The organism is Comamonas sp. MYb396 (assembly GCF_037479555.1).
Taxonomy (GTDB): Bacteria; Pseudomonadota; Gammaproteobacteria; order Burkholderiales; family Burkholderiaceae_C; genus Comamonas.
In genome coordinates, this window is sequence record NZ_JBBGYU010000002.1 from 56,357 (window position 1) to 165,215 (window position 108,859).

127 protein-coding genes, 2 tRNA genes and 1 riboswitch (1 of these 130 only partly in view) are annotated in these 108,859 nt (G+C 61.1%); of the genes, 60 read left to right on the forward strand and 69 right to left on the reverse strand.

Going from position 1 to position 108,859, the window contains the following annotated elements:
• Positions 1-47: 47 nt before the first annotated feature.
• Both WH265_RS04290 and WH265_RS04295 read right to left on the reverse strand, forming a co-directional pair.
• Entirely contained in the window at positions 48-548 is a 501-nt protein-coding gene (locus WH265_RS04290) for an MgtC/SapB family protein (protein ID WP_339517549.1), read from the reverse strand.
• Between the two features lie 105 nt (positions 549-653).
• Entirely contained in the window at positions 654-863 is a 210-nt protein-coding gene (locus WH265_RS04295; protein ID WP_021027398.1) for a CsbD family protein, read from the reverse strand.
• Positions 864-1,140: 277 nt separating this feature from the next.
• Between WH265_RS04295 and WH265_RS04300 the strand changes: the two genes are divergently transcribed.
• Together WH265_RS04300 and WH265_RS04305 are read left to right on the forward strand one after the other, a co-directional pair.
• Positions 1,141-1,365, forward strand: coding sequence for a hypothetical protein (locus tag WH265_RS04300; protein WP_312989120.1), 225 nt, complete (start codon positions 1,141-1,143; stop codon positions 1,363-1,365).
• 205 nt (positions 1,366-1,570) lie between these two features.
• Positions 1,571-1,867, forward strand: coding sequence for a DNA-directed RNA polymerase subunit alpha C-terminal domain-containing protein (locus tag WH265_RS04305; RefSeq protein ID WP_312989121.1), 297 nt, complete (start codon positions 1,571-1,573; stop codon positions 1,865-1,867).
• Positions 1,868-1,920: 53 nt separating this feature from the next.
• On the opposite strand, the gene WH265_RS04310 is transcribed toward WH265_RS04305, so the two are convergent.
• Positions 1,921-3,159 (reverse strand): voltage-gated chloride channel family protein, encoded by a 1,239-nt coding sequence (locus tag WH265_RS04310; RefSeq protein ID WP_339557442.1) that lies wholly within the window; start codon positions 3,157-3,159, stop codon positions 1,921-1,923.
• An 81-nt stretch (positions 3,160-3,240) separates the two neighbouring features.
• Positions 3,241-3,306: riboswitch (Fluoride riboswitch) on the reverse strand.
• A gap of 182 nt (positions 3,307-3,488) precedes the next feature.
• Between WH265_RS04310 and WH265_RS04315 the strand changes: the two genes are divergently transcribed.
• Positions 3,489-4,829, forward strand: coding sequence for a serine hydrolase domain-containing protein (locus WH265_RS04315; protein WP_339557443.1), 1,341 nt, complete (start codon positions 3,489-3,491; stop codon positions 4,827-4,829).
• Positions 4,830-5,975: 1,146 nt separating this feature from the next.
• Here the strand turns inward: WH265_RS04315 and WH265_RS04320 are convergent.
• From WH265_RS04320 to WH265_RS04340, 5 genes are all read right to left on the reverse strand, one after another.
• Complete coding sequence (locus tag WH265_RS04320; protein WP_339557444.1) at positions 5,976-6,137, reverse strand: hypothetical protein; 162 nt, start codon at positions 6,135-6,137, stop codon at positions 5,976-5,978.
• 1,213 nt (positions 6,138-7,350) lie between these two features.
• Positions 7,351-7,722 (reverse strand): protease complex subunit PrcB family protein, encoded by a 372-nt coding sequence (locus WH265_RS04325; protein WP_339557445.1) that lies wholly within the window; start codon positions 7,720-7,722, stop codon positions 7,351-7,353.
• 393 nt (positions 7,723-8,115) lie between these two features.
• Complete coding sequence (locus WH265_RS04330; protein ID WP_339557446.1) at positions 8,116-8,358, reverse strand: hypothetical protein; 243 nt, start codon at positions 8,356-8,358, stop codon at positions 8,116-8,118.
• Between the two features lie 361 nt (positions 8,359-8,719).
• Positions 8,720-9,259: a hypothetical protein gene (locus WH265_RS04335; protein ID WP_339557447.1), complete on the reverse strand. Its 540-nt coding sequence runs from the start codon at positions 9,257-9,259 to the stop codon at positions 8,720-8,722.
• A 75-nt stretch (positions 9,260-9,334) separates the two neighbouring features.
• Positions 9,335-10,603, reverse strand: coding sequence for a S1 family peptidase (locus tag WH265_RS04340; RefSeq protein ID WP_339557448.1), 1,269 nt, complete (start codon positions 10,601-10,603; stop codon positions 9,335-9,337).
• A gap of 451 nt (positions 10,604-11,054) precedes the next feature.
• Between WH265_RS04340 and WH265_RS04345 the strand changes: the two genes are divergently transcribed.
• From WH265_RS04345 to WH265_RS04360, 4 genes are all read left to right on the forward strand, one after another.
• Positions 11,055-11,447 (forward strand): hypothetical protein, encoded by a 393-nt coding sequence (locus WH265_RS04345; protein ID WP_339557449.1) that lies wholly within the window; start codon positions 11,055-11,057, stop codon positions 11,445-11,447.
• The gene (locus WH265_RS04350; protein ID WP_339557450.1) at positions 11,444-11,632 is read left to right on the forward strand and encodes a hypothetical protein; all 189 of its coding nucleotides are present in this window, start codon (positions 11,444-11,446) and stop codon (positions 11,630-11,632) included. The genes WH265_RS04345 and WH265_RS04350 overlap by 4 nt, the downstream gene beginning before the upstream one ends.
• A 218-nt stretch (positions 11,633-11,850) precedes the next feature.
• A complete protein-coding gene (gene xisR, locus WH265_RS04355; RefSeq protein ID WP_339557451.1) occupies positions 11,851-12,060 on the forward strand; it encodes an excisionase family protein in 210 nt (69 codons plus the stop codon).
• Positions 12,036-13,211, forward strand: coding sequence for a tyrosine-type recombinase/integrase (locus WH265_RS04360; protein WP_339557452.1), 1,176 nt, complete (start codon positions 12,036-12,038; stop codon positions 13,209-13,211). The genes xisR and WH265_RS04360 overlap by 25 nt, the downstream gene beginning before the upstream one ends.
• 73 nt (positions 13,212-13,284) lie before the next feature.
• On the opposite strand, the gene WH265_RS04365 is transcribed toward WH265_RS04360, so the two are convergent.
• From WH265_RS04365 to WH265_RS04375, 3 genes are all read right to left on the reverse strand, one after another.
• Positions 13,285-13,361, reverse strand: a tRNA-Val gene (locus WH265_RS04365).
• Between the two features lie 83 nt (positions 13,362-13,444).
• Entirely contained in the window at positions 13,445-15,685 is a 2,241-nt protein-coding gene (locus WH265_RS04370) for a RelA/SpoT family protein (protein ID WP_445228483.1), read from the reverse strand.
• 36 nt (positions 15,686-15,721) lie between these two features.
• Positions 15,722-16,657, reverse strand: a complete 936-nt coding sequence (locus tag WH265_RS04375; RefSeq protein ID WP_021027407.1) for an alpha/beta fold hydrolase — start codon at positions 16,655-16,657, stop codon at positions 15,722-15,724.
• A 113-nt stretch (positions 16,658-16,770) separates the two neighbouring features.
• On the opposite strand from WH265_RS04375, the gene WH265_RS04380 reads away from it, so the two are divergent.
• The 4 genes from WH265_RS04380 (at position 16,771) to WH265_RS04395 (ending at position 20,796) form a co-directional block, all read left to right on the forward strand.
• Positions 16,771-17,559: a 3-hydroxybutyrate dehydrogenase gene (locus WH265_RS04380; protein ID WP_339517484.1), complete on the forward strand. Its 789-nt coding sequence runs from the start codon at positions 16,771-16,773 to the stop codon at positions 17,557-17,559.
• Positions 17,560-17,871: 312 nt separating this feature from the next.
• On the forward strand, positions 17,872-18,603 hold the full coding sequence (ompR, locus tag WH265_RS04385; protein WP_021027409.1) for an osmolarity response regulator transcription factor OmpR: 732 nt from the start codon (positions 17,872-17,874) through the stop codon (positions 18,601-18,603).
• A 162-nt stretch (positions 18,604-18,765) separates the two neighbouring features.
• Positions 18,766-20,283 (forward strand): sensor histidine kinase, encoded by a 1,518-nt coding sequence (locus WH265_RS04390; RefSeq protein WP_021027410.1) that lies wholly within the window; start codon positions 18,766-18,768, stop codon positions 20,281-20,283.
• 117 nt (positions 20,284-20,400) lie between these two features.
• A complete protein-coding gene (locus WH265_RS04395; RefSeq protein WP_339536219.1) occupies positions 20,401-20,796 on the forward strand; it encodes a GFA family protein in 396 nt (131 codons plus the stop codon).
• 69 nt (positions 20,797-20,865) lie between these two features.
• Here WH265_RS04395 and ispF read toward each other — a convergent pair whose 3' ends face one another.
• Together ispF and WH265_RS04405 are read right to left on the reverse strand one after the other, a co-directional pair.
• Positions 20,866-21,351 (reverse strand): 2-C-methyl-D-erythritol 2,4-cyclodiphosphate synthase, encoded by a 486-nt coding sequence (gene ispF / locus WH265_RS04400; protein ID WP_084635837.1) that lies wholly within the window; start codon positions 21,349-21,351, stop codon positions 20,866-20,868.
• A 105-nt stretch (positions 21,352-21,456) separates the two neighbouring features.
• Positions 21,457-22,221 (reverse strand): IspD/TarI family cytidylyltransferase, encoded by a 765-nt coding sequence (locus WH265_RS04405; protein ID WP_339536431.1) that lies wholly within the window; start codon positions 22,219-22,221, stop codon positions 21,457-21,459.
• A 303-nt stretch (positions 22,222-22,524) separates the two neighbouring features.
• Here WH265_RS04405 and mfd point away from each other — a divergent pair, with 303 nt between their 5' ends.
• The 5 genes from mfd to WH265_RS04430 all read left to right on the forward strand — a co-directional run bounded on the left by mfd (position 22,525) and on the right by WH265_RS04430 (position 30,159).
• Positions 22,525-26,010, forward strand: a complete 3,486-nt coding sequence (gene mfd, locus WH265_RS04410; RefSeq protein ID WP_339557453.1) for a transcription-repair coupling factor — start codon at positions 22,525-22,527, stop codon at positions 26,008-26,010.
• Between the two features lie 59 nt (positions 26,011-26,069).
• Complete coding sequence (gene serB, locus WH265_RS04415) at positions 26,070-26,783, forward strand: phosphoserine phosphatase SerB (RefSeq protein ID WP_021027415.1); 714 nt, start codon at positions 26,070-26,072, stop codon at positions 26,781-26,783.
• A gap of 185 nt (positions 26,784-26,968) precedes the next feature.
• Positions 26,969-28,120, forward strand: coding sequence for an acetylornithine deacetylase (argE, locus tag WH265_RS04420; RefSeq protein WP_339557454.1), 1,152 nt, complete (start codon positions 26,969-26,971; stop codon positions 28,118-28,120).
• Positions 28,121-28,247: 127 nt separating this feature from the next.
• Positions 28,248-29,036: an SOS response-associated peptidase gene (locus WH265_RS04425; RefSeq protein ID WP_339557455.1), complete on the forward strand. Its 789-nt coding sequence runs from the start codon at positions 28,248-28,250 to the stop codon at positions 29,034-29,036.
• A 223-nt stretch (positions 29,037-29,259) separates the two neighbouring features.
• The gene (locus tag WH265_RS04430; RefSeq protein WP_339557456.1) at positions 29,260-30,159 is read left to right on the forward strand and encodes a hypothetical protein; all 900 of its coding nucleotides are present in this window, start codon (positions 29,260-29,262) and stop codon (positions 30,157-30,159) included.
• A gap of 46 nt (positions 30,160-30,205) precedes the next feature.
• On the opposite strand, the gene xerD is transcribed toward WH265_RS04430, so the two are convergent.
• From xerD to WH265_RS04445, 3 genes are all read right to left on the reverse strand, one after another.
• Positions 30,206-31,171, reverse strand: coding sequence for a site-specific tyrosine recombinase XerD (gene xerD, locus WH265_RS04435; RefSeq protein ID WP_339557457.1), 966 nt, complete (start codon positions 31,169-31,171; stop codon positions 30,206-30,208).
• A 68-nt stretch (positions 31,172-31,239) separates the two neighbouring features.
• Positions 31,240-32,220, reverse strand: a complete 981-nt coding sequence (locus tag WH265_RS04440) for a tripartite tricarboxylate transporter substrate binding protein BugE (protein ID WP_027011016.1) — start codon at positions 32,218-32,220, stop codon at positions 31,240-31,242.
• A gap of 217 nt (positions 32,221-32,437) precedes the next feature.
• Positions 32,438-33,403 carry a tripartite tricarboxylate transporter substrate binding protein BugE gene (locus WH265_RS04445; protein WP_027011017.1) on the reverse strand — a complete coding sequence of 322 codons (966 nt, stop codon included), beginning with the start codon at positions 33,401-33,403 and terminating at the stop codon, positions 32,438-32,440.
• A gap of 233 nt (positions 33,404-33,636) precedes the next feature.
• Here WH265_RS04445 and WH265_RS04450 point away from each other — a divergent pair, with 233 nt between their 5' ends.
• The gene (locus WH265_RS04450; RefSeq protein WP_339557458.1) at positions 33,637-34,566 is read left to right on the forward strand and encodes an AEC family transporter; all 930 of its coding nucleotides are present in this window, start codon (positions 33,637-33,639) and stop codon (positions 34,564-34,566) included.
• A 40-nt stretch (positions 34,567-34,606) separates the two neighbouring features.
• Positions 34,607-35,281 carry a DUF459 domain-containing protein gene (locus WH265_RS04455; RefSeq protein WP_339557459.1) on the forward strand — a complete coding sequence of 225 codons (675 nt, stop codon included), beginning with the start codon at positions 34,607-34,609 and terminating at the stop codon, positions 35,279-35,281.
• 31 nt (positions 35,282-35,312) lie between these two features.
• Here WH265_RS04455 and queG read toward each other — a convergent pair whose 3' ends face one another.
• Positions 35,313-36,362, reverse strand: a complete 1,050-nt coding sequence (gene queG, locus WH265_RS04460) for a tRNA epoxyqueuosine(34) reductase QueG (protein WP_339557871.1) — start codon at positions 36,360-36,362, stop codon at positions 35,313-35,315.
• Between the two features lie 84 nt (positions 36,363-36,446).
• Between queG and tsaE the strand changes: the two genes are divergently transcribed.
• Positions 36,447-36,938: a tRNA (adenosine(37)-N6)-threonylcarbamoyltransferase complex ATPase subunit type 1 TsaE gene (tsaE, locus tag WH265_RS04465; RefSeq protein WP_021027425.1), complete on the forward strand. Its 492-nt coding sequence runs from the start codon at positions 36,447-36,449 to the stop codon at positions 36,936-36,938.
• Positions 36,935-38,536 (forward strand): N-acetylmuramoyl-L-alanine amidase, encoded by a 1,602-nt coding sequence (locus tag WH265_RS04470; protein WP_445228484.1) that lies wholly within the window; start codon positions 36,935-36,937, stop codon positions 38,534-38,536. Before tsaE ends, WH265_RS04470 begins: the two co-directional genes overlap by 4 nt.
• Positions 38,537-38,608: 72 nt before the next feature.
• Here WH265_RS04470 and WH265_RS04475 read toward each other — a convergent pair whose 3' ends face one another.
• Positions 38,609-39,253, reverse strand: a complete 645-nt coding sequence (locus WH265_RS04475; RefSeq protein ID WP_043340888.1) for a VTT domain-containing protein — start codon at positions 39,251-39,253, stop codon at positions 38,609-38,611.
• 193 nt (positions 39,254-39,446) lie between these two features.
• Between WH265_RS04475 and mutL the strand changes: the two genes are divergently transcribed.
• On the forward strand, positions 39,447-41,552 hold the full coding sequence (gene mutL, locus WH265_RS04480; RefSeq protein WP_339557460.1) for a DNA mismatch repair endonuclease MutL: 2,106 nt from the start codon (positions 39,447-39,449) through the stop codon (positions 41,550-41,552).
• An 80-nt stretch (positions 41,553-41,632) separates the two neighbouring features.
• On the opposite strand, the gene WH265_RS04485 is transcribed toward mutL, so the two are convergent.
• From WH265_RS04485 to WH265_RS04500, 4 genes are all read right to left on the reverse strand, one after another.
• Entirely contained in the window at positions 41,633-43,201 is a 1,569-nt protein-coding gene (locus WH265_RS04485; RefSeq protein ID WP_021027661.1) for a DHA2 family efflux MFS transporter permease subunit, read from the reverse strand.
• Positions 43,202-43,253: 52 nt separating this feature from the next.
• A complete protein-coding gene (locus tag WH265_RS04490; RefSeq protein ID WP_312989783.1) occupies positions 43,254-44,492 on the reverse strand; it encodes an HlyD family secretion protein in 1,239 nt (412 codons plus the stop codon).
• A gap of 80 nt (positions 44,493-44,572) precedes the next feature.
• The gene (locus tag WH265_RS04495) at positions 44,573-46,117 is read right to left on the reverse strand and encodes an efflux transporter outer membrane subunit (RefSeq protein WP_339557461.1); all 1,545 of its coding nucleotides are present in this window, start codon (positions 46,115-46,117) and stop codon (positions 44,573-44,575) included.
• Positions 46,114-46,731: a MarR family winged helix-turn-helix transcriptional regulator gene (locus WH265_RS04500; RefSeq protein ID WP_339557462.1), complete on the reverse strand. Its 618-nt coding sequence runs from the start codon at positions 46,729-46,731 to the stop codon at positions 46,114-46,116. Before WH265_RS04500 ends, WH265_RS04495 begins: the two co-directional genes overlap by 4 nt.
• Before the next feature lie 384 nt (positions 46,732-47,115).
• Between WH265_RS04500 and gdhA the strand changes: the two genes are divergently transcribed.
• The 4 genes from gdhA to WH265_RS04520 all read left to right on the forward strand — a co-directional run bounded on the left by gdhA (position 47,116) and on the right by WH265_RS04520 (position 52,207).
• Positions 47,116-48,462, forward strand: coding sequence for an NADP-specific glutamate dehydrogenase (gene gdhA / locus WH265_RS04505; protein WP_339521150.1), 1,347 nt, complete (start codon positions 47,116-47,118; stop codon positions 48,460-48,462).
• A 131-nt stretch (positions 48,463-48,593) separates the two neighbouring features.
• The gene (locus WH265_RS04510) at positions 48,594-50,465 is read left to right on the forward strand and encodes a M48 family metallopeptidase (RefSeq protein WP_339557463.1); all 1,872 of its coding nucleotides are present in this window, start codon (positions 48,594-48,596) and stop codon (positions 50,463-50,465) included.
• 113 nt (positions 50,466-50,578) lie between these two features.
• Complete coding sequence (gene miaA, locus WH265_RS04515; protein ID WP_445228485.1) at positions 50,579-51,649, forward strand: tRNA (adenosine(37)-N6)-dimethylallyltransferase MiaA; 1,071 nt, start codon at positions 50,579-50,581, stop codon at positions 51,647-51,649.
• A 15-nt stretch (positions 51,650-51,664) separates the two neighbouring features.
• The gene (locus WH265_RS04520) at positions 51,665-52,207 is read left to right on the forward strand and encodes a DUF2867 domain-containing protein (RefSeq protein ID WP_021027668.1); all 543 of its coding nucleotides are present in this window, start codon (positions 51,665-51,667) and stop codon (positions 52,205-52,207) included.
• Here WH265_RS04520 and WH265_RS04525 read toward each other — a convergent pair.
• Positions 52,204-53,466: an MFS transporter gene (locus tag WH265_RS04525; RefSeq protein ID WP_339557465.1), complete on the reverse strand. Its 1,263-nt coding sequence runs from the start codon at positions 53,464-53,466 to the stop codon at positions 52,204-52,206. The genes WH265_RS04520 and WH265_RS04525 overlap by 4 nt on opposite strands.
• 98 nt (positions 53,467-53,564) lie before the next feature.
• Between WH265_RS04525 and WH265_RS04530 the strand changes: the two genes are divergently transcribed.
• Positions 53,565-53,996, forward strand: coding sequence for a winged helix-turn-helix transcriptional regulator (locus WH265_RS04530; RefSeq protein WP_339557466.1), 432 nt, complete (start codon positions 53,565-53,567; stop codon positions 53,994-53,996).
• A gap of 23 nt (positions 53,997-54,019) precedes the next feature.
• On the opposite strand, the gene cysE is transcribed toward WH265_RS04530, so the two are convergent.
• Entirely contained in the window at positions 54,020-54,799 is a 780-nt protein-coding gene (cysE, locus tag WH265_RS04535) for a serine O-acetyltransferase (RefSeq protein WP_339521155.1), read from the reverse strand.
• 39 nt (positions 54,800-54,838) lie between these two features.
• The gene (locus WH265_RS04540; protein WP_339557467.1) at positions 54,839-55,651 is read right to left on the reverse strand and encodes an RNA methyltransferase; all 813 of its coding nucleotides are present in this window, start codon (positions 55,649-55,651) and stop codon (positions 54,839-54,841) included.
• A gap of 162 nt (positions 55,652-55,813) precedes the next feature.
• Here WH265_RS04540 and WH265_RS04545 point away from each other — a divergent pair, with 162 nt between their 5' ends.
• A complete protein-coding gene (locus tag WH265_RS04545) occupies positions 55,814-56,725 on the forward strand; it encodes an inositol monophosphatase family protein (protein ID WP_116924968.1) in 912 nt (303 codons plus the stop codon).
• 81 nt (positions 56,726-56,806) lie between these two features.
• Here the strand turns inward: WH265_RS04545 and WH265_RS04550 are convergent, their stop codons facing one another.
• On the reverse strand, positions 56,807-57,199 hold the full coding sequence (locus WH265_RS04550) for an RcnB family protein (RefSeq protein ID WP_339521157.1): 393 nt from the start codon (positions 57,197-57,199) through the stop codon (positions 56,807-56,809).
• Positions 57,200-57,871: 672 nt separating this feature from the next.
• On the opposite strand from WH265_RS04550, the gene WH265_RS04555 reads away from it, so the two are divergent.
• Positions 57,872-58,159, forward strand: a complete 288-nt coding sequence (locus WH265_RS04555) for a hypothetical protein (protein WP_339557468.1) — start codon at positions 57,872-57,874, stop codon at positions 58,157-58,159.
• 230 nt (positions 58,160-58,389) lie between these two features.
• Here WH265_RS04555 and WH265_RS04560 read toward each other — a convergent pair whose 3' ends face one another.
• The 38 genes from WH265_RS04560 to WH265_RS04740 form a co-directional block, all read right to left on the reverse strand.
• A complete protein-coding gene (locus WH265_RS04560; protein ID WP_339557469.1) occupies positions 58,390-58,926 on the reverse strand; it encodes a hypothetical protein in 537 nt (178 codons plus the stop codon).
• Positions 58,923-59,447, reverse strand: coding sequence for a glycoside hydrolase family protein (locus WH265_RS04565; RefSeq protein WP_339537301.1), 525 nt, complete (start codon positions 59,445-59,447; stop codon positions 58,923-58,925). The genes WH265_RS04560 and WH265_RS04565 overlap by 4 nt, the downstream gene beginning before the upstream one ends.
• Positions 59,444-59,785 (reverse strand): hypothetical protein, encoded by a 342-nt coding sequence (locus WH265_RS04570; RefSeq protein ID WP_339557470.1) that lies wholly within the window; start codon positions 59,783-59,785, stop codon positions 59,444-59,446. Before WH265_RS04570 ends, WH265_RS04565 begins: the two co-directional genes overlap by 4 nt.
• Before the next feature lie 65 nt (positions 59,786-59,850).
• Positions 59,851-60,393: a hypothetical protein gene (locus tag WH265_RS04575; RefSeq protein WP_339557471.1), complete on the reverse strand. Its 543-nt coding sequence runs from the start codon at positions 60,391-60,393 to the stop codon at positions 59,851-59,853.
• A gap of 9 nt (positions 60,394-60,402) precedes the next feature.
• Positions 60,403-61,068 carry a hypothetical protein gene (locus WH265_RS04580; protein WP_339557472.1) on the reverse strand — a complete coding sequence of 222 codons (666 nt, stop codon included), beginning with the start codon at positions 61,066-61,068 and terminating at the stop codon, positions 60,403-60,405.
• A 34-nt stretch (positions 61,069-61,102) separates the two neighbouring features.
• On the reverse strand, positions 61,103-61,429 hold the full coding sequence (locus tag WH265_RS04585; RefSeq protein ID WP_339557473.1) for a hypothetical protein: 327 nt from the start codon (positions 61,427-61,429) through the stop codon (positions 61,103-61,105).
• 10 nt (positions 61,430-61,439) lie between these two features.
• Complete coding sequence (locus tag WH265_RS04590; RefSeq protein WP_339557474.1) at positions 61,440-62,585, reverse strand: hypothetical protein; 1,146 nt, start codon at positions 62,583-62,585, stop codon at positions 61,440-61,442.
• Complete coding sequence (locus tag WH265_RS04595; RefSeq protein ID WP_339557475.1) at positions 62,585-63,262, reverse strand: hypothetical protein; 678 nt, start codon at positions 63,260-63,262, stop codon at positions 62,585-62,587. The genes WH265_RS04590 and WH265_RS04595 overlap by 1 nt, the downstream gene beginning before the upstream one ends.
• A 266-nt stretch (positions 63,263-63,528) precedes the next feature.
• Entirely contained in the window at positions 63,529-68,721 is a 5,193-nt protein-coding gene (locus tag WH265_RS04600) for a phage tail length tape measure family protein (RefSeq protein WP_339557476.1), read from the reverse strand.
• 65 nt (positions 68,722-68,786) lie between these two features.
• A complete protein-coding gene (locus tag WH265_RS04605) occupies positions 68,787-69,053 on the reverse strand; it encodes a DUF1799 domain-containing protein (RefSeq protein ID WP_339557477.1) in 267 nt (88 codons plus the stop codon).
• 74 nt (positions 69,054-69,127) lie between these two features.
• Positions 69,128-69,511 (reverse strand): phage tail assembly chaperone, encoded by a 384-nt coding sequence (locus tag WH265_RS04610; RefSeq protein ID WP_339557478.1) that lies wholly within the window; start codon positions 69,509-69,511, stop codon positions 69,128-69,130.
• A gap of 98 nt (positions 69,512-69,609) precedes the next feature.
• Positions 69,610-70,257, reverse strand: coding sequence for a phage tail protein (locus WH265_RS04615; RefSeq protein ID WP_339557479.1), 648 nt, complete (start codon positions 70,255-70,257; stop codon positions 69,610-69,612).
• 115 nt (positions 70,258-70,372) lie between these two features.
• Positions 70,373-70,726, reverse strand: a complete 354-nt coding sequence (gp17, locus tag WH265_RS04620; RefSeq protein ID WP_339557480.1) for a tail completion protein gp17 — start codon at positions 70,724-70,726, stop codon at positions 70,373-70,375.
• Positions 70,716-71,183, reverse strand: a complete 468-nt coding sequence (locus WH265_RS04625; RefSeq protein WP_339557481.1) for an HK97-gp10 family putative phage morphogenesis protein — start codon at positions 71,181-71,183, stop codon at positions 70,716-70,718. The genes gp17 and WH265_RS04625 overlap by 11 nt, the downstream gene beginning before the upstream one ends.
• A complete protein-coding gene (locus WH265_RS04630; protein WP_339557482.1) occupies positions 71,180-71,497 on the reverse strand; it encodes a phage head closure protein in 318 nt (105 codons plus the stop codon). Before WH265_RS04630 ends, WH265_RS04625 begins: the two co-directional genes overlap by 4 nt.
• Positions 71,494-71,820, reverse strand: coding sequence for a head-tail connector protein (locus WH265_RS04635; RefSeq protein WP_339557483.1), 327 nt, complete (start codon positions 71,818-71,820; stop codon positions 71,494-71,496). The genes WH265_RS04630 and WH265_RS04635 overlap by 4 nt, the downstream gene beginning before the upstream one ends.
• Entirely contained in the window at positions 71,792-72,001 is a 210-nt protein-coding gene (locus tag WH265_RS04640; RefSeq protein WP_312834749.1) for a hypothetical protein, read from the reverse strand. Before WH265_RS04640 ends, WH265_RS04635 begins: the two co-directional genes overlap by 29 nt.
• The gene (locus WH265_RS04645; RefSeq protein ID WP_339557484.1) at positions 71,998-73,158 is read right to left on the reverse strand and encodes a phage major capsid protein; all 1,161 of its coding nucleotides are present in this window, start codon (positions 73,156-73,158) and stop codon (positions 71,998-72,000) included. Before WH265_RS04645 ends, WH265_RS04640 begins: the two co-directional genes overlap by 4 nt.
• A gap of 9 nt (positions 73,159-73,167) precedes the next feature.
• Positions 73,168-73,830 carry an HK97 family phage prohead protease gene (locus WH265_RS04650; protein ID WP_339557485.1) on the reverse strand — a complete coding sequence of 221 codons (663 nt, stop codon included), beginning with the start codon at positions 73,828-73,830 and terminating at the stop codon, positions 73,168-73,170.
• 18 nt (positions 73,831-73,848) lie between these two features.
• A complete protein-coding gene (locus WH265_RS04655) occupies positions 73,849-75,123 on the reverse strand; it encodes a phage portal protein (RefSeq protein ID WP_312834752.1) in 1,275 nt (424 codons plus the stop codon).
• Complete coding sequence (locus WH265_RS04660) at positions 75,123-76,793, reverse strand: terminase large subunit (RefSeq protein ID WP_339557486.1); 1,671 nt, start codon at positions 76,791-76,793, stop codon at positions 75,123-75,125. The genes WH265_RS04655 and WH265_RS04660 overlap by 1 nt, the downstream gene beginning before the upstream one ends.
• 7 nt (positions 76,794-76,800) lie before the next feature.
• Positions 76,801-77,130: a hypothetical protein gene (locus WH265_RS04665; protein ID WP_313332204.1), complete on the reverse strand. Its 330-nt coding sequence runs from the start codon at positions 77,128-77,130 to the stop codon at positions 76,801-76,803.
• 422 nt (positions 77,131-77,552) lie between these two features.
• Positions 77,553-77,864: an HNH endonuclease gene (locus WH265_RS24215; RefSeq protein ID WP_445228486.1), complete on the reverse strand. Its 312-nt coding sequence runs from the start codon at positions 77,862-77,864 to the stop codon at positions 77,553-77,555.
• Between the two features lie 261 nt (positions 77,865-78,125).
• Positions 78,126-78,353, reverse strand: coding sequence for a hypothetical protein (locus tag WH265_RS04670; protein WP_339557487.1), 228 nt, complete (start codon positions 78,351-78,353; stop codon positions 78,126-78,128).
• 149 nt (positions 78,354-78,502) lie between these two features.
• Positions 78,503-78,877, reverse strand: a complete 375-nt coding sequence (locus WH265_RS04675; RefSeq protein WP_339557488.1) for a hypothetical protein — start codon at positions 78,875-78,877, stop codon at positions 78,503-78,505.
• 148 nt (positions 78,878-79,025) lie between these two features.
• Positions 79,026-79,101, reverse strand: a tRNA-Gly gene (locus WH265_RS04680).
• Positions 79,102-79,584: 483 nt separating this feature from the next.
• Positions 79,585-80,040 (reverse strand): hypothetical protein, encoded by a 456-nt coding sequence (locus WH265_RS04685; protein ID WP_339557489.1) that lies wholly within the window; start codon positions 80,038-80,040, stop codon positions 79,585-79,587.
• On the reverse strand, positions 80,037-80,594 hold the full coding sequence (locus WH265_RS04690) for a recombination protein NinG (protein WP_339557490.1): 558 nt from the start codon (positions 80,592-80,594) through the stop codon (positions 80,037-80,039). The genes WH265_RS04685 and WH265_RS04690 overlap by 4 nt, the downstream gene beginning before the upstream one ends.
• On the reverse strand, positions 80,591-80,773 hold the full coding sequence (locus WH265_RS04695; protein ID WP_339557491.1) for a hypothetical protein: 183 nt from the start codon (positions 80,771-80,773) through the stop codon (positions 80,591-80,593). The genes WH265_RS04690 and WH265_RS04695 overlap by 4 nt, the downstream gene beginning before the upstream one ends.
• Positions 80,770-81,180, reverse strand: coding sequence for a recombination protein NinB (locus tag WH265_RS04700; protein ID WP_339557492.1), 411 nt, complete (start codon positions 81,178-81,180; stop codon positions 80,770-80,772). The genes WH265_RS04695 and WH265_RS04700 overlap by 4 nt, the downstream gene beginning before the upstream one ends.
• Entirely contained in the window at positions 81,173-81,496 is a 324-nt protein-coding gene (locus WH265_RS04705; RefSeq protein WP_339557493.1) for a hypothetical protein, read from the reverse strand. Before WH265_RS04705 ends, WH265_RS04700 begins: the two co-directional genes overlap by 8 nt.
• On the reverse strand, positions 81,493-81,783 hold the full coding sequence (locus WH265_RS04710) for a hypothetical protein (protein WP_339557494.1): 291 nt from the start codon (positions 81,781-81,783) through the stop codon (positions 81,493-81,495). Before WH265_RS04710 ends, WH265_RS04705 begins: the two co-directional genes overlap by 4 nt.
• 543 nt (positions 81,784-82,326) lie before the next feature.
• Complete coding sequence (locus WH265_RS04715; protein ID WP_133858402.1) at positions 82,327-83,295, reverse strand: DnaB-like helicase C-terminal domain-containing protein; 969 nt, start codon at positions 83,293-83,295, stop codon at positions 82,327-82,329.
• Positions 83,273-83,644, reverse strand: coding sequence for a hypothetical protein (locus WH265_RS04720; RefSeq protein WP_339557495.1), 372 nt, complete (start codon positions 83,642-83,644; stop codon positions 83,273-83,275). Before WH265_RS04720 ends, WH265_RS04715 begins: the two co-directional genes overlap by 23 nt.
• On the reverse strand, positions 83,641-84,351 hold the full coding sequence (locus tag WH265_RS04725; RefSeq protein ID WP_339557496.1) for a hypothetical protein: 711 nt from the start codon (positions 84,349-84,351) through the stop codon (positions 83,641-83,643). The genes WH265_RS04720 and WH265_RS04725 overlap by 4 nt, the downstream gene beginning before the upstream one ends.
• Positions 84,352-84,356: 5 nt before the next feature.
• Positions 84,357-84,518, reverse strand: a complete 162-nt coding sequence (locus WH265_RS04730) for a hypothetical protein (RefSeq protein WP_339557497.1) — start codon at positions 84,516-84,518, stop codon at positions 84,357-84,359.
• The gene (locus WH265_RS04735) at positions 84,515-84,814 is read right to left on the reverse strand and encodes a hypothetical protein (protein ID WP_339557498.1); all 300 of its coding nucleotides are present in this window, start codon (positions 84,812-84,814) and stop codon (positions 84,515-84,517) included. The genes WH265_RS04730 and WH265_RS04735 overlap by 4 nt, the downstream gene beginning before the upstream one ends.
• A gap of 170 nt (positions 84,815-84,984) precedes the next feature.
• Positions 84,985-85,449 carry a phage regulatory CII family protein gene (locus WH265_RS04740; RefSeq protein WP_339557499.1) on the reverse strand — a complete coding sequence of 155 codons (465 nt, stop codon included), beginning with the start codon at positions 85,447-85,449 and terminating at the stop codon, positions 84,985-84,987.
• A 165-nt stretch (positions 85,450-85,614) separates the two neighbouring features.
• Between WH265_RS04740 and WH265_RS04745 the strand changes: the two genes are divergently transcribed.
• Positions 85,615-85,791: a hypothetical protein gene (locus WH265_RS04745; protein ID WP_339557500.1), complete on the forward strand. Its 177-nt coding sequence runs from the start codon at positions 85,615-85,617 to the stop codon at positions 85,789-85,791.
• 182 nt (positions 85,792-85,973) lie between these two features.
• Here WH265_RS04745 and WH265_RS04750 read toward each other — a convergent pair whose 3' ends face one another.
• Positions 85,974-86,201, reverse strand: coding sequence for a hypothetical protein (locus WH265_RS04750; RefSeq protein ID WP_339557501.1), 228 nt, complete (start codon positions 86,199-86,201; stop codon positions 85,974-85,976).
• On the opposite strand from WH265_RS04750, the gene WH265_RS04755 reads away from it, so the two are divergent.
• From WH265_RS04755 to WH265_RS04885, 27 genes are all read left to right on the forward strand, one after another.
• A complete protein-coding gene (locus tag WH265_RS04755) occupies positions 86,200-86,967 on the forward strand; it encodes a LexA family transcriptional regulator (RefSeq protein WP_339557502.1) in 768 nt (255 codons plus the stop codon). The two genes, WH265_RS04750 and WH265_RS04755, sit on opposite strands and share 2 nt — an antisense overlap.
• A 14-nt stretch (positions 86,968-86,981) precedes the next feature.
• Entirely contained in the window at positions 86,982-87,599 is a 618-nt protein-coding gene (locus WH265_RS04760) for a hypothetical protein (protein ID WP_339557503.1), read from the forward strand.
• Positions 87,600-87,692: 93 nt separating this feature from the next.
• Positions 87,693-88,358, forward strand: coding sequence for a hypothetical protein (locus WH265_RS04765; RefSeq protein WP_339557505.1), 666 nt, complete (start codon positions 87,693-87,695; stop codon positions 88,356-88,358).
• Positions 88,359-88,702: 344 nt separating this feature from the next.
• Positions 88,703-89,071 (forward strand): hypothetical protein, encoded by a 369-nt coding sequence (locus tag WH265_RS04770; protein WP_339557506.1) that lies wholly within the window; start codon positions 88,703-88,705, stop codon positions 89,069-89,071.
• Positions 89,072-89,087: 16 nt separating this feature from the next.
• Complete coding sequence (locus WH265_RS04775; RefSeq protein WP_339557507.1) at positions 89,088-89,255, forward strand: hypothetical protein; 168 nt, start codon at positions 89,088-89,090, stop codon at positions 89,253-89,255.
• Between the two features lie 1,186 nt (positions 89,256-90,441).
• The gene (locus tag WH265_RS04780; protein WP_339557508.1) at positions 90,442-90,756 is read left to right on the forward strand and encodes a hypothetical protein; all 315 of its coding nucleotides are present in this window, start codon (positions 90,442-90,444) and stop codon (positions 90,754-90,756) included.
• A 499-nt stretch (positions 90,757-91,255) separates the two neighbouring features.
• Positions 91,256-91,525 (forward strand): hypothetical protein, encoded by a 270-nt coding sequence (locus WH265_RS04785; protein ID WP_339557509.1) that lies wholly within the window; start codon positions 91,256-91,258, stop codon positions 91,523-91,525.
• 34 nt (positions 91,526-91,559) lie between these two features.
• Complete coding sequence (locus tag WH265_RS04790; RefSeq protein ID WP_339557510.1) at positions 91,560-91,820, forward strand: hypothetical protein; 261 nt, start codon at positions 91,560-91,562, stop codon at positions 91,818-91,820.
• 1 nt (position 91,821) lies between these two features.
• Positions 91,822-92,157, forward strand: coding sequence for a hypothetical protein (locus WH265_RS04795; RefSeq protein ID WP_339557511.1), 336 nt, complete (start codon positions 91,822-91,824; stop codon positions 92,155-92,157).
• Complete coding sequence (locus WH265_RS04800) at positions 92,154-92,285, forward strand: hypothetical protein (protein ID WP_339557513.1); 132 nt, start codon at positions 92,154-92,156, stop codon at positions 92,283-92,285. Before WH265_RS04795 ends, WH265_RS04800 begins: the two co-directional genes overlap by 4 nt.
• Complete coding sequence (locus tag WH265_RS04805) at positions 92,282-92,446, forward strand: hypothetical protein (RefSeq protein WP_339557514.1); 165 nt, start codon at positions 92,282-92,284, stop codon at positions 92,444-92,446. The genes WH265_RS04800 and WH265_RS04805 overlap by 4 nt, the downstream gene beginning before the upstream one ends.
• A 95-nt stretch (positions 92,447-92,541) precedes the next feature.
• Positions 92,542-93,468: a recombinase RecT gene (locus WH265_RS04810; protein ID WP_339557516.1), complete on the forward strand. Its 927-nt coding sequence runs from the start codon at positions 92,542-92,544 to the stop codon at positions 93,466-93,468.
• On the forward strand, positions 93,437-94,057 hold the full coding sequence (locus WH265_RS04815; RefSeq protein ID WP_339557517.1) for a lambda exonuclease family protein: 621 nt from the start codon (positions 93,437-93,439) through the stop codon (positions 94,055-94,057). Before WH265_RS04810 ends, WH265_RS04815 begins: the two co-directional genes overlap by 32 nt.
• 40 nt (positions 94,058-94,097) lie before the next feature.
• A complete protein-coding gene (locus WH265_RS04820; protein WP_339557518.1) occupies positions 94,098-94,544 on the forward strand; it encodes a single-stranded DNA-binding protein in 447 nt (148 codons plus the stop codon).
• A gap of 30 nt (positions 94,545-94,574) precedes the next feature.
• Positions 94,575-94,979, forward strand: a complete 405-nt coding sequence (locus WH265_RS04825) for a hypothetical protein (protein WP_339557519.1) — start codon at positions 94,575-94,577, stop codon at positions 94,977-94,979.
• Between the two features lie 75 nt (positions 94,980-95,054).
• On the forward strand, positions 95,055-96,035 hold the full coding sequence (locus WH265_RS04830) for a DNA cytosine methyltransferase (RefSeq protein WP_339557520.1): 981 nt from the start codon (positions 95,055-95,057) through the stop codon (positions 96,033-96,035).
• Positions 96,036-96,081: 46 nt separating this feature from the next.
• Complete coding sequence (locus WH265_RS04835) at positions 96,082-97,116, forward strand: Lar family restriction alleviation protein (RefSeq protein ID WP_339557521.1); 1,035 nt, start codon at positions 96,082-96,084, stop codon at positions 97,114-97,116.
• Positions 97,113-97,496 (forward strand): hypothetical protein, encoded by a 384-nt coding sequence (locus WH265_RS04840; protein ID WP_339557522.1) that lies wholly within the window; start codon positions 97,113-97,115, stop codon positions 97,494-97,496. Before WH265_RS04835 ends, WH265_RS04840 begins: the two co-directional genes overlap by 4 nt.
• Positions 97,493-98,008 carry a hypothetical protein gene (locus tag WH265_RS04845; protein WP_339557523.1) on the forward strand — a complete coding sequence of 172 codons (516 nt, stop codon included), beginning with the start codon at positions 97,493-97,495 and terminating at the stop codon, positions 98,006-98,008. Before WH265_RS04840 ends, WH265_RS04845 begins: the two co-directional genes overlap by 4 nt.
• Entirely contained in the window at positions 98,001-98,249 is a 249-nt protein-coding gene (locus tag WH265_RS04850; RefSeq protein WP_339557524.1) for a hypothetical protein, read from the forward strand. The genes WH265_RS04845 and WH265_RS04850 overlap by 8 nt, the downstream gene beginning before the upstream one ends.
• Entirely contained in the window at positions 98,246-98,560 is a 315-nt protein-coding gene (locus WH265_RS04855; protein WP_339557525.1) for a hypothetical protein, read from the forward strand. Before WH265_RS04850 ends, WH265_RS04855 begins: the two co-directional genes overlap by 4 nt.
• 1 nt (position 98,561) lies before the next feature.
• Positions 98,562-98,954 carry an HNH endonuclease gene (locus WH265_RS04860; RefSeq protein WP_339557526.1) on the forward strand — a complete coding sequence of 131 codons (393 nt, stop codon included), beginning with the start codon at positions 98,562-98,564 and terminating at the stop codon, positions 98,952-98,954.
• Positions 98,951-99,319, forward strand: coding sequence for a hypothetical protein (locus tag WH265_RS04865; protein ID WP_339557528.1), 369 nt, complete (start codon positions 98,951-98,953; stop codon positions 99,317-99,319). Before WH265_RS04860 ends, WH265_RS04865 begins: the two co-directional genes overlap by 4 nt.
• A gap of 162 nt (positions 99,320-99,481) precedes the next feature.
• Positions 99,482-99,796, forward strand: coding sequence for a DUF5406 family protein (locus WH265_RS04870; RefSeq protein ID WP_339557529.1), 315 nt, complete (start codon positions 99,482-99,484; stop codon positions 99,794-99,796).
• Positions 99,793-100,242, forward strand: a complete 450-nt coding sequence (locus WH265_RS04875) for a hypothetical protein (protein WP_339557531.1) — start codon at positions 99,793-99,795, stop codon at positions 100,240-100,242. Before WH265_RS04870 ends, WH265_RS04875 begins: the two co-directional genes overlap by 4 nt.
• Positions 100,239-100,454, forward strand: a complete 216-nt coding sequence (locus WH265_RS04880; protein ID WP_339557532.1) for a hypothetical protein — start codon at positions 100,239-100,241, stop codon at positions 100,452-100,454. Before WH265_RS04875 ends, WH265_RS04880 begins: the two co-directional genes overlap by 4 nt.
• Positions 100,455-100,603: 149 nt before the next feature.
• On the forward strand, positions 100,604-100,876 hold the full coding sequence (locus tag WH265_RS04885) for a helix-turn-helix transcriptional regulator (protein ID WP_239808917.1): 273 nt from the start codon (positions 100,604-100,606) through the stop codon (positions 100,874-100,876).
• Here WH265_RS04885 and WH265_RS04890 read toward each other — a convergent pair.
• On the reverse strand, positions 100,833-102,116 hold the full coding sequence (locus WH265_RS04890) for a tyrosine-type recombinase/integrase (protein WP_339557534.1): 1,284 nt from the start codon (positions 102,114-102,116) through the stop codon (positions 100,833-100,835). The two genes, WH265_RS04885 and WH265_RS04890, sit on opposite strands and share 44 nt — an antisense overlap.
• 249 nt (positions 102,117-102,365) lie before the next feature.
• On the opposite strand from WH265_RS04890, the gene mutS reads away from it, so the two are divergent.
• Entirely contained in the window at positions 102,366-104,957 is a 2,592-nt protein-coding gene (mutS, locus tag WH265_RS04895) for a DNA mismatch repair protein MutS (RefSeq protein ID WP_339557535.1), read from the forward strand.
• On the forward strand, positions 104,954-105,778 hold the full coding sequence (locus WH265_RS04900; protein WP_116924966.1) for a proteasome-type protease: 825 nt from the start codon (positions 104,954-104,956) through the stop codon (positions 105,776-105,778). The genes mutS and WH265_RS04900 overlap by 4 nt, the downstream gene beginning before the upstream one ends.
• A 42-nt stretch (positions 105,779-105,820) precedes the next feature.
• Here the strand turns inward: WH265_RS04900 and WH265_RS04905 are convergent, their stop codons facing one another.
• A complete protein-coding gene (locus tag WH265_RS04905; RefSeq protein ID WP_339557536.1) occupies positions 105,821-106,621 on the reverse strand; it encodes an IclR family transcriptional regulator in 801 nt (266 codons plus the stop codon).
• Positions 106,602-106,730 carry a hypothetical protein gene (locus WH265_RS04910; RefSeq protein WP_339557538.1) on the reverse strand — a complete coding sequence of 43 codons (129 nt, stop codon included), beginning with the start codon at positions 106,728-106,730 and terminating at the stop codon, positions 106,602-106,604. The genes WH265_RS04905 and WH265_RS04910 overlap by 20 nt, the downstream gene beginning before the upstream one ends.
• 125 nt (positions 106,731-106,855) lie before the next feature.
• On the opposite strand from WH265_RS04910, the gene WH265_RS04915 reads away from it, so the two are divergent.
• Positions 106,856-107,755 (forward strand): LysR family transcriptional regulator, encoded by a 900-nt coding sequence (locus tag WH265_RS04915; RefSeq protein ID WP_339557540.1) that lies wholly within the window; start codon positions 106,856-106,858, stop codon positions 107,753-107,755.
• Between the two features lie 94 nt (positions 107,756-107,849).
• Positions 107,850-108,560: a DNA/RNA non-specific endonuclease gene (locus tag WH265_RS04920; RefSeq protein WP_339557542.1), complete on the forward strand. Its 711-nt coding sequence runs from the start codon at positions 107,850-107,852 to the stop codon at positions 108,558-108,560.
• Between the two features lie 75 nt (positions 108,561-108,635).
• Here the strand turns inward: WH265_RS04920 and WH265_RS04925 are convergent, their stop codons facing one another.
• A protein-coding gene (locus WH265_RS04925; RefSeq protein ID WP_339557544.1) for a CaiB/BaiF CoA transferase family protein crosses the window boundary here: on the reverse strand, positions 108,636-108,859 show its 3' end. It continues 919 nt past the right edge of the window; the window shows 224 of its 1,143 coding nt (coding positions 920-1,143); its start codon lies off the right edge, out of view; it ends in the stop codon at positions 108,636-108,638.

The following is a 108,859-nucleotide window of genomic DNA, read 5'->3' on the forward strand; positions in this document are numbered from 1 at the left end:
ATTCCGACACGGGCTTATTGCCCAGGCCATGCGCCGGCACAGCAGCATCAGCTGCCTTTTTTGGGCACCACATTCTTTGGCAGCACCATCAGCACAAACAGCGCAAACAAGGTGCACAAAATGGCGGCGGCCTCTTCACCGGCGCCCACCGCCATACCAATCGCTGCGGTGAACCAGATGCCAGCGGCGGTGGTCAGGCCCTTCACATCCTCGGTGTTTTCCTTGGCGGGTTTCAAAATGGCGCCGGCACCCAAAAAGCCCACGCCGGCGATCAGGCCCTGGATCACGCGGCTGGAATCCATTGGCGTCATGCCCATCAGTTGCGCCACGGCCAAAAAGGTCGCAGCGCCCATGGCCACCAGCATGTGCGTGCGCAAGCCAGCGGCCTTGCCGCTGGCCTCTCTTTCATAGCCCAGCATGCCGCCCAGCAGCGCCGCCAACAGCAGTTTGAAAATAATGCGCGTGGCCTGCGCCAGATCGGTCAGATCAGACAGTTCGCCTGCAACGGTATTGATGATGGTCTGGAATGCGGAGTCAGAAGAATTCATGGCTCGGGCCTTGGTGCATCACGCAGCAAGGCGGCCACGTTCGATGGCCGCCTGCATGCAGAATAAAAAAGGCCTCCCTCGCGAAAGCCAGGGAGGCTGCTTGAATTACCAGCGGTAATTGTTCTTGGTTTCCCAATCCTTGACCTGCTTTTCTGCAGCGTCCTGCGCAATACCTTCGCGCTCCTGGATGCGGCCCACCAGCTGCTCGCGCTGGCCGTCCACCACGTCCAGATCGTCATTGGTCAGCTTGCCCCATTGCTCTTGCACTTTGCCCTTGAATTGCTTCCAGTTGCCTTTGATCGTGTCTTCGTTCATCTGTCACTCCTTGAGGGTTGCGGGTTGGTCGGTTGCTGTGATTCCAGTGTCACACCAACACCGGCCCCGCATTGCAGTCGTGCAAGCAGCATTACCGTAGGGACTCTCCCACAGCTGCCATGCAAGAGCGGCTTTGCGACTTCATCACAACAGAACATGGCTTTGTCTATGGCTATTCCATACCCAGTACATCTTGTAAAGCGCATACTGGGGGTGGCGACGAGGAGCGGCCTCGCATAGAACCGGCATTCCAGCGATATTCAAGGAGTTGAAAGCCATGACTTATGCATCCAAACCCCTTCCGGCTCAGGCACTGAGCCAGGAAGAGATTCAAGCCCGTTATGAAAAGGACAGAATTTCTTATCCAGATGGCGTGCCCGACTCCCGTATCACCTGGATCGAAAGGCCAGAATACAAAGGCAATGAACTCAGTTACCGGGGCCAGAAGCCCAAGACCATCGTGACCTTGGTCAGCTCAGCCAGTCCCTCCATTCCCTCTTAGGGCCATGCCATTTGTGCTGCCCCGCATGGCCCTCCATGGGTGCGCATGGCTCCACCCATCTCCCTCTTCACCAGCCCTCTGCCGAGGGCTTTTTCATGCCTGCAGCGGCATGCGCTGCATCTCGCACTGCGCCCCAGGGTTGTAAGCTTGTATTAGGACTGGGGTGCTAGCATCAAGACTCGCAACACAACCCTGTCTGTATCTGATGTCTCCGCTGAACGATGCGCAAGCCGCGCACGCCACACCGCTTGCAGGAAAGCTCTCCAACCGCGCATTCAACGCCCTGGCCCGCCACAACATCACGACCGTGGAAGAAGTCATCGCCGCCTATCCCGAGCGGCTGCTCAAACTGGCAGGCTTTGGCCTGCAGTCGCTGCGCGAGGTCGAGGCCGTGTTCTTTCCCGGTCAGTGCTATCTGGCCGAGCTCAAAGATGGGCAGCGCCCCACCAAGAAGATGCATGGTGCCCCGCTGGCTGCCCTGGGCCTGAGCCCAGCGGTCTGAGCCGCTGCCTGGCCAGCTGTGCTCAGACAGCCCCCGGCCAAACCACCGCCCCGTTAGTCCTGGCGCTGGCCATATTTGTGCTGAGCGATGCGTTGGGCCTGGTAGATGCCAGCGTGTCCTGAGAACAGGTAGGCCGCCACGCAGGCGATCGCCGCAAAGGGCCCGATCTGCGGACCAAACAGCTCCAGCGCCATCAAGGTGGTGGCGATGGGCGTATTCGCGGCACCGGCAAAGACGGCGACAAAGCCCAAGCCCGCCATCATGCCCAGCGGCATCTGCAGCAGTGGCGCCAACGCATTGCCCAACGTGGCGCCGATGTAGAACAGCGGCGTGACCTCCCCACCCTTGAAACCACTGCCGATGGAGACCACCGTCATCAGCAGCTTGCCCAGAAAATCCCAGGGCCGCACGGGGCCCTCAAAGGCCTGCACGATCTCGGTAATGCCCAGCCCGGTATAGCGGTAGGCATCGCATGCCCACACGGCTGCGGCGATGACCAGACCGCCGATAAAAGGCTGCATCGGCGCATAGACCACGCGCTTCTTCATGAAGGCACCAAGCCTGCGCGTAGCCGTGGCAAAGAGCATGCCCACCAGCCCAAACAGAATGCCGGCAATCGCAACGGCCAGCACCGGCCACCAGCCCATGGGGGCCAATACGCCCAAGGCGTAATGCGTGTGGTGGATGCCCCAGGCCAGGCTGATCTGGTCAGCAAGGAGCGCTGCCACCACACAAGGCAGCAGCGCCTCATACCGCATGCGCCCAATAGCCACCACCTCCATCCCAAAGATGGCCCCCGCCAGCGGCGTGCCAAACACCGATGCAAAGCCCGCGCTGATGCCCGCCATCAGCAGCAGGGGCCGATCCTGCGCGGCGAGGCGAAAGCGCTGGCTCAGCTGGTCTGCCAGCGCCCCGCCCATCTGCACGGCCGTGCCCTCGCGCCCCACCGAGGCGCCAAACAGATGCGATAGCACCGTGCTGACCAAGGCCAGCGGCACCATGCGCAAAGGCAGCGTATTTTTGGGCGCATGCACTTCGTCCATGATGAGGTTGACGCCACCTTCGGCAGACTTGCCCAGGCGCTGGTAGACCCAGCCCACGGCCAAGCCCGCCAGCGGCAGCAACCAGACCAGCCAACGGTGCTGGTCGCGCCAGCGCGTTGCCGCGTCAAGCGCACAAAGAAAGACAGCCGAAGCCGTCCCCGCCAAAGCGGCCGCCAGGGCCGACAGCAGCAGCCATTTGCCCAGATGGGGCAGCAGTGCAAGGGGTTCGAGGGTTGAACGTTTGGGCATACAGGTCAAAAGCGCGGGTGCATCGGCCTGACCTGGCAAGAAATGTATACGCGACAACGTCTACAGCCCCGAGCCAGGTCAGGTTCTGTAGACGTCATCAGCCGCATGGCGCGGCGGTTAAGGAGGAACGTCATCTCCTGGGTGGGAGTATAGCGGGGGCCGCGCCTCCCTGCTCACGCTCCTTGGGAAGGTATAGGTCTTGCAGTCGCCTTCCCGCCAAACCATCCATTCAACCGCAGTACGGCGATACATCTTTCGCGCGGCAAAGCCAGCGCGGCTGGCTGCTCTATAAGATACTGCGATCAGCACTACCGCATGGGAGAGAGCACATGGCAGCACCGCAATGGTTGAATCGCAGACCGGGCCTGATCGCCGCATCGCTGTTGCTGGCGCTCAGCGCAGCCGCGGCTCCTGCTTCGCCCTCCCCGCCCTACCCAGACGCCGCCGACAGCGACCCCATCAAACTGGGCTGGATGCAGGGATCGCCACCGCCCGCCGACCGCATTCTTCGCTTTGACGACGGCTCGTATTTCCAATTCCCGGCGATGCGCTGGAGTGTGTCGCACTTTCGCGAGCTGATGCCGACCGTTAATATCTCGCGAGGACTGCGGCCTGCCGCCCCGCTGCCCCGCGCCTTGCGCAGCGATATTGACGATGTGGAATTCAAGCGCCTGGATACCGGTGAAACAATGCGCTGGCGGGACTCGCTGGCCGCCAACTACACCGACGGCATCGTCGTGCTGCACAAGGGCCGCATTGTTTACGAGCGCTATGCCGGCGCACTCCGGCCCGATGGCCAGCATGCGGCGATGTCGGTCACCAAGTCCTTTGTCGGCACCTTGGCTGCGATGCTGGTCGCAGAAGGAACACTGGACCCCGACCGCAAGGCCGCAGACTATGTGCCCGAACTCGCCATGTCTGCCTTTGGCAGCGCCACGGTGCGCCAGGTGATGGACATGACCACCGGCATCCGGTTCAGCGAAGACTATGCCGACCCCAAGGCAGAGGTCTGGGCCCATGCGGCCGCAGGCAATCCACTGCCCAAGCCCAAGGACTTCACAGGCCCCCGCAGCTATTACGAGTTTTTGCAGACGGTCCAGCCGCAAGGCATGCACGGCGAGGCATTTGGCTACCGCACCGCCAATACCGATGCGCTGGGTTGGATCATTGCGCGCGTCAGCGGCCAGTCCGTCGCGCAGCTCTTGTCCAGCCGCATCTGGAGCCGCCTGGGCACCGAGCAGGATGCCTATATGTCCGTCGACGCGACCGGCACCCCATTTGCCGGCGGCGGCTTGAACACGGGCCTGCGAGACCTGGCGCGCTTTGGCGAGATGGTCCGCAACAATGGCTATTTCAATGGCCAGCAAATCATCCCTGCGGCCGCGATCGCCGACATCCGCCAAGGCGGCAGGCGCGCCGATTTTGCCAAAGCCGGCTACGCCCTCTTGCCGGGCTGGAGCTACCGCAATATGTGGTGGGTCACGCACAACGCCCACGGCGCCTTTGCCGCACGCGGCGTGCATGGGCAAGCGCTCTATATCGATCCGACCGCGCAAATGGTCATTGCCCGATACGGCTCGCACCCGGTGGCTGCAAATGCGGCAAATGATCCGACGTCGTTGCCGGCGTTTGAGGCACTGGCGCAGTACTTGATGCGAGCTCGGCGCTGAGGCACTGCGGTGGTCAAGACAAGGAGATTTCTGGACAAGCTCTGCTTGATGGCAGCGTCATCCTCATGGATGACAAAAGGATCGAGCTGAAGCTGCCATAAGCTTGGGCCAACAGGCCATGGTGCCCAGATAGGTGCTGATTGCTGCGCATAGATGCCGGTTGATCATTTGAAGCTTCTATCGTATTTCGCCATAAAAACACCCCATTGGTTGGGCTGGTGTCCAACTTTTGGACTGCATTTCATCAGTGCTTGCTCCCGTATCCTCATCCAGTAGTTGCCACCGATCCGTTCGGTCTATCCTGCCCTGGTATGGCACAGTTTTAGTACTGAGGTCAGCATGGACAATTCAGTCTTTAGCGCCAATATGCCCTTCCTCGGCCATGCCTCTTGGATCTACCAGAGACCGTCCGGAAAAAGCAACGCTGCCCGAAGACCAATGCCACATGGCACTCCTACAATTGGATGATGCGACACCACTGCCCTTACTGCGGCACCTCACTTAAAGGAAAGCTGATCCGGCTAATTCCTGCACCTAATGAGCGTAGGTTTCTTCCTTCTCGTGCTATCCCAATCTGCCGCACCTGCAAAGGCATACTCCAATACAACACGCATCCATCAGAGTTATTCAGTCTCTTGATGTGCCTACCCCTCATCGTATGTCTGTTGTTCAAAGATACGCTGTTCCCCTCTCAGTACACCCTGATTGCATTGTCTGTTTGGCTGTTTGTCTGTCTTGCTGTAGAAATTCATTTACAGGTCAAGTACAAGCGACATTGGCCACGCTACAAAAAATATGAGCCTCCCGGCCCTGCGAGCTCTTGCTGATCAGAAAGAAGTCATGACTTCCTGGCGTGGCAGTTGAATGCCATGAGCTTCATGTTCATATTGATTTCAGTTCAATACAGTCGAACTCGAACAGGCCATCTCGCTCTTCGAGCATACATACAGCCATGAGATTGTGGTTCTAGCGAAGGATGCTATCCACCCGGCAGCGCCGGGGTCTACCGGTGCAACTCGCTTAATATCCCTTCTGGGTTACTGGTCAGGACCGTAAGCATGTAAGCCTGACGCGATCCTCATCAGGCCAGACCTGATCACATCGCTTAGCAATGGACCATACATGGCTTGGAGCCGCCGCCATAGGTCAGGTGGAGTCATCGCAATGGATGGTCTTCCGGTCAAACTTGCCCTTGTGGTTCAGGCAGATAGGCCACTTTGCAAGAGCCACTTCGTCAGTCTCGGTATTCAACAGCAGTACTTGGGCGATCAGCTCTATGCGGACCAGTTTTAAGGGACTGAAAATCATGGCCTACGCCTCATCGCTGCAGCCATACAGATAGCAGCAGTCATGTTGCCTTGATCTTTGGCACAGCGCACTGCGATGCCGTCGGCTCCGCCCTCGATTGAATTCGGGATCAACGGATGACAAAGCATAGTGCAAGCCACTGGAGATTTCATCTCCACCGCCAGCAGCAGTAAGAACCCGAGGCCGTTACCAGCGCGTGCCTGGTTTCCATATGCTCTCTCAAGTCTAAAAGAAAGCCAGCACACCTGCGCCACCAACGCCCCGGGCGCAAGTGTGAACCCGCCCTACATTGCCGGGCAGATGGGGTAGAACAACGCGAATAAGCTATTCATGGCCTATACCAAGCGGATTAACCGCTGGGATCGAGAGCGGGAGAAGCCCCAGCGTGAGCCAATGCCTGCAAATGAAAAAACCGCCCAGAAGGCGGTTTGTTCAAAATAGAAACCTCTGCGAGGTTTCTTACCAAATCCCTGTTATCCTGAAGTCTGGTTCTCTTCAGAGGGAAAATTTGGTAGGCGCGATTGGACTCGAACTAATACAGCAGCCTAGCTAGATCAAGGCCTCAGAGTGAAACAGGGCTAGCTCAACACCCTGGAATCCTCTGAAACACTCGCCAATGTCCCACGAATTTGTCCCCGGCTAGCAGGCCTCTGTCACCCAGCTAATTGCATCCGATCCTTCCCCTGCCTCCAGGCTAACGCAGCTCTGAGGCTGCGACTTCTCTCTCCTCCAGTACCTGGATGATCCTGCGTTTGAAATCTTTGCATACCCCAGGATCAGCGAGCTGCTCTTTCAGCCTTCTGCGCTGGTTAGGGTCCTTGGCCAACCCTTGAAGCCGTGGTGTAGGGTCTGAGTGGCGACCTTTGTTGTGTCTCATGCTGCCTCCAGTTGTTGAGGTGCCAGTGTCGCAAGACCCACAGATTATCTTCTGCGGTCTAATTTCGCAACACCCTTGACGCACAGACCTGGCGCTCAAGTGCGGCCCGGTGTCCACCGCGTCGTCGCCCACCACCGGCTCCAGCGCGAGGCTATCGCCGCTCCGGCGCGGCGCCAGGGCGAGGCGCCTCCCGCCCTAACCGAGCGGAGCCAACGACCATCCACTATCCTTTGGGTCGGTTCAAAAGACAGCGTTAACAACCAACTGTTCTCGCCCCCACCCATACCAAGCCGCCTGAAATCAATGATTTATTTCAAGTCATTTGGCCTAAGGTTTTTATTCATAGACTCTCTCGAACAAAATTGGATATTGAGGTTTCTTTATTTTTATAATTATGTACGGATAAACAACTGCTTGAGTATAAAGCGCAAAATTCTCACGAGAGTTGGCGCGCTCATTTGCACCCCTACTAAAATCCTTGTACTTCAGTGTAATCTGCGATTCCTTTTTATCAAGCTCTAATATTTGAATTCCATATGAAGAATCTGGCCTCAGCCCCAGAAAAACAGCCGCTACAAAGTACTTCTCAAAATCAACAGAAGGAATAGGTTTTTCCGAGTGACGCCGCCACAAATCCTCCCATTCATACTTAGAAGAAATCGTTATTTGCTCAGCGCTCCTTATACCACTGCTACTTCCAGCATCCACGAAATCATAGGGGTACGCACTAGCCCAAACCTGCCGAGAAATAATAAGACAGATAAAAATAAAGCAATATTTCATAATCTTAAAAAATTTCTCATAAATAATAAGAGCAGCGATTCTAGGCTTTGAACAAAGGGCCTCAGAAGAGGATCAATATGCTCTACCGTCTGTAGTGGAGTTGCTGCGCAGCAACTTCGACAGGGACGCCACCGTCCTCTAATTGTGCCGCACGAGCAGAACAGGAGAGTTACCTGCCGCCCTAACCCGGCGAGCCCCCCCACCCTTCGCCGGTATGACCCCGCTGGCAGCACGATCTGTGCAACGCCCCGCACTCTTTGCACGGACCCGCCGCAGGGTGGAAGGGGGAGCACAGATCCGTTTTGAGAAACCGCCGTCCTAACTTCTCTTGCCCAGGCCTGGCGCCCCTGCCGGTATCTCATAATACCTTAAGCGGTTAAACCCCGACACTTTATGAAGCATCTCAACTTTGATTTTTGCTTCAGTCGCAGCAACTTGAATGAGCAGCCTGCTTTTTGCTAATTCAGTTTCAGCAGCAGCAATCTCTGAATGAAGGCGAGCCAAACGCTTCTTCAGTTTTGATAGCTCACTCGGCTTTCGCTTTTTCTTACGTACCGTCATGATCTTTTGCGAGCGCTTAGAAGCAGGCTTAAAACCAGCTTGAAGACGCCTAATGTTGATTTTCTGAACCTCCAGTGTAGGAGGGGAAAAACAACATGGCGGGTCGAGCCTGACTCGACAGTGTCAGTTTGCGTTTCTGTGCAAATCGATGGCATCGGGTCGGATGCCAGGGATGTAAGCTCAACTTACGCCCTATGCGCTGCCAGCTGCAGGCCGTATCCAATGGATCCACAGTCCCTTCATCCAGGCCAGAGCGTACAGCACGCGCAGAGTGAAGTTGGCTTTGCGTTTAAAAAGCAGACATTAATGCAATAATCCACCCGACTGCAGCCATAGCATCGCGCCGGCACAAAGAATTAACTTACTTATAATTCACTCGATCAATAGGCGCACCCAATTCTATTTGTTGCTTTTGACCGATGACCGTCAAGGCAGCAATATCGACACTTAACGACGCCAGCCAATTTTTTACATAATCAAGATTTTCAGCATTACCCACAACCACAACAGAATTCTTTTTTACATCCAAATAAATGGAAAATATCTCACGAAACTGAGATTTTTCAATATCTAATTTTATACTATTCTGAATTTTGACTAGTTCATCAAATCCATACCGAACATATATTATTTTCACGTTACCAAGACAAATTATCTGCTGATTAATATCAACAGGCTTGGTCAAAGCAACGATGTTATATACAGTCAGCCCATCATACTCCACCCACGACCCTCCAAAGGCGCTCCCAATTTGCACTTTAAGCAAATCTCTATTTTTAGCAAAAAAATCTTGAGCCCCACCATTCTCAATTGCAGATTTTTCACACGTTAAAGCTTCAGATGAAGCTTGCACTGATGCAGCATACAGCAAAACACTAAGCAAATATTTTATACGCATCATAATTCAATTTTAAATTTAGGCCTGCGACCTGCCCCTGCGTTATTCAAAAACATGAGCGAGTCACAGACTCTCACTTTATTCCGTCATAATTTTAACGTTTGTATAAATATCGAGATATGGCTTAAGAGGTTGAAATATGGACTCTTTCGAGGCGCTACCTCCCAATGAAGCCCCGCATGTGTTTGTAGCTCCGGCTACCGTGACTCCCATGTAGATACCCATTGCATTGCGACTAACACCATGAACGACGGGTCCTCCTGAGTCACCTTGGCCTCCGCAGAATGTTGCTCTCGCAACATTAAAGGGTCGTCCATTGAAGTATTCGGTTGAGTTTACTGCACTCAGCGTACCGCATCGCCAGTTTGTGGCATTCCCATAATGGCAAACGGATTGGCCAATTCGGCTGTAGTCAACCGGAATTACAGGCTTGACCGAACCATATGTATTCACAGATGTTTTTAGCTTTGGCAACATGGTATGGACATTACCCCAATTGCCATAAAGCACTGCATCAATGCCATTGCCAAACTGATTTGCCAAAAAATCACCAATATAGCCCCCACCAACAGTAGAACTGCCTGGAGTAGGTGATACATTCAAATAGGCTTTATTTCGTGCGACATCCGGATAGACTGTTTCACAGTGCCCCGCGGTAACAGCTCCTGTAATTACAGTATCAATAGTAACGTTAAATCCAGAGGTACATCTTATCGCAGTCGATGCGATGCCAGATGCGGCGCTGTAGATTGCCTGTCCACCATAAATGGTAGCCATTAGCGTTGACTGCCCGTCCTGCTCCTGAAAATCCACAGCATCGAGCGGAATAGCATTTTTTTGGAGCCAAAGCAAAATAGCCTCTTTGTATTCAGGCAAGGCTTTGACTACAACAACATTACTTTTAATACCTTCATACAATGAAATCAATTCGAAATCTGATTTCCCATTGCGATATTGCTCTTCGTAAGAGCTTTGAATTTGCTGCCGAATTTTAATTAATTCACTAAAGGAATACTTAACGCTGACAACTTCAAGCCTGTTATTTTCACTGTAACCTTTAGCCACAGTCACAGGGGTTGTGGCAGCAAGAACTTGGTAAGCATTACCATTTTCATCATACTCAACCCAGAATCCCCCAAAAGAATCTCCCAGGTTCTCACGGAGAATTTCGTAATTGCTTGTGGCAGATTCGACAATAGCTTTATTCTCTGGGCTCTCTGCATTTTCCAGACCTGCTGCCTTAAGGGCACCGGCTCTTGTGGTGAACGCATCATCAATTACGGACTGTTGAGCGATTGCTGCGGAAGCGAACAATGCGGCCGTGCTGAAAAGCACAGATTTCCTCATAAATATCTCCTCGTTAAAACAATCACTCTATCGCTCGAAACTTGTTCATAGCTTACAAGTTTCACTTTTTTTACTGTATATAAACACATCGACACAAAAGATTCCTGCATTACTGCTTGCTATATCTAAGAGCATTAAAAGCGAAAAAAAAAATAGTTTCCCCAGTGCCGTAGTGGCGCCGCGGAGGCTCTTTCTATTTGTGGCTGCAGGCCTTGTCGCTGTCGTCGCCGCTCAGCCGGCGCTCGATGTTCACCTGGTCGCACAGTGCGGTTACTTCGGCGCCTAAGGTCGCCTCCGAGGCTTGCGACCACGCCGAGGCCTTCTGCAAGCTGGCGGTCGAGGGATACCGGGCGATGTTGAATCGCGAGAGCGCACCAAATACATTGATGCAGCAGCTGGCAAGCTAGCTATCATCCTTGAATGCCACGCTGGCCAGGTGCTGCGCAAGGGAGTGAAACGCCCGGCCCATCCCAAGGAAGGTCCGCTCTCAAACGGCTTCACCCCAAACCAGTTCAAGCAGCTCTACAACCATGCGTTCCAGCATATGGAATGCGCCAGATATGTCCTCGCCGACTATGCCGATCGAGTGCAGGATGGCGTCACCATTGCTGCGCGTGACATGCTAGTGGCCTTCTGCGACTCCGCAAGAGCAAGGCTCGAGCAAGAAGAAGTCGGCGATCTGTTGGCCGGCAGCCTGCCTGACCTCTCCCGAGATCTCGAGCTTGCACTCTCCCTGCTGGAATGCCTCGCGGTCAGCAATGACGATGGGGTTTTGCATGGTGTCACCCACCTCCTGCACTCTGCTCAGCGCATCGCTGAGGGCGACAAAGGAGTGCTGGCATGACCAAGGCCTTGATCCTCACAGGTGACAACAACATCCCTGCCATGCCCATGACGGACGCTCAGGTGAATCATCTGCGCCGGCTACTGGCCTGGATGGAGTGCGAGTACATGCTGGGAGAGGACCGGCAACGCGGAATGATCAATGCAGTGATGAAGTGCCGCGACCTAGGCATAGCTACGGGTTGAGATGCAAAGGAACTGCTTCGAGAGAAGGCGGAGCAAATCCACCAAGTGCCCGCATACGTGCGCCAGGCCCACAGGATGCTCAGCAAGGCCCTGCGGGAGCACGACAGACAAGCAGGTGTGGTGGAAACACGCAGGCCCGACGAAAACCTGCAGGCCATGCCGGTGAGCGAGCAACCTGCAGGTGCTGCACAAATTACTGGGAAGAAGAGAGGCTAACCATGACGATGGAAGCACCCGTCCAGATTGCACCAGCTCGGTTCGTCACGATCAAGCTGGCAGCGAGCATTACCGGGTTAACGGTGAAAGCCATTGAGCGAAAGATTGCCCGCGGCGTTTGGCTCCTGGGCAAGCACTACAAAAAGGCCGATGGCGGTATTTTTATTGATATGAAAGAGATTGAGCAATGGGTCGCGAAGGCAACGGCGTAGAGCTGCGTGAAAAGTCCATCCGAGTGAGTTTCACGCTGGATGGTGTGCGGCAGCGCGTAACTCTAGAAATTCCTCCCACACCGATCAATGAGCGGTATGCCGCAAAGCTGGTCGCCCGGGTCCGCAAAGCGATTGTTGAGGGCTCGTTTGACTGGGGAGAGTATTTCCCCAACTCGCCTCAGGCCAAGGCGAAACAGCCTACCCATACCTTTGGGGGCTGGTGTGATCTGTGGCTGGATACTAAAGGCCGGCTGTCTAAGAACACCCTAACCCAGTATCGCAATGCGCTGATTGTCTGGAAAGATCTGCTTGGTGCAGATACCCCAATGGACCAGGTCTCTCACGCGGTGGTGGCGGCCAAGGTTGGCAAAACCCCTTGGAAATCGGCCAAGCTGCTGAACAACTATCTGATTTGCCTGCGCGGGGTTTTTGCGCTGGCCGGCCGGAGCCTCAAGATGGATAACCCCATGGAGGGGATCGAGAACAGCAAGCACCAGATCCCGCCGCCTGACCCTCTCTCAACTTTTGAGATGGAAAAAGTGCTCGCCCACTTAAAGGAGCGGTTCGACATACGGGCTTGGGTATATTTTGAATTCGCGTTCATGACCGGTATGCGCCCAGAGGAGCTGATTGAGCTGCGCTGGGGTGATGTGGATTGGGCCAGCTCATCCATCCGCGTGGAGCGCGCCAGGACCGCAGGCGAGGTGAAGCCGCTCAAAACCTACAACTCCCGCGATGTCGACCTGGTCAGCCGCGCCCTCGGCGCGCTGGAGGCAATGAAGCCCTGGACGATGCTGGGCGGGGTTGACCATCGTGATGGCGAGCAAGGCCGCCGGATCTTTGAGAACCCAGGGACCAATAAGCCCTGGCACGATGAGCGCAGTCAGCGAGACACGTATTGGCGCCCTGCTCTGCGGGCAACCGGCATTCGTTGGCGCAGGCCGTACCAGACGCGGCACACCTACGCCACCAACGCACTGAGCGCCGGTGTGAACCCGACCTACATCGCCAGGCAGATGGGGCACAAGAATGCCAAGATGCTTTTCACCGTCTATGCCAAGTGGATTGACGGGTCAGATCGGGGTCGAGAGAAGGCAAAGCTGGAGCAGCTGCTCGGAAACGAAAAAACCGCCCTAGAAAAGGCGGTTTGATCAGAAAAGGACAATTTAATGTCCCTCAAATGTCCCTGAATCCTGAAGTCTGGTTCTCTTCAGAGGGAAAATTTGGTAGGCGCGATTGGACTCGAACCAACGACCCCCACCATGTCAAGGTGGTGCTCTAACCAGCTGAGCTACGCGCCTGTCGTTGAAGACTCAAATTATAGCCAGAAAAAACGGTCCAAATGGAAATTTGAGGCTTTTTTTGAAAATAGTGCTTTTCAGCCCTATTTGCGGCGCACCGAGCGCACGCCCGATACCATCGCCACGGAGGCCAGCACCTTGGCCAGCTTGCCCGAGTCCGACACCTCTACAGTGAACGTCATCCAGGCAGTGCCTTTGACGGACTGGGTCTGCACGCCGATCACATTGGTCTTGTCCCGCGCGAACAGTTCAGAGATATCACGCAGCAGACCTTGGCGGTCATGGGCCTCTACCGCCACATCGACGGGGTAGACCGCTTCGGTCGAACGCTGGCCATGGGTGGGCAGGCCCCACTCCACATCAATGCTGCGCTCTGGGTTGCGGGCACACATCTCGCGGAAGTTGCTGCAGTCGTGGCGGTGCACGCTCACGCCCTTGCCCCGCGTCACAAAGCCACCGATGCGGTCGGGCGGTGCGGGCTTGCAGCATTTGGCCAGCTGGGTCATCAGCGAATCGACGCCCACCACCAGCACGCCGCCCTTGCCCGAGCCCTCGGTGGCCTTGCGCGGGCGGCTCAGCACCAGCTCGTCGTCGGCCTGCAGGGGTTCGGGTGGGCGCAGGATGTTCTCAATGGTGCGCAGCGACAGCTCGTCCTTGCCCACCACCTCAAACAGCGCCTCTGCGGTCTTGAAGCCCAGCTGGTCGGCCAGATCATCGTGCTTGAGCGCTGTCTTGCCTTCGCGTTGCAGGAGTTTTTCCACCAGCTCGCGGCCCCGGCTGACCGTCTCATGCATCACCTGGGCATTGAACCAGGCACGCACCTTGGCCTTGGCGCGTGAGCTGACCAGGTAGCCCAGCTCGGCATTGAGCCAGTCGCGCGATGGCCGCCCTTCCTTGACAGAGACGATCTCCACCGTCTGGCCGTTTTGCAGCGGCGTGTTGAGCGGCACCATCTGCCCATCAACCTTGGCACCCCGGCAGCGGTGGCCCAGATCGGTGTGCACCGAATAGGCAAAGTCCACCGGCGTGGCACCCTGGGGCAGCTCGATCACGGCGGCATTGGGCGTCAGCACATAGATATGGTCGTCAAAGAGGCCACTGTCCTGGGTCTGGCCGACCATGTCCTTGCGCCAGGCCAGCAGCTGGCGCAGCACCGCAATCTTGGCGTCGTAGTCGCTGGTCGCAGATACGCCGGCATAGCCCTTGGTGCCTGCTTCCTTGTAGGCCCAGTGGGCAGCCACACCGTTTTCGGCATGGTCGTGCATGGCCTGGGTGCGGATCTGAATCTCGATGGCCTTGCCGTGCTCGTCGCGCACCACCGTGTGTAGCGACTGGTAGCCATTGGGCTTGGGCCGGGCGATGTAGTCGTCAAATTCCGACTCGACCGGGCTGAAGGCTTCGTGCACAAAAGACAAGGCTGCATAGCAGTCCTTGACCGTGGGAACCACCACGCGCAGCGCACGGATATCGAAGAGCTGGTCAAAGCCCAGCGACTTGCCGCGCATCTTCTTGATGATGCTGTAGATATGCTTGGGGCGGCCAGCCACGGTCGCGCTGATGCTGTGCGCGCGCAGGTCGGATTCGAGCCGCTCGCGCAGGCCCACCATATAGAGCTCGCGCTCGACCCGGGTTTCATCGAGCAGCTTGGCAATCTTTTTATAGGTGTCAGGCTCCAGAAAGCGGAAGGCCAGGTCCTCGAGCTCCCACTTGATCTGCCAGATGCCCAGGCGGTTGGCCAGCGGCGCAAAAACCTGCAGGCTCTCGCGCGCCACCGCAGGCGACACCGGCCCCTTGGTGGCCGCATACCAGCGCAGGGTTTGCAGGCGTGATGTCAGGCGCAGCATCACCACGCGCAAGTCGCGCGAGAACGCCAGCAGCATCTTGCGGATGTTCTCGGTCTGCGTGGCCGGGTCATCGACCAGGTGGCCGGCATCGGCCTGGCGCGCCTGCGCCTGCACTTTCATCAGCGCCACGGTCTCCACCGCCAGCACCGCATAGCTCTCGCCAAAGGCTTTGCCGATGACTTCGCGCGGCTTGTTCAGCTGCTCGCTGGTGTGCACCAGGTAGGCAGCCGCCTGCATCGCTTCGGAGCCACCAATGTGCTTGAGAATGGCAGCGACGGCATCGGCGTGCTGCAGCGCGTTCTCGCCCGTGTCCAGGGTCTCTTCGGCGATCAGCGGTACGGAGAAAGCGCGGGCCCGGGCCAGCACGTTGTCTTGCATCGGCAAGGCATTGGCAGTGGCAGCCACCAGCGGGGAGACGGGCTCCGGGGGAAGATGTTCCGCGCCTGGCGCGGGCTGAGCGACTGCCGTAAGACTTTTCATGTTGTCACCACCATCACACCCCCTCCGGGGCGTGCGCTACGCACCGCATAAAAAAGCCAGCACGGCAGCCGATTGATCAAAAGATACCAAGGTGGGCGCATGGCCGACACCAGCGAACTCCACCACCCGCGCCTTGGGGCCGCGTTCCGCCATAGATTGGGCCGTTTTCGCAGAAAGCAAGTCTGAATCTGCACCCCGCAGCACCAAGGTGACGGCGTCGATCTGGTCGTAGAGGCGCCACAGCAGTTGCTCGCCAGCGGCAGCCATCTCCGGCGTCATCGCCTGCATGGGCTGCGCAATGGCCGGATCGTAGTGCAGGCGCACGCTGCCGCCGGCTTCGGGCCGCAGCATCGGGCGCGACAGCGCCAGCCATTCGTCATCGCTGTGCGGGCCAAAACCCTTGGAGAGCTGGCCCATGGCCGCAACCGCCTCCTGCTCGGAGCCATACAGCATGTGCTGGCCCACATAGCTCCCAATGCGCGCCAGCGCCGAGGCCTCGATGGTCGGGCCCACATCATTGAGCACCAGGCGACGGATGGGTGCCGGCATCAGCGGCCGGATACTGGGCTCGCCGGCCAGGCCAATGCCGATGAGGCCACCCATGCTGGTGCCCACCCAATCGAGCTTGCCAATGGGCGCTGCGCAGTGCACCTGCTGCAACATGGCCAGCATGTCGGCCACATACAAAGGGACCTGGTAGCCGGCCGGGTCCTCCAGCCAATCGCTGTAGCCGCGACCCACCACATCGGGGCAGATCACCCGCGCCTGCAGCGACAGCTGCCGCGCCAGCACATCAAAATCACGCCCTTGCCGGGTCAGGCCATGGGCGCAGACGATCACATGCGGGTGGTTCAGGTCCCCGGTATCGTTCCACTCCCAATACGCCATCCGGTGCGTGGCACCCTGGCGACCCGTGTCCGTATTCCCCGCCACCGCACAGGTGACATACTGCAAGCGTGGATCTTGGTACATGGCCCCTCTTATATAGAAGAACGCAGCGCTACCGGGCAAACCGTGGCTGGGGTTTGCCTTAGGATGGATGCATGCGTTTGCATGAATACTAACCGAGTAACTGGAGATATTGGATGTTGAAAGCAAAAACAGCGCTCGTCACCGGATCGACGAGCGGTATCGGATTGGGGATTGCCAAGGCGCTGGCGCGCCAGGGCGCCAACATCATCTTGAATGGCTTTGGCGACGCCGAAGGCCCGCTCAAGGAAGTGCAGGACGTCATCACCAGCGCGGGCTCCGGCGCCCGGGTGGGCTACCACGGCGCCGACATGAGCAAGGCTGCCGACATCGAGGCCATGTTTGCCTATGCGGCGCAGACCTTTGGCCAGGTGGACATCCTGGTCAACAACGCCGGCATCCAGCATGTGGCCAACGTACAGGACTTCCCGGTCGAGCGCTGGGATGCCATCATCGCCATCAACCTCACCAGCGCCTTCCACACCAGCCGGCTGGCATTGCCAGCCATGCAAAAAGCGGGCTGGGGCCGCATCATCAATATCGCCTCGGTCCATGGCCTCGTCGGCTCGGCCGGCAAATCGGCCTACGTCGCGGCCAAGCACGGCATTGTGGGCCTCACCAAGGTGACCGCGCTGGAGAACGCCGCCAGCGGCATCACCTGCAACGCCATCTGCCCGGGCTGGGTGCTCACGCCCCTGGTGCAAAAACAGGTCGATGCCAAAGCCGCCCAAATGAATGTGAGCAATGAAGAGGCCAAAAAGCTGCTGCTGGGCGAGAAGGAACCATCGATGCAGTTCACCACGCCCGAAGAACTGGGCGAGCTGGCTGTGTTCTTCTGCTCGCCTGCGGCCAACAATGTGCGCGGCGTGGCCTGGAACATGGATGGCGGCTGGGTGGCGCAATAAGCTCCAGCCTGGGCTGCCCAGCCCAGCCACAACAAGGCGCGAAAGCGCCTTTTTTCACGCTCCAAGTCATCAATGCATTAAACGCATAGATATGAAACATTTTTGAAAAACAGCATCACACCTTCCCTAAAAGAGGCAATTTCTGCAAAAAATGCAGGAAAAAGTCGATTTATTGCGTAAGAAACGGTCTCCCAGACTGCATATGTAACGCAAACTTTGTAACTATGGGTCAAAAAAGGGATGCGAGTTGCGCATTTTTCGCAAAAAACGGTCAAAATGTAAAAGTTACATATCAACCGGAGGATTCCACCCATGGTTACAGCAACCAATCGCGTCGACAAAATCTTGGTCGTTGATGATGACGCACGTATTCGCGATCTGCTGCGCCGCTATCTGTCGCATGAAGGCTTTGAAGTCATGATTGCCGAGGATGGCAAGGGCCTGCAGCGCATCTTGCTGCGTGAGACCGTGGATCTGATCGTGCTCGATTTGATGATGCCCGGTGAAGACGGCCTGTCCATCTGCCGCCGGCTGCGCGCCAGCAACGACCGCACCCCCATCATCATGCTGACCGCCAAGGGGGAAGACGTGGACCGCATCGTGGGCCTGGAAGTGGGTGCAGATGACTATATCGGCAAGCCCTTCAACCCGCGCGAGCTGCTGGCCCGTATCCACGCCGTGCTGCGCCGCCGCCCACCGCAAGAAGCGCCAGGCGCGCCATCGGGCGAGAACGAGGTGGTCAACTTCGGCCCCTTCACCTTCGACATGAGCACCCGCGTGCTGACCAAGGACGGCGAAGAGCTGCCGCTGACCACCGGCGAATTCGCGATGCTCAAGACCCTGGTGCGCCACCCACGCCAGCCGCTGTCGCGTGAAAAGCTGGCCCTGCTGGCACGCGGCCGCGAGTTCGAGCCCTTTGACCGCAGCCTGGACGTGCAGGTATCGCGCCTGCGCAAGCTCGTCGAGGTCGACCCGGCAGCTCCTCGCTACATCCAGACCGTCTGGGGCGTGGGCTATGTGTTCGTACCCGATGGCGCCAACTGATTGTTGACCCCGGCACCCCAAAAACCGCCCCAGTCTGGCTGCAGGGCGGTTTTTTTATACCCCCACTGCCGGGCACAGCATGGTGTCCCGCCCGCTTTACAGCGAGAATGTACAGGCATTCCCGGCCTTCATTGATCCGACTTTTCAACACGCATACGGCCCATGGCTCCCACCCCCGTTAACGACGCCGACCAGTCCGGTCTGGCCCCCCTGGATGGCAGCGCCGCAGCGGCCACGCATAGCAACAAGCGCACCCGCGTCGGCCTCAATCTGTTTTGGCGCACCTTCTTTTTGCTCGCCATCTTGCTGACGGGCAGCATCCTGGCCTGGGTGCAGACGCTGCGCTCGCTCGAGACCGAGCCCCGCTCCATCCAGACGGCCCAGCAGATCGCGTCGCTGGTCAACCTCAGCCGCGCCGCGCTGATGCATTCGGACGCCATCGCCCGCGTCTCGCTGGTCAAGACCATGGCCGACCAGGAAGGCGTGCGCATCGTGCCGCGTGAGCCCAAGGATGTGTACGAATCCATCGACAACTCCACCCCGCTGGGCGCGCGCCTGACGCAGGAAGTGACCAAGCGCCTGGGCCCCAGCACCATCGTGGCCAGCAGCGTCAATGGCGAAGAAGGCCTGTGGGTGGGCTTTACCATCGATGGCGACCAGAACTGGTTCCTGATTGAGCCCTCACGCGTCAACCCGGCCGGCGGCAAGACCTGGCTGGTGTGGGTGCTGACGGCCGCAGCGCTGTCGCTCGCCGGTGCAGCGGTGATCGCGGGCCTCATCAACCGGCCGCTCAAGCAGCTGTCCAGCGCCACCAACCGGTTGCGCGAAGGCGACTTTGCCGCGCAGCTCGACGAAGATGCCGTCACCAGCGAAATCCGCGAAGTGAACATCGGCTTCAACCGCATGAGCGAGCGCCTGTCCAAGCTCGAGCAAGACCGTGCGGTCATGCTGGCCGGCATCTCGCACGACTTGCGCACGCCGCTGGCCCGCCTGCGGCTGGAGACCGAGATGAGCGTGTTCGACCAGGTCGCGCGCGAGCACATGGTGGCCGACATCGTGCAGCTCGATGCCACCATTGACAAATTCCTCGATTACGCCCGCCCCGACCATGCCGCCAAGCTCGCGCCGGTCAATGTCTACGGCGTCGTGTCCTCATGCGTCTACGCTGTGCAAGACCACCAGGAGCTGCAGGTGCACATGAAGGTGCCCGAAGAGCTGATGGTCAATGCCGATGAGATCGAGCTCTCGCGCGTGCTGTCCAACGTGCTGGAAAACGCGCGCCGCTATGGCAAGACGCCGGGCGCCTCGCACACCCGCGTGGACATCACCGTCAAGTTCAGCGAAAGCACCGTCACCATCCGCATGCGCGACCATGGCCCGGGCGTCTCCAAGGACCAATTGAGCAGCCTGACCAAACCGTTTTACCGGGGTGACACAGCCCGCACGGCAGCCGCTGGCGCGGGCCTGGGCCTGTCGATCGTCGAGAAAACCGTGCAACGCATGGGCGGGCGCTTGAGCATGGTCAATGCCTCGGACGGCAGCACGGGCCTGGTCACCAGCATCTACCTGCGCCGTGCGCCCGACCAGGCCATTGGCAAGGAGCCCAAGCGCCGCCTGCTGCGCCCGCAGATCAAGCGGCACCTGCCAGGGGCACCCACCAACTTGGCCGATCTGCAATAAGAAGGATAAGAAGGTGTAGCGGGCGGACCGCCCCCTGCCCGGCCAGCGGCACGCGCCGCTGGCACAAAGCGACGTCTGTGCATAGAATGCAGGCACCCCGTTGCCCTAGGAGTTGACATGCAAGCCCAGTGCCTTTGCGGTGCGGTCCATGTGACTGCCCCGACTGTCCAAGATGTCCATGTATGCCATTGCAGCATGTGCAGGCGCTGGGGCGAGGGCCCCGCCTTTACCCTGCATGGCGGCACCGAGGTGGAGTTGACGGGCCCCGTCAGCCGCTATGCCTCCTCCCCCTGGGCCGAGCGCGCCTTTTGCAGCCAGTGCGGCACGCATCTGTTCTACCGCCTGCTGGCCACCAACGAGCATTTTCTGTCGGCCGGCCTGTTCCAGGACGAGGACGGCATGCGGCTGGCCTCGCAGATCTTCATCGACGAAAAGCCTGCGTATTACGACCTGGCCAATGACACCCCCAAGCTCACCGGGGCGCAAGTGTTGGCGCAGTACGAAGAGACCTGAGTTGGTGCCTCACGGCACGTTGGATGACCGCCTCTGGCGGGCCGTCATCCTTTCTTGCCAGCGTTTGACTTAGGCCTGCTCGCCAGCCCGCACCAGCAACACCACCGCACGGGCTTCCATCGCCGCGCCCTGGCCTACCGGGCCCATCTTCTCGGCCGTCTTGGCCTTCACATTGACCTGGGATTCATCAATGCCCAAGGTCTTGGCAATATTGGCCCGCATGGCCGGAATATGCGGCGCCAGCTTGGGCGCCTGGGCAATCACGGTGCTGTCCACGTTGTTGACCTGCCAGCCCTTGGCAGCCACACGGCGCATGGCCTCGGCCAGCAACACGGCCGAATCGGCACCACGGAAAGCAGCATCGGTATCGGGAAAGTGCGATCCGATATCGCCCATGCCGGCGGCGCCCACCAAGGCATCGGTGATCGCATGCAGCAGCACATCGGCATCCGAATGGCCCAGCAAACCGGTGGTATGCGGCACCTGGATGCCGCCCAAAATCAAGTCCCGGCCGGGCACCAGCGCATGAATATCCCAACCCTCACCAATGCGCATTTGCAGCATGTGTATCCCTTATCTCGTCCATTTACATCCGCATCCCAGCGCAAGCTGCCACAGGCCCGCCGAGGAGCGGAAGCTGTGCAGCGCGTCGCCTGGGATTCAATCAAAAAGTGCCGCCACCTGGCTGTCACCGCTGGCCATGCGCTGCAGCAGCAAGGCCTCGGCCAGCGCAAAGTCATCCGGGAAGGTGACCTTGAAGTTAAAGCTGCTGCCCGGCACCAGCCGGGGCTGCAAGCCCAGCGCCTCGATGGCACTGGCCTCGTCGGTGACATCGTTGCAGCGCTCCAGCGCTTCGAGCAGCGTACCGATACGGAACATCTGCGGCGTCTGCGCCAGCCACTTGTCCACCCGGGGCAAGGTGCTGCTGACGCGGCTTTGGCCATGGGCATCGGTGGCAGCGGCCTTGAGTGTATCGGGCAATGGCAGCGCCAACAGGCCCCCCACCGCATCGGCCGCACATTCCTGCATCAGCTGCTCGATCTGGCCGGGCTTGATCAGGCAGCGCGCCGCATCATGCACCAGCACCCAGTCATGCGGCTGCGCGCCCAGGCCCGAATCGCCCAGCAAACTGCGCAGGCCACCGGCCACGGTATCGGCCCGGCTGGGGCCACCGCAAGGACTGATGGCAAAGCCTGGCCGCTGGTAGTGCTGCAAAAAATCATCGCCGGGGCTCACGCCCACCAGCACGCCTGACAGCGGCTTGGCCGCCATAAAGGCGGCCAAGGTATGCAGCACCAGCGGCCAGCCCGCCACCTGCTGGTACTGCTTGGGCAGATGGGCGGGGCGCGCCGCATCCACCGCCCGGGCGCCCACCCCGGCGCAGGGCAAAAAGGCCCAGAACCTGGCCACCACCTCCTGGCGCATCTCGCCCAGCGCCTGGGTCTGGGCGCCCGGGTCGGCGGGGGGCACCGTTGCGGGCACCGTCACCGGCGCAGCCACCTCCGGTGCAGCCCTGGGTACAGCAGGGATCAATTCGTTGCGGGTGGTCTGGTTCATGGGGGTATTTTAGAATGGAGTGGTTGCACGGCGCTGTCAGCCAGACCCGTGCTTTTGCTGTTTATTGCGCGGCCAGGCCTGCCCTTTGATGGGGCGGCCTTGGCTGCACAGGCCCAGGCGCGGCACGCTGCCCTGGGCTGTAGTCCGTGTATGGACTGGTTCGGACCACGTATGGAACTCCCCAAGCTCACCGCCGGAAAACGTTTTCAACTGCCCATGCCTCCGGGCAGCGCCGATGCCTTGCTGCTCGCGACCTTGGCCACCCGCGAGGCCGCAGCGCAGCGCGTCACCGCCATCATCACCGCCGACGCAGGCGATGCCCATCGCCTGCAGGACGAGCTGGCGTTTTTTGCCCCAGAGCTGCGCGTGGCCCTGTTCCCCGACTGGGAAACCCTGCCCTATGACACCTTCTCGCCGCACCAGGACCTGATCAGCGAGCGGCTGGCTGCGCTGTGGCGCATCAGCCAGGCCGAAGCCGATGTGGTGCTGATCCCGGCCACCACGGCGCTGTACCGGCTGGCGCCGCCCTCCTTTCTGGCGGGCTACACCTTTGCGTTCCAGGCCGGGCAAAAGCTCGATGAGGCGCGCCTCAAGGCCCAGCTCACCCTGGCGGGCTACAACCATGTCTCCCAGGTGGTGAGCCATGGCGAATACTCGGTGCGTGGCGGCCTGATCGATCTCTACCCGATGGGCTCGCTTGTGCCCTACCGGGTCGACCTGTTCGATGACGAGATCGACTCCATCCGCACCTTTGACCCCGACACCCAGCGCAGCCTCTACCCGGTCAAGGACGTGCGCCTGCTGCCCGGGCGCGAGTTCCCGATGGACGACGAGGCCCGCGCTCGCTTTCGCAACAAGTGGCGCGAGATGCTCGAAGGCGACCCGACCAAGAGCCGCATCTACAAGGACATGGGCAACGGCGTGGCCACGGCCGGTATCGAGTACTACCTGCCGCTGTTCTTTGACGAGACCGCGACTGTCTTCGACTACCTGGGCAGCCAGGCCACCGTGGTGCTGCATGGCGATATCGAGCCGGCCTTCCAGCGCTTTTGGCAGGACACGCGCGACCGCTACCGCCTGGTGCAGGGTGACCCCGAGCGCCCGGTGCTGCCGCCCGACAGCCTGTTCCTGAGCCCCGACCAGTTCTACGCCACCGCCAAGCAGATGGCCCAGCTGTCGCTGCGCCCCCAGCTCGAAGACGTGGAGCACAGCGCCATCTTCCAAAAGCTGGGCGACCTGGCTGTGGTGCGCGGCGCCGAGGACCCGCTCGCCAAGCTGCAGCAGCACATTGCCCAGCGCCAGGCCCGCACCTTGCTGCTGGCCGAGAGCGATGGCCGGCGCGAGAGCCTGCTCGATTTCTTCCGCGCCAGTGGCCTCAACCCACCGGCCTTTGATTCGCTGGCCGAGTTCCAGCAGACCACGGATGAGCCCGTCGGCATTGCCACGGCCGCGCTCGCCAAGGGCTTTCGCTGGGCCGAGCAAGGCATTGATTTCGTCACCGAGACCGAGCTGTTTGCCGCCACCGGCGGCGCCCGCCGCAAGCGCCGCCAGGAGCAGGCCAGCGATGTCGAGGCGCTGATCAAGGATTTGTCCGAGCTGAAGGTCGGCGACCCGGTCGTCCATGCGCAGCACGGCATCGGCCGCTACCATGGCCTCATCAACATGGATGTGGGCCAGAAGAACCCCGATGGCACACCGGCGCTGCAGGAGTTCCTGCACCTCGAATACGCCGACAAGGCTGTGCTCTATGTGCCCGTCAGCCAGCTCGCGCAGATCAGCCGCTACACCGGCGTCTCGGCCGAAGAAGCCCCCCTGCACAAGCTGGGCAGCGGCCAGTGGGAAAAGGCCCGCCGCAAGGCTGCCGAGCAGGTGCGCGACACGGCAGCCGAGCTGCTCAACATCTATGCCCGCCGCGCCGCGCGTGAAGGCCATGCCTTCCGCTACAGCCCGCAGGACTATGAGCAGTTCGCCAACGACTTCGGCTTTGAGGAAACCGCCGACCAGCGCGCCGCCATCCATGCAGTGATCCAGGACATGATCTCGCCCCAGCCCATGGACCGTCTGGTTTGCGGCGACGTGGGCTTTGGCAAGACCGAGGTCGCCTTGCGTGCCGCCTTTGTGGCCGTCACCGGTGGCAAGCAGGTCGCCCTGCTCGCGCCCACCACCTTGCTGGCCGAGCAGCACTACCAGACGCTGGCCGACCGCTTCTCCAAGTGGCCGATCAAGGTCGCGCTGGTCTCGCGCTTTCGCTCCGGCAAGGAAGTGAACACCACGATCAAGGGGCTCGATGACGGCACGGTCGACATCGTCGTCGGCACGCACAAGCTGCTGTCTGAAAAAACCCAGTTCAAGAACCTGGGCCTGCTGATCATCGATGAGGAACACCGCTTTGGCGTGCGCCACAAAGAGGCGATGAAGGCCATGCGTGCCGAGGTCGATGTGCTCACACTGACGGCCACCCCGATTCCGCGCACCATGGGCATGGCGCTCGATGGCCTGCGCGACCTGTCGGTGATCGCCACCGCGCCGCAGCGCCGCCTGGCGATCAAGACTTTTGTGCGCAGCGAAGGCACCGGCGTGATCCGCGAAGCCGTGCTGCGTGAGTTGAAGCGCGGCGGCCAGTGCTACTTTCTGCACAACGAGGTCGAGACCATCGAGAACCGCCGCCAGAAGCTCGAAGAGATCCTGCCCGAGGCCCGCATCGCCGTGGCCCACGGCCAGATGCCTGAGCGCGAGCTCGAGCGCGTGATGCGCGACTTTGTCGCCCAGCGCTACAACATCTTGCTGTGCTCGACCATCATCGAGACCGGCATCGACGTGCCCAGCGCCAACACCATCATCATCAGCCGCGCCGACAAGTTTGGCCTGGCGCAGCTGCACCAGCTGCGCGGCCGCGTGGGCCGCAGCTACCACCAGGCCTATGCCTATCTGATGGTTCCGGACCTGGACGGCCTGACCAAGCAGGCCGCGCAGCGCCTCGAAGCCATCCAGCAGATGGAAGAGCTGGGCAGCGGCTTTTACCTGGCCATGCATGACCTGGAAATCCGGGGCGCGGGCGAAGTGCTGGGCGACAACCAGAGCGGCAACATGATGGAGATCGGCTACCAGCTCTACAACGAGATGCTGTCTGAGGCCGTGCGCAGCTTGAAGGAAGGCAAGGAGCCCGACCTGCTCAGCCCCCTGTCGGCGGCCACCGACATCAACCTGCACGCCCCGGCGCTGCTGCCCAACGACTACTGCGGCGATGTACACCTGCGCCTGTCCTTCTACAAGAAGCTGGCGACCGCCAAGACCAGCGACCAGATCGACAACCTGCTCGAAGAGATCGTGGACCGCTTTGGCAAGCTGCCGCCGCAGGCCCAGACCTTGGTCGATGTGCACCGCCTGCGGGTGCTCTGCGAACCCTTTGGCGTGCAGAAGGTCGATGCCGCGCCCGGCGTGATCAACATCACCTTCTACCCCAACCCGCCGATCGAGCCGATGACCATCATCGGCCTGATCCAGAAGAACAAGGCCATCAAGCTGGCCGGCAACGACAAGCTGCGCATCGAGCGCGCGCTGCCCGAGGTCAAGGACCGCGTGCAGATGGTGCGCGATGTGGTGCGCAGCCTGGGCAAGCCCGTCACGGCCGCTGCAGCCGCTGTGGCCACGGCCTGAGCGGTCTGTCTGAACCCGCCCGTTTATCATTCCCCTACCCTCACCCCTCAAAAGCTCCCATGAGTGCCTCTACCGAATTCGCCCCCGGCCTGACCATCCAGAACCTGGCCACGCCGCAAAAGCTGTCCGACTACAAGCTGATCGCGTTCGACATGGACTCGACCCTGATCACCATCGAGTGCATTGACGAGATCGCCGACATCACCGGCAAGAAGGCCGAGGTCGCTGCGATCACCGAAGCGGCGATGCGCGGCGAGATCACCGACTACAAGGACAGCCTGCGCCAGCGCATGGCCCTGCTCCAGGGCGTGCCCATGGCCGCCATCGAGCGCGTGCTGCAAGAGCGCCTGACCCTGACCCCCGGCGCCAAGACCCTCGTCGATGCCGCGCATGCGGCCGGCCTCAAGGTGCTGCTGGTCTCGGGCGGCTTCACCTTTTTTGCCGACCATGTCAAAAGCCTGCTGGGCATCGACTTTGTGCGCGCCAACCAGTTCGAGGTCAAGGACGGCCAGTTGACCGGCGGCCTCATCGACCAGAGCTGGGGCGATATCTGCGACGGTGAAGAAAAGCGCAGCACCGTGCTGGGCCTGGCATCGCTGATGGGCATCGATCCCGAGCAGGTGATTGCCGTGGGCGATGGCAGCAATGACCTGCCGATGATGCGCGCCGTGGGCCTGTCGGTGGCGTTCCATGCCAAGCCCCGCGTGCGTGCCGAGGCCAAGGTGGCGATCAACACCGGCGGGCTGGACCGCCTGCTCGAAGTGCTGGGCTGATAGCCCCTTCCGACCAGGTCGGGCCATAACGGGAGCTACGGGCTCCCGTTTTTCTTTCTGTCCCAGCCACTGGGCCATCCCATCTAAAACCCCAACACCCAACCCCAGCTTAGGCAGCGCGCGCTGCCCGCATAGCCCAAGCGCCCTACACTCAGCCACTTGCATGTAACACCAAGTGAAGCGCTATGAACACCCGCTCCTGGCTGGAAAAGCTGGTCGCATTCGACACCACCAGCCGCAACTCCAACCTCGCCCTGATCGAAACCGTGCGTGATGCACTGGCCCACCAGGGTCTGAAGGCCGAGCTGATCCACTCGCCCGAAGGCGACAAGGCCAACCTGTTTGCCACCTTGCCGGCCGATGACGGCAGCACCCAAGGCGGCATCGTGCTGTCGGGCCACACCGATGTGGTGCCGGTCGACGGCCAGAACTGGGACAGCGACCCGTTCACGCTGACCGAAAAGGAAGGCCGGCTCTACGGCCGTGGCAGCGCCGACATGAAGGGCTTTATCGCCGCATCGATCGCGCTGGTGCCCGAGTTCCTCGCCATGCCGCGCAAAAAGCCCATCCACCTGGCGCTGTCGTATGACGAGGAAGTGGGCTGCGCAGGCGCCCCGGTGATGCTGCGCGCCTTGAAGGCACGCGGCCAGCAGGCCGATGGCTGCGTGGTGGGCGAGCCCACCAGCATGCAGGTGGTGGTCGCGCACAAGGGCATCAACCTGTACCGCTGCAAGGTGCATGGCAAGGCGGCGCACTCGTCGCTGACGCCCAAGGGCTGCAATGCCATCGAGTACGCCGCACGCCTGATCTGCCATATCCGCGATGTGGCCGACCAGTTCAAGGCCAACGGCCCCTACGACGAGTTCTATGACGTGCCGTTCACGACCATGACCACCAACCAGATCTCGGGCGGTATCGCGGTCAACACCATCCCCGAGCTGTGCGAGTTCAACTACGAGTTCCGCAACCTGCCGGGCATGACGGCCGAGAGCATCCAGGCCAAGGTGCAAAGCTATGTCACCGGCGAGCTGCTGCCGCGCATGCGCCGCGAGTTTGCCGATGCCCGCATCGACATCGAAACCGGCCCCGCCGCCCCCGCGCTGGAAGCCAGCGAGCAAGCGGCCATCACCGCGCTGGTGCGTGCGCTGACCGCCGACCAGGCCACGCGCAAGGTGGCCTATGGCACCGAAGCCGGCCTGTTCCAGAACCTGGGCATCCCCACCGTCGTCTGCGGCCCCGGCAATATCGAGCAGGCCCACAAGCCCAATGAGTTTGTCGAGATCAGCCAGCTCGAGGCCTGCGAGCGCTTCCTGCGCAAGCTGGGCCAGTCGCTCTGATCTAAAATACGCACTGCGGCCGCAAGGCTTGCCACCGAGCCCACCCTGCCCCAGGGTGGGCTTTTTATCTTCTGCCAGAAACCGGCGCCAGCGAATGCTGCTGCAGCCTTCACGTACCATTGCGCCCATGAGCACCCAATACGAAGCCCTCAAAGCCCCCGAGCTGTACCTCAGCGCCTTCCAGGTAGAGCCCCCTGCAGAGATGGGCGAGCGCAAGATGACGCCACGCCGGCCCGGCTTCTTTATCACCACCAGCCTGACGGGCTCCACCGATGCTGAAAATTCGGCACGCAAGGCTGCGCTGGCCGAGCAGGCCGCTGCAGAAGCGGCAGCGAGCGGTGCCACCGCCGATGCCGAACCCGCGCCCGCTGCTGTGCCGGTGGTCACACCCCGCCTGCTGGTGCCCGCGCAATGGGGCCTGGTGCCGCACTGGGTCAAGTCCGCATCCGACGGCCAGCTGCGCGCCACCAAGCTGGTGAATGTCAAATCCGACAACGCCTCCACCAGCACCGCCTTTCGCGATGCCTGGCTGAACAACCAGCGCTGCATCGTACCGATGATGGCGTTCGTGACCGACGACTACCGCACCGGCAAGGCCAAGCCCACGCGCATTGCCCGCGTCGACGGCCTGCCGATGGGTGTCGCCGGCATCTGGTCCCGCTGGACCGACGACGACGGCACCGAGCTGCTGAGCTACGCCATCATCACCGTCAACGCCAATGCCCATGCGCTGATGAACCGCTACCAGCAGCCCGGCAATGACAAGACCATGCCCGCCGTCCTCAACGAAGGCGCCTATGACGCCTGGTTGCGTTCATCGGCCTACAAGGCCAAGGAATTTCTGCGCGCCTACCCCGCGCAAAAGCTGCTGGCCAATCCGGTCGAGAAGGGCCGCAAGAATCCGCTGGGGATTTGATCCATGGCGAGGCGCATTCACAACGCTGTAGTCCGCCAATAGCTTCAAGCCAAGCCGCGCAACCTATAGTTGGCAGAGTTTCCATGACACCCTGCCCTTCATGTTTCGTTGGCTGACCTCTTTTCTTGTACCCAACTCCGCTGCGGATACGGCAGCCCAGGCGCCTGTCGCTGCAGCCCGGATTGCCATGTCTCAGGGCGAGCCACTTGTCTTGGCCTCCGTCATGCAGGACGCCAACGGCCTGCCCCTGTTCGACTGGTCAGCGGTGTCCGAATGGGTTTCGCATCTGCCAGACACTGAGGAACAGGCCCAGGCCTGGAGCATGGCAGAGCGCGCTTGGTTTGACCATCTGTCCATAGCGCTGGGGCCAGACTTTCGGGTGCGCGAATATGGCACGGCGCTCCTGCTGTCCAACCTCGATCCGGTGGTCGCCAAGGCCATGCTGAGCTACATCGATAAAAGCGCCCAGCGGATCCTGCAGGTGCTGGAGGGCGTGGCCGAAGTACCGCTCTGGGGCCATGACCTGGTCATCGTGTTCCAGGACAAGGAGAGCTACTACCGCTATGTCGCGCACTATTACCCCGACGAGGGTGAGTATGCAGAAAGCAGCGGTATGTACATCCAGGCGGGGTGCGGGCATTTTGTGACCATGGCCGACAGCCTCCAGGCGCTGGAGCCTGTCATCGTGCATGAACTCACCCATGCCTACGTCCACCACTTGCCGCTGCCTACCTGGCTGAACGAAGGCTTGGCCGTCAATACCGAGCAGCGCCTGAGTCCGGCGGCAGGCATGCGCCCAGACCTTCCCAAAATGCATGCACGCCACCAATCGTTCTGGAATGCCGATCGCATCCAGTCCTTCTGGAATGGCCAATCGTTCTCGCAAACTGGTGCCTCAAACGAGCTGTCCTACGATTTGGCACGCTTGCTGGTGGCCCACTTGGCGGCGGATTGGACAGCCTTTCGCCACTTTGCATTGCAGGCCCACCAGCAAGATGGTGGCGCCCATGCGGCGAGCGACTGCCTGGATATTGCCTTGGGCGCCTTGGTGTGTGCGCTGCTTGATCGGGAGCCATCCCCCGGCTGGGAGCCAATACCGGCTTTGTGGACTTCAGTGGAATAGCGTCAGCGGTTCCGTCGACTGCCGCAAGCCCAAGATCGCAGATCGATCACCCACGCGGATGGTGCTGGCTGTGCAGCACCTTGAGGCGCTCGCGCGCCACATGGGTGTAGATGGTGGTGGTGGAGATATCGGCATGGCCCAGCAGCAGCTGCACCACGCGCAGATCAGCGCCATGGTTGAGCAAATGCGTGGCAAAGGCGTGGCGCAGGGTGTGGGGCGAGAGCGGCGCGGTAATGCCGGCGCGCTGCGCATATTTTTTGACGATCATCCAGAACGCAACCCGCGTCATGCCGCTGCCGCGCTGGGTGACAAACAGGTCCGCACTTTGCCGCCCGGCCAGAATGGTGGGCCGGCTTTCGGCCAGGTACTGCTCCAGCCATTGCTGGGCCACCTGGCCAAAGGGCACCAGCCGCTCCTTGCTGCCTTTGCCCACCACGCGCACGATGCCATCGGCCAGGCTGAGCTGCACGCTTTGCAGCTCTACCAGCTCCGACACGCGCAGGCCGCTGGCATACATCAGCTCCAGCATCGCGCGGTCGCGCAGGCCCAGTGGGTTGCCGGCGTCGGGGGCTTCGAGCAGCGCGTCGACCATGGCCGAGGTCATCGTCTTGGGCACGCGCAGCGGCTGGCGCGCTGCCAGCATGCGCAAGGTGGGATCGGCGCTGATCAGCGACTCGCGCAGCGCCCAGTGGAAAAAGCGCCGCAGCACTGTGAGGCGCCGGTTGGCCGTGCTGGCCTTGTCGCCCATGCGGGTGGCAAAAAAGGCCTGCAGCTGGGCCTCATCGCTGCGCTCCAGCGCCTGGCCGGGATGCTCCTCGGCCAGCCACTGGCCGTACAGCGCCAGGTCGCGCCGGTAGGCCGCCAAGGTATTGCGCGCCAAGCCGTCTTCCAGCCACACCGCATCGATAAAACGGTCAATCACCGGGTGCGCCGCTGCAGTGCGTCCCGGCGCGGACGAAGGAGCTGAAGGAGGGACTGACGGGGGTGGTGCAGATCGTGGAGCGCTTGCCATGCCCGGCATCATGGCATGAAAAAAGCCGCCGGCTTGCGCGGGCGGCTTGGGGATGTTGGAAGCGGCGATCAGTCCAGCTTCAGGTCCTGCTTCTTGACCACGTCCTTGTAGACGTCGAACTCGGCCTTGATCTGCTCGGCAAACTGCTCGGGCGTGTTGCCCACCACCAGCGAGCCGGTGTCTTCGATGCGCTTCTTCACCGCAGGGTCGGCCAGCACCTTCTTGGTGGCGGCATTGATGCGGTCCACGACATCCTTGGACACGCCCTTGGGCGCGAGGATGCCGTAGAAAGCCATGCGGTTCACCGGCTCCAGGCCCACTTCCTTGAAGGTCGGCACATTGGGCAGCACCGCCAGGCGCTCAGGCGCGGCCACGACGATGGGCACCAGGCGGTTGTCCTTCACAAAAGGCAGGGTCGAGGGCAGGTTGTCCAGGATCATGTTGACCTGGCCGGCCACCGTGTCGTTCAGTGCCGGGCCCGCACCACGGTAGGCGATGTGGGTCATCTGGATACCGGTCAGGCTCTTGTACAGCTCCATCAGCATGTGCTGGATGCCGCCGGTGCCAGACGACGAGTAGGCGTACTTGTTGGGGTTCTTCTTGAGCTCGGCCTCGAACTCCTTGTAGTCCTTGGCTGGGAACTTCGGGTTCACCGCAATGATGTTGGGCGTGGCCGCCACATTGATGATGGGCGTGAAGTCCTTGATCGGGTCGTAGGAGATCTTGGGGTTGATCGCCGGGTTGGTGGCCACCGTGGAGACGGTCGCAATGCCCAGCGTGTAGCCGTCGGCCGCTGCGCGCACCGTTTCCACCGCACCGATGGTGCCGCCAGCACCACCCTTGTTGTCCACCACCACGGGCTGGCCCAGCTCCTTGCCCAGGGGGTCAGCGATCACGCGCGCAATGATATCGGTGGTGCCGCCAGCTGCAAAAGGAACGATCAGGCGAATGGGCTTGTTAGGGTATTTTGTATCGGCCAGAGCGCCAGTGCTCAAGGTGGCTGCGGCAGCAGCGATCAAGGTCAGGCCCACGAGAGAGCGACGTTGCATGATGAATCTCCTCATTTGAAATGGTGTGGCCGTCGTTCGCGTGCCGGTGGATGACCCGCATGGCGCACGGCCACGTAATGCTTTTTCAGCACAGCGCGTTTATACCGGATTAATACGTCCGCAACCGTGCTGCAACCGCACAAAAAGCGCGTGATTTCCCTAGGATTTCCCTAGAAATGCGCACGCGCTTTGAGGCAGAACAGACGAGGGACGGGGATCAGTCCAGCTGGATGCCCTGCTTGTCCACCACCGCCTTGTAGGCCGCGTATTCGTCCTTCATCTGCTGGGCAAACACCTCAGGCGTGGTGCCCAGGATGTCCGAGCCAGTCTCTGCGATGCGCTTTTGCACGTTCGGGTCTTCCAGCGCCTTTTTGGTGGCCGCGTTGACTTTGTCAACAATCTCCTTGGGCAGGTTCTTGGGGCCGACGATGCCGTAATAGGCACTGCGGTTGACCACGGGAACGCCCACTTCGGTGAACGTGGGGATGGACTCCAGCCCGGCCACGCGCTTGGGGGCGGCCACCACGATGGCGCGCAGGCGCTTGTCGCGAATAAAGGGGTAGGCCGAGGGCAGGTTGTCAAAAATCATGTTGACCTGGCCGGCGACCGTGTCGTTCAGCGCCGGGCCGCCACCCCGGTAGGGGATGTGCACCACGTTCACACCGGTTTCGGACTTGAGCATTTCCATCAACAAATGGGCAATGCTGCCGGTGCCGGGCGTTGCATACGAGTACTTGCCGGGGTTCTTCTTGAGCTCGGCAATGAACTCCTGGTAGTTGTTGGCCGGAAAGCTCGGGTGCACCGCAATCACATTGGGCGTGGCCGCCACATTGATGATGGGCGTGAAATCGCGCTGCACGTTGTAGGGCATCTTGGGGTTGACGGCCGGGTTGGTGGCCGTGGTCGACACCGTCGCGATGCTCAGGGTGTAGCCATCGGGCTGGGCACGCGCGGCTTCCGCGGCGCCCACGGTGCCGCCGCCACCGCTCTTGTTGTCCACCACCACCGGCTGGCCGAGGGCCTTGGACAGCGGCTCCGAGATCACGCGCGCCACGATGTCGGTGGTGCCGCCTGCGGCAAACGGCACGATCAGGCGGATGGGCTTGTTGGGATAGGGATCAGCGGCCAGGGCAGCGCTGCTGCCCAGCGCCAGTGCCATGGCCAGGCACAGTCGGCGGTTCATCATGGTGGAGGTCTCCTCGGGATCTGGGGCGCTGGCTGGGGCCAGCTTGGACATGGCTCCCATGCTAGCGGTGTTGCCTGGCGGTTCTGCCCCAAAGCGCGCCGCAGATGGCCCGTGTTTTCCCGCATCGGGGCGGCGGATAGCGCAATTGGCAACTGCTTTGGCAGGGCTTGCACCCAGCAGCATGCTTACCGCCGCGACAGCGATTGGGCCGCAGCGAACGCCCTTCCGCTATGCTTGCGCCGGTGAACTACGCCCAACTGCTTTTCCCCGATTTCTCGCTGATCCTGATTGGCTACCTGGTCTGCCGCTACACGGCGCTGAACCGGGCCATCTGGCAGCCGGTGGAAAGCCTGGTGTACTACTTCCTCTTTCCCACCTTGCTGTTCTATTCGATCATCAGAAGCCCGATCGACTGGCAGGGCACCTCCAACCTGATGCTGGCCGGTGTGGCCACGGGCCTCGTCGCCATCGCGATGACCTACACCCTGCCGCGCTGGCCCTGGCTGGGTAAAAGGGTGGACAGCCGCGACGCCGCTGCCAGCGCGCAGATCGCGTTTCGCTTCAACTCCTTTATCGGCCTGGCGCTGGCCGACCGGCTGGCCGGCCCCCAAGGCCTGCAGCTGATCTCGGTGCTGATCGGCGTCTGCGTGCCCATGTTCAATATTGCCGCCGTCTACCCGATGGCCAAGGGCTCGCAAAATGGTTTTATGCGCGAGCTGCTGCGCAACCCGCTGATCGTCGCCACGCTCACGGCCCTCATCTGCAACCTGCTGGGGCTGCGCCTGCCCGCCATCGTCGAGCCCACCGTCGCCCGCATCGGCCAGGCCTCCATTGTGCTGGGCCTGATGTCGGCGGGCGCCGGCATGCAGCTGGGGCTGCTGGCGCGCGGCAAGCTGCTCAGCGGCGCGGTGCTGGCCATCCGCCACTTTGTCACGCCGCTGATTGCGCTGTGCATGGCCCACTGGCTGGCGCTGTCGGCCCAGCAGGCCGCCATTTTGCTGATCTTCTCTGCCTTGCCGACCGCATCGACCTGCTATGTGCTGGCCGCGCGCATGGGGTACAACGGCGCCTATGTCGCGGGGCTGGTGACCTTGTCCACCATCTGCGGGGTGGCCAGTCTGCCGTTTGCACTCAGCCTGCTGGGCTGGTGGCCGGTTTAACAACGCGGCCTGCCAAGGCCATCGGTTAAGCTCGGCGGCTATGGAGAAAACCATTGATTCCGCACGCCGCCAAAGCCTCCAGCGCCTGGCGCTCATCCCCTTCCTGGGCCTGGCCGCAGCCGGGCTGGCCGCCTGCAGCAAAAAGGCGCCACTCGCCGCTGCGCTGCCTGCGGGCGCCACGGTGCTCGCATTGGGCGATTCGCTGACCCAGGGCGTGGGCGCCAGCGCCGCGCAGTCCTACCCGCAGTTGCTGGCCGAGCGCACCGGCTGGAACGTCATCAATGCCGGCATCTCCGGCGAAACCAGCAGCCAGATTGCGCAGCGCCTGCCGCAGCTGTTGGAGACCCATCAACCGGCCCTGGTGATTGTTTGCGCCGGCGGCAACGACTGGCTGCGCCGCCAAAGCGCGCAAGCGGCCCAGGCACAGATCGCCAGCATGCTGCAGCAGTGCAAGGCGCGGCACATTGCCGTGTTGCTGGTGGCGGTGCCCGAGTTCAGCATGAGCGCCGCGCTGACCGGCCGCATCCAGGACCACCCGATCTACGAGGCGCTGGCCAAGGACGAGCAGGTTCCCTTGCTCGCCAAGGCCTGGAGCGAGGTGCTGGCCAACGACGCCATGCGCGCCGACCAGGTGCATGCCAATGCGGCGGGCTATGCGCGCTTTACCGAACTGCTGGTCGCGCAGCTCAAGGCCTCGGGCTTTCTCAGCGCCTAAGAACCTGCTCTAAGCGCCGATCGCGGCACCATCAGGCGCTGCGCTGGCCCAGCCCCCAGGCCACATGCTCGCGCACCATGGCGCTGTCGTGGTCCGCGCGGCTGTGCAGCGCCTGCGCATAGCGCGCCTCGCCCGTCTGGCGCCAGGCATTGCCGAGCGCAACGGCAATATTGCGCAGCCAGCGCGCATGGCCGATGCGGCGTATGGGGCTGCCCTCGGTGATGCGCAAGAACGTCGCCTCGTCCCATGCAAACAGATGGGGCAGCTGCTGGTCCATCAGCGCGCCGCGCGCATCAAAATCGGGCAGCACCGCGCGCTGGGCAAACTTGTTCCAGGGGCAGGCGAGCTGGCAGTCATCGCAGCCATAGATGCGGTTGCCCATGGGCGCGCGAAATTCTTCCGGAATGGCGCCATCGAGCTCGATCGTCAGGTAGGAGATGCAGCGCCGCGCATCGACCGATTGCGGCGCCACGATGGCGGCCGTCGGGCAGGCATCGATGCAGGCCGTGCACTGGCCGCAATGCGCCGTGACCGGCGCAGTCGCCGGCAAGGCGATATTGACAAAGATCTCGCCGAGAAAAAACATCGAGCCGGCATCGCGGCTCAGCACCAGCGTGTGCTTGCCCCGCCAGCCCTGGCCGCTGCGGCTGGCCAGCTCGGCCTCCAGCACCGGGGCCGAATCGGTGAACGCGCGGTGCGCCAGGTTGTGTTCGCCAAGCGCTGCATCGATGCGCTCGGCCAGCTTTTGCAGCCGGTTGCGCAGCACCTTGTGGTAGTCGCGCCCCCGGGCATAGACGCTCACCAGGCCCTCGCCGGGCCTGGCATGGCGCTCCCACTCCTGCCGCTGCCAGTCGGCAGCGGTGTTTTGCGGCAGATAATCCATGCGTGCTGTAATCACGCTGAGCGTGCCGGGCACCAGTTCGGTCGGCCGGGCGCGCTTGAGGCCATGGGCCTGCATGTAATGCATCTCGCCATGGAAACCTTTTTCCAGCCACTGCATCAATCCAGTTTCCGCCGTCGACAAATCCACGCCTGCCACGCCGATTTGGGAAAATCCCAGCTCCAGCGCCCAGTCGTTGATCTGTTGAATGAAAGTGGGATCAGCGGCGTCCATGTGCTGCTATTGTAAAAAACCTGAGGGCCCGCGCGGCCCGGGAACGACATTTTGAACGCTACTGCCAGCCCCTCCTACCCCGCGCTCCATCTGGTCTGGAAAGACGAGCGCGATACGGAAGCCTTTGCCGCACGCCTGGCCGCGCAGGCAGCGCTGTCGAATGTTTACCTAACTTTGCATGGCGATCTGGGCGCGGGCAAAACCACCTTGGTGCGCCACCTGCTGCGTGCGCTGGGCGTGCAGGGCCGCATCAAGAGCCCCACCTATGCGGTGGTCGAACCGCATGAGGGCCGCGACTTCCCCATCTGGCACTTTGACTTCTACCGCTTCGACGATCCGCGCGAGTGGGAAGACGCCGGCTTTCGGGATATTTTTGCCAGCCCCGGCCTGAAAGTGGCAGAATGGCCGCAGAAGGCTGCAGCGGTAACTCCTATTGCCGATGTAGCTATCAGTATTGAAGCAATCAACGAATCAGAACGCCAGGTGCATCTGCAGGCCTTCACCCCGGCAGGTGCCTCCATCGTCCAAGGGTTTTCAGCGTGAGCGACACCCCGAAATATCTCCCAGCCTCTGCCCCTTTCACCACCGCTGACGGTGCGCCCGCCAGCCACCACGGCCTCTCGCGCCGCGATCTGCTGCGCGGCGGCAGCCTGGTGCTGCTGCTGGGCAGCAGCCACCTGGCCTTTGGCGCCAGCATCGTTGCAGTTCGCCTCTGGCCCTCCAAGGACTACACCCGCGTCACGATCGAGTCCGACACCCCGCTCAAGACCGAGCAGCGCTTTGTGCCCGAGCCGCCGCGCCTGGCGGTCGATATCGAAGGGATCGACCTCAACCCCGCGCTGCGTGAGCTGGTGGCCAAGGTCCGCTCGGACGACCCCAATATCGCCGGCATCCGCGTGGGCCAGAACTCGCCCAATGTCGTGCGCCTGGTGATCGACCTCAAGCAGGAGGCCAAGCCCCAGGTCTTTACCTTGAAGCCGGTCGCCCCCTACCAGCACCGCCTGGTGCTGGACCTGTACCCCGCCCGGCCCAGCGATCCGCTCGAGAGCCTGATCACCGAGCGCATGATGGAAAACAGCCACAGCGCCGTGGCCGCAGCGCCGGCCCCTGTGCCCCCGCCTGCGGCGGGCAGCAGCCTGCCACCGTCAGTGGCCGCTGCGATTGCCGGCGACCCGCCCGCGCCCGCTGCGCTGGGCACCGTGGTGGCCGCCTCCCCACCCTCGCCAGCAGCCGCCGCCCAGGCTGCCGACCCGCTGGCCGAGCTGATTGCCAAGAGTGGCAACCGCCCGGTGGCACCCCCCGTTGCACCGGTCGCGCCGCCGCCCACCGTCGTGGCTGCAGCACCTCCTCCGCCCCCGCCGCCGCCTCCTCCTCCACCGCCCGCACGCGGCCGCCCGGCATCGCGCACCGACCGCCTCATCATCGTCGCGCTCGACCCCGGCCATGGCGGTGAAGACCCTGGCGCCACCGGCCCCAGCGGTATCCGCGAAAAAGACATCGTGCTCAAGATCGGCCACATGCTGCGCGAGCGCATCAACAACAGCAGCGTGGGCGGCAACCCGATGCGCGCGTTCATGACACGCGATGCCGACTTCTTTGTGCCGCTCAACACCCGGGTCGAAAAGGCCCGCCGTGTGCAGGCCGACCTGTTCATCAGCATCCATGCCGATGCGTTCACCAAGCCATCGGCCAATGGCGCCAGCGTGTTTGCGCTGAGCGAGCGCGGCGCGACCAGCTCGGCCGCGCGCTGGCTGGCCAACAAGGAGAACCAGGCCGACATGGTGGGCGGCCTGAACGTGGCCGGCGTCGGCAGCAGCGATGCCCATGTACAGCGCGCGCTCTTGGACATGAGCACCACCGCCCAGATCAATGACAGCCTCAAGCTCGGCACCCATGTGCTGGGCCAGCTGGGCCAGTTTGCCCGCCTGCACAAGCCCCGCGTGGAGCAGGCAGGGTTTGCCGTGTTGAAGGCGCCCGACATCCCCAGCGTGCTGGTCGAGACCGCCTTCATCAGCAACCCCGAAGAAGAAGCCAAGCTGCGCACCACCGCCTACCAAAACCAGCTCGCTGACGCCATCATGCGCGGCATCCAGGCCTATTTTGCGAAGAACCCGCCGCTGGCGCGCAACCGCACGGTATAAGCGTCAATCCAGCTTTGCAGCCACAAAAAAGGGACCGCCTCGGCGGTCCCTTGCTCATCGTGCAGTCGCTGCTCAGACGGTGCCAGCGGCCTTCTCGTTCCTGCCGGCGCGCCAGGCACCAAAGATGGCCAGCAGACCGGGCACGAGGATCAGGCCCCAGATGATCTTCTCCAAGTTGGCCTTGACCCAGGGCAGGTTGCCAAAGAAGTAACCCGCCGCGCAAATGCCAAACACCCAGATGGCCGCGCCAATCAGGTTGTAGGCAATGAACTTGGCACGGTTCATGTTGGCCACGCCCGCCACAAAGGGCGCAAAGGTGCGCACAAACGGCATGAAGCGCGCCAGGATGATGGTGATGCCGCCATAGCGCTCGTAGAACGCATGGGCCTTGTCAAAGGCCTTGCGGTTGAACCAGCGCGAGTTCTCCCACTTGAACACCTTGGGCCCCAAATGGTGGCCGATCTGGTAATTGCACTGGTCGCCGAGGAAGGCCGCCGCAAACAGCAAGCCGGTAGCCAGCGGAAAACTCATCAGCCCCGCACCGCACATGGCGCCGACGATGAACAGCAGCGAATCGCCGGGCAAGAAGGGCATCACCACGACGCCGGTCTCGACAAAGACGATCAGAAACAGCAGCGCATAGACCCACATGCCATAGGTCGTTACAAAAGCTTCCAGGTACTTGTCGACATGCAAGATGAAGTCGATCAGATGCATGCCCGCATCGATGAACCAGCTGAAAAATTCCAAAACACAACCTCTCTACACAAAAACCGCAGCAGCCCTGAGGCCCTGCGGCAAACCATCTTGATCACCACTTAGGCAGACTAGGGAACTGCAGCCCCAGGGCCCAAAGTGGCGATTGCACACTTTACCCCGAATGCCAGGCGGCTTTGCCTAAAATCCCTGCATGACCGCAGATACCGCACCCGCCTCCCTTGACCCGGCAGACGCCCCCAACGATGCTTTGACGCCTGCAGCCCACAGTGGCAGCAGCGCTGCGCCCACGCGCCGTCCCATCCAGGATCTGCCCGATGAGCTGGTCAGCCAGATCGCGGCCGGCGAGGTGGTCGAGCGCCCCGCCTCCGTCGTGCGCGAGCTGGTCGACAATGCGCTCGATGCAGGTGCCACCAGCATCACCGTGCGCCTGCTCGCCGGTGGTGTGCGGCTGATCACCGTCGAAGACGATGGCTGCGGCATTCCGCGCGAAGAGCTGCCCATTGCGCTGCGCCGCCACGCGACCAGCAAGATCCGCAACCTGCATGACCTCGAATCGGTGGCGACCATGGGGTTCCGGGGGGAGGCGCTGGCTGCCATTGCCTCGGTCTCGGAGATGAGCGTGCTCTCGCGCCCCGCCCAGCAAGAGAGCGCCTACCTGCTCGATGCCCGCAGCGGCGAGCTGCGCCCCGCCGCCCGCAACCCCGGCACGACGATGGAGGTCAAGGAGCTGTTTTTCAGCACGCCTGCGCGGCGCAAGTTTTTGAAGACCGATGCCACCGAGCTGGCCCATTGCGTCGAGGCCGTGCGCCGCCATGCGCTCACCCGCCCGGGCGTAGGCTTTGCGATCTGGCATGAGGGCAAGCTGGTCGAGCAATGGCGCGCCACCCTGCCGCTCCGCAGCGATGCAGACCTGCCCGACGACGCCGCCTGGCAGCAGCTGGAGCAGCGGGCGATGGACAAGCGCCTGGCCGATGTGCTGGGCCCCGATTTTCTCGAGCAATCGATTGTCGTGAACTACCAGGCCGGCCATGTGCAGGTACGCGGCCGCGCGGGTCTGCCCGATGCCGCACGCTCGCGTGCCGACCAGCAGTTCTGCTATGTCAACGGCCGCTTTGTGCGCGACAAGGTGCTCACCCATGCCGCGCGTGCCGCCTATGAGGATGTGCTGCACGGCCACCGCCAGCCGGTCTATGCGCTCTATATCAGCCTCGATCCGATGCGGGTCGATGTGAACGTGCACCCGACCAAGATCGAGGTACGCTTTCGCGATAGCCGCGAGGTGCACCAGGCGGTGCTGCATGGCGTGGAGAACGCACTGGCCGCCCCGCGCGCCCAGCAGCTGCTGGACGCTGCGGCCGCAGTGCCCACACCGGCAACGGCCGGCCAGCCGACCGCCTTGCCAGGCCAAGCCTATGCGCCAGCCCCCCAGGCGCAGACTGCGATGCGCTTTGAGGCCCCGCCCCGCGTCAACGGCCTGCAGGCGCTGCAGCAAACGGCTGCGCTCTGGGGCCAAGGTGGGGGCGCTGCAACGCCGGATGCAACGCTGGCAGGCATGTCCAGCAACACAGCCACCAGCATCGATGCCACGCCCTGGCAGGTGCAGGAAGCCAGCCCGCGCTGGAGCCCGCAACCCGCTGCCGGTGCGATGGCCGCCGGCGCGCCGCTGGTGCCCACCCTGCCCCCGGAATCTGCCGACAACCCCTGGCCGCTGGGCCGGGCCGTGGCGCAGATCCATGGGGTCTATATCCTCGCGGAAAACGCCCAGGGCCTGGTCATTGTCGATATGCATGCAGCCCATGAGCGCATCGTCTACGAGCGCCTCAAAAGCCAGCTCGATGACGGCGATGCCAGCAGCGCCATTGCCAGCCAGCCACTGCTGATTCCTGCGACCTTCTCGGCCACACCCGAAGAAGTGGCCACCGCCGAAGACCACAGCGAGACCCTGGCCCAGCTGGGGCTGGAGGTCGTGCCCTTCTCGCCCAAGACCCTGGCCGTGCGTGCCACGCCCACCACCTTGGCCCAGGGCAACCCCGTGGAGCTGGCGCGCAGCGTGCTGGCCGAGCTGGCGCAGCACGATGCCAGCACCGTCGTGCAGCGCGCCCGCAACGAGATCCTGGGGACGATGGCCTGCCACGGCGCCGTGCGCGCCAACCGGCAACTCACCATCGACGAGATGAACGCGCTGCTGCGCGATATGGAGCACACCGAGCGCTCGGACCAGTGCAACCATGGCCGGCCCACTTGGCGCCAGCTGAGCATGAAGGAGCTGGACGCACTGTTCTTGCGCGGCCGCTAAACCGCGCCCCAGCGCCCAGACCGAAAAAAAGGAAGCCGAGGCTTCCTTTTTCCATGTATGCAGCGGTATGCAGTGTTAGATCAGTGCGCTGCCGATGCCGCCTCCGATCCGCCGCCACCCTGGCCCTTCTTGGGGCCCTTGGCCAGCCAGACCAGCGGGATCAGCAGCAGGAACAGCATCGACGAGGCCCAGAAAATATCATTGGCCGCCAGCATAAAGGCCTGCTGGTTGACCAGCTGGTCGACCCGGGCGAGCGCCTGCTGCAGCGTGAGCCCGCTGGCCTGCAGGCCTTGCACCACTTGCGCGGTGGGGCCGTCGCCCAGGCTGATGTGCTCGACCAGTTGCGCGTGGTGCAAGGTGGCGCGGCGCTCCCAAAGGGTAGTGGCGACCGAGGTACCGACGGCACCGGCAGTGATCCGCACAAAGTTCGACAGGCCCGATGCGCTGGGCATTTTCTCGGGCGGGATATCGCTCAAGGTGATGGTCATCAGCGGAATGAAAAAGCCTGCCATGGCCGCGCCCTGCACGATGGTCGGGATCATGATGGTCGTCAGGTCCACCTGGGTGTTGAAGCGCGAACGCATCCACATCACCAGACCGAAGACAATGAACGAGGCCGTTGCATAGCGCCGGGGATCGACCTTGTGGATGGTCTTGCCCACCACCGGCGAGAGCACCAGCGCCAGCAAGCCCACCGGCGCCAACACCAGGCCCGCATCGGTGGCCGTGTAGCCCATGAACTGCTGCAGCCACAAAGGCAGCAGCACCACATTGCCAAAGAACAGGCCATAGCCCACCGAGATGGCCAGGGTGCCGGCCCAGAAATTGCGGTTCTTGAACAAGCGCAGGTCCACCACCGGGTGCTTGTCGCCCAGCTCCCAGATCAGGAAGTACAAGAGGCCAACGACCGCAATCACCGCACAGGCGACCACCATCGGCGACTGGAACCAGTCGTGCTCCTTGCCGATATCCAGCATGATCTGCATCGCCGAGACCCAGACCACCAGCAGCCCGAGGCCAATCGCATCGATCGGCAAGGCCTTGCGCACCGAATCCCGGTTGCGGAAGATCGCCCAGGTAGCGCCCACGGACAGCATGCCGACCGGCACATTGATGTAGAAGATCCAGGGCCAGGACATGTTGTCGGTGATCCAGCCGCCCAGCAGCGGCCCCATCACCGGCGCGATCAGGGTCGTCATCGACCAGAAGGCCATCGCCGTGCCCGCCATCGCGCGCGGGTAACTGGCCAGCAGCAGCGACTGCGACAGCGGAATCATCGGCCCGGCGACAAAGCCCTGCAAGATACGGAACGCGATCAGGGTCGTCATGTTCGGGGCCAGGCCGCAAAGCCAGGACGAGATCACGAACAAGGTCACGCTGAGCATGAACAAGCGCACCTGGCCAAAGCGCATAGACAGCCAGCCGGTCAGCGGCACCGAGATCGCATTGGCCACGGCAAAGCTGGTGATCACCCAGGTGCCCTGGTTGGCGCTGACGCCCAGGTCACCGGCAATGGCCGGCAGCGACACGTTCGCGATCGAGGTGTCCAGCACATTCATGAACACTGCAGCCGACAGCGCCAGGGTGCCGATGAGGCGCGCCGAGCCTTCGAGCGGCGGGTGGGGTAGCGAGGGATTGGAAGTTGCCATAACGCATCCTTGGGGCCGCCCAGCGGGCAGCCCTGGTCAAAAGAAGGGGCGCTTACAGCTTCTTGCCGGCATTGCTGGCGATCACTTGCGCAATCACCGCATCGGCGCCTTCGTCCTGCACGTCATAGACATTGGTCTGCACCAGCGGCTCCTTGCGTGGCACGTCGGCCAGCAGCTTGCCGTCCTGGTTCTGGATGTCCACATCGACCAGCATCGACAGGCCCACGCGCAGCGGGTGCTCCTGCACCTGCTTGGGATCGAGCGCAATGCGCACCGGCACGCGCTGCACCACCTTGATCCAGTTGCCCGTCGCGTTTTGCGCGGGCAGCAGCGAGAAGGCAGCGCCCGTGCCCACGCCCAGGCCTTCAACCGTGCCGCTGTACTCGACCTTCTTGCCGTAAAGGTCGGCCGTCATCTTGACGGGCTGGCCCAGGCGCAGGTTGCGCAGCTGGTTTTCCTTGAAGTTGGCCTCGACCCAGAGCTGGTTCATCGGCACCACGGTCATCAGCGGCGTGCCGGGGGCCACGCGCTGGCCCACCTGCACCGAGCGCTTGCCCACCACGCCCGAGACGGGCGAGACCAGCTCGTTGCGCTGCATCGCCAGATAGGCCTCACGCACCTTGGCCGCAGCGGTCAGCACATTGGGGTGGTCGTTCACGCTGATGCCTTCGGTCAGCGACTGGTTGCTGGCCAGCTGCTCGCGCGCCGTGTTGACGGCGGCCTGCGACGCATTGACAGCGGCCTGGGCGGCATCGACCTGGCTTTGCGCATGGCTCAGCTCTTCCTTGGATACCGCGCCATTGCCCGTCAGTGCCTGGCGGCGTTTGAGGTCGCTTTGCGCGCGCACCAGGTCGTTCTTGGCCTTGGCCACTTCGGCCTGGCGCTGCGCGATCTGCGCGGTGTAGGAGCCATTGTTCACATACAGGGTGCGCACCTGGCGCACCGCCTGGGCCAGGTTGGCCTTGGCCTGCTCGAAGGCCACCTTGGCATCGGCCGGATCCAGGCGCACCAGGGCCTGGCCTTCCTTCACATAGTCGGTGTCATCGGCCAGGATGGACTGCACGGTGCCGGCGGTCTGCGGCGCGATCTGCACCAGGTTGCCCTGCACATAGGCGTTGTCGGTTTCTTCGAAATGGCTGTTGACCATCCAGTCATAGATGCCATAGGCGGCGCCCAGCACGATGACGAGGCCGGTCAGGCGCAGCAGCCATTTTTTGCGCGGCTGGGCTGCCGGTGCCTCAGGGGCTGCGGGCGCGGCGGAGGGAGAAGCGGAAGTGTTGTTGTTCGACATGGTATTGCGTAGCGAGTTATGTGACGAGAGGCTGGGCCTTCAAAGTCTTGCTTATGTGTGTTGCACGCGAGGTGGGCAGGTCAGCTCTTGGCGCTGTCCATCGGGGCGTTGGTCTGGGTGGGCGTGTTGCTGTCCGGGTTGGCGTTGCTGTCGCTGCGGCCACTGCTCTGGATCTGCTCCTGGTAGCCACCACCCAAAGCCTGGGCCAGCGCGGCATTGCTCGACAGAATGCGGGCCTCGACATCCACCATCTGCTGGCGCTGGGTCAGCACATTGGTCTCGGCCGACAGCACATTCAAATAGGTGCCCAGGCCAGCGGCATAGCGCTGGTTGGCAATATCGAGCGCGCTTTGCGCGGCATCGGCGGCGCGGCGCTGCTCGGGCAGCTGGGCATGGGCCGAGCGAGCACTGGCGACCTGGTCGGCCACATCGTGCACCGCCGTGATCACAGCCTGGTTGTAGGCCTGCACGGCCAGTTCATAGTCGGCCGATTTGCCGCTCAGATTGGCCCGCAGCCGGCCCGAGTCGAAGATCGGCAGGCTCAGCGCCGGGCCCACGCCCCATTCGCGCGCGCTGCCCTTGGCAAAGTTGTTGAAGCCAATGCTCGACAGGCCCAGGAAGGCCGTCAGGTCGATATCGGGGTAGAACTCGGCCTTGGCCTGGCGAATGCCTTGCTCGGCCGCTTCCACGCGCCAGCGCGCGGCCACAATATCGGCCCGGCGCCCCAGCAGGTTGGACGACAGCTGCGACGGAAAACGCGGCAGGCTCAGTTGGGCGATGGGCGATGCCACCAGTTCCTGGGCGCGTGCGGGCTGGCCCATCAACGCGGCCAGCGCGTTTTGTGCCAGCTGCTTTTGCTCACGCACTTGCAGCAGCTGCACCTTGGCCTGGGGCACGCCGCTCTCGCTTTGGCGCACTTCCAAGGTGGTGTCCAGGCCGGCGTCATAGCGGTCGCGCACCAATTGCAGGGTGTGGGCGCGCTGGTCAATGGCGCGCACGGCCACCTCTTCCTGCGCCTGCAGGCGGGACAGCTGCACATAGGCCAGCACCATATTGCTGGTCAGCAGCACGCGGGCGGCGTCCATATCGGCCTGGGCCGCGCGGGCCGAGCCCACAGCGGCATCCAGCGCTGCGCGGTGCTTGCCAAAGAGGTCCAGCGACCAGCTGCCATTGATGCGCGCCTCGGCCGTGCTGTAGTTGTTGCCGGCCAGGGGCGGCGGAATCATGCCGTTGGCCGGCGCATGGTTGCGCGTGGCGCTGGCCTGGCCATTGAGCTGCGGGCCCATTGCAGACTCACTGACCTGCGCCAGCGACCAGGCCTTGCGAATGCGCGCCTGCGCTGATTGCAGATTGGGGCTGTCGGCCAGCGCGGTGTCGATCAGCGCGTTGAGCTGCGCATCGCCCAGCGCCTTCCACCACTGCGCATCGACCGGGGCCACGGTCGCGGCCTGGTCCGCCGCGGAAGGCTCGCTGAGCAAGCCGACAGACTGCGGCGAGCGCAGCTGGGCATGGGTATCGATGCCGCGCATATCGGCGCATCCGGCGATAAACGTGGTGGCCGCCAGCGCAATGGCTGACAGGGCCAGCCGGCGGTCGGCGCCCACAAATGAAAAACTGCTGGTCATAGTGCCCTCTCCTTGCCGGGCTGGTGTGCTGTGTTGTCGGAGTTGTCGGAGTTGTCGGTGGCGTCACCGGCGCAGCCATCGGGGGGCAGGCACATGTCCACCGACAAGGTGTTGGGCATGGCCTCATAGATGCGGCGCAGGTAACCGTGGAACTGGGTCAATTCATCGGGGGACAAGGGGCTGAGCGCGGCGCTGTTAACGCCCTTGACGATGTCGGGCACCTGCATCGCAGCGGCCAGGCCCTCGTCGGTCAACCGCAGGCTGACCACGCGGCGGTCGTCGGTGGAGCGCTCGCGCTCGATGATGCCCTTGTCCACCAGGCGGTCGACCAGGCGCGTCATCGCGCCCGGGGTCTGCAGGGTGCGGCGTGCCAGGTCGGCCGAGGTATGGGCCTTGCCGCTGGCCAGGTGCAGCACCGGAATCCACTGCGCCTGCGTCAGGCCCAGCGGCTCCATGCGGCGGTCCACCTCCGCACGCACCACGGTGGAGATGATGCGCATCAACCAGCAGGGGAAATCCACCGGCCGGATGGCTTCAATCTCGGGAAAGCCGCCCGCCAGCGCTTCTTGCTCCTCGCCAGCAGACGCGGGATTTTCCTGGTGCGAATCGGTCATGCCGCAGGCCCTTTCTGAAATGGTTTACAAGGCAATGATTATCCAATCATTCATTGCCTAGGCAATTGTTGAAAAGGCAAAGACCACAATCGGCACACAGATTTTTGGCACTGCAGTAGCCGGGGTGACAACCAGCCATCCCCCCCGCACAGCCCCATTTCAGGGCATGGCAGCCGGCCCGCAAAGCCGCTCGCGCCCTCAGAAAAGCACCAAAGCAGTGCAACCCACTGACTTATCAGGGTCATCGCATGTGGGTTTTATGCATTAACGCATGCACATTCGGCATAATGTCGGTTTTCGGCGCGATGGCGCACCATCGCTGTGCACACCTCGGCCCTCGCACAAAATCAGTGCAAGCCGGCTTTAGACCTTGAAAGTTTGTCCATGCAACACCAATCCCTGGCCCAGTTTCTCGCTTACGTCGAACAGCGCAACCCCGGCCAGCCCGAGTTCTTGCAGGCCGTGACCGAAGTCATGGAAAGCCTGTGGCCCTTCATCGAGAAAAACCCCCGCTACGCCCAACACAGCCTGCTCGAACGCCTGGTGGAGCCCGAGCGCGTGGTGAGCTTTCGCGTCAGCTGGGTGGACGACAAGGGTGTGGTGCAGGTCAACCGTGGCTACCGCATCCAGCACAGCATGGCCATCGGCCCCTACAAGGGCGGCCTGCGCTTCCACCCCTCGGTCAACCTGTCGGTGCTCAAGTTCCTGGCGTTTGAGCAGACCTTCAAGAACGCGCTGACCACGCTGCCCATGGGCGGCGGCAAGGGCGGCTCGGACTTCGACCCCAAGGGCAAGAGCGATGCCGAAGTGATGCGCTTTTGCCAGGCCTTCATCAGCGAACTGTTCCGCCATGTGGGCTCGGACACCGACGTGCCCGCCGGCGATATCGGCGTGGGCGGCCGGGAAGTGGCCTTCATGGCCGGCATGTACAAGAAGCTGGCCAACCGCGCCGACTGCGTGTTCACCGGCAAGGGTCTGGCCTTTGGCGGCTCGCTGATCCGCCCCGAAGCCACCGGCTTTGGCACCGTCTACTTTGCGCAGGAAATGCTCAAGACCCGTGGCAAGAGCTTCGAAGGCCTGACGGTTTCGGTCTCGGGCTCGGGCAATGTGGCGCAGTTCGCCATCGACAAGGCCATGGCGCTGGGCGCCAAGGTGGTGTCGGCCTCCGACTCCTCGGGCACCATCTACGACGCGGCCGGTTTTGACGGCGACAAGCTGGTCAAGCTGATGGACATCAAGAACAAGCAGTACGGCCGCGTGAGCGACTACGCCAAGCAAGTGCCGGGCGTGGAGTACTACGAAGGCAAGACCCCCTGGTTCATCAAGGCCGACGTGGCCCTGCCCTGCGCCACCCAGAACGAGCTGGAACTGGCCGATGCCCAGACCCTGATCAGGAACGGCGTGCTCTGCGTGGCCGAAGGCGCCAACATGCCCTGCACCATCGAAGCGGCCAAGGCCTTTGAGAAGGCCGGCGTGCTCTACGCGCCGGGCAAGGCATCGAACGCCGGCGGCGTCGCCACCTCCGGCCTGGAGATGAGCCAGAACGCGCTGCGCCTGAGCTGGCCTGCTGCCGAAGTCGACCAGCGCCTCTTTGAAATCATGGAAGGCATCCACTCGGCTTGCGTCAAGTACGGCCAGCGCGAAGACGGCTCGATGAGCTACATCGACGGCGCCAATATCGCCGGCTTTGTGAAGGTGGCCGACGCCATGCTGGCCCAAGGCGTGTTGTAAAAACGCCCGGGCGTAGCGCCCGGTCAGCACCCACTGCACAATGCCCCCAGCGTTCAGCGCGCTGGGGGCTTTTTGCTGCGCGCCAGAACATTACAACGACAACCACTACGACAAGGTATGAGGGGCGGGCCATGGAGCAAGCGGACTTTATCCATCTGGTGCGCGAGAGCGAGATCGAAAGCGCCAAAGACAGCGCCGCCTACCGGCGCAGCGTCATCCGGTTTGCGCTGCTGGGCTACCTCTGGGTGGTGGGCTGCCTGGTCCTGAGTCTGGCCATCCTCGCATTTGTCGTGACCCAGGCTGTGCGCGGCCAGTTTCGCGGCGGCTATGTGCTGGCGCTGGTGTTTGCGCTGGGCCTGCTGTGGACCAGTTTCAAGGCGCTGTGGACGGGCCCGGCCGACGAGCCCGAGGGCATTGCGATTACCGAGGCCGACGCTCCGGATCTGTTCAAGACGCTCGATCGCATCCGCCGCAAGGTCAAGGGCCCGGCCATCGATGCCGTCTACCTGCAAGATGATTGCAACGCCGCCATCTGGCAGCGGCCCCGCTTTGGCATGCTGGGCGGCTCGGTCAACTACCTGATGATTGGCCTGCCGCTGCTGATGGCGCTCGACAAGGCCAGGGTGATGGCCGTGCTGGCCCATGAATACGGCCATCTGCGCGAGAACCACAACCGCCTCAGCGCCTGGGTGTACCGCTCGCGCCGCGCCTGGCTCAAGCTCTACTACAGCATGCGCGAAGATGACGGACCGATGGCCGCAGCCACCCGCTCGTTCCTGAACTGGTACTTTCCGCGCTTTGCTGCCAAGACCTTTGCGATGGCCCGGCAGGACGAGTACGAGGCCGACCGCATCGCTGCGAAGCTGCTGGGGGCCGACGTGGCGGCTGCCACACTGACCGAGCTGGAGGTCAAGGCCGCCTGGCTGAGCGATGCCTTCTGGGGCCAGCACTGGCGCAGCGCAGCCCAGCACCCGCTGCCCCAGGGGCCGTTCAGTGCCATGCAAGACATGCTGCGCCTCAAGCCCGAGCCGGCATTTGCGCAACAGGCCCTGCGCCAGGCGCTCGCGCGGATCAGCGATGTGGACGACACCCACCCGGCCTTGCGCGACCGGGTGGAGGCCATCAGTGGCGAGCGCCCTGGCCTGCCCAGCTGGTCCACCAAAGGTGCCGTCAGCCTGCTGGGCCCCAAGGCTGCGGAATGGATGCAGCAGTTCGACGCCCGCTGGTGCAAGGACAACGCCAGCACTTGGAAGCAGCACCATGCACGCATGGCGCGCTGGCAGCAGCATGCCCAGCAGCTGCGTGCCAATGCGGCCCACTCCAGCAATGCAGAGCTGATCGAGCGCGCGCGCATTGAGCGCAAGATCGACCGCCAGGCCCCCGTGCGCCAGCTCTACGAGCAGGTGCTGGCCCGTGATGCGCAGCACCCCGGCGCGCTGGCCGGACTGTCCGCCTGCCTGCCCACCAGCGATACCGCCTTGCAGCAAAAATGCCTGGAGGCGCTGTGGCAGACCGCCCCGAGCTACCGTCCCTATGCCACGCGGGCAATGGTGGGCTTGCTGGAAGCCCAGGCCAAGCAAAGCAGCTACGACGCTGGCGCCATGCGCCTCTGGCGTGACCGCGCCCGCGAGGCCGAGCTGCAGCAGCAAAGCTTTTTCGACAGCTTGCAGCAAGCCCCTGTGTTCCAGGGCACGCGCGTGAACGACCTGAGCGCGTTCGAGCTGGCCGATCTGCGCGGCGAGCTGGCGTTGTTCAAGCCCATCAGCCAGGCCTGGCTGCTGAGCAAGCCAGACTCGCGCATGCCCGAGCTGCGCATCCATCTGCTGCTGGTGCAGGCACCTCGGCTGAATGAAGAACAACGCAGCGAGCTGCGCCGCGCGCTGTATGCCGATATCGACCTGCCCGGCATGCTGCTGGTGGTCTGCGTGGGCCCGGACGAGCCGGCCAGTGAAGAAGAGGCACGGCGTCACGCGCGCCAGCCCATTTACCTCGCCACCCTGTAAAACTTGCTTCAGGCCTGTATCGAAAACTCCCGCCAAGCCTGTTGGCATCGCTTTGGCCCTACACTGGCGGGCAGTCATCACTCCTGTATTGATAGCTGTCTGCGCCAGCCCCCATGCCTGCATGGGGCCCTGCGTGGCCAGCTCACCGCTTCTTCACCGTGCCATCCGCCGCAAGCTCTCCCCTCTGCCTGGGCCTGGCAGGCCCCACCGCCTCCGGCAAGACCGGCGCTGCCATTGCGCTGGCGCAGCAACTGGGCGCGGCGCGGCCCGTCGAGATCATCAGTGTGGACTCGGCCCTCATCTACCGGGGCATGGACATTGGCTCGGCCAAACCCAGCGTGCAGGAGCAGGCCGGTATTGTCCACCACCTGCTCGATATCCGCGACCCGCTGGACGCCTACAGCGCGGCCGAGTTTGTGCGCGATGCGCTGGCGCTGGTCGCGCAAATCCATGCGCGGGGCGGCATCAGCTTGCTGGTGGGCGGCACCATGCTGTACTTCAAGGCGCTGATGGATGGCATGGACGATATGCCTGCAGCCGACCCGGCGGTGCGCGCCCAGCTCGATGCCGAGGCCGCCCTCCATGGCTGGCCCCATATGCATGGGCTGCTGGCCCAGGTTGACCCGGTGACCGCGCAGCGTCTGGCGCCGGGCGACAGCCAGCGGGTGCAGCGCGCACTGGAGGTCTGGCGCATCAGCGGCCAGCCGCTGTCGCACTTCCATGCGCAGCAAAAGCGGCCGTCGCCACTGCTGCAGCTGGCGCCCAGTTTTCAGCTTTTCAGCCTGGAGCCCAGCGACCGCGCCTGGCTGCATGCGCGCATTGCGCTGCGCTACGACCAGATGCTGGCCCAGGGATTCTTGGCCGAAGTGCAGCAGCTGCGCGCGCGCGGCGATTTGCAGCTGAACCTGCCATCGATGCGCTGCGTGGGCTACCGCCAGATGTGGGAGATGCTCGACCGCTGCGCCCAGCAAGGCATTGCCGTGCAGACCGAAAGCGACGTGCCGCCCGCATTGTGGGCCGAGATGCGCGAGCAAGGCATTGCCGCCACGCGCCAGCTGGCCAAGCGCCAGATCACCTGGCTGCGCAGCATGCCCGCCCGCCAGGCGATTGCCTGCGATGCGCCGGGTGCGCTGGACCAATGGCTGCGCGCTGCCAGCGCCCGGCTCGCTGCTGCTGGCACCTAAACGCTGGTCCCCACCATGCCCACCCAACCGCAAGAGACCCGGCCGCCTGCGGGCAGCCGCATCGCCGAGCGCCTGGCCGGCGCGCATTTTCAGGATGCCTGGTGCATCCACACCACGCAGACCGGCGAGCCGGCGCTGGCCTATTTTCTGGCCGCCGTCGCGCGCACGCCGCGCTGGATTGAGTGGTGCATGCAGGCCCGCAACCGGGTGGGCCAACTGGTGGGGCTCAAGAACCTGGGCACCCTCTCCCAGATCGACCCGCAGCGGCCTGCCAGCGCCTACCAGCCGGGCGAGCGCGTGGGCGTTTTTACGGTGCTGGAGAACAGCGCAGCGGAGGCGCTGATCGGCGACAGCGACAAGCATTTGAACGTGGTGCTCAGCGTCCACCGCGCGCCTGTCGCCGGCCGCCAGGACCAGGTCGCCATCACCATCACGACGGTGGTGCATGTCCGCAACCTGCTCGGCCATCTGTACATGCTGCCGGTGGCGCCCATGCACCGGCGCATTGCACCTGCGGTGCTGGCCGCCTTGGGCCAGGCACAACCTGCCGCAGCCTAAGCGTTCGCAGCGGAGCGCGCAGGATCCGCACGCATCCAGTCGTGCGTGGCCCACCAGAACAGCAGCGCGGCGCCACTGACCACCGCACCCAGTGCGCACACACCCAGCCAACCCGCATAGGCATAGACGCTGGTGGCGCTGATGGCGCCCAGGCCGCTGCCTACTGCATAGAACAGCATGTAGACGGCCACCACCCTGCTATGCGCATCGCTGCTGCGCGCAAAGATCAGGCCCTGGTTGCTGACATGCAAGGCCTGGCCACCCAGGTCCAGCAGCACAATGCCCAGTACCAGGGCCGCTATCGCCCAGCGCGGATCGGGCAGCCCGCCCAAACCGGCCAAGGGCAGCCAGGCCAGCAGCAGCGCCAGCAAGGCCCACAGCGATGCGCGCTGTGCCTGGCCCCTGTCCACCCAGCGCCCCGCCAGCGTCGCCGCCAAGGCCCCGGCGGCACCCACGAGGCCAAACAGGCCAATGGCGCTGTGCGAAAAACCAAAGGGTGCCGCACGCAGCGGCAGCACCAGGCTGCTCCAGAAAATGCTGAACGCGGCAAACATCAATAGCGCCAGCACGCCACGCACCTGCAGGACCCGGTCGCGCCGCAGCAGGCGGCCCATCGATGCCACCAGCTGGCCATAGCCCAGGCTGGATGGCCGATGCGCCAGCACCGGCAGCCAGCACCACAGCGGCAAGGCCATCGCCAGCATCAACGCCGCCGACGCCATATAGACGCTGCGCCAGCCCCAGGCATCGCCCACGGCCCCGGCCAGTACCCGCGCCAGCAGCAGGCCGATAAAGACCCCGCTTTGCGCCCCCCCTACCACCCGGCCCTGGGCATCGGGCGGCGCCGCACTGGCGGCATAGGCGATCAGGCCCTGGGTCATCGCCGTGCCCAGCAAGCCCACCGCCAGCATCGCCGCCATCAACAGCGGCGCAGAAGGCGCAAAGGCTACGGCCAGCAACGCCAGCACCAGGGCCAGCAATTGCCAGGCCATCAAGGGCCGCCGGTTGACCCGGTCGCCCAAGGGCACCAGCAGCAGCAAGGCAAGCGCTGATCCCAGTTGCGTGGCGGTGATCACGCCGCCGACGGCGGCCAGCGGTATGCCCAGGTCCAGCGCCACCGCATCGAGCAGCGGCTGGGCGTAGTAGACATTGGCCACGCTGGCGCCAGCGGCCACGGCAAACAGCCCCACCAAGCCTGCTGGCACGGCAGGACGCTGGACCTGCCGGCCCGGAATATCGACACAGGAAGAGGATGTCATCGAGTCATCACCAATCTAGTTTTAATTTAAAACCAGATGAATTCTAGGCATTCCAGTTTTAAAATGCAACTCGATTGGAAAAACTTGGAGAACACCGCATGACCCAGCACCAGCCCTGCCCCGTTGCGCGCGCCTTGGATGCCATTGGCGACCGCTGGTCGCTCTTGATCGTGCGGGATGCCTTTGACGGCGTGCAGCGCTTTGGCGATTTGCAGCGCAACCTGGGCATGGCGCGCAATATCCTGAGCGACCGCTTGCGCAAGTTGGTGGACGCGGGCGTGCTGCAGACGCAGCCCGCATCCGACGGCAGTGCCTACCAGGAATATGCGCTGACGGCCAAGGGCCTGGGCCTGTTCCCGGTGGTGGTGGCGCTCAGGCAATGGGGCGAGGACCAGCTGTTCGCGCCGGGCGAGGCGCATTCGAGTTTGGTGGAAAAAGCCAGCGGCAAACCCGTGGCGCGCATGCAGCCGCAAACCGCCGATGGCCAGGTGCTGGCGCCCAGTGCCGCGATGGTGCGCAAGCTGGGCTAACCGGGCCAACGACCGGCGACAGCTTACTTGCCGACCAGGTCGCTCAGCTTCTGGGCTTCGAACTCGGCTTCACGCTGCGCATCGCAAGGCACGCAATCGCCCAGCTTGCTTTGCACCGACAGCTTCTCGATCGCAGCCCAGAGCATGGTGATCTGCTGCTCATGGCCGGCCGCGCTGTCGATGATGCCGCGCATGGCCTTGGACAGCGGGTCGTCTTCCTGCGTCACGCCGTAGGCGGCAAACTTCTGCTCGGGCTGGGCCTCGGTCACATCGGCACTGGCGCCTTGGCGCGAGGCAATGATGCGGGCGGGGATGCCCACCGCCGTGGCACCGGCTGGCACCGGCTTGATGACCACGGCATTGCTACCGATCTTGGCACCATCGCCCACCTCAAAGCCGCCCAGCACCTTGGCACCCGCAGCCACCACCACGTTCTTGCCCAAGGTGGGATGGCGCTTGGCGCCCTTGTAGAGCGTGGTGCCGCCCAGGGTGACGCCGTGGTAGATGGTGCAGCCGTCCCCGACGACCGCAGTCTCGCCGATCACGACACCCATGCCATGGTCGATAAAGACATTGCGGCCAATCTGCGCGCCGGGGTGGATCTCGATGCCGGTCAGCCAGCGGGCCATGTGCGAGATGAAACGGCCCGTCCATTTGAATCCATGGCTCCAGCACCAGTGCGCAGGACGCTGCATCCAGATCGCATGCAGACCGGGATAACAGGTGATGACCTCCCAACGGCTGCGGGCGGCAGGATCGCGGTCGAGGATGCACTGAATATCGGAGCGCAGGCGGTCAAGCATGGAAACAATGGTTATATAAGTATTCGAGGGCCCGCCAGTCTAGCGTTTTGTGGCCTCGGCCGTGCGCAGCATGGCCTTGGCAACACCTCTGAGGATATGGATTTCCTCCTGGGTCAGTTGCGCGCGGTTGAACATCTGGTTGAGCCGGGGCATCAGCTTCTTGGGCGCATCCAGGTCCAGAAAACCGATCTCGGCCAGCGCCTGCTGCCAGTGCGCCAGCATGCCCGCCACCTGCTGCGCATCGGCCCGCTCGCCCCGCGCCGCCACATCGCTCACGCCATAGCCGCCCAGTGCCTGGCGCCAGTCATAGGCCACCACCTGCACGGCCGACGCCAGGTTGAGCGAGCCAAAATCCGGATTGGTCGGAATCGACAGCGCCACATGGCAGAGGTACACATCCTCATTGGCCATGCCATAGCGCTCGCAGCCAAACAAAAAGGCCACGCCGCTCTCGCCGCTGGGGTTGGCGGCTACGGCGTCGCTGGCTGCGGGGCTGCTGTCTTCATCCAGTGGAACCGGCCCCGGCTGGGCCGCCAGCGCGCCCTGCAGCAGCAGCGCAAAATGCTCGCGCGGCGTGCGCGCCGGGGGGCCAAAGTCACGCGGGGTCATTGCCGTGGCGCAGAGGTGGCTCATGCCATCGAGCGCTTCCTCCACGGTGGCCACAATGCGGCAGTTGGCCAGCACATCCAGTGCGCCGCTGGCGCGCTGGATGGTTTCTTCCTTGCGCAGCACATTGCTCCAGCGCGGGCGCACCAGCACCAGGTCATCGAAACCCATGGTCTTGATGGCGCGGGCGGCGGCGCCCACATTGCCGGCGTGGCTGGTTTCGATCAGAACAAAACGGGTTTTCATAGACAGGTCGAGCAAAAATGGACATGCACCAGCGAAAAAAATCGACCGCAGGTACAATCTAGCCCCTATTGTCGCTGCCGCATCGCCGGCCGCGATCTACAAGCCGCTCTTGCCCCAGCGTTTCGCAGCGTTTTTGCTGCCCCACTTACGCCCACACAATTTATGTCGTCCTCCTCCCTGCACCCCATGCTCAACATGGCCATCAAGGCCGCTCGCGCTGCTGGCGCCATCATCAACCGTGCCGCGCTTGACGTGGAATCGGTGCGGGTATCGACCAAACAGGTGAACGACTTTGTGACCGAAGTGGACCAGGCCTCCGAGCAAGCGATCATCGAGACCTTGCTGACCGCCTACCCTGACCACGGCATCCTCGCCGAAGAATCGGGCAACGAATACGGCAACCCCCGCTCCAACCACATCTGGATCATCGATCCGCTGGACGGCACCACCAACTTCATCCACGGCTTCCCCGTGTACTGCGTCAGCATCGCGCTGGCCGTGAACGGCCGCGTCGAGCAAGCGGTGGTGTACGACCCCACCCGCAACGACCTGTTCACCGCCACCCGTGGCCGTGGCGCCTTCCTCAATGAGCGCCGCATCCGCGTGTCCAAGCGCACCCAGCTGCGCGATACCCTGATCACCACCGGCTTCCCCTTCCGTCCGGGCGACAACTTCAAGCAGTACATGGCCATGCTGGGCGATGTGATGCAGCGCACCAGCGGCGTGCGCCGCCCCGGCGCAGCGGCACTGGACCTGGCCTATGTGGCCGCCGGCTTCAGCGATGGTTTCTTTGAAACGGGCCTGAGCATCTGGGATGTGGCAGCGGGCTCGCTGCTGGTGACCGAGGCCGGTGGCCTGGTCGGCAACTTCACCGGCGAAGCCGACTTTCTGGAGCAGCGCGAAGTGCTGGCCGGCACGCCCCGCATCTACGGCCAGCTGGTGCCTATCCTGGCCAAGTACAGCAAGTTTGCCAGCGCGGGCGACAAGGCTGCCGTGCGCCAGGCGCTGAACGACGACGGCGCCGAGCCCGCTGCAGACACCCCGGCCGAGCCCGACGCCGAGCAAGCCGAGTAAATCTCCGCGCTCCACTACGACAAAGCCCACAGGCCATGCCTGTGGGCTTTGTCTTTGGCCGATCAGAAAACCGACGGTCTATCAGTTGCCAAACACGATCTGCGCAACCACACCAGACGCAATGGCCACCAGCAGGTAGTCACCGCCATTCTGGATCCAGTGGTAGCCGCGCGGGGGCGAGCTCAGGCGGTGGCCGCGCCAGTCATTGACCACATAGCCATGCGCCCGGTACTGGGGCGGCACGCGCGAGCCCTTGACCCAGCGGTGGTCCGGCCCCGCACCCCGGTGGTTGCGCGCATCGGGCCGGTGCGCATCATGGCGGCGATCGGGCTGCGCACGGCCCCGGTCATCATGGCGCTGCACATCCTGCGGCGGGCGCGGTTGCGCTTGCACGCCGACGGCGCCAGCCCCCATCGTAGCCACCAGTGCAGCGGCGGCGATACGGCGCATCCATGTTGTCGTTGCGTTTGTCATTGAGGACCTCCTATCCTTGTAGAGCACAAGGCAGAACCGCCTTGCTTGCAGCCCATGATGGCGCAAGCCTGAGGGCGAGGCGGTAGGAAACGGCCAGCTTTACCGAGATTTTCAAGGCGCTGCGATGGGCTTTACATTCGCATCGGGGTGTTAAATCTCTTCAAAAATAGCGGCGCTTGCCGCTGCGGTGCCCGCCCGCGCCGAAAACCCCTTGCAGGGCGGATCTGCCAGATATTTCCTTGCGCTGCATGCGAGTGGCCGCCAACTTTATGGGCCAATTGCGTTAATATGCACACCCCGCCCAGGCCGATGGCCCCCCAGCCAGCCTTGTATGATGCGCATAGCGGCCAGACGCACACAGGCGCAGCCACCCTGCCCCCTGGTGCCCCGCCGGTTGTGCCCGCCTTTATGGGCCCGGAGCCAACCCCATCACCCATGCCATGCCAAGTTGGATGCATACCAACCCATACCAATAGATGAGTTCAAACCCAATGGAAAATCCAACGCTGACAAAAGCCGATTTTTCATCGCATACCCCAATGATGCAGCGGGGTGTTGCTATAGCTAATCAGGCGATGCGACATTAAATACTACGCCTTTTGCTACGCCTCCACATTCTTGCCTGCGTCTCCTGATAACTGTATAAATACACAGTACATCTAGGAGATCAGCATGAAGCTTGAAAAGCACTACTTTTGGAAAATTCAGGACTTGGGGAAGTGGAAGACCACCCGCTTCCGCTGCACTGAGGACCACATCAAAGACGATCACCCGGAAGCGATCTGCATAGAAAGCTCGCTCATTGACAGATGGGTGCCGGAGACAGACGAGGAGATGTGGGAGCAGTACCGGAAGACTTCGACCGGCGTACTGATGAACCCTGGCCAGTACTTGCCGCCTAAGGCTGCGAACCCGTCTGCCGACTTCATGGACTCGCTGAGCAAAGATGTGCCGTTTTGAAGGCGGGGCCCTGCAATACCCCCCACCCTTTGCATGACAGCACCGCCCGGAAACGAAAAAAGAGCCTCCCCAGTGCCGTAGTGGCGCCGGGGAGGCTCTTTGCTTTTGGGGCTGGAATAATTTTTGGAATATTTTGTAGTAGCTTTTGTCGTGAATCGGTCAAGATGCCAACCCTGCAAAAACCGAGATTTGTCAACCAACCAACCCTGCAAATTCCGCGTTTTGTCAACCTACCTGCTGCAGGCCTGGTCGCTGTCGTGACCGCTCAGCCGGCGCTCGATGTTCACCTGGTCGCACAGCGCGGCTACTTCGGCGTCTCGCCGCCTAAGGTCACCTCCGAGGCTTGCGACCACGCCGAGGCCTTCTGCAAGCTGTCGGTCGAGGACTGCGGCTTTATCTGCAAGATCGTCGCGGGCAGCGGCGTCGGCTTGGGCTTGCGCGCGATAAGTGGCGGCTCGGCTGTCGGTGTCGCGGTGCAGCCGCTCAGCACGGGCAAGCTCACGACGCTGCACATCAGCAATGCCGGTATAGAAAGCCGCCAGGCGGTCGGCGTTGTAAATCGTGTCTTGGGCATGCTTACCCTCCAATTTGGCTGTGTTGGTCTCGTCGGTGCGGGCGGCTTCTGCCCTGGTGGCTTTGCCCTGGGACTGCTCGGCGCGCAGCTCGGCGATGGTCTTGCTGGCCTGCCAGCCTTTGACCACCCAGCCGGCGGAGAAGGCCAGCGCGGAGATGATGGCTGCCAGAGCAGCTTTGATCTGCCAGGTCATGATTGCTCCCCAAGGCACTTGGCCTGGCGCTCAAGCTGCCGGGTCCACACACCCTTGCAGCCCTTGGGACCCCAGTTCTGAGGCAGGGAGCAGTCGCGCCCCGCTTGCTTGCGCCAGGCCGGCAGCGCGTTGCAGGCCTGCAGGTACTCACCGTTCAGCAGGTTGCGTCGCATCGAGCTCGAGCGCCAGTTGGTGATGCCAAACTGGTAGGTGAAGTCCATGTACAGGTCATACTCGCCCTGGGTGAGCTTCACCCCGGGCAGGCTGGCCCGGAACATGGCTTCGTCCTTGCTCTTGTGGTCGCGCACGATCTGCAGGGCCCTTTCCTTGCTGATGGGCGGGTCTGCCAGAGTCACGCGGGTGCCGTCTTCGTAGACCGTGGAGCCGTAGCCGATGGTTGGCACATCGCCCTGCGTTGGGATGTAGGGCGCAGAGCGGAAGCCCTCCGCGCCGAACAAGCTCAGGATCGCCGCAGCTGAAACAGTAAGGGCCGCCACTGCGACCCGTTGCTTGTTGCTCATGACAGGTCCGCCCTCTGCGTTTCGGTCATCTGGCGGTACTCGTCCAGCGTGATGATGCGCGGGCCCAGCCGTGGCTTGATCCAGCCCCAGCGCTCGAACGCCGGCCGCCACAGCTTCTTCCAGAACCATTCACAGATGAGCAGCACCGTGTATAGCGCCGCCACGATAGAGGCGATGGTGCCCCACGGGATGGAGTTCACCCAGTACCATGTCTCAAAGCTGGAATTGACCGTGGCCGCCTGGGCGATCTTGTCTGCCACGTCGGCTTGCGCGGCCGTGGCCAACGTCACCGCACTGGTTGCCTTTGCGATCGGCATGCTGATATCTGTGCTCTGCATCGAGAGACTCCCTCAGAAATAAGAAAACCCGCCGAAGCGGGTCGTGTTGTGTGTTGTGCCGAGGGTTACAGCGCCTGGGCGTAGCCGAACAGCTCGAATAGATCAGCTTCGGTCAGATTGAGGCCTGCTGCCAGAGCGAGCACCGTGGGGCTGTCGGACTCGATAGCCGCTGACCCCTGCCAGTCCACCAGGGCCCGGTAGCGGTCCACCTCATCGGGGATCAGGTTTATCTGCGCCTCAATGTCCTCGTTCTTGATGCCCTTCATGTCGAACAGCGCAAGCAGGGCCTGGCGCTTGGTCACGGTCACCCGCGCAGCGTCCCGGGCGGCCTGCTCGGCTGCAAGGCGCTCCGCCTCCAGCTGGGCCAGCTCGCCGTCGTCCAACGGCACTACCTGCCACTGCTGCAGGTAGCCGTCCTCTGTTTCCAGAGGCTCCACTGGCACCGCCCTATGGGTGGCTGGATCAAACTCTGGCGGATCAGCCGGTGTGATGAGCACATAGCGTTCCGGCGCCTCAAACGGCACGGGGAACGACATGTTGTGCGCGTGCCGGCCGATGATTTCCGCAGGGCTCAGCCCGAACTCTCGGGTTTCTTTGTCGAAGTACATGCCGCTCCTTTAGATTGCGTTGCCCAGGCGCGTGCCCGTGGCAATCCAGTTGATAAAAGCCTGGCCGTCTACATAGTTGCCTGCGGCTTGCCCCGAGCCAGGTGGATAGACCTGCAGCAGGTTGTAGTTACCCGATGCGCTTCCGCCTTGGCCTGCAGTGCCTGGCTGACCAATTGCCCCCCCGGCTCCCCCATTACCGCCGTATGAAGTGCCCAGACCACCCACGGATGGCCCCCCCAAAGTTTCAGAGCTTCCGAGGCCGCCGTTTTGCGCGGCAATCAGCGCCAATGTTCCTGATGTATTGAATCCAGCACCCGTCCCGCCCGCACCTGGCGCACCCATTGCCTGATAGCTTGCTGAGTTTGGGTTTTGAATCCGAAACGCTCCGCCCTCACCACCAGTACCGCCAGCTCCAAAGATCGTGCCACCAGCGTTATCGATGTTGATCGTGGTTCGGGTGTAGATCCCAAAGGTGCCACCCACCATGGCGCCAATCCGGCCTCGGTTGAGAATAGTCAGCAAGCCGCTCGGGATGGTGCTGGGGATACTGAGCGCCGCCACATCTACACCAGCATTAATGGTGCAGTAAAGCGGCTCATAGCCAACCCAACCCGCAGAAATAGCAAGAGCCCGAATGTCCGGGCTCCTGACGTTGGCCGCAATGGTGATGTACACCGGGCCTTTGATGAGTAATGGTCGGTACGCCATATCAATAGTTCGGCAGGTAAGAGCCCAGCCACTGCTCTGCCCCGGTTGACTGCGGGCGGCGGAACTGGAACATATGGATCTTGCCCGTCTGCAGGTTTTGCGGAGCTATCCCACCAACCCACCGCACTGACGCCGGCCAGGACAGCGTGCCAGCGGTCAGATTTACCTCCAGCTCAAACAGCATGCAGTCAGCAGGCCGATTGGTAAAGGTGAACGCCGTGGCCCCAGTGATGGTCGCGTGGAAGTAGCTGCGCTTTGAGAGGTCACACACCCCTCCCGTGATTGCCAGGGAGAGCGGCGCCTGTGCTTGTTGTGCTGCATTTGCCATACGTGTTTCCTTAGAACCAACGGCCTATTGCCATAAGGTAAATGCCAGTACTAGCAAACGCCGCAGTTCTGCTCGCATTGGTGATGTTCTGAATCTGCACGCTCGCCTCTGTTGCGCCGCAAAACAAGCGGCATGCAAAGTTCTCGCCGCCATCAAAAGATGAGTTGCCATACGCAGAAATAGTGTTTGCGCTGGTGAATGCAGCGGGATATGTCCAATACCCCACCAGCGCATTCGTTAGAGCGCCCACGTTTATTGAAGACCCACCGACATTCCAGCGGTGCCAGCAAATGAGGGTGCCGTCTGCAAATCTGGTGAAGTTGCCATTGCCATTGCTGCCACTGGCGATCACTGGATTGCCGTTCATGTTCAGCCCACCAGTGAAGTTCTGGGAGGCCGTCCAGGTGTTGGCCGAGGCGATGGCCGGCTGCGCGGCGGTGTACGCTGTCACCCCGCTGATCCGCACCCAGTCATTCGATGCAGAGTCGAACTGCAGTGCAATCTGCCAGTTCAGCACGTTCATCACGTAGTCTTCTGCGTCCCCGCAGATGGTCTTGCCGTTACGCTGGATGTACGGCGTCAGAGTGCCGGACACGTTCACGGCTGCGACCACCATCCCATGGAAGGGGCTGGCTGGCAGTTGCAGCACCGAAGAGCCCGAACTCATGCGGTACATACCGCGATCCGCCGCGATGGTCGTGCCTGCAGGGCATGGCAAAACGGTGAAGTCGTTACGGCTCACCTCACCCCAATAGGTGGACCCCAGGGCCGGGGCTTGGGTCGTCACGTTGGCCAGGTTCAGCTTGAGATACCACAGGCGTCCCAGGTGGGTGACTGTGGCCGGCACATTCAGCGCCCCGGTGAGCGTGGACCACTCCCCCTTGTAGTTCGCTGCTGCAAAGGCGCCATTTGCTGCCGTCTGGACATCGACAAGGCGGGCGGCTGCCGTCTCGGCAGAGGTGTTCGCGTTCACCGCGCGCTCGTTGGAGTACTCAGCATTGGTCTTGGCAGAATCTGCCACCGCCTTCACATCGCCGCCCCACGGCGCCATCTGCGTCGTGAAGTTCTCTGCGGTCACGTTGAACGTGGCCTCGTCCATGTTGTTGTTCGGAACCGTGCCAAGGTCCCGGATTGGTGGCACTGGAACGATTGGCATTAGACAACCCCCTTTACATTCACTGTTATTGATGTGCTGACCGTGGTGTGCGGCTGCCATCCGATGCTGATAAAGCCCACCGTTGCGAGATAGCGGTACTTGCCAATGGAGCTGGCATAGACCGATACCGGCGTGTCCTTAAGCCGTTCGATGAGCGAGAACAGCCGGTTGGCGTCTTCTGCATCGATGATCACGGGCAGGGACAGATTCACCGCCGAGCCTCGGGGCACGACACGGAAGGTGCCGTCCTCGAAGTCCTTGCGGTAGCTGTAGTTCTGGATCTCGGCATTGGCCCCGTACTGGGTGCCCGAGGGCATACCGACACTCGTCATGCCGAAAGCCGTCCAGGTGCCGATCGACATCCAGCCAACCCCCACCGGTTGCGTCGGGTCGGCCGACACCGTCACTGTGATGACCGTAGACGACTTACTAGGGATGCTCTCGATGCGGAACGACTTGATGGCCGTCCGCTCACCGAAGAAGTAGTTCCACCAGCCCACGCGCGGCAGGTTCAAACCGGTATCGACGGGAGTGATCAGGTCCGCCCCGCCCACCCCATCTGTCACCGTGATCTGCAGGCGCTTGCCCGTCAAACCATGCAGCGCAATGCCGGTGATGAACGGCACCTTCAACACATAGGTGAGCGTGCCCAGGCGGTTGACCTGGGTCGTCTGCACGTATGGATCGAATGGCGCCCACCGGTTTGACGGGCGCATGTCATTCCAGCTATTGGTGTCTTGGTCCGGTGGAATGTTGAGGTTGGGCGGGACAGCAGCGCATTTGTATACGCGCTGGCCATACACCCTCTCTGCATCTTTGGCGACAGCTGCGCCTGCCGTCCAGGCGACCTCCCCGGCTGCCGTATCGACAGCGGGGATGGACCCGGCCAGCATCGAGCTGTCCCCAATCTGCTTGGGGACTAACACGTACATAGATTTCCCTTTTAGGCCATGTTGGCGACGCGCATGGCGTTACCACCCTCAGTCACCTGGCTGATGTCGCTACTGGTGCGGCGACCGTACTCAGCACCGGCGGCAGTGTTGGAATTGATGGCTTGAAGCTCCGTGCGCAAGGCTTTGACCTCCTGCACAAGCTCCGCATTGCCACCCCCCTGGGTGTTCAATGCAGCCATCAGCGCCCGGTTGTCAGCCGCAGGAATGATCCGCTCACCCTGGTGGATGTTCGCCGTCATGTCGTAAGGCACGTAGTTCGTGCCCACGGCAAATGACTTGCGCTTCATCCACAGGCCTTGCTTCTCATCGAACTCCCACTCGCTGCCGTAGACGCTTTGACCCGCCTGCATAGCGGCCCATTGGTCGGCGGTCAGATTGCCGGAGCCAACCAACAGGTGGCCGTCGTACTGGTACTGCCCTGCGGCGTACTTTTCGACAGTGCCATCCGACCACTTGGCCCGACCGTCAGCCGTGAAGCCGACGACGTAGCGCCCGACAGTGCCGGAGACGGTGCCCCCGAGGGTTGCTCCGCTTCCTGCCTTGCCTGGAGCTGCAGCGCCGCCGCCCAAACCCGCCTTCTCAGCCTCTTCCTTGCGGATTCGCTCTTGCTCCTTGGGGTCCAGCAGCTTGTAGAGTGCGTTGACAGCGTCGGTAACGCTGAGCGTTGCATCTACCTGCGTTTCGCCGTATTCCTTCCAGAACGTCAGCGTGTCATCCAGCCGCTTGATCTGCGAGGTGGCCAGGTCGATCTGCTTTTGGGCATCCGACTTCGCCAACGCTGCATATCCACCGAGTTCATCCAGCTGGCCGGCAAGCACCTTCTTGTCGTAGTCAAGTTCCGCCTGGGTGGCGTAGTTGTCCATGACCAGACCGCCGGTCGCCGCCTCGATGGCCGACTTGGTGGCGTCGAGGTCCGACAGCCCCCCACCCTTGCGGGCGCGGTCCAGAGCTTGCTCGATGTACACCATGCCGGCCGCAGCCGACCAGCTTGCGCTGTCCTCAACCGAATCCCGCAGCGACTTAGCCGCATTGGTCACCAGATCAAAGTAACTAGATGCTTTCGTCAGCGAGTCCTTGGCGTCCGCAGAGAACTGGTTCCAGTACTCCTTTTCACGGGAGACGGCGGCTTCCAGGTTCTTTATGGCCAAGTCTTTGACGGCCTTCTGCTCCTCGGCCAGCCTTGCGGCCAGATCCTCAGCGGCTTGCTTGGCTGCGGCGTCGTTCTTGGCTTGGTCCTCGGCGTTCCACACCTCGACTTGCATGCGGATCAGCTCAGGGTCCTTGTATTTCTCAAGTTCCTTCAACTGCTTTGCACGCTCGAGCTTCGTCGCCTCGTCGTCTTTGCCCTGGGCGCGCAAGAGTTGCACGTTCAGGTCTTCCTTCATGGCGGCGATGTTCTCGGCAGAGGTGTAGACCACATCGAACGAATCAGCCAAACCGATCATCGCGGCATACAGCTTGCGGCCCGCCTCGGTAGACAGGTCAATTCCGTTGATGTACTCCCGCAGGGCATCCCGGCTGGTGGGCATCGATTCCACGCCAAGCTTTTTAAGCGCCTCATTCAAAAGCCGCGTTTGGTTCGCGACCTTCTCCTGATCCGTATAGAACTTGTCGTAGTAGTTGCTGGTCGCCGCGGCGAACTTGTCTGCTCCACCAAAGGCATCCATCAGCTCGGAGGCCATGTCTGCGCCCGCCAAGCTGACCGAATACAGGGTGTCCCCGATGGCTTTGAACCACTCGTTTGCCAGCGTGATCGAGGTAGACAAGCGGGTGAGCGCCTCAAGCTGGGTTTCCCCGGCCTGCGTGTACTCGTCCGTCGTGAGCACCAAGGCCCCCATCTGATCGGCGATCTTCTGGAACTCCTCCTGCAGTTTCTTGGTGGCTTCCTCTTCGCTCAGGCCCTTGAGGTTGACCTTGAACTTGGCGGTGAAGCCGTCCAAAGCCTCCCCACCCAGGCCCACGGCACCAGCCATGGCGCGGATTGATTCATCCATGCCCAGAAACTGCTTGCCCAGGGCAGAGCGCATTTCCTCGGGCATGTCCTCGTAGGTCGTCTTGTTCGACCGGAACAACCCACCCTTGTAGTACTTGTAGAGGCGCCCTTCAAAGCCACTGTCGCCGCCGAAGGTTCCCTCAACACCCGACTCCTTGAGCTTGCGGCCAAAGAGCGAGCCGAAGATGTCGCCGCCAAACAGCAGAGTCAGACCACCCAGGATTGGAGCCAGGGCGCCAACGAAGGTGCCCAGGCCGCCAAGTATGTTCCCGGACTGCATAGCGATGGTGCCAGCAGACATTGCGCCGCCAAAGGTTGCGCCAGTCGTACTCAGCCCCAAGGAACCCATCAGGCCACCAAAGCCGGCGCTCATGCCGCCGCCGAAGGTGCCCAGCAGGCCGAGAGCGTTTGCACCACTCAGGCCGGAGCTGAGGTTGCTGAACATGCCGCCACCGCTGGCCGCCGCAGCACCTGCCGCACCTGCAGCTGCACTGCCAGTGAACCCCAGCAAGTTGCCGACGATGTTGATAACGAACGGCTCCGCGAGCATCTTGTAGATCTGCTTCGCCACCAGGGTGTAGAACGATGTCTTGAGAGACTGGCAGAACGCATCCCACCCGGACTTGCCGTTGTTCATCATGTCAGCAAAGCCGGTGACAAAGATGTCTTCGACCTGCTTAATGGTTTGCTCGTATTGCTGCTTCGCCTCTTGAAGTGCTTTGTCAGTTTCCTGCTTAGACTTCTCGAAAACCTCTTTGCCACTTATGAGATCAAGCAACTCCCTCCGCTTATCGATCTCCTGCTGCAAAGCCAACAGCGTCGCAGCATCTGCACCCTCACTGAGTTTCCGTTGGAACAGCTCCTCAGCGCGAGCCAAGGCCACCATTTCAACGGCGCGCGCCATCGAGATGTGCTGTGCATAAGCCAGTCGAGACGCAGCTATCTCGTCTCGCATTTTTTCCACACTCGTCGCCACCGTTTGCGCCGCCCGCTGGCGAGCCAGCAAAATGGCCTCTTGAGCTTTCTGCTCTGCTTCGTAGGCCTTGACCTTTTCAGCCAGTGCGGCAGCCTCTGCCTTGGTCTGCTCGACCATGAAGGGCTGCTTAGCCAACAGCTTTGCCTGCGCCTCTGTGAGAGCATCCATCGAGATGCGGCCCTTTTGGTAGGCCTTGCTCAGATCATCCCAGTCCTTGTAGAAGGTCGAGGACAGGCCGGCCAATTCGCCCAGGAGCTTCTTCTGTCGCTCCATCTCTCGGTTCTCAGCATCTAGCTCCTTGTTACGGCCCGAGCCCTTCTTCTCTGTGTACTTGTCTTCGATGTCCTTCTGAATCTGGACGTACTCTTCACTGATGCGATTACGCTCTTTCTCCGTGAGGGTTGAATCTTTGAGGCGTTCCTTGTACCGCTCGCTAGCCTGGGCCAACTCTTCGCTACGCTGCACCTCTTTCGCCTTGTGCTTATCGTAGAGCTGCGACCAGCCAATTGCACTCTGAGTGGCCTTGGCTGAGGCTTCTTTGGCTACAGCGTTCAGTTGCTCAGCGGCTGAGGTGGCCTCCAACTGCCACTCTTCAGCGCGCAGTGCCTCAATGCGATCTTGAATGCGCTTTTTGGTTTCAGCAGTAACTCGGCCGGTAGCTGCGCCGCCTCCCGTTTCTCCCCAGCTTTGCTGGTTCATCAGGGAGTTCAGCTCCTTGCGGACATCGCCCAGGCGGTCGTTGAGGGTCGCAGCACGACCCACATTCAACATCGCATCCCACGCCTCTTTCGCCGCGCTTTTGATACCATTCCAGCCACGCTCGATGTAGCCCAAATTGGCCTTGATGTTTTGGCCCCGCTCACGCATCGCCGAATCAAGCGCATTCATAGCAACCTGAGCCGCCTCTGCGCTTCTCCCTTGATCATCCAGGGATTTGATCTGGTCGTAGACAGACGAGGTCAAGAAGTTCATTCCCTCGTTGAGTTTGACCACGGCAGCAAGCGGATCCTTCTGCAAGTCGGCAAACTGTTTTGCAGTGTCCTCGACAGCTTGTCCAGTGGCCTTCTCCCACTCAATAGCGGTTTGAGTGAACTGTCGCAGGTTATTGCTACCCTGCACGCCGGCAGCCACAAACGCTGCCAAGCCTTCTGCCGCTTGAGCTTGCGTTCCTACCACGCCGTCAATTTCTCGGGCGTACTCCCTCAATTGGGTGCGCGTTGTGCCGGTCGCATTGCCAGACAACACCAATGCACGCACAAATGCGTCATTCTCTTTTGCACCCATCGCATAGGCGGCGGCCACCGCAGCTGCACCCGCAGCCAGCAAGGAGAACGGGCTGACGAGCGAGAGGACGTAACCGCCCAGCGCCTTGGCAGCATTCCCTGCGCCACCGAACATATCCTTGAGCTGACCACCCTGCTGCAGCAACACAGTCAATGGAGCCTGGCCGGCCTGCAAGCTCACCACGATGTCGGTGAACTGGGCGGGTACGTTCCGCAGAGCCGCCGCAGTGGCGGCCGCCGACATGCCAACTTTACCTACCCCTTGTTCAGCTTCACGAAGCCTTGCAATCATGGGCGCAGCTTGGGTTGTCAGGCCCATTTGCGCAGCTTGCATCTCCAACAGATCGGCTTTGGATTTGCCAATAGCCTGGGATTGGTCCTGCAGCGACTTCAGAAATGCATTGTTGGTAGATGCCTGTTTCGCAGTAGCATCCGACTTCGCCAACTCAGCATTCCAGAAGCGCACATACTCAGCATCCTGAACCAGCTTTCTGGCGTCTGCGTGAGTGCGCTCAAACGCCGCAACCTGCGACATTTCTTTGGCTTTCGCCTGGGCAACACTCAGTTGGGACTCAAGCTGCCTCAAGCCGTCAATCTGAGGCTTGTACATGTCGGGCGTGAAGCCTTTGAGCTGGGCCTTGAGCTCAAACTCTTTGATCTTGTCGCCGGCGGCTTGAATCTGGGTAGCTGTCCGGCTGAGTTCTGACCGCCACGCATTAAACGCGCGCTCGGAAGTCTTCATACTGGAGTCAGTGGCCGGGCCCAGCTTCTTGACGGACTCGCCCAGGCGATCAACGCCGCCGGCGCCCTTATTCGACTCGTCCTGGACGGTCTTGCCGAAGTCCTTGATGCTCTTGGTTGCCTCTTGTAGGCCGGTTTTCACACCAGAGGCGTCTACGCCGACATTGATATTCTTGGTTAGATCAGCCATAGCAGCACCAATAGAAAAGGCCCGCCGAGGCGAGCCTTAGAGATGAGAAAACCCACCGAAGTGGGCTATTTCTTGCGGGATCGCTCTTGCTGCTCCCTGCGCTCTTGCATGACCTCCAAGGCGCCGCGCTCCAACAGGCTGATTTCGCGTACCACTTGGTTGCGCTCGCGCTTTTTGATGCCCTCGGCATCCAGCCAGCTATAGATCACGTTGTAGTCCAGGGCATAGATTCCACCCATGCCGGCGCGCCACTGGCTGGAGTTGTCGATGAAGCACCGATAGGCCAGCTCGTGGTCAGGGTAGCAGACAAGGGGCTCTTTCTCCTGGAACATCTCCCCAGGGAACCCCATGGCCACCAGTTGCTGAGGACTGGACCGGTCGCCAAACAGCTCCCGACCCAGTTCAATCAGTTTTTTACCTTGGCGCCCGAGTGAGCTTGGAAGAAGCCGGTCACGATGGCGCCGAAGGCAAACGCATGGGTCACGAAGAACTGCGTCAGGTTCTCGACGTTGAATTCGTCAGTGAACTCCCAGCCGTCGGCAATCTTGGTGATCAGCTTGGCTTGGTCCAGGCGCATGTCCTTCTCTTGCTCGTCGCTCAGAGGGGACTCAGCGGTGGCTTTGTACTTCTCCTGCAGTTCGGTGAACTCGGCAGACAGAGTTTTCATCGCTTCGGTATCGTGGAAGCGGAAGGTCAGGGTCAGAGGCTGTGGGCCGCGACCTGCGACCGGCACATCAGCGGTGCCCTTGAAAGTGGGAGTGGGTGCAAACGATGCGAGAGACTTCGCCATGATGGATTTCCTTCTTCTGAAACAAAAAAGCCCGTGCAGGAGCTACCTGACGGGCATGAAAAACCCGCCTTGAGGATTCAGGGCGGGCGTGGCGACCTTTACTTGTAGGTCTTGATGGGGCGCAGCATGGACAGGGTCAGCTTGCCGGTGGTCACGGCGTTGGAGCCGACCACAGGGGTTTCCTGCACGCTGATATAGCCGTAGGCGTAGCTGACCGAACCACCGTTTGGCAGGGCCATGCGGATGGCAACCAGGCGGTTGGCGCGCGAAGCGTTCACAGCGGCCTTGTAGCCTGGCAGCGAAGGGTCCCAGCCGAAGGTCAGCTCCCAGCTCATCGCAGAGCGGATCGTGGGGATCTTGATGCCGTACTTCTGCGACAGCGGGTTGAATTCCGCGTACTGCTGCTCACCACCGGTCGGGCTGATTTCGCTGACCTGCTGCAGCTCGGTCCAGCCGGTGATGGGCTGCACAGTGCCGGCGCTCGAACCTGGAGGGAACTGGATCACATCGGTGGTGTCCTCGTCTTCCAGGGTGATGGCACCCGTGGTGGCCGAGCCGACGCGCAGAATCGAGTCGTTCAGGTCTTCCCAGCCGGATTTCAGCAGGAACGGGTCCTTGGCCACCAGGCCATGGGCCGCAGCCGAGATCACAGGCGGCGCTGCGTTGGTGATTGCGGTGACAGGCACGGCAACGCCAAAGCCCGTCGAGATTGCGAACCGGGTGCCGGTCGATACTTCATAAGCCATTTTTGGGCCTTTCGGAAATGAAAAAACCCGCCTGCGCAGTCGCATAGCGGGTCGGTTTCGCCCTCGTCGGGCACAAAAAAACCGCCTTTCGGCGGCATTCGGTTGGGTTAGGGGGTCACTTCCACCAGATCGAGAAGTCCTGGCGGGAGCCGCGCAGCTTCACTTCATCGTCAAAATCGTTGGTTAGAGCCGTCTCTGGCCGGGCCTGAAACAGCTCGGTGGTGCGCAGAAGGTCCTCGATCTGCCGGGACAACTCGTTTGCACGGATGCGGCTCTTGCTCCAGACGGTGATCTGCATACGCGAATTGCGCAGGTCTGGCACGTCGTTGGCAATCGGGTTGATCACATCGCCCGTAATCTGCTGGTACACCACAAAGTCACCGCTTGGCAGTGGCTCCTCAGCGAAGTCGGCAAACACATCAGGGCAGACGGTGGTCAAAAGGCTGTACAGGGTTTGCTCAACGGCCATCCAGCACCTCCTTTGCAATTACAAAAAAGCGATCTGCACTTGCTTGGACCGCCTCAGCGCTGGCCTTTTGGAAGGTGCGGCGCATGAAGGGATTTGCTGGGGTCTTCACTCCGCCTGTCTCCAGCTTGGTGCCGCGTGCCACCATGTAGCCGTAGGGGGCGTCCTTGTGAACCCAGCCAACCTTGTAGACTTTGAGCGTGTCAGTACTTGCATGCTTGTCGTAGCCCACATACATGGCCTTGAGCAGCGACCCTGCATCAAACCAGTATTTATCGCTTTTTTTGACAGAGAACCAGTGGCCCTTAACTGACCTTGGGACCTCAGTCTCAAGCCCCTTGTAAAAGACCTTTGCCCCATAGAGTGCAGCCGTCGGCGCGGCGCGCTTGACGATCTCGTCTCCAGCCTTCTCCAGCTCCTTGACGAGGTCATCGGTGTCAAAGCGGATCTCGGTCTTCATTGCGCCACCTTTAGCACCAGGTCCACGAACTTGCGTTGCGCCCGATCCGGCAGAACAGCATCAATGTCGAATTTCTGCCCGTCCAGCTGCACCACCATGTCAGGGGTGATGTCTGTCCGGTAGCGAATCCGCAGCGATGCCTTGGCGATGCTGGCCTGAGCGTCCGATTTGATGGTTGCCAGGCCCGACTGATAGCGAAAGTCGCCCCAGGTCGTGACCACAGGCACCCACTCATCGACGTACTGGCCGGCGGCGTCCTTGACACGGGTCTTGCGGAGGAACTCGATGCGGTTGCGTAGTTGACCGGCTCTCATGGCTGGGCCACTTCTGGAAGCTTGCCTCCGTACCAGTTGCGGCACATCAGCAGCATGTTTTGCGCCATCGGGTTCACTACCACCTGCTGGGCCGAGGCAGCCTCTCGGTTCTCATTGAGATCGCCGAGAATAAGCAGCATCGCGGCCTTCACAGGCGCAGGAACGTCGTCGGCATCCTCCCAAGCGGGCTCATCGCACACTTTGAAGCAGTGAGCAAGCGCCGCATCGGCGTAAGCCTTCAACAGCAAATCGCTCACCTGCCCCTCATCCATGCGGATGTGCTCACGCATCAGCTCAAGACTGAATAGATCGGTTGCTTGCATTTTTGGGAGCCTTTTTCGGTTCGACCTTGGGCGGCTCGCTTGCCTTCACTGGCTCAACCACTTCAACCAGCTCCATGGCCACCAATTTCTCGGCGGTGGCCGGGGAAACCTCTTTGGTTTCGCCCGGCCAGAAGTGACCGAAGTGGCCGTCAATGAACATCTTGACGGCCTTTACCTTCATGGCGTGGTCGCGAAGGAGCCCTTGACGATTGCTTGAGGGCGGTAATGAGCCAGAGCCAGGCGCTCTTCGCACAGGATGGTGACCATGTTCTTGACGAAGTTGTCACGGTCTTCGCGGCTCAGTTCCACCGTGGCATCCATGCGGTCGAAGACCTGCGATGCCATGCTGAAACCGCCCACGGTGAAGGTGCCGGCCGCCTGCGCCTTGGTGGCCACCACTGGCAGACCCCACAGGTTGTACGAGGCGAAGGACTGAGGGCCGCCCAGGATGTAACGGCCTTCGCCATCCTTGAGCAGGCTGATCTTGTGCCAGTCGCGCACGTTCAGCACCAAGCCGGTAGCCGAGAACTCGGACTCGCTCACTTGGTAGATGGCGTGGGCCAGCTTGTCGATCAGGGTGTCGCCGGAGGCATCCAGGGTGGTGTCGTAGGCCGTCGCCACCTTGTTGAGGCCTTCCAGGTTGTCACCAGTTCCGTCGCCGTTCAGCATCTGCTCCTCTTCTTTGAGGGCCAGGCCGTACATCAGACGGTTGTTGATGTAGGACTCCAGCAGCGGGGCGTCATCGATGATCTGACGCGTTGCCTGAATCCAGTGGGCGATGGTCTTCACATTGGCGGTCGCCTTGGTGAAGGTCAGGCCCGATTCAGGCTTGAGCGCGCCTTCTGCGACTGGCGCGGCGCTGTTGGTGAACACGTTTTCACGCACATATTCCAGCGAGTTGCTGGAAATGCGGCCCTGTGCCAGGAGCTGGCGGATCGTCAGGCGTTGCAGGCCAGGCATGATGATGCCGGGCACATGGTAAGGCTGCACCAGGGTGCCGGCCGAGGCGGCATTGGAGGTGACGGCTGCCTTTTCCACGAAGCTCTTGACCTCGACAGTTGCCTTGGAGCCATTCCAAGCCTTGAGGGCATCTTCGGCCACACGCTCGGAGAAGGTCTTCTCGCCATCGGTCTGCGAGCCCTTGATCTTGTTTTGCTCCAGGTCGAACAGGCGGGCGGATGCCTTCTTCATTTCCTCCTGGACAGCCTGCAGGTCAGAGGTCAGCTGTTTGCTGACCTGGCCGGTGGATTCGATTTCGGACTTCTGGGCCGCCAGCAGTTCAGCGGTCTTTTGTTGGCTGGCCTCGATGGCCTTCTGGATTTCAGATAGATCGGACATAGTTGTCTTTCAAAGTGGAGATTTGCGAATGCACTCAACGAGTGCGGTCAGTTCGTCTCGCCCACCTGAATCCCTCAGAGTTGCGGACTTCACACGAGCCATAAAGGCTTGTGCATCGGACTTGGAGAGAAGAGCTACATCCCGCAGCCAGCTCTCGCAGTCACGAATGGATTCGATGGAGTCCAATGCCTTCATCGATGTAATTTGCGCCTGCTCGTTCGCTGGGAACGTGCACAGGCTGATTTCGCGGAGGGCAGCCACGTTGATGAACTCTCGTCCTGTGGCGCTCTTGGTGAAACCCTCACTGGTGAAGGTGAAGCCGACCGACATACCGCCAACAGTCCCGTGCTTCATTGCGGCGCGGATCATGTCGGCTTGGGCATGGCCTGGCGTCAACTCGCCTTTTGCGTAGAGGCCCTTCGAGTCTTCGGTGAGCTCCGTCCAGCGACCGATGGGCACATCAAACTTGCGGTGGTTGAAGAACATGGCCACGTCGCGCATCGGGCGCCGGCCATGGAGAGCCGACTTAAAGGCCCCTGGTCGAATGACATCGCCGTCAGAGTCAGTGACCCCAAACACACTGGCATAGCCCTCAAAGGTGCCAACACTGTCACCGCCGACGAATTTGATCTCCGCGTCCTCGAAATTGAGCGTTTTGCAGATACCTTGCATAGTTGCACCCCAGAAAAACTAAACCCCGCTTTGAGCGGGGTCTGGTTGGGTTGGTTGATTGATTGGGACGTTCTGCATCTGCCGGGTTGCGACATCTCCGCCAGGCAATGGCGGCCGGTTGTCCAACTTCCGGGCCTCGTTGATGGTCATAAGGCCGTTGCTGACCAACTTGGTCATGAAATCGGCGCGAGATGCAGAGTCGCCACGCAGCAAGCCCTCGATGTTGTGCTCTGCGTGGATGTTGTCGATCTCCGACGGAGGAACCAGCCAGCGCCAAATCGCCTCTTCCCAGCGACTCAGGTAAGGGGTGAGCACGTACTGCAGAAAGCCCAGGTTTTGCTGCTCAATGCCAGAACCCCAGGAGGTGGACTTATCCATGTCTCCGATGAGGTGGGGCGGTATACCGCCGAAGAAGCGGGCAATCTCTGCGACCTGGAACTTGCGGGCAGCTAGGGTTTCTGCGTCTTGGGGGCTGATACCAATGTCCTTGGTGTCGAACCCCGCCTCCAGCACCCACAAGCGCTTCCGCACCGGCCCGGAGCTGATCTCTTCGAAGTTCTGCTCCACCTGGGCGCGCTGCTCTTTGGTCAGCACTCGATCACCAGTGGTCAGGATCTTGGGCTGCTTGGCTCCGTTGGCGTAGAAGTCACGCTGCTGGTCTTCCATGGCCACCGAGACGCCAACTGATTGCGTAGCAAAGGCTATGGGCGAAAGGCCGGTCAAGCCCGTGAATCCAAACCCCTTGAGGTGGAAGATTTCATGGTGCTTGAATCGCGCCATCTTCCCATCCCGCTTGTACTCATAGACCAGCTCGCCCTTGTCATCCAGCTTCACATCCATGTTGGCTGACTTCAAGGGGAGCAGACTGATGATGTCGCCACCCCGATTCCGCTCAATCAGCGCATAGGAGTTGCCATAGAAGCACAACTGCATGGTCATGGCTTCCCTGAACTCCAGGGCGGTCATGTACTGATTCGGGCGATATTTAAGCAGCCGGGCCAGTGGATGGGTCAAATCAGCCTTCTCTCGCACCCCATTCTTGCGAATGTAGACATCAAGCGGCAGGCTTGCCGTCACCGCTGTGATGATGCGCACACAGGCCCACACAGCACTGATTTGCATGGCCCGCTCATCCGTAACCGAGCTTTGGCCGACCATTCCAGACGCAGACTGGCGGCCTATCTGGCTGCCTTTGTCTGGCGTAGTAAGGGTGCCGCCAAAGATGGTGCTGAGCAGCCTAGCCCAGACTGGACTACGCGTGCGCAAATCGATTGTGTAGTCAGAATCTGCCATTACATGCTCAATGGATGGTTTAGAAAGTCCAGGCTGCTGCCTTTCGCCACCGGGTTCTCAGCCATCAGATAGGCTGCGTTGAACAGGCTCATCAGCGGGTCGATCTTTGCCGTGCCCGCTGCCTGCTTTGTGATGTAGACATTGCTGCCCTTGATTTCGATCTTGGCGTTGCCTACGCACCAATTCATCATTGGCGACTCAGCGAAGCTGAACATCTCGCCAGCTAGCTTGCGCTCTACCGTCTTGATCGCCGCCGACAGCTGCCAGTTTTGCCTCACACCAGTTATCTGAGCTCTTGGGATGTTTGAATCCTCCAGAGAGTCCAGAATGCTGCCGATGCCACCAGGGTCGATACCAATCATGTCCAGCAGGCCAGATTCGTAAACCTGCTCGCAGATTTGCACCACGTCTTCCAGGTCGTCACCGATCTGCTTGACCATGGTCAGGTCTTTGTCCTTGGCGAAGTCCTGCAGGCGTGGCGCGACCTCCTTGCGCCGCTCCAAGACCGAGGGATGCGCCCAGGCATGGCTCCATGCGATCCACTTGCCATCCGACATCCGCCCGAGGACCGTCAGGCCCAGCAAGTCATCCAGGCCGCCGCCGTCGATGCCCACGGTGACAACCTCACAGTTCTCCAGGATGAACTCCAGGGAGACAGCTTTATCGGCGTTCTGCCCCCAGAAATCAGCACCGGCCCAGCGGTCGGCGCTCAGATTCATGCCGATCTGCACATTCAAGTGCTTGGCGAGGAACTCCTTGAACTCCTTCTCACCACTGGCCTTGGCCTGGCTGTGCAGCTGGGTGATACGCTCGATGTCCACCGATGCGCCCCAGTTGGGGTTGGTGATGTAGGCGTTGTCCAGCTCCTCATAGGCCTTGCTGTCCAGCATTGCCTGGGGGAACTCGTAGATCACCGGCAGAAACTTTCGATCCTGGATCTTTCCGTCCCGCACATCCCGTGCATAGCGCAACTTCGTCAGGAACACGCCGGCAGGCGGCTCGGCTGACTGGGTGGTTGCATAGATCACAAACCCCTCGGGGCGCGATGCCAGGCCGCCAGTTGCCTCAAGCAGCATGTTGCTGGCCTTGGCCTGCTTGCCAAACTCGTGCAACTCGTCAACAAAGACGAAGCTGGCCTTCTTGCCGCTCACCGTGTCAGCATCAGCCGCGACTACCTTGAGCGTTGCGCCAGTCTCTTTATGGGTAATCAGCCGGTAATAGTCCTGAACCTGCAGCAGGGCCGACAACTCCTCATCAGCCTTAATGAAGTCGCGGATCGGCTTGTAGCTGTTGTCTGCGATTTCCTTGGTCGGCGACAGAATCAGCAGTTCTGCCGACTGCCGCCAGTTCATCAAGAGCGCGCAAAGCATGATCGCCGCGGCGATCGTGGACTTCGCGTTTTTCTTGCTCACCATGAGCATGAATTCGTTGATGTGGCGACGGCCTGTCTCTGGGTCCTCAGCGCCGAACACCGCCTTAATGAAGTCGCGCACCCAGGGGAGCGAGGCGTCACCCAGCAGCGGCTGGCCAGCCACATCGGTCAGCACAAACCCGCTGCACATTTCCCAGGCATCGTTTGCCACCTGGGGGAACAAGGGCGGGCAGGTGATAAGGCTCTGGCGTTGGACGATGCGATCTTCCCAGTCAGTGCAGCTCGTCGTCCATTCCATAGCCTACCTATACCTTCTGACCTCCAGCGGCCACCAACTTGGGCGCCTCTCGTCGGCCGTATCTGCCTGCTCCAGCAGCTTTTGCACGGGCTTCGGCTTCTTCCTTCTTGCCGCTGCTCTCCCCCTTCTTGGGGTGGCAGTACTGGGCCGCCGTCTTGGCAGCCTCCAGGCGGAGCTTGTCGGCTACCGCGTTGTCGTTCATCACCGTCAGCAGGAACTCCAAGGGCGACTGATCACCATTCGTGGCAATCGTCAGGTCATCCTCTGGGTCTCGCTCCTTCTTTGGCCGGCCAGCGCCCGGACGAGCGCCGCCGCTGCGTCCTTTGACTCCAGCCATTTGATTTCCTTTTGAATAGGGGGCATTTTTTGCGCGTGAGAGAAACGGGGCGTTTCCAGGGTTTACCCTCCCCAACTTTCACCCCGCCCCTCCCCTCTAGACCAGCCTAGGAGGCGCGATCATCTCGGGGTTGATGGGTGAGCTACCCTCTCGGTTTGCCCAGCTCCTAGGGCCTGCAATCGTCTGACCGTCGAAACGCTGCAACCATCTCCCCCAGAGAGTCCAGCACTCGAACTGCCTTGGTGTAGTCATGGTCTCGATCAGCCTTCGCGGCATCTGCTCGTCTTGAGGACTGCCACCAGCGATCCGCATAGGCGATGCGCTCTGCCACATGGCTCTCAAGCCACCCAGGCAGGCCGCCTTTGATCGCCCTGTTCAGTCGAGACTTGAGGGCTCTCAGTGTTGCTGTGTAAGTCATGGTGCTAGTCACTCCTCTTCTTCCGCAGCTCCTGGGCGCTCTTCTCCCGGTGGTGCTCCTGGCACAGCAATCGAAGGTTCGACAGGTCGTCAGTTCCGCCGTGCATCAGGGCAATCTCGTGGTCCACCTCATTGAAGAGGCTGACCCGGCCACATACTGCGCAGGCTCCTTGGTCTCGGGTGAAGACTTTCTTGCGGATCTCCATCCATGCCCGGCCGCGAGTGCGCGCCTTCTGGACTGGGGTCTGCGTCTTGAGGGTTGCCAGCCTGCTACTGGTGTGAGCCTGTAGCCTGGGCTTGAGTGTCTTTAGTCCCATGGTCAATCCCCGATTGCGCAAGGCGTTCGTTCAGGCTGCGCAGGCAATCTGCCAACTTTCCACAAAACTCTATGAAAGCCTCGCGGCATCCTGCGAATGGGTAGCAAACAAGCTGATGGCCCATTCGCTTGTAGATGCGGCGCTTGTGCTGGCGTCTGTTCATCGCTCTCTCCTATCGGGTCGCAGCCGGCAACTAGCCAAGCTGCAACACACATAAAAAAGCCCGCACGAGGCGGGCGCCATCTCTGCAACGAGAGGAAATCACATTCGGAGATGAGTGGGCAGCTTGTCCTTGTACTTCATCGCAAGGACCACCAGCTTGGCAAGAGTGTGGCCCTCGCTATCGTCCGACCATCGAATACCGATGATTCCGCCTTCTTCGGCGGTGTAGGCAATCTCAGACAAGGCGCGCATCATGCCCTTGTCCAACTCAACTTGCTCCAGCTCCTGACGCAGAGCGTCACGCGGATCTACATTTGCTTCACTCATAACTACCTCTTTGGTTGCAGAATTGAAAGCCCACCTCAATTGGCAGGCCGCTTATCGGCTACTGAGTAGCTCTGTTGTTGTCGGGTCGCAGGGGCTAGGCTCCAAGTGTGTAGGTCGCGTGTGCGGAGAGCCTGCCCTGCGGTAACTGGTTACTTGAGGATGGTCACCTTCATGGCGCTTCCACCCTCGGTCACAAATGTAAGCGTGGCGTTCAGCAGCCGCAGCAGGTCAAGGACCTCGGCCTTCCACACTTCATCGTGTGCATGCTGGCTTGCCTTGAGACTCTGGATCAGGGCTTTGTTGTCTGCTGCTGGGATGATGCGCTCTCCAGAATGGATGGCGTTCTCTCGGCACAGGTCAGCCATTGCCCCAACGTTTCTCGCCCATGCTTCAGCGCTGCCCATGTGCTGAGCATGCGGAAAAGGAATGGCGGGCTCACCCACAGGCCCAGCCAACTCAGGGCACAGCCACAGGGCTATCTTTCGTCTTAGGCTCATGGCTTGCTCCAAAAGAAAAGCCAGCACTTGGCTGGCCTTGGTATTCGTACCCCATCAGACAACCCTCATGGGCTGGGGTTGCTGTTCGCTTCTTCAAGCACTGGGAAGCTCTCAGTAGGAGATGCCGCACCTTCATACCGCTCGGGTGCGGGCTGCGCTTGCTGCAGCTGACATATGGAGCATCTAGTGGGAGTCGAACCCAGCTCTGCGCAGCTTGGAAGGCTGGCGACACAACCCGTGTGCTTAGATGCGGAAATGACAAGGGCCACGCCCCAACGCGGGGAATGGCCCTCGATACCTGCTCACCACATGGGCGGCAGGCTGGTTGTTGGTGCCGAGGCCCTTCCCCTCGGACTGGTTGTTGGGACTTGCACCCACTTGTGGTGGCAGGACGTTCACCTCCTGCATTTGCCGCTGCGGGCCTTTGCCTGGGCAAAGTGTGTTTCTCCGCTCCATGCCGAAGCACGTTTTTCCAACACCGCACCATCACAACTGCTGACTGACTTGCAAGTTGGAAGCAGTCTGGCCTATTGGGTTTGTTCGGCATTCCCAGGCTATCCAGAACTTTCCTCAATCAGCATGTGTGATGGCCCTAGAAGCGGAAACGCTCCGCCATCTAAGGCCTTGCCGAGCCACAACAGCCCGGCAAGTGATTCATGGTTGAGGGCCAACAACTACCGTTGCCAGCGTGGTGAATAAAACAACCTCTCAACGCCGCTGAGAATACCAGAATTTCACTGGGTGCGCAACAATTTATTCATGTTGTTGCTGTGTGTCCGCTTGCAGTCCATGACGTGGTCGATCAACAGCTGGGCATCCTTGCTGCTGGGCTCGCGGGCAAGCATGGTTCCCTTGCACTTGGAGCAGGTGTAGGTCTTGGCTTCCTTGACCTTGAGGCCCGTTCCATTGCATGGCTTGCACTTCTGGTCGATCAGCCAGGCCATGGCCTCAGCCGCCGAATCGTGGGGCGATGCCACCTTCTTGACCTTGGCTTCGTGGACAAGCTCAGCATGCATGCGCTCGATATCCGACCGGCTTGGCTTGGTGATGATCCGCAGGTAGTGGGATGCAACACTGGCCTTGCTCATGCCGCTTGCCTTGATCAGGTCCACTTGGCCGATCTTGTGGGCTTCGTCCGAAAGGTCGCTGGAATGCATTGCTGCTGTGTAACGCTCTGCTGTGATGCTCATGGTCTACCTTTCAGTTCTTTGGATTTGGCCTTGTAGAGGGCGCGGATCTCGCGCAGCTGATCGGCCGTGAATTTCTTGACTGCGTTGTCCGTCTCCAAGGCCTCGACCGCCTCTAGCCCCACCCGGGCGATCAGGCCAATGCGGTAATCCACTGCTCGTCCGGCGCCCCAGCGATTGCATTGCTTGCGTTGTGCGTGAGCGTTCAGCTCGTTGTAACGATGCTGTGGAGCGCTGCCGACGGAACGGTAGTGGCCACAGTCATAAGCGCCACCTATGTCGCCCTCTCCCAGCGGTTGGCCGCAGCAGATACAGGGCTTGCCAGCGTCACGCAGACGGATGAACTCGTTGAAGGCGGTTTGCGCTTCTGCCTTGAGAACGGGAAGTGTCTTGATGGACTCCTTGCGGGTGCGGACCTGGGCCCGCTCCTCTACCTTGTCCTGGCGCACCTTCTTCACTGCGCATCGGGGCGAGCAAACGGTCTGCATCGGACGAACAGGTACGAAGGTTTGTGGGCAGGCCTTGCACTGGCGCGGCTTGGGGTTGAAGGGCTTCACCGCCCCTCCTTGATGACCATCTCCAATGCCTGGTTGGCATCAAAGCCAGCTCGCTGGTACGCCTGATACTTGGCGAACTTCTCCTTCGCCGTAAGGTTGATCATTGCGAGCCAAGCTGGTTGCTTCATCTTGTCCTCCCACTCTTTCAGCACCTGCGCCATCTTTACTTCGTTGCTCATTTCGCCTCCAGGTCATAAAAGGTCACGCCCAACTCAGTGGCTGCATATGCCTCCACCTTGGCGCAGAACTCGCTGAACTCGGCCGTGGTCAGCTGGGTGGAGCTCTTGCCGATCAACTCCCCATTGGGAAGCTCATCCACGCCGATGAACATGCGCTTGAACATCTCGTGCCAGGTCTCGGCGCTGAACTGCTTACCGTTGACCACCGCCTGGGCTGCCACCTGGGCGAGAACGCCCTGCCCCCAGTAGCGACGGTTCTGCGGCTGGGTGCGCTTGCGGCGGGTGACGGTCAGAACCCAGCGGCCACCGCCCTGCAGCACATTGGCCAGGAACGGGAACAGCTGGCCCTTGAGGGCCAACTTGGCCTGCATGGGGTTGTGGAGCTCGAATTCGAGGCGCTCAGTCACGGCCAGCCCCCAAGTCGATGACGGGCAGCTGGAGCAAATCCGTCTTGCCGCCTTCTTGAGCCACCAGCCGCTGCCCAAAGAAGACCACCTTCTCGGCGTCATACAGCCCATCCTTGTAGCCAGCCTTGGCCTTGCCCATGCGAGCTGCTGCCCGGCGCCACAATGCCTTGAACGCATTGCCCTCGGCGTAGTTCATGCCAAGTGCCTCGATGATGTCGTTGCATTCAGCCGCGTATGCGCTGCCGCCAGATGTGGGGCTCTCCACCTCAACGGTGTAGTAGCTCACGCTGCCGCCTGTGTATTCGGTGTTGCTCATGCGATCTCCTTCACTGGTACTGGCGCCCATTGCAGGGTTTCGTCTTCGCCGTCGTTATCTCGGATGGGGCGGAGGTCCTCATCCCTCACGTTGAACGAATATCCGCCCTCTTGCTCTTGGCCTCGATACTCAACCAGCCAAACGGATACATGCTCGAACTTGTCCCTGCCTTCAATCTGAGCCATCCCAGAGTAGAACTGGATGCAACGCACGATCGAATCTCTGGGGATCGCGGAATCCGCAGATGCGCGGATGACAATTGCCAAATCGCCTTTTTTGCATCGCATTACTTCACCCCTTCCTGTTGAGCCAGGCATCCCTGGCCTTGATCACATTTACCGGTGCAGCCTGGTGGCTGCTGCATGTTTGGTGTGGTGGCAGGAACCGCCACGATGGGCCAAACTCGCATGGCGCCATGTGGTGCTTTGCCATCGGTGTTGTTTGGCCGGACGAGTCCTTTAGCTGCCAGTGTTTGCAGGTTGCACATGTCACTGGGCCTCCCGGTTCGTCCGCATGTCCAGAGCGACCTCTCTAGCGAGCCGCTTAGCTATCTGACGCACATGCCAGCGAGATGGCATCTCATACTTCCAAGGAAAGCTGGCAGATCCAAGATCAACTTGGCCGCTGGTCCCCCATGCGTAGTACTTGTTGGCGTTCCAAAAGGTGACGCGCCCAGCAGGACACAAAATCCTTAGGTCATGCACGTTATTTACTTCCACTCGCCACCAATCGGCGTCTAGAAGCACATCGCAAACCTCATTCAAAGTGCGAGAGCCTCGCTCGTTTCGCAGCACGGGGAATGGCCAGAATTTCAACTTCATTGCGCCTCCTTAGTAGTTGGTGCCGCCGGGCACGGACATTTCCATGGGCTGCTGGCCAGGGTTGGGCAGGTACTGCTGACTGTCCTTGTCGAACCACAGGCCAATCGTTCCTTCCCATTCGCCGTTGCGCTGCTTGTCGCAAATCAGCAGGCAGTCTGGCTCGGTGTCTTCCACCATCTGCCCGGCTTCGCGTTTGCGCTCCTTGGGCTTGTTGCGCCAGACGGCGATCACGTTGTCCACTTGGTCAGTGATGGCCCCAGTGCCCTTGAAGTCGTACTTGCCAGGCTTCGTGTCCTCGCTGGCGGGCTTCTTGATGTGGTGCACAAGGTGGATGTGGATCGAGTAGTCCCGGGCGATGGCGGTCAGCTCGTCCACAAAGGACTTTTGGCCGTTGTAGTCGTCCTCGCCTTGAACGCACTTCATTAGGCTGTCGATGAACATATGCGTTACGCCCAACTCCTTGGCGCAGTAGCGAGCCACGGCGCACACCTGGGAAGCAGTCACCGTGCCCTGCTGGTCGTACAGCCACAGGCGGTTGTCAGTCCATTCCTTGAACTGGTCGTAGAGTTCCAGTAGCGACTTGGTAGCCTCGGGGCTGCCGGCGAATGCTGGGTCCTGCGGGTTGTAGCCGGAGAACTGGCGGGCCATGCGCTCCAGGGTACGGATAGGCTTCATCTCAAAAGAGGCGATGCAGCAGCGTTCGCCTTGGGCCAGCAGACCAAGCGACACAAAGCCGGTCACCATCGACTTGCCGTTGCCGTTCGCCCCACCCCACACCGTCACTTCGCCCGGGCGGAATTGGAACAGGCCGTAGGTCTTGGCCCAGGGCATGTAGCGGTGATTTGGACGGGTGGGCGACTTGATGCGGTCGATCAGCTCCTGCACGTAGTCCTTAGCAGGCTTGACCTTCTGCTGTGCGTCGGTCTCCTTCTCGTACAGCGAAAAATCAATGTCGTCAGCGGTTAGGAAATAGGTCATCGCCGGTCTCTTTCGTGAAAATCTTTACTGCGTTGCTGATGGGTGCGGCCAGGATCTGAGGGCCTGAGCGCTTGATGGCCTCGTACAGCCGGATGGTCCGTTCGTCGCTGCGGTAGCCCATCAGGTGGACCTCCAGGCCGGTCAGCGGGCGAAAGTCGATGCGCTCGGGTGAATCGGTTTCGTCCAGCTGGATGTGGGCATAAAGTTGGCCGTGGTCGAAGCTGTTTCCCTGCTGGTGCCACTCGTCGGCATGCACCTGAAACAGCCAAGAGCTGTCGTCAAAGACGTAGGCGCAGGCAGGCTTGTAGCCCTTGCGGCGCAGCTCCAAAAGTTGAGCCATCCCCTTCATACGTAGGCCCCCACTCCGCCCTGCGGCTTGCCAGCACCGGAGATGCGGGGCGCCTTGTCCTGCTCCTTGCCCAGCCAACGGACGATGAAGGAATTCACCCCCCGAGCGGTCTTGCGGTTGGCGGGGTTGGCCAGAGACCATGCGCGCATCTCGCACAGTTGCTGCTCAACGTCCACAGCGGGGTATGCGGTTTGCCACTCGTCCACCATGGTTTGCGTCACGGCGTACTCGGTCTTGTCCACAAGGGGGATAGCCACAACGGCCGGAGGCGGCGGAGGTGCTGGCAGCAAGTCGCTTTGCGGCTTGGTGCTATCTCCTTCCTTTCCTTTCCCTTCCTTCCCTTCCGCTTTCACGCCACTTTCACGCGTGCCTGACGCGTCGTTTGGTTTGGCGGGGATGGTGCTTGCGGCCTCCCGGTTGTTGATCACTTGGTGCTTGGTGAAGGAAGGAATCTGCGCGTATTGCTTGCCTTCAACTTCGTACAGGTCAACTAAGCCCGCGCCCGTAAGTTCCAAAGCAAGCTCTGCAACATCGCAGTTGTCACCTGGCAGGTAACGCAGCTTGAAAGTTTTTGGCTTCCACTCGAAGCGGCCTTCGCGGTCAGCTTCACACCACAGCGACACGTAAAAGAGGCGTGCAAGTGGCGTCAGCGACACGATGTCTTCGCTGGTGAAGAATTCCGGCTTGATGGTTCTGATGCGTGCCACTTGTCTTACCCCTTGCTAGGCCGATAAATCAGCCATAAAATGCGCTTACGTTTTTCGTTAAACCAAATGGCTTTGTCCCGGTTGCCGCCGTGATAAGCCGCTACAGATAAATCGCCTGCTCGCTTCGCCAAAAGCCGCAGGCGTTTTTCTTTTGTGTCGGCTGTCATGCCAACTCCCAGACGATCTCGTTGCCGGACTGGCCGGTCTTACCTACTGGCTTGACCTTGCCCTCTGCCTTCAACTCGCCCAGCACATTGGCCACCGAGCGACGGTTGGCAGCCATGCAGTCAGCCAGTTGCGCGGCAGAGGCCGGGCCCATGACACGCAGTTTCACGATCACGAAGTCGGACAGGTTGAGCTTGGTGCGCTGTTTGGGCGGGTATGCAGGAGGACGCGATGGGGGAACTTGACCGTTGCGCTTCTCGCCAAACAGTGCTTGCCAGATTTGCTTGATGAAGTTCATTTAGATTCCGCCTTTCAAGAGTTTTTGGTGTTTGACCCGGGATGCTTCTGCTTGCTTGCCGCTCTCGACATAGAAGCCTGTCGGTGGCGGGTTTCTGTCTACCTGCTTGTGGATTCGGGGTGCTTTGAGTCGACAAGCGATTGAGGGGCGACGGAGCGCTGTGAAGGCGTTCATTTCTTACCTGCCTTGTTCTTTGCTTCGACTGCTTGAATCAGCTGCTGCACCGCCGCCAGAGCTTCAGCAGCCTCCTTATGGATGCGCGCCAGGTCGTTGTCCGAGATCACGCCATCTGCATCGCCATCCATCGTGGCCATGACCACATGCGACAGCTCTTGCGTAACGCTGGAGATCGAGCGATGGACGCAGGCGTTATCGGACGACTCAATAACAGGCAAGCGAACGAAACCGCCGCCATCAGCAGCAATCGCATTCACGAAGTCGTGACAGTGAGGCGCGTTGGCCTCAATGCACAGCTCGGAGATCAGCGTGGCAGTGGACAGGCCAAGCTTGAACTTCACATCGCCGGACAGCTCCTTGCGCAGAACTTCGGCAGTCTTGCCAACACGGGGGGCCAGGCTCTCATAGCCGCCCGGGTATGCCTTGGCCATTTGGCGGAGTGCGTCTTGTGGTGTCATATCCGTTTGCCTACTTGATGGATGTTGTTGAGGGGGAGACGTTTTCTGATACTGAGAACATGAAAACGACGACTACAAAATTTCTAGAGAGAGGTGCCTGCCCTGCCTTGAGCTATGCTGGTAGTTGCGACACATCCAGTAACCAGAGCCTCAAGGAGGGCAGACATGAGAGAAGAACTAATCAATCCGGCAGCAATACTTGCGGCGGCGATCATCAACAACATGGCGCCGGAAGACGGAAGAACCTTGAAGCAAACAATCGCCGAGGCGTTTATTCAGGCGTACCGAGGCCTGGAGTTGGCAGAGGCTGGCATTCAGCACCAGGACCAGAACGGGACGTAACCACAGGCCGACGGAAGAACTCGTCGATCTCGGAAAGCCCTTGGTCGACGCGTTTCAAGTACAGGAGGACACTCCCCGTAGAGTGCGCTACGCGCTCGACCCAGGCCTTTTTGACGGCGTCAATTTCGCCAAGGGTGTACTTACGGCTGGGCGAAAGCATCTCAACAGATTTCAGTTGTGGGTCAGCCATGGGCCACCTCCTTGCGCTTGGGGGATTGGGGGCGCCGGAAGGGCGCGGGGATGTTCTTGATGTGCTTACGAGCCCACGCAGCCAGAACACGATCGCTGACCTTGTTGCTCAAAACATCCGGCCACTTATCAACCGCCTGGTAGGTGATGCACATGGCATCAGCTACGGCGCTGACCGTTCCGCCAAGAACTTGGATTGCTTCTGACTTGCGTATAGACATGCCTACATTGAACCATAGTTCATCAATTAAAGCAACCATAGTTCAGGCTGAATGCGACATCATTTCAACCATGGTTGATTACAAAGACCGCCTAGTTAAGGCGATGCAGGCTGCTGAGATGAAAACCGCCGACTTAGCGGAGCGCCTGGGCTTGTCCTATCAGGCGATCAAGAAGGTTGTGGACGGGAACACAAAGGCGCTAACTGCTGAAAACAGCGCCCGAGCTGCTCAGTTGCTGAACGTCTCGTCCGATTGGCTCGCATTGGGGGAAGGATCTATGTCAAGGGCAATGTCCGGCGCACAAGAAAGCGCCCTATCACCCGCTCCCAAGCCTGGCTTCCCCACAGTAATCGTGCCAGTCTTAGCTAACAGCGCTTCAATGGGGCCGGGCTCTGAACTGCTTGAAACTGACGTTCTTACTGGCGACCTCCAACTGTCCCAGGAGTGGGTAGCTCAGCGTATCAAGCCCTCGCACATTAAAGCGCTCCGCTTTATCCATGGTTATGGCGACTCAATGAAGGGCACCTTCAATGATGGAGACATCCTCCTGGTAGACACCGGCATTCGATTGGTTGACATCGACGGGGTATACGTGCTCTGCGCCCATGACCGCCTATTCATTAAGCGTGTGAGGCAGCGCTGGGATGGAAAATTCGAGATCAGCAGCGACAACCCTGGCATCAAAACTTCTGATCTTTTAGACGGGAGTGAGGAGTTGGATGTGAGAGGCCGCGTTCTTTGGGCGTGGAATGGCAACAAACTTTAGTTTTGAAAACGTTTATGAATAAGTATGCTGTGTCAGCAGTCCTGGCGTTACTCTCAATCAATGCGTCTGCGATGACCTTTGATGAGGCGGCCGCCATCTGCAAAAAATCCTACGAGCTGATGGAGAACCCTACCGACGATGGTGACAAGTCCTTCACGACCCAGGGCCGAATCAATGTCGCTTTCACTGTCATGAAGAAGTATCCGCTGGTCTGCTCGGTCGGAGTCGAATCCAAGGAGCTTGAGGAGGTCAAGCACTCGAGAGGGGTGATGTCAAAAGAAGAGTTGCGGGCAGCCAAGGAAAAGGCTGCAAAGGAGCATCACGAATTGGACAAAGTCTCAGCCGGCGACAGCAAGGAATTCGTGAAGAAGGCCAAGCGAGTGATCGCAGATAAGTTCAAAGATCCGGACTCTGTGAAGTTCAGGGACCTGTACCTAGCCAACAAGGGCCTGCCTGCCCTCTGCGGTGAAGTGAATGCGAAGAATTCTTACGGCGGGTACACCGGATACAAAGGCTTCTTCTACAACCCAGTGCAAGCCTATATAGACGACCAACAAGAGCTTGGCGAAGGATTCATGTACAAGAACCTACAACCGAGTGCATGCAAAGACAAGTTCGCAGACGTTGAATAAGTGAGCCAGAAGATGAAGAGAGTTGCGGCGCTGGGGGCCGTTGTGTTGTCGATCGCTGGGTGTGCTCAGCCATACACCACAGTGACACGGACAATGTCTCAAGAAGAGCAGTACAAGATAATGGCTCAGGTTGAGGCAGATCGCGAAGCTGAGCGGAGAAATGAGAAGCCCACTGAGGAAACAGCAGCGCCTGTTGCGACGGCAGCCTCTTCTCCGCCGCCACCAGCCAATAACGCTATCCTTCTAGAGGCATGCAACAACATTGCGGAGTCAGCCAAGCGACTTGAATGCTTCAAGGCGATTCAGCCATCCGAACGTTCGCCAGCCAGCGGAGCGAAGGCCGAAGTCGTGCGCGCGTTCACAGACTTGAAGTCGATTCTCAATGCTGGGACCTCCTACAATTCCTACTCGACACAGCTAGAGTCGACTGTGAAGGCACTTGGCAACTACAAAGCATCCGCTCAATCTGATGATGACAAGCGAATTGCGGCCCAACTGCAGGAATCTATTGACGCTCACAAGGACGCGCAACTGTTTTGGCAACGTGACATCAGCTGGTATGCGCGATCGAGCAACTCCACCGCCTACCCTGGAGGCTTGCCTATTGAGTACACGGGGACAGCGTACCTAGTGCCCAAGTACGGATTGAGGACTCAAAAGTCAGACTTTTGGGGCATCTCTACCGGCCTCCCACGAGCACAGACTCTCCGAGCCATATGGAAGTTTGCTGACGACAAAGCGAACGCTGCTCTCAACTAGAGGAGACAGAGTCCAAGCCAAGTCATCGCCCGCAACACGTCTCTATGGGCGCAGAGCGCGGGCGAGCTGTCGTGCAATCGATTGCAAAGTGACTTCTGCTGAGTGATGTTGCTGTGCAACGCTTCATAGGGCACTGTTGAGGAGTGTCGTAGTGACCTCCGTATGACAACGTAGTCCTACGTAGACGACTATCGGTCTTCTGTCAAATTCTTATTGACGCTACAGGCAATAGCTCGTATTGTTGAATCAACAGAAGCCAGAAGATCCAAGAAAATTGCGCTATTGACAGACTGCAACTTCTTCTGCTAACATATCTGGCTTTATAAAAATTTTGTGGGGATGCCGTGAACGCCAAGGTCGCAGGTTTTGCAGATGCTCAAGTTGATGAAGCAACTTTGAAGGTGGAAAAAGTGTGGGGAGAGATCCTCCGCGTAACTGACCGATTGCTTCAGGCGCACCACCATTTTGGCTTTTCTAACATTCAAGAAAATGTCTCGCCAACTATTGAAGACATGTTGAAAAGCCTACGCATCTTGGAAGTGATCCTTGATGCTTTGGTAAGCGGCCCCACAGATGTTGACTGCACGAGAATTTTGCTAAACGCCAAACAAGCAATTCTCAATATTGAAGCAGTGAATTTAGCCCTCAACTCTAAAGATGTTGATGGATACGAACTCGCAATGAACCGCTTGAACAACCAAGCACCCTTTTGACGCCCTGGAGAGAACTATGAAAAACTTTCTGCAATTTGACCTCTACGCTATGACGGAGCCAAAGAGCGAACAGGATGTGATCGCTCTACTGGATGAAGCCCTGTATGAGTTGAGCAACCTGCATGCTCATCTGGACACACTGTTCGCACGTTGTGAACGGTCTGCGAAGTGCGCTGCTCACTAAAAACAGCAGCACTCATGACAAGCCACCTCCGGGTGGCTTTTCTTTTGCCTGGTCGCTGGCCCTCCCCCCGCTTCTAGTTGCACCCCCATCCATCAACCGCCTGCGGGCGGTTTTTTGTTGCCTCGCCGAAGAGGAGTTCACCTTCGCATTGAACTATAGTTGACATCACTTTTGAACTATGGTTCAATACACCCATCGCAGCAACGAACGCGACCGACTCGATGCAAGAGGAAGGTCTAGCTCCAGTGGAGCGCAGCTAGTTGCACCAGGCGATGGGTGTGAAGTGATCGAGCTAACTCCCCTTCTTTAACAACAGAGAGCGATGTGATGGGCGGCAGCACGGAAGGACGTGTGTGCAGCAAAGCGCAGTGAACAACCCCATTGAGTTCTATAGACGATTACTAGTACAGCGGCTATAGGGCGATTTGGGCTGGCATGTGGCCTTGATCTGTGTGGCGAAGTGCAGCCCAGCATGCGGGCAGTCAGTGTCGAACCTGGCCCGCTCATCACATCGCTCTCCTGGTGTGATTTGGAGAGGCGGCGGCGTGGAAGGACACGCGCAACTGGCCCATATGAAGGCGGACGGAAGAGTGGGCCCATCCCGGGTGGCATAGCCAAGAGTCTCCGAAGTCGCTCAGCAGGTATCAAGCCCTGCCCGCCTCTCCCAATCACATCAGACCATATAGCAGCAATAGCCGAGCAATCGGCGCGCAGTGCAGCGTCTCCAGTCCCCAAAGCGGGTACACGGAGCGGTCGGCAGACCGAGGAAAACTGGAATTTCCAAGAGCAGAAAAGTCCACCGAGCAATCGGCGCTCCCCTCTGGGCGACATCAGAGGGAAAAACAAAGCCCTCCCATCGGAGGGTTTCGTTTTTTACGAAAGGACAACGATGCGATCAAGCGCAAGACTCTCCATGCTTTTGGCTGCTGCGGCAATGGTCGGAGTGACGGCCGGCGGTTCTGCCTCTATAAGCCACCAAATGAACGAAGGAGGCCCATTGCAACCACTGGGAGGTGCCGGATCTACGAGTTCCAGTGGCCCCGCAAATCGCCGAGCCAAGGGCGCACACAAAGCCGCTCACCGGGCATCACTCAAGCGCCGCCGTGCCAAAGCACGCAAGTCATAACCCCCAAGCGCCCTACTCAGGGCGTTTTCAATTTATGCGCACAGGCGCGGAAGGATGAAGATGGAAGCGAAGCACACGCCCGGGCCTTGGTTTTACGTGTCTCAGCGAGATTGGGCACACCGTCAAGACGTTCACATCACTGCGATGAACTGGGGAGTTGTCGCTGTGGCAAGCATTGACTGGAGTCTTGCCGTGTGCGAAGTGCAGCGAGCCAACTTGAACCTTATTTCGGCCGCCCCTGATTTGCTTGAGGCGCTCAAGGCGCTGGTCGATGACGTATCAGACAGATTTGACTTGGAATGCCCAAGCACAAATCCAGGCATAAAAAGTTGTGTTGCAGAGGCTCGCGCTGCCATCGCCAAGGCAACCTCATAAGCACCCCAAGAGCATCAGATCAGATGATTTGATGCGTTGGGTACTCCTCGAAAGAGGGCCATCAAGAAAGAGCGCGGTACAGAAAAACTGTAACGGAACGCGGAATAGGGTCATCCGACAGACCTCCGCCACGACCTGCTTGCAGGCGGTACGCGAGTTGCGTGATCCGCTCTTTTTCTTGATGGTGAATGCGCAGGCTGATGCGCTCACGTACGGGAAAAAACCTCTGATGTAGTTCAGGGATCGGAGGCGAAAGCCTAGTCTGCTGGAGACGGCAGAACGGTCAGACCCGCTTGATGCTGCCGAAATGACGGCTGGTAGAGGGCAACCTCGAATCGTTAAACGTAGGCTGGTTTGAGTCCAGTCAAGCCGGAAATCAGCACCGGCCACCATCCCCTATTCATAGATGTAGCCAACCCTGGCCAATCTATTCACAAACACACTCCAGCACTACCACGCTGGATTTGCCGCCTTCGGGCGGTTTTTTATTGGAGCAACCATGAGTGACTTGTCCAACATGAGGCGCCTAGCTCGCGGGCTGGCCGCTTGGGATGCGATGGAGCCGGACTACGACGATCCACCCGTTTCCATGGCCGTGCACATGGAGCTGGTCGACAAGTTCTTCAAGGTGCGCGACCAACTGGCCCAGTTGCTTGAAGAAGCCCGCGACGGCGGAGAAACGCTTAACCGCATTCGGTGCTGCTCAGGTGATCGCCTGCTGCGCCTTTGCAACGAGATCGAGGGGGTTGAAGATGACGAGTGCAACTAAGTGGCGCGTCGTTACGCTGCCAGGGTCAGAGCTAATGCAAATCTGGAATGACGCTGACCAGGTAATTGCGCGCATCTCGACACGCGAACAGGCGGGCGCCGAGTTGCCAGATGCCACCCTCATCGCCGAAGCCGGAACCGTGCACCACGAGTGCGGCCTGAGCCCTCAGGAGCTGTTGGAGGGGTATCGGGAACTGCGTAAGGCCTTGATGCTCTGCCGTTTCGATTCTCTCAACATGACCTTGGAGGAAATGAACAGCTGCGGTGCCGCTCTCGCCAAACACAAGGAGGTGTGAGATGACAGACCGCGAACTTCTTGAACTGGCTGCCAAGGCGGCTGGAATCGAAATCACCTGGGAGCATGGCCGGGATTACCCAGAGCGTGTTGAGCTGTTCCGCGGGCACCTTGCCAACTATGAGCCTTGGGACCCATTGAACCTCGACGGCGACGCATTCCGCCTCGTTGCACAGCTGGGCTTGGATATCGAGTTTGGCAATGAGCATGTCTGGTGCTGCATTGAGGACATGGAGAACTACGTCATGCACCCGTTAGCGGGCGACAGGGCCGCTGCCGCCAGGCGAGTGGTCGTTGAATCCGCTGCCGCAATCCAGCAAGCCAAGGAGGCCAAATGAAGCGCTACTCCATCTCGATCAACGGGACGATCCACGAGCAAGACCTTGCCGACGTGTGGAAGGCTTGGGATTTTGTTTTGTCCCAAGACGACGGCAGTCCAATGAAAGTGAGGGTTTTGCAGCTATGACCACCACCTCCATGCTGACCATGCCAACCCGAGCACTGTGCCCCGAGCAAGGCCAGAAGCCCAGCCGCTACGTGCCGGCCGTTGCAACCGATGTGAGCAAGACGTTTGATAAATTCCGTCGGCTGCAATCAATTCAACTCAGGAAAGACCACAAGCAGTGAACCTTCTGCATCACGCATTCCTCTGGAGCGCCATAACGGCGCTTTCTTTTTTTGCGGCCGCTGTTCGTGCGGGCGCGATTGTTTAAGGACGCACTATGAGCGCCATCCAAGCCATCACCAACTACGTCTATGGGGCTGAATCCAGCTTCCAGGGGGCGCTGGCCGACCACTCGCTCAACTTTGAGCGCGAGGCAGGCTTTGCCATCCAGATCCTGACATCTGGCGACTACATTGCCAAGCTAGCAGCAGGTGACCGCCAATCAGTGGTCAACGCGGTAACGAACATCGCCGCCATCGGCATCAGCCTGAACCCAGCGAAGAAGCAGGCTTACCTTGTCCCCAGAAAAGGGAAAGTCTGCCTAGACATCAGCTACATGGGCCTCATTGATCTTGCGATTGATTCCGGATCCATCATGTGGGCTCAGGCCGAGCTGGTTTGTGCTGGTGACGCCTTCGCGCTGAACGGATTCGACAAGCCCCCTACTCACTCCTACAACCCGTTCTCTCAGGATCGCGGCGAGGTCGCCGGCGCCTATGTGGTGGTCAAGACGCATACCGGTGACTACCTCACGACCTGCATGAGCAAGGCCGACATTGACGCCATCAAAAATCGCTCCGAGTCAGTCAAGGCTGGCAAGACTTCGCCCTGGGACACGGACTATGGCGAGATGGCCAAGAAGACGGTCGTCAAGCGTGCCTACAAGTACTGGCCCAAATCTGAGCGCCTGGATCAGGCCATCCACCACCTGAACACAGAGGGCGGTGAAGGACTCGCCACCTTGGCCACTCCAGCTCCGGCCCCTGCGGCAGAGGCGCCGCCCGCTTTGCTGGAGAAAGCAGACGCAGCAGCGAAGAAAGGGACTGAGGTCTACAAGCACTTCTGGAAATCTCTGTCCGCCACCGACCGCCAGTTGCTTGCCGGGCATCACATCACGCTGAAAAACGTTGCAGCGACCGCTGACGCGCAGATTACCGATGTGGAGGCAAAGAATGAAGATATGCGAAGCAGCGCAGAGAACTGACGATTGGTATGCGGCCCGGCTTGGCAAGGCCACTGGCAGCCGATTCGCTGATGTCCTGGCGGGGGGCAAGGGCCTGACCAGAAAGGCCTACGCCACCCAGTTGGCCTTAGAAATCATCTCAGGAAAGGCCGCCGAGACGTACACCAGCCAGGACATGGAGATCGGCACTGAGCGGGAGCCCATTGCCCGAGCCGAGTATGAAGCCCTGACAGGCAATTTCGTGGAGGAAGTGGGATTCTGCCTGCACGACACCCTATCCGCTGGCGTCTCCCCTGATGGCCTGATTGACGCGGACGGTGGGGTGGAAATCAAGTGCCCGAAGGCGAAAACCCACGCCGAGTACCTAGAGCTGACACGCGAGCCCTCAGCCTACACAGCCCAGATTCAGGGATGCATGTGGGTCACAGGCCGCCAATGGTGGGACTTTGTCAGCTACCACCCCGACTTCCCTGAGAACGCACGGTTGATTGTTCGACGCATCCCAAGGGATGAAGCGTTCATTGAGAAGCTTCAGCGCGCCATTGAGGACTTTTCCCAAGAGGTGCATCGAACAGTCGACCTGATCCGCAACTACAAGAACGCGGCATAACCAACACCCTCCAGGAAGGCCGGAGGGACGAAAGGACGAAATGAACGTAATCACAATCGCAGGCCGAATCGGCAAAGATGCCGAAATCCGCCACACCAGCGGAGGCAAGTCTGTCGCATCGTTCAGCGTGGCAGACGACCAAGGACGCGACAAGGGCACCATCTGGTGGAACTGCCAACTGTGGGGTGAGCGCGGCGAGAAACTCGCGCAGTACCTCACCAAAGGCAATAGCGTCACAGTGACCGGGAATGTGACTGAGCGCGAGTACGAGGGAAAGAAGTACTACGACATTCGCGTCAATGACGTTGCCCTGCAAGGCGGCAAGCAATCTGGCGGCGATAGCCAAGGCAGCCAGCGCGCTGCACCGGCTCCGCGACTAGCTCCAGCGCCACGACAGGGCGGCGGTGGATTCGATGACATGGAAGATGACAGCATCCCATTCATCGACCCTATGCGCCGCAGCCTCCGTCTGTATTCAGTGATCTAACCCAGGACCGCCCAAGAGGCGGTTTTTCTTATGGCCCAAAACAGATTGGTAATCACCCCTGAGATGGAGCAAAGATTGCGAGAGCTTCGCGCCAGTGGGATTTCGGTCCGCGTTGCTGCGGCGGAGCTGGGCATTGCCAAGAGCACTGCCGCAAAACGGATGTCGCAGATACCCAAGGGGGAGGCCCCAAAGCCACCAAAGGCGGTCAAAGCCTCAAAGGCCCCGAAGCAGCCTGGGCCTCACCAACAACTGCAGGTCACACTTAAGCAGGCCGGCGTCAAGCTCCCAGAATCTGCCGAGATCATCACCCCGGCGACGGTTAAGGTCCAGCGCCACATCTGCATCCCACCCGACTATGCGCCCATCTGCGCTGCTTCGGTGCAGGGCCAGTACACGGGAGCGGGCCTCACCTACCGGGGACAAGCCAAGCGCTAACCGGTCACCGCCCCCAGTGGGCCCCTATTCACAGCCCGCCCTGAGCAATCGAGGCGGGCTCTTCTATTTCACCTCATGGCTGCCTACTACAACGAGATTGACAAGTTTGCGGCGCAGACGCTGCGCAATCTCATCGCTGCGGGCCACATCGCCCCGGGTGATGTTGACGAAAGGAGCATTGAAGATGTTCACCCCGACGACCTCAAGCCCTACACCCAGTGCCACTTCTTCGCAGGCGTTGGTGTTTGGTCCTATGCCTTGCGCGCCGCAGGCTGGCCAGATGACCGATCTGTTTGGACTGGTTCCTGTCCGTGCCAACCTTTCAGCCAGGCAGGCCAAGGCTCTGCGTTTGATGACGAGCGGCACTTGTGGCCAGACTTCCACCATCTCATCAGCGAGTGCCGCCCTGCAGCAATCTATGGAGAGCAGGTTGCAAGCAAGGATGCAGACCCTTGGCTCGACCTTGTACACACTGACATGGAAGCCCTGGGTTATGCCTTCGGGGCGGTTGCGTTCCCGTCTGCGGGCGTCGGTGCGCCGCACATCCGCGACCGAACCTACTGGCTGGCCTACCCCTCGAGCGAACGACGGGACGGGCGACAAGATTCCCCCGGGACGAGAGGGCGGGCTAGCTTTGAAGCAAGCCGCGCTGTTGGCGGGCTGGCCAACAGCGACCAGCACAGACGGGCTGCGCTATCCCGCGATCGAGGCAACGACCAAGAACATAACGCTGAACCATGCAGCCAATCTGGCAGGTTGGCCAACACCTTTGGTCGGCGGGACATTGCCAGCGTCCCACGGGCAGATCAGCGGGGACTACCGGAGGGCGATGGAAGTCGTCAAGAACATTCCGAACCCGGCCCGGTTAACGGCCTCTGGCGAGCTGCTGATTGGCTCCTGTGCCGGGATGGAAAGTGGCGGCCAGTTGAACCCGGCACATTCCCGCTGGCTCATGGGGCTGCCGCCCGAGTGGGACGCCTGCGCGCCTACGGAAATGCCATCAATGCGAAAGCCGCGCAAGTCTTCATCGAAGCAGCAATGAGCTGCATCCCATAGATTCCTAGCCCGCCCTGAGCGGGCATTTCCATTTCTGGAGCATCCCATGCCCAATGAAAACAACTTTTCCGCTCCCCTCCTGCCCTGCCCGTTCTGTGGCGCGTCAGCTGCAGTGCAAAACGAGAGCACTGCCGACAACAGTGGTGGCTACTTCGTGGAGTGCAAATCCTGCGGCGCCAGTACCAACCTACGCTACGCATGCGGCGACGATCCAGTTCCTCTGCTGGTGGCGCAGTGGAACGCCCGCGCTCCCCAGACAGTGGAAGCCCAGGCAGCGCCCGCAGCAGTGGCTGCGCCATTGATCGCCCGGTCGCTTGCTGAGTGGCATGAGGATGATGGCGCAGTTGCATGGTGGGCATGGTGCGGTCATAGCTGGGCAGGCGAAGCCCCCTTCATTGGCATGCCTTGCGACTCTGATTGGCCAGGCTATCACACGCACTGGACGCCAGCGCCTAGCCAACCGGCAGGTCTCAACGCCACCCCAAAACCTCCAGCTACCGAGGATTCATCGGCAGGTGACCCGGCAGAGGTGCTGGCCGAGCCGGTGGTGACATCTGTCGGGTGGCGCGAGCAGTTTTCGCAGGCAGTCTATGCAGACCTTGCCGCTGCTGACAATCAAGATGTGCCGCTTGAGGATTACCCCGGGCGCATTTTGAAAGTGCTCGACTCAATCGTCGGGCCGCATCATCCGACGGTTGTGCATTGGCGCAATGACGCCATCCGGGCGTGTATCGAAATTGTGAAGCGCTATGGCGCTGGAACAACTGCATATCAGGAGCGCGACATGGCCGCCCTCTACACAGCACCCCAGGCCCAGCCCGCTGATGCGCTGGATGCGGCACCAGTTGCGAAAAGGCTGCTTCATGGTCATGAGCCTTGGGAAATCCCGGCACAGACTATTCAGCGAGATGCGGTCAGGTATCGGTGGCTTCGAACACAGTTTTGGGATGAGGGAAGCATGTGTGTAGTGATGAACCCCAAAAGCCATGTGGTTCTCGGAGCGATTTGCCCAAGCCATAAACAACTCGATTCCGCCATCGACGCCGCCATGGCTGCAGCCCAGGAGGGCCGCGACCTATGAAAACCGATCCACGCAAAGGATGCGCAAACGAGCGCGAGCTGTGGGTATGGGCCGCCATCCACGACCTGCTGGCCCACCCGTTCATGGTGCTGACGCTGTACAGCCGCCTGTCGCTGCGCTTCCACGACTTCACATCGCACCGCGCATGGCCACGCCCAGCGCGCCCGGCCGCCATCACCGTGGTGACGCCCACGCGCTTCGGCGATGTGCGCGTCACCCAGCAAGCGGAAGGCGTCTGGCGCGTCTACCACGGCCGCGTCAATCACGCGATCACGCTGGCCACGCTGTCGCCCGAGGAAGCGCTGTACAAGGCGCTGAAGTGGTTCGACTCCCTGGGCGAAGAGTTTGGCGGCAAGTTTGCGCCAGGAGGTGCACGATGAGCCGCAGCGGATACAACGATGAAGGCGAAGGCATCAACCTTTGGCGCGGCGCTGTGCGCAGCGCGCTTCGCGGCAAACGCGGCCAAGCTGCCCTGCAGGCTCTGGCCGAGGCCATGGACGCCATGCCGGTGAAGGCGCTCGCAGCGCATTCGCTGGTGACCGCAGACGGCGAATTCTGCACGCTGGGCGTCCTGGGCCAATCGCGCGGCATGGATATGTCGCAGATTGATCCCGAGGACTGGACAGCCGTGGCCAAGGCTTTCGGGCTGTCGGAGGCGATGGTGCGCGAAATCGTTTACCTGAACGACGAGCACTACACGCCCTATGACTATCAGCAAGTGGAGATTTGCGGCCCGCTGCGCCCCTACCGCGACGAGCGCCACCCGTGGCGCCGGGTCTATCACAGCGACCCCGGCGGCGGCCGCTGGCAGCATATGCGCAAGTGGGTTTCCGAGCAATTGGATCCAGCCGCCCAGCGCGCCCAACAGCGGGAGGGCCAGCCCAATGCCTGACATCTGGCTGCTCGTGTTCATCTCCAGAGGGCTGATCGGTGCCGCTGGCGACGCCATGCCGCTGGAGCAGTGCGAGGCTCGGGCCCGCGACCTGGACCTCTCCAATGTGGTGTGCATCAACACCCACGACCCATCTTGCCGGATCTACCGGGACCGATCTACCAACCTCGCCCAGTGGCAGCAGGAGCTTGAACAGCGCTGCCGGCGGCGGGGTCAACCACATAAGGACAGCAACCAATGATCTGGACCATTTCACTTTATGCGCTTGCCATAGTTGGCATTCTTTACCTAGCGGTCCGGATCATCTACCCGTTGACCTGGTTGGCAATGTATGCAACCGGCCACTTGATATTCGTCATTCGCACTGCCGGCCCTGAGTGGCACGCAAAGCCGTTCTGGCACAAATTGAAGGTGAGTATCAAGTTCTGGTTTCGACAGATCGGAGATGCAGCCTCATGGCCCGCGACCCAAGTTACCTGCGGTCCATACAAGTGGGTTCCGCTATTCAACTACAGCGGGTTCAAGGCAGCCCAGGCCAAGGAGGAGGATTGAGATGGCCCTGAACAAAGCAAAGCGCGCCGCTCTCCGGGAAAAGTTCGGCGGCCGGTGCGCGTACTGCGGGCAGCCGCTGGGCGAGCGCTGGCACGCCGATCACATTGAACCGATTGTGCGTAACGACTGGTTGAAGGTCCCCCGAGGGCCCGACTACCCCCACCGCGACACGCTGGAGAACATGAACCCAGCATGCCCGCCCTGCAACATCGACAAGCATTCCATGAGCCTGGAAAGTTGGCGCGACATCATCCAGCGGAGCAACGATGTGCTGCAGCGCGATGTGAGCACATTCCGCCGCGCCGTGCGCTACGGCCTCGTGCAGCTCACCAGCTCGCCGGTGACCTTTTACTTTGAACGGCTGGCCGAGCCCGCCCCCAAGGAAGCACCATGACCGACAAGACAGAAGCACAGCCCGAAGCGCTGCGTGTGCGCAAATACATCGACCGTCGACGCGCCTCTAGAGGGCTATCTCGCGATCACATACACGGATTCGATGTGGGAGACGAGGCAGAAGCACTGCTCCTGACCTCTGACCTTGAGGCCATCCTTGGGCGCATCGCCTTCCTGGAGGCCCAGCTATCAGCGCGGCAGGCTGCGCCCGTCATGGTAGTGACAGAAGCAATGCACGAAGCCGCCGTGAAGGTTCTGCACCGGGCCAACGGTGTTGAGGGACTACCGCAGCGGATGCTAAATGCCATGCTCTCGGCCCTCCCTCACCCTTATGGCCGGGATGCGCACGAAAGGAGCCGCCAATGATTGAAGTCGGATGGATGGTGATAACCTCGCGAGGCCCGATGTTCTGGCCGCCAAGCGACCGCGCCGAAGCGGAGTCCTACTGCGAGGATGGGGCGGAACCGGTGCTACTGCTAGCCCACCAATCAGCAATTGAAGCACATGAAGTAACGCAGGGAGCCACCAATGATTGAAAACTACGACCCCAACATCCGATGGTCACGCCACACATACCGAGTCACGCTGCAAAGCTGGGACTGCGTGGGCACCTTGGAATGCGATATGGGAGGGAATATGCGCGGTTTCGAAGTGATGAAGGCTGCAGTCGCGGAGCTTGCCGACAATATTTACGAACAGCAGGGCGCGAACCCAACCATTATCCTGACCAACCCATCTGGAGAAGAAACACTGCAATGCCAGCCAGATGGCGAGGACATCGAGAAATGGCTATTCGCAATGGTAGTGGGCGTTGAGTTGGTCAAACATGAGGAGACCCAATGACAACCCCTGACCCAAGCCGTGAGGCATACCATGCTTGGCTTCACAAACTGCATGAAGATGATGAAATTGGACCACTTGAAGACCCAGGAGCACTGGCTGGATGGATTCAGGCAGAGCGATACATGCAGGCCGAGTTGCAGCAGGCCCACGAATCTCGGCGCCAAGCCCAGACGGAACTGGCCGCCATACAGGAGAAGTGCAACCGCATCGGGCTGGACATCGACTGGGCACTGCGTGGTGAAGTCAATGAGCAGTCGCCAATCGCTGGCCGGCTCAAGCTGATTGCAGACAGCGCGGCACAAAGCGTGGCAAAGCTACGCCAAGATGCCATTGCGCTCAATCTGATGCGCCATGTTGGCCTGGACAAGCATGTCGCCCGTGAGTGCGAGCAGATCGTTCGCCAGCTTTTGCAGCCCGCAGCCCCAAAGCAGGAAGGAAGCACATGAAGAAGAACGTGCTATCGCTTTCCATACAGGCGATGTTTGGCGGGTTCTGGGATGACGGTGCTAATTTGTTCCGAGAGCCGGCAAGCATCCCTACGGGAACGCCAGTCAAGGTGCGGTGCCGAGTCGCTGAGAATTCCGATGACATCATGGACTTCAACGTGTTCCTGAGCGATGGGAGTTGGCACGCCAGCATGAAGAAGCGGATATCGTAATTCCGACATCCAAATTAATTCAACCACTTGCAAGTGAATTATGACCACCAAACGCACCCGCAAATGGGGTGACAAACGAGCACCCCTCCGCGATCAAGACGAACCCGAGCCCCGCCAATGAGCGGGGTGATTTTTTGGAGAACTGATAAATGATCGCAACAGCACCCGCCCTGCTGCGTCGTCAAGATGCAGCGGAGTTCCTCGCCATTGGCAAGGACACCTTTGATGACCTGCTCAAGCAGGACAAGACTTTCCCCAAGGCCCGGGAAATTTCAGCCCGTCGCGTCGGCTGGCTCGTCTCCGAACTGGCCAGCTGGGCAGCAGCGCGCCCCCAAGCGGACATGCTGCCGCCACCCAACACTGCCCACAAAAATCGCGCTAGGGGGCCGCGCTCGCAGCCAGAGCCTCATAGTGAGCACTGATGACGGCAAGCCACTCCCGGCGCTCCTTGTCGTAGGAGTGCCGGTCATACACCCCAACGATGCCCGAAGGCATGTGTCCGATTACCGCCTCAGCCACATCGCGTGGGCAACCCAGTTTCGAAAGCTGGGTCCGCGTTGTCCTGCGCAGATCATGAGGCGCCCATTCAGTCACAGGAAGCTTGGCCCTGTGCAGCTCACTAGGATGATTGGCGTAGGGCTGCTTAGTCCAAACTTGGGTTGCAATCGACTTTTGAGGCATGGGCAAATGGCGCTCCGCTTTACGAACTCTTGGGAAAAGCCATCCGTCGCCCTTCTCATCCTTGCGGCGCAGCACAATCTCTAGCGCCCGACCGATCAGCGGCACGCGATGATCGTATGCGGCATCATGCCCCTCGATCTTGATCATCTCGACTGGCACCGTCACCCACCACCCATCTGCCTCCTCGACCACCCATTCCCCACGCAGCGCGCAGATCTCGGAGCCGCGCATGGCCGTCCATAAATAGAGCTGCAGCACGTCAGCCACTTGCCGCGAGAAGTTTGGCATCCACCGGAGTAATTTGCCTACTTCTTCGTCGCTCAGAACACGCTTGGCCGTGACTTGCTTACCCTGCCGCACCTTCCCCTTGCTGCGCAGCCTGCCCTTGAAGATCTGACGCCAGTGATTAGGCGTCTCTTCCGGCAACCGCCCAGACTCGATAGCGAGATCCCAGGCTGCCCCCAGCTCCTGCTTCAGCATACGTGCCTGCACTGGGGTTTCCTCAAGCACACTGATCAAGTCATAGGCATCCGCTCGCTTCACCTCGGCCACACGCATAGCCCCAAACTTTGGTGTTACGTGATTCCTGAACAGCCGCTTCATTTCCTCTTGGCCCTTGGGCTTGCGGCGCTTTTCCACATGCTCGGTTATGTACATCTGCACAATGTCGGCCACGGTATCGCCTCGCCCGGGAGCCTGCGGCCGCGCCGCTTTCGCCTTGACCTTGACGGGCGAAACAACGGCTTGCCCCTCCCCACGCTGATCCCGTAATACCTCCCAGGCCGCTACAGCTGCTGCATACGACATGGCTGGCCACTGGCCCACTGCGACCTGCTTCATCAAGCCGGTCTGCGGGGACTTGAATCTGTAGATCCAAGATCGGCGCGTTTTACCCGCAGTCAAGCGCAATCCCGGCGCATCGGTTACGGTAATATGCTCACCCGGTTTCAGCAGCTTCGCTGCGCGTGCATCAAATGTCATGGCGTACCATTGGCTATTGGCAGCCAGGCGTAGGAATTTTCAAGCTCCAGCAGCCGTGGCGTAGGAAGGTTTTAGGAAGTGCATTTTTCCTACGCCATTCTACCCAGTGCAGACCCTCGCAGACCGGATGCAAACCCTTTCATTGAAGACGGCAAAGATTGGATTTAGTCCAATCAAAACAAATAGATGAGATCACAAGACATGGGAAATCAAGCACTTAAAGACGCTGATTTTTCATCGCATACCCCAATGATGCAGCAGTACCATGCTGCCAAAGTTGACCACCCCAACACCTTGCTGTTCTACCGCATGGGGGATTTTTACGAGCTGTTCTATGGCGATGCCGAGAAGGCCGCGCAGCTGCTCAATATCACCTTGACCCAGCGCGGCCAGTCGGCCGGCCAGCCGATTCCGATGGCGGGTGTGCCCTTCCATGCGCTGGAGAACTACCTGGGCCGTTTGCTCAAGCTGGGCGAATCGGTGGCGATTTGCGAGCAGGTCGGCGAAGTGGGGGCCAGCAAGGGCCCCGTCGAGCGCAAGGTGGTGCGCGTGGTCACGCCCGGCACGGTGACCGACAGCGAGCTGATGAGCGACAAGGCCGAGGCCATGCTGCTGGTGGTGCACCAGGCCCAGCGCGCCCGCTGCGGCCTGGCCTGGCTCAGCGTCACCCAGGGCAAGATTTTTCTGGCCGAGTGCACGCATGAAGAGCTGCCCGCCTGGATAGCGCGCATTGCGCCCAGCGAAGTGGCCTACAGCGCCGGTGCCTCGCAGCGCTTTGAGCAATCGCTCTACCAGCTGCGCAGCAGCGGTGTGCTGACCTGCCCGCTGGCGCTGCGCCCCGACTGGCAGTTTGATGAAAAGCTGGGCGAGCGCAAGCTGCTGGAACAACTGGGCGCGGCCAGCCTGCAGGCCTGGAATGCACAGACCCTGTATGCCGCCCATGCGGCCGCTGGCGCGCTGCTCACCTATGCCGAGCACACCCAGGGCCGCAACCTGCCCCATGTGCAGAGCATCCATGTGGTGCGCGACGATGCGCTGATCGACCTGCCGGCGACCACGCGGCGCAATCTGGAGCTGGTCAGGACCTTGCGCGGCGAGGACGGCCCGACCTTGTTCTCACTGATCGATACTTGCCAGACGGGCATGGGCAGCCGCTTGCTCAAGAGCTGGTTGCTCGAACCCAGCCGCGACCGCAGCGATGCGCGCGCGCGCCTGGGCGCCATCGCCGTGCTGCGCGGCGACAGCGATACGCTGTCGGCCGCGCCCTGGCAGATTCTGCGCACCGAGCTCAAGGGCGTCTCCGATGTGGAGCGCATCACCGCCCGCATCGCCCTGCGCCAGGTGCGCCCGCGTGAGCTCGTCGCGCTGGGTTTGACCTTGCAAAAGGCGCAGCAGCTGGCGCGCAATGCCGCCGCACCTGCGCCCTTGCTGGGCGAGATTTTTGAAGCGCTGCAGCCACCCCTGGAGGCGATGGAGCTGCTGATCCGCTCCATCGACCCCGAGCCGGCCGCGCTGGTGCGCGACGGCGGCGTGATTGCGAACGGTTTTGATACCGAGCTGGACGAGCTGCGCGCGATCCAGACCAATTGCGATGCCTTTTTGCTGGACCTGGAGACGCGCGAAAAGGCGCGCACCGGCATCAGCAACCTGCGCGTGCAGTTCAACAAGGTGCATGGCTTCTATATCGAGGTCACCAGCAGCCACAAGGACAAGGTGCCCGACGACTACCGCCGCCGCCAGACCTTGAAGAACGCCGAGCGCTTTATCACGCCCGAGCTCAAGACCTTTGAGGACAAGGCGCTGTCGGCCCAGGAACGCGCGCTGCAGCGCGAGAAATGGCTGTACGAGCAGGTGCTCGACCAGCTGCAGCCGCATGTCAGCGCCCTCACCCGCGTGGGCCAGGCGATTGCATCGCTGGATGCGCTGTGCGCGCTCGCCGAGCGCTCATTGACCCTGAACTGGTGCGCGCCGCAGTTTGTGCCCGAGCCCTGCATCGACATCGATGCCGGCCGCCACCCGGTCGTGGAAGCGCGCCTGGCCGAGACCTCCAACGCGTCCTTCATCGCCAACAACACGCGGCTGTCGAGCCTGCAGCGCCTGCAGATCATCACCGGACCCAATATGGGCGGTAAATCGACCTATATGCGCCAGGTGGCACTGATTGCGCTGCTGGCCAGCATGGGCAGCTATGTGCCCGCCACGCGCTGCCTGCTCGGGCCCATTGACGCGATCCATACCCGCATCGGCGCGGCCGATGACCTGGCCAATGCCCAGTCCACCTTCATGCTGGAGATGACCGAGGCCGCGCAGATCCTGCACAGCGCCACGCCCAACAGCCTGGTGCTGATGGACGAGATCGGCCGGGGCACCAGCACCTTTGACGGCCTGGCACTGGCCAGCGGCATTGCCACCCAGCTGCATGACAAGACCAAGGCCCTGGCCTTGTTCGCCACCCATTACTTTGAGCTGACCGAGCTGCCGGCCAAGGCCAAGCATGCGATCAACATGCATGTGGCCGCGACCGAGGCGGGCAGCGACATTGTGTTTTTGCATGAACTGCAACCGGGCCCGGCCAGCCGCAGCTATGGCGTGCAGGTGGCCAAGCTCGCGGGCATGCCCGCGCCCGTGCTCAGCCATGCCCGCCATGCACTGGCCGCGCTGGAAGCGCGCCAGCAGGCGGGCGACTCCCAGGTGGACCTGTTTGCCCAGCCGGCCTCGGCCGAGACCCCCACTCCCAGCGCCGTCGAGGCGCAATTGCGCGAGCTGCAACCCGATACGTTGACACCGCGCGACGCCCTCGATCTACTGTATTCACTCAAGCGACTCGCTGACAAGTCATGACCTATTGTGTAGCCATCAAGCTGAACGCCGGCCTGGTGTTCCTCTCCGACTCCCGCACCAATGCGGGCCTCGACCATATCAGCACCTTCCGCAAGATGATGGTGTATGAGAAGCGCGGCGAGCGCTTCATGGTGCTGCTGTCTGCCGGCAATCTGTCGATCTCGCAATCGGTGCGCGAGATTTTGCAGACCCAGCAGCTCGAAGACGAGAACGGTGGCCCGCCCATCACCATCTGGAACGCCAAGAGCATGTTCGATGCCACCCGCGTGCTGGGAGCTGCCGTGCGCCATATCCAGGAGCGCGATGGCAAGGCGCTCGAGCGCGCCGGCGTGGACTTCAACTGCAGCCTGGTGTTTGGCGGCCAGATCGCTGGCGAGAGCCCGCGCCTCTTTCAGGTGTACTCGGCCGGCAACTTTATCGAGGCCACGGCAGAGACGCCCTACTTCCAGATTGGCGAGGCCAAGTATGGAAAGCCTGTGCTCGACCGCGTGCTGACGCCCAAGACCCCCCTCAATGAAGCGGCCAAATGCGCGCTGGTCTCCATGGACAGCACGCTAAAATCCAACCTGTCGGTGGGCCTGCCGCTGGACCTGGTGGTGTACGAAACCGACCAGCTCGCCTGCGACAACATCGCCTGCATCGATGAGTTCAACCAGTACTTCCGCATGGTGCGCAACACCTGGGGCGACAAGCTGCGCCAGGCCTTTGACAGCATCGACGACCCGCACTGGGACAGCGGTGACACGGCCGCATCCATCCAGCCGGACAACAGCGCCATCCGGCCGGTCAAAAAAATCACCAATTCAAATGTGATGCTCTAAAGCGGTAGTTGGTGCGGAGTGCGCCAGCCTGCGCACAAACTATCAGCCATGCACCAGATTGGGGTTTTGCGCCAGCTGCTGGGCAATCGCGCGGCAGGTGCGCAGCAGCGGCTGGATATAGGCGGCCTGCACATCTTCGCGCTGGCGGAACAGCAAGGTGCTGACGCTGATGGCGGCCACGGGGCTGCCGTCCGGCCCCAGCACCGCCGCGCCAAAGCAGTAAATGCCCTCTTCATTTTCTTGCGCATCGGTGGACCAGCCGCGTTGGCGCACCGCGTCCACCTGCTGCTGCAGCGCCTGCGCATCGCCCACCGTCTGCGCCGTCAGCGGCGCATAGCTCAGCTCGGCCATCAGCGCACGGGCATCGCCGGGCGGCAGCGCGGCCAGGTAGGCCTTGCCCACGGCGGTGGAGTAGAGGTTTACGCTTGTGCCAATGCGCGATGACATCTGCACGGCGCTGTCGCTCTCCAACTTTTCGATATAGACCATGCTGTGGCCCGAGGGCACGGCGAAATGGATGGTCTCCTGCGTGGCATCGCGCAGATCACGCAGCGCCTGGGTCGCTGCCATGCGCAGGCCCGAGCGGCTCCAGCTGCGGCTGGCCAGTTGTACCAGGCGCGGGCCCAGGGTCCAGCAGCGCGTGCTCCCCACTTCCACCAGCATGCGCTCGGCCTGCAGCGCCGCCACAATGCGGTGCACCGTCGGGCGCGGAAAACCCGTTGCCTTGGCCATCTCGGCAATGCCCAGCGGCTCGCTGCCATCTGCCACCAGCTGCAGCACGCGCATGAACTTGGAAAACGCTGCCGTGCCGGCAACACTGCTTTCAGAAGACGAAGTAGCCATGCGCCGTAGCATACCCCAGCGCAAGAGGGTTCAGGGTCGCCAGCTGCATGCACTGCGCGCTCTCCTGCCATTCGACGCATACCAAGGCCAAAGCATTCTTCTTTTCCATAGGAATGCGCCTCGATCCCTTGAGCGGTGATGCCTTCCGAATCATCCCTACGGAAAATCCATAGCCAGCATCGCAGCAGCCCGCTACCATGTCGCATCCCCCCACGACACCGCTTCCCGCCCGCCATGCGCTTTGACCTGCAAGACCTGCGCCTTTTTGTCCATACGCTGGAGTCCGGCACCATCACCCAGGGGGCCGAGCGCTGCCATATCACCTTGGCATCGGCCAGCGAGCGCATTCGCGGCATGGAGACGGTGCTGGGCGCGCCCTTGCTCCACCGCAGCAAGCGCGGGGTCACAGCAACCGAGGCGGGGGCCGTGCTGCTGCCCCATGCGCGCCGCATGCTGCTGCAGATGGAGCAGCTCGCTGGCGACATGCAGGCCTTTGGCCAGGGCCTGGGGACGCGCATCGAGCTGCTGGCCAATACCTCGGCGATCAGCGAGCACCTGATTGCGCCGCTGGGCGCCTTTATGCAGGCCAACCCGCAGCTGCGCCTGGAGCTGCGCGAATGCACCAGCGATGCGATTGCCCGCGCGCTGGTGGCAGGCGAAGCTGATATGGGCGTGCTCTCCAACGCCGTACCTGCAGGCAGCCTGCACACCCAGGTCTGGCGCGATGACCCGCTGGTGCTGCTGGGCACAACGCGCCTTTTGGCCGCCCTGCCCCAGGATGTGCAGCTGCACCACCTCAAGGACATTGCGCTCTTGGGCCTGCTGCCCCAGCATGCGCTGCACCAGCTGATGGCCGCACAGGCGCTGCAGGCGGGCGTGGCGCTGCGCTACCGCGCGCTGGCGCCGCACCTCGAAGCCCTGTGCGACTGGGTCGCGATGGGCCTGGGCGCTGCACTGGTGCCGCGCACCGCTGCAGAATGCGCCACCCTGCGCTGGCCCCAGGCCCGGCTGCGCCTGCGGCCGCTGAGTGCCGACTGGGCCGCGCGCCAGCTGGTGCTGGCCTGCCGCGACCCGGCCCAGCTGCCGCCCCAGGCGCTGCAGCTGTGGACCTTTTTGCAGGAAGCGGCCCATTAGGCATCGCAGCGAGCGCCATCCACCGCCCGCATAGCCGACGGCCTGCCCGGCCTTTGTCCCCGGCGGGCCCATCTTGTGCAACACTTGCGCGCTTATGTTTTCCCGCCTCTCTGTTTACCTGGCGCCAGCGCTGCTGTGCGCCGCCGCCCCTGCACTGGCTGCAGGCTTTGATGACTGCCCGCAGTTCTTCTCGGGCAAGCCGCCCAGCACCAGTGCCTACGGCCAATTGCGTCCTTTGTGTTTTGAAGAGTTTGCCGTGCTGCATTCGGGCCAGACCAAGACGCCGATCTTTGTGGCCCAGCGCCTCAATGCCCGCATGCTGGACCAGGCCAAGGACTTGAAGCGCAGCGACAAGTTCTACGAAGAAGCCCGCCTGCCCGCGCGCGAACGCGCGCAGCTGTCGGACTACCGGCGCTCGGGCCTCAGCCGTGGCCATATGGCTGCCGCCGGTGACATGAGCACCAAGTTCGGCAAGGCCCAAAGCTATTCGCTGGCCAATATGGTGCCGCAGGACCCGACGCAAAACGGCAAGCCCTGGTCGCAGATCGAGCAGGACACGCGCCGCTATATCCGCCGCGCCAAGGGCGATGTGTTTGTCATCACCGGCCCGGTTTTTGGCAAGCAGCACCGCACCATCGGCGACGGCCAGGTCTGGGTGCCCGATGCCGTGTTCAAGATGGTCTACGACCCAGCGACCGGCCAGCGCTGGGTGCATCTGCAGGACAACCAGCCATCGACCAAGGCGGGCAAGCCCCTCAGCTACGCGGAGTTTGTGCAGCGCACGGGCATTCGCCTGCTGGACTGAGCACAGTCCCTGGCTCAGAAAAATGGCCCATGCTGCAATACGCAGACATGGGCCTTCGCGGGTGAATGGTGCGGGTCAGTGGTCGTTGGCCGCATCCAAGAACGCCGTGCCTTCGGTCAGCGGCGCAAAGCGGTAGGACGCGGGCGTGCGGCTGAGTTTGACCGGGGCGCCCAGGCCGGTGTAGTCGCCCATCTTCACAACCATCTCGCGGTGCGCGGTATGCGGGGCTTGCAAGGCCTGCTCCACATTCAGCACCGGCGCGGCAGGCACGCCAATGGCCATCAGGTCTTGGGCCAGTT

Bases quoted from the DNA above. Each gene is read 5' to 3' on its own strand.
- WH265_RS04290 (WP_339517549.1), bottom strand. From the start codon at position 548: ATGAATTCTTCTGACTCCGCATTCCAGACCATCATCAATACCGTTGCA.
- WH265_RS04295 (WP_021027398.1), bottom strand. From the start codon at position 863: ATGAACGAAGACACGATCAAAGGCAACTGGAAGCAATTCAAGGGCAAA.
- WH265_RS04300 (WP_312989120.1), top strand. From the start codon at position 1,141: ATGACTTATGCATCCAAACCCCTTCCGGCTCAGGCACTGAGCCAGGAA.
- WH265_RS04305 (WP_312989121.1), top strand. From the start codon at position 1,571: ATGTCTCCGCTGAACGATGCGCAAGCCGCGCACGCCACACCGCTTGCA.
- WH265_RS04310 (WP_339557442.1), bottom strand. From the start codon at position 3,159: ATGCCCAAACGTTCAACCCTCGAACCCCTTGCACTGCTGCCCCATCTG.
- WH265_RS04315 (WP_339557443.1), top strand. From the start codon at position 3,489: ATGGCAGCACCGCAATGGTTGAATCGCAGACCGGGCCTGATCGCCGCA.
- WH265_RS04320 (WP_339557444.1), bottom strand. From the start codon at position 6,137: ATGATTTTCAGTCCCTTAAAACTGGTCCGCATAGAGCTGATCGCCCAA.
- WH265_RS04330 (WP_339557446.1), bottom strand. From the start codon at position 8,358: ATGACGGTACGTAAGAAAAAGCGAAAGCCGAGTGAGCTATCAAAACTG.
- WH265_RS04335 (WP_339557447.1), bottom strand. From the start codon at position 9,259: ATGATGCGTATAAAATATTTGCTTAGTGTTTTGCTGTATGCTGCATCA.
- WH265_RS04340 (WP_339557448.1), bottom strand. From the start codon at position 10,603: ATGAGGAAATCTGTGCTTTTCAGCACGGCCGCATTGTTCGCTTCCGCA.
- WH265_RS04350 (WP_339557450.1), top strand. From the start codon at position 11,444: ATGACCAAGGCCTTGATCCTCACAGGTGACAACAACATCCCTGCCATG.
- xisR (WP_339557451.1), top strand. From the start codon at position 11,851: ATGACGATGGAAGCACCCGTCCAGATTGCACCAGCTCGGTTCGTCACG.
- WH265_RS04360 (WP_339557452.1), top strand. From the start codon at position 12,036: ATGGGTCGCGAAGGCAACGGCGTAGAGCTGCGTGAAAAGTCCATCCGA.
- WH265_RS04370 (WP_445228483.1), bottom strand. From the start codon at position 15,685: ATGAAAAGTCTTACGGCAGTCGCTCAGCCCGCGCCAGGCGCGGAACAT.
- WH265_RS04375 (WP_021027407.1), bottom strand. From the start codon at position 16,657: ATGTACCAAGATCCACGCTTGCAGTATGTCACCTGTGCGGTGGCGGGG.
- WH265_RS04380 (WP_339517484.1), top strand. From the start codon at position 16,771: ATGTTGAAAGCAAAAACAGCGCTCGTCACCGGATCGACGAGCGGTATC.
- ompR (WP_021027409.1), top strand. From the start codon at position 17,872: ATGGTTACAGCAACCAATCGCGTCGACAAAATCTTGGTCGTTGATGAT.
- WH265_RS04390 (WP_021027410.1), top strand. From the start codon at position 18,766: ATGGCTCCCACCCCCGTTAACGACGCCGACCAGTCCGGTCTGGCCCCC.
- WH265_RS04395 (WP_339536219.1), top strand. From the start codon at position 20,401: ATGCAAGCCCAGTGCCTTTGCGGTGCGGTCCATGTGACTGCCCCGACT.
- ispF (WP_084635837.1), bottom strand. From the start codon at position 21,351: ATGCGCATTGGTGAGGGTTGGGATATTCATGCGCTGGTGCCCGGCCGG.
- WH265_RS04405 (WP_339536431.1), bottom strand. From the start codon at position 22,221: ATGCGCCAGGAGGTGGTGGCCAGGTTCTGGGCCTTTTTGCCCTGCGCC.
- mfd (WP_339557453.1), top strand. From the start codon at position 22,525: ATGGAACTCCCCAAGCTCACCGCCGGAAAACGTTTTCAACTGCCCATG.
- serB (WP_021027415.1), top strand. From the start codon at position 26,070: ATGAGTGCCTCTACCGAATTCGCCCCCGGCCTGACCATCCAGAACCTG.
- argE (WP_339557454.1), top strand. From the start codon at position 26,969: ATGAACACCCGCTCCTGGCTGGAAAAGCTGGTCGCATTCGACACCACC.
- WH265_RS04425 (WP_339557455.1), top strand. From the start codon at position 28,248: ATGAGCACCCAATACGAAGCCCTCAAAGCCCCCGAGCTGTACCTCAGC.
- WH265_RS04430 (WP_339557456.1), top strand. From the start codon at position 29,260: ATGCAGGACGCCAACGGCCTGCCCCTGTTCGACTGGTCAGCGGTGTCC.
- xerD (WP_339557457.1), bottom strand. From the start codon at position 31,171: ATGGCAAGCGCTCCACGATCTGCACCACCCCCGTCAGTCCCTCCTTCA.
- WH265_RS04440 (WP_027011016.1), bottom strand. From the start codon at position 32,220: ATGCAACGTCGCTCTCTCGTGGGCCTGACCTTGATCGCTGCTGCCGCA.
- WH265_RS04445 (WP_027011017.1), bottom strand. From the start codon at position 33,403: ATGAACCGCCGACTGTGCCTGGCCATGGCACTGGCGCTGGGCAGCAGC.
- WH265_RS04450 (WP_339557458.1), top strand. From the start codon at position 33,637: ATGCTTGCGCCGGTGAACTACGCCCAACTGCTTTTCCCCGATTTCTCG.
- WH265_RS04455 (WP_339557459.1), top strand. From the start codon at position 34,607: ATGGAGAAAACCATTGATTCCGCACGCCGCCAAAGCCTCCAGCGCCTG.
- WH265_RS04475 (WP_043340888.1), bottom strand. From the start codon at position 39,253: ATGCATCTGATCGACTTCATCTTGCATGTCGACAAGTACCTGGAAGCT.
- mutL (WP_339557460.1), top strand. From the start codon at position 39,447: ATGACCGCAGATACCGCACCCGCCTCCCTTGACCCGGCAGACGCCCCC.
- WH265_RS04485 (WP_021027661.1), bottom strand. From the start codon at position 43,201: ATGGCAACTTCCAATCCCTCGCTACCCCACCCGCCGCTCGAAGGCTCG.
- WH265_RS04490 (WP_312989783.1), bottom strand. From the start codon at position 44,492: ATGTCGAACAACAACACTTCCGCTTCTCCCTCCGCCGCGCCCGCAGCC.
- WH265_RS04495 (WP_339557461.1), bottom strand. From the start codon at position 46,117: ATGACCAGCAGTTTTTCATTTGTGGGCGCCGACCGCCGGCTGGCCCTG.
- WH265_RS04500 (WP_339557462.1), bottom strand. From the start codon at position 46,731: ATGACCGATTCGCACCAGGAAAATCCCGCGTCTGCTGGCGAGGAGCAA.
- gdhA (WP_339521150.1), top strand. From the start codon at position 47,116: ATGCAACACCAATCCCTGGCCCAGTTTCTCGCTTACGTCGAACAGCGC.
- WH265_RS04510 (WP_339557463.1), top strand. From the start codon at position 48,594: ATGGAGCAAGCGGACTTTATCCATCTGGTGCGCGAGAGCGAGATCGAA.
- miaA (WP_445228485.1), top strand. From the start codon at position 50,579: ATGCCTGCATGGGGCCCTGCGTGGCCAGCTCACCGCTTCTTCACCGTG.
- WH265_RS04520 (WP_021027668.1), top strand. From the start codon at position 51,665: ATGCCCACCCAACCGCAAGAGACCCGGCCGCCTGCGGGCAGCCGCATC.
- WH265_RS04525 (WP_339557465.1), bottom strand. From the start codon at position 53,466: ATGACATCCTCTTCCTGTGTCGATATTCCGGGCCGGCAGGTCCAGCGT.
- WH265_RS04530 (WP_339557466.1), top strand. From the start codon at position 53,565: ATGACCCAGCACCAGCCCTGCCCCGTTGCGCGCGCCTTGGATGCCATT.
- cysE (WP_339521155.1), bottom strand. From the start codon at position 54,799: ATGCTTGACCGCCTGCGCTCCGATATTCAGTGCATCCTCGACCGCGAT.
- WH265_RS04540 (WP_339557467.1), bottom strand. From the start codon at position 55,651: ATGAAAACCCGTTTTGTTCTGATCGAAACCAGCCACGCCGGCAATGTG.
- WH265_RS04545 (WP_116924968.1), top strand. From the start codon at position 55,814: ATGTCGTCCTCCTCCCTGCACCCCATGCTCAACATGGCCATCAAGGCC.
- WH265_RS04550 (WP_339521157.1), bottom strand. From the start codon at position 57,199: ATGACAAACGCAACGACAACATGGATGCGCCGTATCGCCGCCGCTGCA.
- WH265_RS04555 (WP_339557468.1), top strand. From the start codon at position 57,872: ATGAAGCTTGAAAAGCACTACTTTTGGAAAATTCAGGACTTGGGGAAG.
- WH265_RS04560 (WP_339557469.1), bottom strand. From the start codon at position 58,926: ATGACCTGGCAGATCAAAGCTGCTCTGGCAGCCATCATCTCCGCGCTG.
- WH265_RS04565 (WP_339537301.1), bottom strand. From the start codon at position 59,447: ATGAGCAACAAGCAACGGGTCGCAGTGGCGGCCCTTACTGTTTCAGCT.
- WH265_RS04570 (WP_339557470.1), bottom strand. From the start codon at position 59,785: ATGCAGAGCACAGATATCAGCATGCCGATCGCAAAGGCAACCAGTGCG.
- WH265_RS04575 (WP_339557471.1), bottom strand. From the start codon at position 60,393: ATGTACTTCGACAAAGAAACCCGAGAGTTCGGGCTGAGCCCTGCGGAA.
- WH265_RS04585 (WP_339557473.1), bottom strand. From the start codon at position 61,429: ATGGCAAATGCAGCACAACAAGCACAGGCGCCGCTCTCCCTGGCAATC.
- WH265_RS04590 (WP_339557474.1), bottom strand. From the start codon at position 62,585: ATGCCAATCGTTCCAGTGCCACCAATCCGGGACCTTGGCACGGTTCCG.
- WH265_RS04600 (WP_339557476.1), bottom strand. From the start codon at position 68,721: ATGGCTGATCTAACCAAGAATATCAATGTCGGCGTAGACGCCTCTGGT.
- WH265_RS04605 (WP_339557477.1), bottom strand. From the start codon at position 69,053: ATGTTCCAGGAGAAAGAGCCCCTTGTCTGCTACCCTGACCACGAGCTG.
- WH265_RS04610 (WP_339557478.1), bottom strand. From the start codon at position 69,511: ATGGCGAAGTCTCTCGCATCGTTTGCACCCACTCCCACTTTCAAGGGC.
- WH265_RS04615 (WP_339557479.1), bottom strand. From the start codon at position 70,257: ATGGCTTATGAAGTATCGACCGGCACCCGGTTCGCAATCTCGACGGGC.
- gp17 (WP_339557480.1), bottom strand. From the start codon at position 70,726: ATGGCCGTTGAGCAAACCCTGTACAGCCTTTTGACCACCGTCTGCCCT.
- WH265_RS04625 (WP_339557481.1), bottom strand. From the start codon at position 71,183: ATGAAGACCGAGATCCGCTTTGACACCGATGACCTCGTCAAGGAGCTG.
- WH265_RS04630 (WP_339557482.1), bottom strand. From the start codon at position 71,497: ATGAGAGCCGGTCAACTACGCAACCGCATCGAGTTCCTCCGCAAGACC.
- WH265_RS04635 (WP_339557483.1), bottom strand. From the start codon at position 71,820: ATGCAAGCAACCGATCTATTCAGTCTTGAGCTGATGCGTGAGCACATC.
- WH265_RS04640 (WP_312834749.1), bottom strand. From the start codon at position 72,001: ATGAAGGTAAAGGCCGTCAAGATGTTCATTGACGGCCACTTCGGTCAC.
- WH265_RS04645 (WP_339557484.1), bottom strand. From the start codon at position 73,158: ATGTCCGATCTATCTGAAATCCAGAAGGCCATCGAGGCCAGCCAACAA.
- WH265_RS04650 (WP_339557485.1), bottom strand. From the start codon at position 73,830: ATGCAAGGTATCTGCAAAACGCTCAATTTCGAGGACGCGGAGATCAAA.
- WH265_RS04655 (WP_312834752.1), bottom strand. From the start codon at position 75,123: ATGGCAGATTCTGACTACACAATCGATTTGCGCACGCGTAGTCCAGTC.
- WH265_RS04660 (WP_339557486.1), bottom strand. From the start codon at position 76,793: ATGGAATGGACGACGAGCTGCACTGACTGGGAAGATCGCATCGTCCAA.
- WH265_RS04665 (WP_313332204.1), bottom strand. From the start codon at position 77,130: ATGGCTGGAGTCAAAGGACGCAGCGGCGGCGCTCGTCCGGGCGCTGGC.
- WH265_RS24215 (WP_445228486.1), bottom strand. From the start codon at position 77,864: ATGGGACTAAAGACACTCAAGCCCAGGCTACAGGCTCACACCAGTAGC.
- WH265_RS04670 (WP_339557487.1), bottom strand. From the start codon at position 78,353: ATGAGTGAAGCAAATGTAGATCCGCGTGACGCTCTGCGTCAGGAGCTG.
- WH265_RS04685 (WP_339557489.1), bottom strand. From the start codon at position 80,040: ATGAGCATCACAGCAGAGCGTTACACAGCAGCAATGCATTCCAGCGAC.
- WH265_RS04695 (WP_339557491.1), bottom strand. From the start codon at position 80,773: ATGAGCAACGAAGTAAAGATGGCGCAGGTGCTGAAAGAGTGGGAGGAC.
- WH265_RS04705 (WP_339557493.1), bottom strand. From the start codon at position 81,496: ATGAGCAACACCGAATACACAGGCGGCAGCGTGAGCTACTACACCGTT.
- WH265_RS04710 (WP_339557494.1), bottom strand. From the start codon at position 81,783: ATGCGATGCAAAAAAGGCGATTTGGCAATTGTCATCCGCGCATCTGCG.
- WH265_RS04715 (WP_133858402.1), bottom strand. From the start codon at position 83,295: ATGACCTATTTCCTAACCGCTGACGACATTGATTTTTCGCTGTACGAG.
- WH265_RS04720 (WP_339557495.1), bottom strand. From the start codon at position 83,644: ATGAAGGGGATGGCTCAACTTTTGGAGCTGCGCCGCAAGGGCTACAAG.
- WH265_RS04730 (WP_339557497.1), bottom strand. From the start codon at position 84,518: ATGACAGCCGACACAAAAGAAAAACGCCTGCGGCTTTTGGCGAAGCGA.
- WH265_RS04735 (WP_339557498.1), bottom strand. From the start codon at position 84,814: ATGAACTTCATCAAGCAAATCTGGCAAGCACTGTTTGGCGAGAAGCGC.
- WH265_RS04740 (WP_339557499.1), bottom strand. From the start codon at position 85,449: ATGACACCACAAGACGCACTCCGCCAAATGGCCAAGGCATACCCGGGC.
- WH265_RS04745 (WP_339557500.1), top strand. From the start codon at position 85,615: ATGAGAGAAGAACTAATCAATCCGGCAGCAATACTTGCGGCGGCGATC.
- WH265_RS04755 (WP_339557502.1), top strand. From the start codon at position 86,200: ATGCCTACATTGAACCATAGTTCATCAATTAAAGCAACCATAGTTCAG.
- WH265_RS04750 (WP_339557501.1), bottom strand. From the start codon at position 86,201: ATGTCTATACGCAAGTCAGAAGCAATCCAAGTTCTTGGCGGAACGGTC.
- WH265_RS04760 (WP_339557503.1), top strand. From the start codon at position 86,982: ATGAATAAGTATGCTGTGTCAGCAGTCCTGGCGTTACTCTCAATCAAT.
- WH265_RS04765 (WP_339557505.1), top strand. From the start codon at position 87,693: ATGTCTCAAGAAGAGCAGTACAAGATAATGGCTCAGGTTGAGGCAGAT.
- WH265_RS04775 (WP_339557507.1), top strand. From the start codon at position 89,088: ATGAAAAACTTTCTGCAATTTGACCTCTACGCTATGACGGAGCCAAAG.
- WH265_RS04780 (WP_339557508.1), top strand. From the start codon at position 90,442: ATGGAAGCGAAGCACACGCCCGGGCCTTGGTTTTACGTGTCTCAGCGA.
- WH265_RS04785 (WP_339557509.1), top strand. From the start codon at position 91,256: ATGAGTGACTTGTCCAACATGAGGCGCCTAGCTCGCGGGCTGGCCGCT.
- WH265_RS04790 (WP_339557510.1), top strand. From the start codon at position 91,560: ATGCAAATCTGGAATGACGCTGACCAGGTAATTGCGCGCATCTCGACA.
- WH265_RS04795 (WP_339557511.1), top strand. From the start codon at position 91,822: ATGACAGACCGCGAACTTCTTGAACTGGCTGCCAAGGCGGCTGGAATC.
- WH265_RS04800 (WP_339557513.1), top strand. From the start codon at position 92,154: ATGAAGCGCTACTCCATCTCGATCAACGGGACGATCCACGAGCAAGAC.
- WH265_RS04805 (WP_339557514.1), top strand. From the start codon at position 92,282: ATGACCACCACCTCCATGCTGACCATGCCAACCCGAGCACTGTGCCCC.
- WH265_RS04810 (WP_339557516.1), top strand. From the start codon at position 92,542: ATGAGCGCCATCCAAGCCATCACCAACTACGTCTATGGGGCTGAATCC.
- WH265_RS04815 (WP_339557517.1), top strand. From the start codon at position 93,437: ATGAAGATATGCGAAGCAGCGCAGAGAACTGACGATTGGTATGCGGCC.
- WH265_RS04820 (WP_339557518.1), top strand. From the start codon at position 94,098: ATGAACGTAATCACAATCGCAGGCCGAATCGGCAAAGATGCCGAAATC.
- WH265_RS04825 (WP_339557519.1), top strand. From the start codon at position 94,575: ATGGCCCAAAACAGATTGGTAATCACCCCTGAGATGGAGCAAAGATTG.
- WH265_RS04830 (WP_339557520.1), top strand. From the start codon at position 95,055: ATGGCTGCCTACTACAACGAGATTGACAAGTTTGCGGCGCAGACGCTG.
- WH265_RS04835 (WP_339557521.1), top strand. From the start codon at position 96,082: ATGCCCAATGAAAACAACTTTTCCGCTCCCCTCCTGCCCTGCCCGTTC.
- WH265_RS04840 (WP_339557522.1), top strand. From the start codon at position 97,113: ATGAAAACCGATCCACGCAAAGGATGCGCAAACGAGCGCGAGCTGTGG.
- WH265_RS04845 (WP_339557523.1), top strand. From the start codon at position 97,493: ATGAGCCGCAGCGGATACAACGATGAAGGCGAAGGCATCAACCTTTGG.
- WH265_RS04850 (WP_339557524.1), top strand. From the start codon at position 98,001: ATGCCTGACATCTGGCTGCTCGTGTTCATCTCCAGAGGGCTGATCGGT.
- WH265_RS04855 (WP_339557525.1), top strand. From the start codon at position 98,246: ATGATCTGGACCATTTCACTTTATGCGCTTGCCATAGTTGGCATTCTT.
- WH265_RS04860 (WP_339557526.1), top strand. From the start codon at position 98,562: ATGGCCCTGAACAAAGCAAAGCGCGCCGCTCTCCGGGAAAAGTTCGGC.
- WH265_RS04865 (WP_339557528.1), top strand. From the start codon at position 98,951: ATGACCGACAAGACAGAAGCACAGCCCGAAGCGCTGCGTGTGCGCAAA.
- WH265_RS04870 (WP_339557529.1), top strand. From the start codon at position 99,482: ATGATTGAAAACTACGACCCCAACATCCGATGGTCACGCCACACATAC.
- WH265_RS04875 (WP_339557531.1), top strand. From the start codon at position 99,793: ATGACAACCCCTGACCCAAGCCGTGAGGCATACCATGCTTGGCTTCAC.
- WH265_RS04880 (WP_339557532.1), top strand. From the start codon at position 100,239: ATGAAGAAGAACGTGCTATCGCTTTCCATACAGGCGATGTTTGGCGGG.
- WH265_RS04885 (WP_239808917.1), top strand. From the start codon at position 100,604: ATGATCGCAACAGCACCCGCCCTGCTGCGTCGTCAAGATGCAGCGGAG.
- WH265_RS04890 (WP_339557534.1), bottom strand. From the start codon at position 102,116: ATGACATTTGATGCACGCGCAGCGAAGCTGCTGAAACCGGGTGAGCAT.
- mutS (WP_339557535.1), top strand. From the start codon at position 102,366: ATGATGCAGCAGTACCATGCTGCCAAAGTTGACCACCCCAACACCTTG.
- WH265_RS04900 (WP_116924966.1), top strand. From the start codon at position 104,954: ATGACCTATTGTGTAGCCATCAAGCTGAACGCCGGCCTGGTGTTCCTC.
- WH265_RS04905 (WP_339557536.1), bottom strand. From the start codon at position 106,621: ATGGCTACTTCGTCTTCTGAAAGCAGTGTTGCCGGCACGGCAGCGTTT.
- WH265_RS04910 (WP_339557538.1), bottom strand. From the start codon at position 106,730: ATGGAAAAGAAGAATGCTTTGGCCTTGGTATGCGTCGAATGGCAGGAG.
- WH265_RS04915 (WP_339557540.1), top strand. From the start codon at position 106,856: ATGCGCTTTGACCTGCAAGACCTGCGCCTTTTTGTCCATACGCTGGAG.
- WH265_RS04920 (WP_339557542.1), top strand. From the start codon at position 107,850: ATGTTTTCCCGCCTCTCTGTTTACCTGGCGCCAGCGCTGCTGTGCGCC.